Source organism: Pseudomonas sp. 65/3-MNA-CIBAN-0223 (genome assembly GCF_040310425.1).
In the GTDB taxonomy this organism is placed as follows: Bacteria; Pseudomonadota; Gammaproteobacteria; order Pseudomonadales; family Pseudomonadaceae; genus Aquipseudomonas; species Aquipseudomonas gregormendelii.
Genome location: NZ_JBEOPV010000001.1, coordinates 1 through 115,343, shown reverse-complemented (window position 1 = coordinate 115,343; position 115,343 = coordinate 1). Strand labels below are relative to the sequence as shown.

96 protein-coding genes and 1 pseudogene are annotated in these 115,343 nt (G+C 61.0%); 45 read left to right on the top strand and 52 right to left on the bottom strand.

Annotated features, from left to right (window positions below; all coding sequences use genetic code 11):
* Positions 1 to 145 precede the first annotated feature (145 nt).
* A complete protein-coding gene (locus AAEZ09_RS00480; RefSeq protein WP_350597504.1) occupies positions 146 to 481 on the top strand; it encodes a hypothetical protein in 336 nt (111 codons plus the stop codon).
* A 535-nt stretch (positions 482 to 1,016) separates the two neighbouring features.
* On the opposite strand, the gene AAEZ09_RS00475 is transcribed toward AAEZ09_RS00480, so the two are convergent.
* Positions 1,017 to 6,161 (bottom strand): TraB/GumN family protein, encoded by a 5,145-nt coding sequence (locus AAEZ09_RS00475; protein WP_350597501.1) that lies wholly within the window; start codon positions 6,159 to 6,161, stop codon positions 1,017 to 1,019.
* 572 nt (positions 6,162 to 6,733) lie between these two features.
* Positions 6,734 to 8,026, bottom strand: a complete 1,293-nt coding sequence (locus AAEZ09_RS00470) for a hypothetical protein (protein WP_350597500.1) — start codon at positions 8,024 to 8,026, stop codon at positions 6,734 to 6,736.
* Positions 8,027 to 8,322: 296 nt separating this feature from the next.
* Between AAEZ09_RS00470 and AAEZ09_RS00465 the strand changes: the two genes are divergently transcribed.
* A complete protein-coding gene (locus tag AAEZ09_RS00465) occupies positions 8,323 to 9,042 on the top strand; it encodes a FadR/GntR family transcriptional regulator (RefSeq protein WP_350597497.1) in 720 nt (239 codons plus the stop codon).
* Between the two features lie 177 nt (positions 9,043 to 9,219).
* Here the strand turns inward: AAEZ09_RS00465 and AAEZ09_RS00460 are convergent, their stop codons facing one another.
* The 8 genes from AAEZ09_RS00460 to AAEZ09_RS00425 form a co-directional block, all read right to left on the bottom strand.
* Positions 9,220 to 11,595, bottom strand: coding sequence for an efflux RND transporter permease subunit (locus AAEZ09_RS00460; protein ID WP_502947555.1), 2,376 nt, complete (start codon positions 11,593 to 11,595; stop codon positions 9,220 to 9,222).
* A gap of 24 nt (positions 11,596 to 11,619) precedes the next feature.
* Positions 11,620 to 12,672 carry a WD40/YVTN/BNR-like repeat-containing protein gene (locus AAEZ09_RS00455; RefSeq protein WP_350597493.1) on the bottom strand — a complete coding sequence of 351 codons (1,053 nt, stop codon included), beginning with the start codon at positions 12,670 to 12,672 and terminating at the stop codon, positions 11,620 to 11,622.
* Between the two features lie 413 nt (positions 12,673 to 13,085).
* A complete protein-coding gene (pepN, locus tag AAEZ09_RS00450; RefSeq protein ID WP_350597491.1) occupies positions 13,086 to 15,743 on the bottom strand; it encodes an aminopeptidase N in 2,658 nt (885 codons plus the stop codon).
* Between the two features lie 10 nt (positions 15,744 to 15,753).
* A complete protein-coding gene (locus AAEZ09_RS00445; RefSeq protein WP_350597488.1) occupies positions 15,754 to 16,584 on the bottom strand; it encodes a DUF2797 domain-containing protein in 831 nt (276 codons plus the stop codon).
* A complete protein-coding gene (locus AAEZ09_RS00440) occupies positions 16,581 to 16,841 on the bottom strand; it encodes a YeaC family protein (RefSeq protein WP_045061593.1) in 261 nt (86 codons plus the stop codon). The genes AAEZ09_RS00445 and AAEZ09_RS00440 overlap by 4 nt, the downstream gene beginning before the upstream one ends.
* 34 nt (positions 16,842 to 16,875) lie before the next feature.
* Positions 16,876 to 17,745 (bottom strand): rhomboid family intramembrane serine protease, encoded by an 870-nt coding sequence (locus AAEZ09_RS00435; protein WP_350597486.1) that lies wholly within the window; start codon positions 17,743 to 17,745, stop codon positions 16,876 to 16,878.
* Positions 17,742 to 18,713, bottom strand: a complete 972-nt coding sequence (locus AAEZ09_RS00430; protein WP_045061595.1) for a metallophosphoesterase — start codon at positions 18,711 to 18,713, stop codon at positions 17,742 to 17,744. Before AAEZ09_RS00430 ends, AAEZ09_RS00435 begins: the two co-directional genes overlap by 4 nt.
* Positions 18,713 to 19,603 (bottom strand): NAD(+) kinase, encoded by an 891-nt coding sequence (locus AAEZ09_RS00425; RefSeq protein ID WP_010459816.1) that lies wholly within the window; start codon positions 19,601 to 19,603, stop codon positions 18,713 to 18,715. The genes AAEZ09_RS00430 and AAEZ09_RS00425 overlap by 1 nt, the downstream gene beginning before the upstream one ends.
* 112 nt (positions 19,604 to 19,715) lie before the next feature.
* Between AAEZ09_RS00425 and AAEZ09_RS00420 the strand changes: the two genes are divergently transcribed.
* Positions 19,716 to 20,666 (top strand): DUF1853 family protein, encoded by a 951-nt coding sequence (locus tag AAEZ09_RS00420; protein WP_350597482.1) that lies wholly within the window; start codon positions 19,716 to 19,718, stop codon positions 20,664 to 20,666.
* Positions 20,667 to 20,720: 54 nt separating this feature from the next.
* On the opposite strand, the gene AAEZ09_RS00415 is transcribed toward AAEZ09_RS00420, so the two are convergent.
* Together AAEZ09_RS00415 and AAEZ09_RS00410 are read right to left on the bottom strand one after the other, a co-directional pair.
* Entirely contained in the window at positions 20,721 to 22,004 is a 1,284-nt protein-coding gene (locus AAEZ09_RS00415) for an arsenic transporter (RefSeq protein ID WP_350597480.1), read from the bottom strand.
* 75 nt (positions 22,005 to 22,079) lie between these two features.
* Positions 22,080 to 22,640, bottom strand: a complete 561-nt coding sequence (locus AAEZ09_RS00410; protein WP_045061598.1) for an NADPH-dependent FMN reductase — start codon at positions 22,638 to 22,640, stop codon at positions 22,080 to 22,082.
* 175 nt (positions 22,641 to 22,815) lie between these two features.
* Here AAEZ09_RS00410 and AAEZ09_RS00405 point away from each other — a divergent pair, with 175 nt between their 5' ends.
* Together AAEZ09_RS00405 and AAEZ09_RS00400 are read left to right on the top strand one after the other, a co-directional pair.
* Positions 22,816 to 23,076: a hypothetical protein gene (locus AAEZ09_RS00405; protein WP_045061599.1), complete on the top strand. Its 261-nt coding sequence runs from the start codon at positions 22,816 to 22,818 to the stop codon at positions 23,074 to 23,076.
* Positions 23,077 to 23,164: 88 nt separating this feature from the next.
* Positions 23,165 to 24,058: a LysR substrate-binding domain-containing protein gene (locus tag AAEZ09_RS00400; protein WP_350597478.1), complete on the top strand. Its 894-nt coding sequence runs from the start codon at positions 23,165 to 23,167 to the stop codon at positions 24,056 to 24,058.
* Here the strand turns inward: AAEZ09_RS00400 and AAEZ09_RS00395 are convergent.
* The 5 genes from AAEZ09_RS00395 to AAEZ09_RS00375 form a co-directional block, all read right to left on the bottom strand.
* A complete protein-coding gene (locus AAEZ09_RS00395) occupies positions 24,024 to 24,638 on the bottom strand; it encodes a GNAT family N-acetyltransferase (protein WP_205892709.1) in 615 nt (204 codons plus the stop codon). The genes AAEZ09_RS00400 and AAEZ09_RS00395 overlap by 35 nt on opposite strands.
* Positions 24,639 to 24,652: 14 nt before the next feature.
* Entirely contained in the window at positions 24,653 to 26,908 is a 2,256-nt protein-coding gene (locus AAEZ09_RS00390; RefSeq protein ID WP_350597476.1) for an Orn/Lys/Arg family decarboxylase, read from the bottom strand.
* Positions 26,909 to 27,111: 203 nt separating this feature from the next.
* The gene (gene dnaQ / locus AAEZ09_RS00385; RefSeq protein ID WP_350597473.1) at positions 27,112 to 27,870 is read right to left on the bottom strand and encodes a DNA polymerase III subunit epsilon; all 759 of its coding nucleotides are present in this window, start codon (positions 27,868 to 27,870) and stop codon (positions 27,112 to 27,114) included.
* A 244-nt stretch (positions 27,871 to 28,114) separates the two neighbouring features.
* Positions 28,115 to 28,567, bottom strand: a complete 453-nt coding sequence (gene rnhA / locus AAEZ09_RS00380) for a ribonuclease HI (protein ID WP_008028618.1) — start codon at positions 28,565 to 28,567, stop codon at positions 28,115 to 28,117.
* Positions 28,568 to 28,659: 92 nt separating this feature from the next.
* Positions 28,660 to 29,418 carry a class I SAM-dependent methyltransferase gene (locus AAEZ09_RS00375; RefSeq protein WP_350597471.1) on the bottom strand — a complete coding sequence of 253 codons (759 nt, stop codon included), beginning with the start codon at positions 29,416 to 29,418 and terminating at the stop codon, positions 28,660 to 28,662.
* Between the two features lie 65 nt (positions 29,419 to 29,483).
* On the opposite strand from AAEZ09_RS00375, the gene gloB reads away from it, so the two are divergent.
* The 8 genes from gloB to fabI all read left to right on the top strand — a co-directional run bounded on the left by gloB (position 29,484) and on the right by fabI (position 40,211).
* Positions 29,484 to 30,251, top strand: a complete 768-nt coding sequence (gene gloB, locus AAEZ09_RS00370) for a hydroxyacylglutathione hydrolase (protein ID WP_350597469.1) — start codon at positions 29,484 to 29,486, stop codon at positions 30,249 to 30,251.
* 99 nt (positions 30,252 to 30,350) lie between these two features.
* Positions 30,351 to 31,784 carry a transglycosylase SLT domain-containing protein gene (locus tag AAEZ09_RS00365; RefSeq protein ID WP_045061606.1) on the top strand — a complete coding sequence of 478 codons (1,434 nt, stop codon included), beginning with the start codon at positions 30,351 to 30,353 and terminating at the stop codon, positions 31,782 to 31,784.
* A 231-nt stretch (positions 31,785 to 32,015) separates the two neighbouring features.
* Positions 32,016 to 33,848, top strand: a complete 1,833-nt coding sequence (locus AAEZ09_RS00360) for an extracellular solute-binding protein (RefSeq protein ID WP_350597467.1) — start codon at positions 32,016 to 32,018, stop codon at positions 33,846 to 33,848.
* Positions 33,845 to 35,686 (top strand): extracellular solute-binding protein, encoded by a 1,842-nt coding sequence (locus tag AAEZ09_RS00355; protein WP_045061608.1) that lies wholly within the window; start codon positions 33,845 to 33,847, stop codon positions 35,684 to 35,686. Before AAEZ09_RS00360 ends, AAEZ09_RS00355 begins: the two co-directional genes overlap by 4 nt.
* Positions 35,687 to 35,690: 4 nt before the next feature.
* On the top strand, positions 35,691 to 36,764 hold the full coding sequence (locus AAEZ09_RS00350; RefSeq protein WP_045061609.1) for a microcin C ABC transporter permease YejB: 1,074 nt from the start codon (positions 35,691 to 35,693) through the stop codon (positions 36,762 to 36,764).
* Between the two features lies 1 nt (position 36,765).
* Positions 36,766 to 37,785 carry an ABC transporter permease gene (locus tag AAEZ09_RS00345; RefSeq protein ID WP_045061610.1) on the top strand — a complete coding sequence of 340 codons (1,020 nt, stop codon included), beginning with the start codon at positions 36,766 to 36,768 and terminating at the stop codon, positions 37,783 to 37,785.
* 1 nt (position 37,786) lies between these two features.
* Positions 37,787 to 39,397, top strand: a complete 1,611-nt coding sequence (locus AAEZ09_RS00340; RefSeq protein WP_045061611.1) for an ABC transporter ATP-binding protein — start codon at positions 37,787 to 37,789, stop codon at positions 39,395 to 39,397.
* 19 nt (positions 39,398 to 39,416) lie between these two features.
* Positions 39,417 to 40,211 (top strand): enoyl-ACP reductase FabI, encoded by a 795-nt coding sequence (fabI, locus tag AAEZ09_RS00335; RefSeq protein WP_008152082.1) that lies wholly within the window; start codon positions 39,417 to 39,419, stop codon positions 40,209 to 40,211.
* Between the two features lie 63 nt (positions 40,212 to 40,274).
* Here fabI and AAEZ09_RS00330 read toward each other — a convergent pair whose 3' ends face one another.
* The 5 genes from AAEZ09_RS00330 to AAEZ09_RS00310 form a co-directional block, all read right to left on the bottom strand.
* Positions 40,275 to 40,853 (bottom strand): hypothetical protein, encoded by a 579-nt coding sequence (locus tag AAEZ09_RS00330; protein WP_350597463.1) that lies wholly within the window; start codon positions 40,851 to 40,853, stop codon positions 40,275 to 40,277.
* 1 nt (position 40,854) lies between these two features.
* The gene (locus AAEZ09_RS00325) at positions 40,855 to 43,023 is read right to left on the bottom strand and encodes a xanthine dehydrogenase family protein molybdopterin-binding subunit (RefSeq protein WP_350597461.1); all 2,169 of its coding nucleotides are present in this window, start codon (positions 43,021 to 43,023) and stop codon (positions 40,855 to 40,857) included.
* A 19-nt stretch (positions 43,024 to 43,042) separates the two neighbouring features.
* A complete protein-coding gene (locus AAEZ09_RS00320; RefSeq protein ID WP_045061614.1) occupies positions 43,043 to 43,498 on the bottom strand; it encodes a (2Fe-2S)-binding protein in 456 nt (151 codons plus the stop codon).
* Between the two features lie 174 nt (positions 43,499 to 43,672).
* Positions 43,673 to 44,827 carry an NnrS family protein gene (locus tag AAEZ09_RS00315; protein WP_350597820.1) on the bottom strand — a complete coding sequence of 385 codons (1,155 nt, stop codon included), beginning with the start codon at positions 44,825 to 44,827 and terminating at the stop codon, positions 43,673 to 43,675.
* On the bottom strand, positions 44,827 to 45,075 hold the full coding sequence (locus AAEZ09_RS00310; RefSeq protein WP_205892717.1) for a transmembrane sensor/regulator PpyR: 249 nt from the start codon (positions 45,073 to 45,075) through the stop codon (positions 44,827 to 44,829). The genes AAEZ09_RS00315 and AAEZ09_RS00310 overlap by 1 nt, the downstream gene beginning before the upstream one ends.
* 234 nt (positions 45,076 to 45,309) lie before the next feature.
* Here AAEZ09_RS00310 and AAEZ09_RS00305 point away from each other — a divergent pair, with 234 nt between their 5' ends.
* Positions 45,310 to 46,152: a helix-turn-helix transcriptional regulator gene (locus AAEZ09_RS00305; protein ID WP_350597458.1), complete on the top strand. Its 843-nt coding sequence runs from the start codon at positions 45,310 to 45,312 to the stop codon at positions 46,150 to 46,152.
* On the opposite strand, the gene AAEZ09_RS00300 is transcribed toward AAEZ09_RS00305, so the two are convergent.
* Positions 46,134 to 46,721, bottom strand: a complete 588-nt coding sequence (locus AAEZ09_RS00300; RefSeq protein ID WP_350597456.1) for a LysE family translocator — start codon at positions 46,719 to 46,721, stop codon at positions 46,134 to 46,136. The two genes, AAEZ09_RS00305 and AAEZ09_RS00300, sit on opposite strands and share 19 nt — an antisense overlap.
* A 181-nt stretch (positions 46,722 to 46,902) precedes the next feature.
* Here AAEZ09_RS00300 and AAEZ09_RS00295 point away from each other — a divergent pair, with 181 nt between their 5' ends.
* Together AAEZ09_RS00295 and AAEZ09_RS00290 are read left to right on the top strand one after the other, a co-directional pair.
* Positions 46,903 to 48,006 (top strand): bifunctional transcriptional activator/DNA repair enzyme AdaA, encoded by a 1,104-nt coding sequence (locus AAEZ09_RS00295; protein ID WP_045061618.1) that lies wholly within the window; start codon positions 46,903 to 46,905, stop codon positions 48,004 to 48,006.
* Positions 48,003 to 48,629 (top strand): DNA-3-methyladenine glycosylase family protein, encoded by a 627-nt coding sequence (locus AAEZ09_RS00290; protein ID WP_502947554.1) that lies wholly within the window; start codon positions 48,003 to 48,005, stop codon positions 48,627 to 48,629. The genes AAEZ09_RS00295 and AAEZ09_RS00290 overlap by 4 nt, the downstream gene beginning before the upstream one ends.
* Before the next feature lie 20 nt (positions 48,630 to 48,649).
* Here the strand turns inward: AAEZ09_RS00290 and AAEZ09_RS00285 are convergent, their stop codons facing one another.
* The 3 genes from AAEZ09_RS00285 to AAEZ09_RS00275 all read right to left on the bottom strand — a co-directional run bounded on the left by AAEZ09_RS00285 (position 48,650) and on the right by AAEZ09_RS00275 (position 51,859).
* A complete protein-coding gene (locus tag AAEZ09_RS00285) occupies positions 48,650 to 49,747 on the bottom strand; it encodes an extracellular solute-binding protein (protein WP_350597454.1) in 1,098 nt (365 codons plus the stop codon).
* Between the two features lie 2 nt (positions 49,748 to 49,749).
* Entirely contained in the window at positions 49,750 to 50,874 is a 1,125-nt protein-coding gene (aguA, locus tag AAEZ09_RS00280; RefSeq protein WP_350597452.1) for an agmatine deiminase, read from the bottom strand.
* Between the two features lie 100 nt (positions 50,875 to 50,974).
* Entirely contained in the window at positions 50,975 to 51,859 is an 885-nt protein-coding gene (locus tag AAEZ09_RS00275; RefSeq protein ID WP_350597450.1) for a LysR substrate-binding domain-containing protein, read from the bottom strand.
* Positions 51,860 to 52,163: 304 nt separating this feature from the next.
* Here AAEZ09_RS00275 and AAEZ09_RS00270 point away from each other — a divergent pair, with 304 nt between their 5' ends.
* Both AAEZ09_RS00270 and AAEZ09_RS00265 read left to right on the top strand, forming a co-directional pair.
* On the top strand, positions 52,164 to 52,568 hold the full coding sequence (locus AAEZ09_RS00270; RefSeq protein WP_350597449.1) for a PaaI family thioesterase: 405 nt from the start codon (positions 52,164 to 52,166) through the stop codon (positions 52,566 to 52,568).
* A gap of 46 nt (positions 52,569 to 52,614) precedes the next feature.
* Entirely contained in the window at positions 52,615 to 53,103 is a 489-nt protein-coding gene (locus AAEZ09_RS00265; protein ID WP_350597447.1) for a GFA family protein, read from the top strand.
* Between the two features lie 122 nt (positions 53,104 to 53,225).
* Here AAEZ09_RS00265 and AAEZ09_RS00260 read toward each other — a convergent pair whose 3' ends face one another.
* Positions 53,226 to 53,834, bottom strand: a complete 609-nt coding sequence (locus AAEZ09_RS00260) for a MiaE family protein (protein ID WP_350597445.1) — start codon at positions 53,832 to 53,834, stop codon at positions 53,226 to 53,228.
* A gap of 161 nt (positions 53,835 to 53,995) precedes the next feature.
* On the opposite strand from AAEZ09_RS00260, the gene uspL reads away from it, so the two are divergent.
* Positions 53,996 to 54,859, top strand: coding sequence for a universal stress protein UspL (gene uspL / locus AAEZ09_RS00255; RefSeq protein WP_045061625.1), 864 nt, complete (start codon positions 53,996 to 53,998; stop codon positions 54,857 to 54,859).
* 79 nt (positions 54,860 to 54,938) lie between these two features.
* Here the strand turns inward: uspL and AAEZ09_RS00250 are convergent, their stop codons facing one another.
* Positions 54,939 to 55,409, bottom strand: a complete 471-nt coding sequence (locus AAEZ09_RS00250) for a DUF1289 domain-containing protein (RefSeq protein ID WP_010459705.1) — start codon at positions 55,407 to 55,409, stop codon at positions 54,939 to 54,941.
* Between the two features lie 567 nt (positions 55,410 to 55,976).
* Between AAEZ09_RS00250 and acnB the strand changes: the two genes are divergently transcribed.
* On the top strand, positions 55,977 to 58,586 hold the full coding sequence (acnB, locus tag AAEZ09_RS00245) for a bifunctional aconitate hydratase 2/2-methylisocitrate dehydratase (RefSeq protein WP_205892754.1): 2,610 nt from the start codon (positions 55,977 to 55,979) through the stop codon (positions 58,584 to 58,586).
* 154 nt (positions 58,587 to 58,740) lie between these two features.
* On the opposite strand, the gene AAEZ09_RS00240 is transcribed toward acnB, so the two are convergent.
* A complete protein-coding gene (locus AAEZ09_RS00240; protein WP_045061627.1) occupies positions 58,741 to 60,021 on the bottom strand; it encodes a serine/threonine transporter in 1,281 nt (426 codons plus the stop codon).
* A 494-nt stretch (positions 60,022 to 60,515) separates the two neighbouring features.
* On the opposite strand from AAEZ09_RS00240, the gene AAEZ09_RS00235 reads away from it, so the two are divergent.
* The 3 genes from AAEZ09_RS00235 (at position 60,516) to AAEZ09_RS00225 (ending at position 63,504) form a co-directional block, all read left to right on the top strand.
* Positions 60,516 to 61,481 carry a 2-hydroxyacid dehydrogenase gene (locus AAEZ09_RS00235; RefSeq protein ID WP_045061628.1) on the top strand — a complete coding sequence of 322 codons (966 nt, stop codon included), beginning with the start codon at positions 60,516 to 60,518 and terminating at the stop codon, positions 61,479 to 61,481.
* 143 nt (positions 61,482 to 61,624) lie between these two features.
* Positions 61,625 to 62,692, top strand: coding sequence for a phosphotransferase family protein (locus tag AAEZ09_RS00230; RefSeq protein ID WP_045061629.1), 1,068 nt, complete (start codon positions 61,625 to 61,627; stop codon positions 62,690 to 62,692).
* Positions 62,693 to 62,736: 44 nt separating this feature from the next.
* Positions 62,737 to 63,504, top strand: a complete 768-nt coding sequence (locus tag AAEZ09_RS00225; protein ID WP_045061630.1) for an SDR family oxidoreductase — start codon at positions 62,737 to 62,739, stop codon at positions 63,502 to 63,504.
* Between the two features lie 424 nt (positions 63,505 to 63,928).
* On the opposite strand, the gene AAEZ09_RS00220 is transcribed toward AAEZ09_RS00225, so the two are convergent.
* The 5 genes from AAEZ09_RS00220 to AAEZ09_RS00200 form a co-directional block, all read right to left on the bottom strand.
* Positions 63,929 to 64,177 (bottom strand): DUF1652 domain-containing protein, encoded by a 249-nt coding sequence (locus AAEZ09_RS00220; RefSeq protein WP_045061631.1) that lies wholly within the window; start codon positions 64,175 to 64,177, stop codon positions 63,929 to 63,931.
* 195 nt (positions 64,178 to 64,372) lie between these two features.
* Positions 64,373 to 65,869, bottom strand: coding sequence for a helix-turn-helix transcriptional regulator (locus tag AAEZ09_RS00215; RefSeq protein WP_350597440.1), 1,497 nt, complete (start codon positions 65,867 to 65,869; stop codon positions 64,373 to 64,375).
* 142 nt (positions 65,870 to 66,011) lie between these two features.
* Entirely contained in the window at positions 66,012 to 66,905 is an 894-nt protein-coding gene (locus tag AAEZ09_RS00210) for a LysR substrate-binding domain-containing protein (RefSeq protein WP_350597438.1), read from the bottom strand.
* Between the two features lie 6 nt (positions 66,906 to 66,911).
* On the bottom strand, positions 66,912 to 69,116 hold the full coding sequence (locus AAEZ09_RS00205; RefSeq protein ID WP_350597436.1) for a xanthine dehydrogenase family protein molybdopterin-binding subunit: 2,205 nt from the start codon (positions 69,114 to 69,116) through the stop codon (positions 66,912 to 66,914).
* The gene (locus tag AAEZ09_RS00200) at positions 69,116 to 69,580 is read right to left on the bottom strand and encodes a (2Fe-2S)-binding protein (RefSeq protein ID WP_350597433.1); all 465 of its coding nucleotides are present in this window, start codon (positions 69,578 to 69,580) and stop codon (positions 69,116 to 69,118) included. The genes AAEZ09_RS00205 and AAEZ09_RS00200 overlap by 1 nt, the downstream gene beginning before the upstream one ends.
* 118 nt (positions 69,581 to 69,698) lie before the next feature.
* Between AAEZ09_RS00200 and AAEZ09_RS00195 the strand changes: the two genes are divergently transcribed.
* The 8 genes from AAEZ09_RS00195 (at position 69,699) to AAEZ09_RS00160 (ending at position 79,051) form a co-directional block, all read left to right on the top strand.
* On the top strand, positions 69,699 to 70,589 hold the full coding sequence (locus AAEZ09_RS00195; RefSeq protein ID WP_205892728.1) for a LysR substrate-binding domain-containing protein: 891 nt from the start codon (positions 69,699 to 69,701) through the stop codon (positions 70,587 to 70,589).
* Positions 70,590 to 70,921: 332 nt separating this feature from the next.
* Positions 70,922 to 71,851: an amidohydrolase family protein gene (locus AAEZ09_RS00190; RefSeq protein ID WP_045060516.1), complete on the top strand. Its 930-nt coding sequence runs from the start codon at positions 70,922 to 70,924 to the stop codon at positions 71,849 to 71,851.
* A gap of 4 nt (positions 71,852 to 71,855) precedes the next feature.
* The gene (locus tag AAEZ09_RS00185; RefSeq protein ID WP_045060517.1) at positions 71,856 to 72,761 is read left to right on the top strand and encodes an amidohydrolase family protein; all 906 of its coding nucleotides are present in this window, start codon (positions 71,856 to 71,858) and stop codon (positions 72,759 to 72,761) included.
* A 255-nt stretch (positions 72,762 to 73,016) separates the two neighbouring features.
* Complete coding sequence (locus AAEZ09_RS00180) at positions 73,017 to 74,402, top strand: UbiD family decarboxylase (protein WP_350597815.1); 1,386 nt, start codon at positions 73,017 to 73,019, stop codon at positions 74,400 to 74,402.
* On the top strand, positions 74,399 to 75,046 hold the full coding sequence (locus tag AAEZ09_RS00175; protein WP_205892729.1) for a UbiX family flavin prenyltransferase: 648 nt from the start codon (positions 74,399 to 74,401) through the stop codon (positions 75,044 to 75,046). The genes AAEZ09_RS00180 and AAEZ09_RS00175 overlap by 4 nt, the downstream gene beginning before the upstream one ends.
* Positions 75,047 to 75,118: 72 nt before the next feature.
* Positions 75,119 to 76,156, top strand: a complete 1,038-nt coding sequence (locus AAEZ09_RS00170) for a CobW family GTP-binding protein (protein WP_045060519.1) — start codon at positions 75,119 to 75,121, stop codon at positions 76,154 to 76,156.
* 138 nt (positions 76,157 to 76,294) lie between these two features.
* Positions 76,295 to 77,650 (top strand): nucleobase:cation symporter-2 family protein, encoded by a 1,356-nt coding sequence (locus AAEZ09_RS00165; protein WP_045060520.1) that lies wholly within the window; start codon positions 76,295 to 76,297, stop codon positions 77,648 to 77,650.
* A gap of 12 nt (positions 77,651 to 77,662) precedes the next feature.
* Positions 77,663 to 79,051 carry an amidohydrolase family protein gene (locus tag AAEZ09_RS00160; RefSeq protein ID WP_350597430.1) on the top strand — a complete coding sequence of 463 codons (1,389 nt, stop codon included), beginning with the start codon at positions 77,663 to 77,665 and terminating at the stop codon, positions 79,049 to 79,051.
* A gap of 104 nt (positions 79,052 to 79,155) precedes the next feature.
* Here AAEZ09_RS00160 and AAEZ09_RS00155 read toward each other — a convergent pair whose 3' ends face one another.
* Both AAEZ09_RS00155 and AAEZ09_RS00150 read right to left on the bottom strand, forming a co-directional pair.
* On the bottom strand, positions 79,156 to 80,439 hold the full coding sequence (locus AAEZ09_RS00155) for a Zn-dependent hydrolase (protein WP_350597429.1): 1,284 nt from the start codon (positions 80,437 to 80,439) through the stop codon (positions 79,156 to 79,158).
* A 165-nt stretch (positions 80,440 to 80,604) separates the two neighbouring features.
* Positions 80,605 to 82,089 (bottom strand): NCS1 family nucleobase:cation symporter-1, encoded by a 1,485-nt coding sequence (locus AAEZ09_RS00150; protein ID WP_350597427.1) that lies wholly within the window; start codon positions 82,087 to 82,089, stop codon positions 80,605 to 80,607.
* Positions 82,090 to 82,641: 552 nt separating this feature from the next.
* On the opposite strand from AAEZ09_RS00150, the gene hydA reads away from it, so the two are divergent.
* The 3 genes from hydA (at position 82,642) to preA (ending at position 86,819) form a co-directional block, all read left to right on the top strand.
* The gene (hydA, locus tag AAEZ09_RS00145; RefSeq protein ID WP_350597425.1) at positions 82,642 to 84,081 is read left to right on the top strand and encodes a dihydropyrimidinase; all 1,440 of its coding nucleotides are present in this window, start codon (positions 82,642 to 82,644) and stop codon (positions 84,079 to 84,081) included.
* A 95-nt stretch (positions 84,082 to 84,176) separates the two neighbouring features.
* Entirely contained in the window at positions 84,177 to 85,544 is a 1,368-nt protein-coding gene (locus tag AAEZ09_RS00140; protein WP_045060527.1) for an NAD(P)-dependent oxidoreductase, read from the top strand.
* Positions 85,545 to 86,819 (top strand): NAD-dependent dihydropyrimidine dehydrogenase subunit PreA, encoded by a 1,275-nt coding sequence (gene preA / locus AAEZ09_RS00135; RefSeq protein ID WP_350597424.1) that lies wholly within the window; start codon positions 85,545 to 85,547, stop codon positions 86,817 to 86,819.
* Positions 86,820 to 86,986: 167 nt separating this feature from the next.
* Here the strand turns inward: preA and AAEZ09_RS00130 are convergent, their stop codons facing one another.
* Entirely contained in the window at positions 86,987 to 87,607 is a 621-nt protein-coding gene (locus tag AAEZ09_RS00130) for a TetR/AcrR family transcriptional regulator (RefSeq protein ID WP_122839627.1), read from the bottom strand.
* 139 nt (positions 87,608 to 87,746) lie between these two features.
* Between AAEZ09_RS00130 and copC the strand changes: the two genes are divergently transcribed.
* Positions 87,747 to 88,112, top strand: a complete 366-nt coding sequence (gene copC, locus AAEZ09_RS00125) for a copper homeostasis periplasmic binding protein CopC (protein ID WP_045060466.1) — start codon at positions 87,747 to 87,749, stop codon at positions 88,110 to 88,112.
* Between the two features lie 3 nt (positions 88,113 to 88,115).
* Positions 88,116 to 88,976 (top strand): copper homeostasis membrane protein CopD, encoded by an 861-nt coding sequence (gene copD, locus AAEZ09_RS00120; protein WP_350597423.1) that lies wholly within the window; start codon positions 88,116 to 88,118, stop codon positions 88,974 to 88,976.
* A gap of 42 nt (positions 88,977 to 89,018) precedes the next feature.
* On the opposite strand, the gene AAEZ09_RS00115 is transcribed toward copD, so the two are convergent.
* Together AAEZ09_RS00115 and AAEZ09_RS00110 are read right to left on the bottom strand one after the other, a co-directional pair.
* Positions 89,019 to 90,164, bottom strand: coding sequence for an HlyD family secretion protein (locus AAEZ09_RS00115; RefSeq protein WP_045060463.1), 1,146 nt, complete (start codon positions 90,162 to 90,164; stop codon positions 89,019 to 89,021).
* Positions 90,161 to 91,816, bottom strand: a complete 1,656-nt coding sequence (locus AAEZ09_RS00110) for an MFS transporter (RefSeq protein WP_045060462.1) — start codon at positions 91,814 to 91,816, stop codon at positions 90,161 to 90,163. Before AAEZ09_RS00110 ends, AAEZ09_RS00115 begins: the two co-directional genes overlap by 4 nt.
* Before the next feature lie 233 nt (positions 91,817 to 92,049).
* On the opposite strand from AAEZ09_RS00110, the gene AAEZ09_RS00105 reads away from it, so the two are divergent.
* The 7 genes from AAEZ09_RS00105 (at position 92,050) to AAEZ09_RS00075 (ending at position 99,206) form a co-directional block, all read left to right on the top strand.
* Positions 92,050 to 93,345: an OprD family porin gene (locus AAEZ09_RS00105; RefSeq protein WP_045060461.1), complete on the top strand. Its 1,296-nt coding sequence runs from the start codon at positions 92,050 to 92,052 to the stop codon at positions 93,343 to 93,345.
* A 148-nt stretch (positions 93,346 to 93,493) separates the two neighbouring features.
* Positions 93,494 to 94,312, top strand: a complete 819-nt coding sequence (locus AAEZ09_RS00100; protein ID WP_350597419.1) for an NAD-dependent epimerase/dehydratase family protein — start codon at positions 93,494 to 93,496, stop codon at positions 94,310 to 94,312.
* A gap of 45 nt (positions 94,313 to 94,357) precedes the next feature.
* Entirely contained in the window at positions 94,358 to 95,251 is an 894-nt protein-coding gene (locus AAEZ09_RS00095; RefSeq protein ID WP_045060459.1) for an SMP-30/gluconolactonase/LRE family protein, read from the top strand.
* 62 nt (positions 95,252 to 95,313) lie between these two features.
* On the top strand, positions 95,314 to 96,285 hold the full coding sequence (locus AAEZ09_RS00090) for a TRAP transporter substrate-binding protein (protein ID WP_350597416.1): 972 nt from the start codon (positions 95,314 to 95,316) through the stop codon (positions 96,283 to 96,285).
* A 79-nt stretch (positions 96,286 to 96,364) separates the two neighbouring features.
* Positions 96,365 to 96,892: a TRAP transporter small permease gene (locus tag AAEZ09_RS00085; RefSeq protein WP_045060457.1), complete on the top strand. Its 528-nt coding sequence runs from the start codon at positions 96,365 to 96,367 to the stop codon at positions 96,890 to 96,892.
* Entirely contained in the window at positions 96,893 to 98,173 is a 1,281-nt protein-coding gene (locus tag AAEZ09_RS00080; protein WP_045060456.1) for a TRAP transporter large permease, read from the top strand.
* A gap of 148 nt (positions 98,174 to 98,321) precedes the next feature.
* Positions 98,322 to 99,206 carry an aldose 1-epimerase gene (locus AAEZ09_RS00075; protein ID WP_350597413.1) on the top strand — a complete coding sequence of 295 codons (885 nt, stop codon included), beginning with the start codon at positions 98,322 to 98,324 and terminating at the stop codon, positions 99,204 to 99,206.
* Here the strand turns inward: AAEZ09_RS00075 and AAEZ09_RS00070 are convergent.
* The 12 genes from AAEZ09_RS00070 to pedF all read right to left on the bottom strand — a co-directional run bounded on the left by AAEZ09_RS00070 (position 99,191) and on the right by pedF (position 112,252).
* A complete protein-coding gene (locus tag AAEZ09_RS00070) occupies positions 99,191 to 100,855 on the bottom strand; it encodes a PAS domain-containing hybrid sensor histidine kinase/response regulator (RefSeq protein ID WP_045060454.1) in 1,665 nt (554 codons plus the stop codon). The two genes, AAEZ09_RS00075 and AAEZ09_RS00070, sit on opposite strands and share 16 nt — an antisense overlap.
* Positions 100,839 to 102,002 carry an alcohol dehydrogenase-like regulatory protein ErcA gene (ercA, locus tag AAEZ09_RS00065; protein ID WP_045060453.1) on the bottom strand — a complete coding sequence of 388 codons (1,164 nt, stop codon included), beginning with the start codon at positions 102,000 to 102,002 and terminating at the stop codon, positions 100,839 to 100,841. The genes AAEZ09_RS00070 and ercA overlap by 17 nt, the downstream gene beginning before the upstream one ends.
* Positions 102,003 to 102,215: 213 nt before the next feature.
* The gene (gene pqqE, locus AAEZ09_RS00060; RefSeq protein ID WP_350597409.1) at positions 102,216 to 103,349 is read right to left on the bottom strand and encodes a pyrroloquinoline quinone biosynthesis protein PqqE; all 1,134 of its coding nucleotides are present in this window, start codon (positions 103,347 to 103,349) and stop codon (positions 102,216 to 102,218) included.
* Positions 103,346 to 104,098 (bottom strand): pyrroloquinoline-quinone synthase PqqC, encoded by a 753-nt coding sequence (gene pqqC, locus AAEZ09_RS00055; protein ID WP_045060451.1) that lies wholly within the window; start codon positions 104,096 to 104,098, stop codon positions 103,346 to 103,348. The genes pqqE and pqqC overlap by 4 nt, the downstream gene beginning before the upstream one ends.
* Positions 104,099 to 104,153: 55 nt before the next feature.
* Positions 104,154 to 105,068 (bottom strand): pyrroloquinoline quinone biosynthesis protein PqqB, encoded by a 915-nt coding sequence (gene pqqB / locus AAEZ09_RS00050; RefSeq protein WP_045060450.1) that lies wholly within the window; start codon positions 105,066 to 105,068, stop codon positions 104,154 to 104,156.
* A 55-nt stretch (positions 105,069 to 105,123) separates the two neighbouring features.
* A complete protein-coding gene (gene pqqA, locus AAEZ09_RS00045) occupies positions 105,124 to 105,195 on the bottom strand; it encodes a pyrroloquinoline quinone precursor peptide PqqA (RefSeq protein WP_081499480.1) in 72 nt (23 codons plus the stop codon).
* Between the two features lie 263 nt (positions 105,196 to 105,458).
* Entirely contained in the window at positions 105,459 to 106,979 is a 1,521-nt protein-coding gene (gene exaC, locus AAEZ09_RS00040; RefSeq protein ID WP_045060449.1) for an acetaldehyde dehydrogenase ExaC, read from the bottom strand.
* Positions 106,980 to 107,154: 175 nt separating this feature from the next.
* Positions 107,155 to 108,930 (bottom strand): PQQ-dependent methanol/ethanol family dehydrogenase, encoded by a 1,776-nt coding sequence (locus AAEZ09_RS00035; protein WP_350597406.1) that lies wholly within the window; start codon positions 108,928 to 108,930, stop codon positions 107,155 to 107,157.
* Positions 108,931 to 109,195: 265 nt separating this feature from the next.
* Positions 109,196 to 110,134 (bottom strand): quinoprotein relay system zinc metallohydrolase 1, encoded by a 939-nt coding sequence (locus AAEZ09_RS00030; RefSeq protein WP_350597404.1) that lies wholly within the window; start codon positions 110,132 to 110,134, stop codon positions 109,196 to 109,198.
* A 16-nt stretch (positions 110,135 to 110,150) separates the two neighbouring features.
* Positions 110,151 to 110,912: a quinoprotein dehydrogenase-associated SoxYZ-like carrier gene (locus tag AAEZ09_RS00025; protein WP_045060446.1), complete on the bottom strand. Its 762-nt coding sequence runs from the start codon at positions 110,910 to 110,912 to the stop codon at positions 110,151 to 110,153.
* Complete coding sequence (locus AAEZ09_RS00020; protein WP_350597401.1) at positions 110,909 to 111,787, bottom strand: substrate-binding periplasmic protein; 879 nt, start codon at positions 111,785 to 111,787, stop codon at positions 110,909 to 110,911. The genes AAEZ09_RS00025 and AAEZ09_RS00020 overlap by 4 nt, the downstream gene beginning before the upstream one ends.
* Before the next feature lie 3 nt (positions 111,788 to 111,790).
* Positions 111,791 to 112,252 (bottom strand): cytochrome c-550 PedF, encoded by a 462-nt coding sequence (gene pedF / locus AAEZ09_RS00015; RefSeq protein WP_045060444.1) that lies wholly within the window; start codon positions 112,250 to 112,252, stop codon positions 111,791 to 111,793.
* Between the two features lie 254 nt (positions 112,253 to 112,506).
* Here pedF and exaA point away from each other — a divergent pair, with 254 nt between their 5' ends.
* Both exaA and AAEZ09_RS00005 read left to right on the top strand, forming a co-directional pair.
* Positions 112,507 to 114,399, top strand: a complete 1,893-nt coding sequence (gene exaA / locus AAEZ09_RS00010; protein WP_350597398.1) for a quinoprotein ethanol dehydrogenase — start codon at positions 112,507 to 112,509, stop codon at positions 114,397 to 114,399.
* Between the two features lie 143 nt (positions 114,400 to 114,542).
* Positions 114,543 to 115,184, top strand: a complete 642-nt coding sequence (locus AAEZ09_RS00005) for a pentapeptide repeat-containing protein (RefSeq protein WP_350597395.1) — start codon at positions 114,543 to 114,545, stop codon at positions 115,182 to 115,184.
* A 36-nt stretch (positions 115,185 to 115,220) separates the two neighbouring features.
* Here AAEZ09_RS00005 and AAEZ09_RS29335 read toward each other — a convergent pair.
* Positions 115,221 to 115,343, bottom strand: a pseudogene (locus AAEZ09_RS29335) (IS110 family transposase); the annotation flags it as partial.

Below are 115,343 nucleotides of genomic sequence, written 5' to 3'. Positions count from 1 at the left end.
CCTGTGCTTTATGGTGGCTGTGCGCGGGGCGCTTTCGAGCGCGCCGGGTGCCTAACGTCCCGGTCTTCCACACCTGCGTACGGCCGCCACCTATTGTGTGGAAGCAATGTTTGGCGGCTCCTTACCATACGTTAGGAGTCAAACCATGACGCCAGTTACCCCTGATCCACCCTATAATAAACCAGCCCCCTACCCCGACAACCGCTTCAAGCCGCTCACCAGCAATTGCGACGACATGCCGACCTTTTTCGTCGACACCCAGGCCCCACTCGATATTTTGATCGACTCTGCCATCTTCCGAATCGGCGCCGTCACCCAGGTGCTGGAAAACCTGTCCATGCGTGGCACGGTCGAGTGCGGGTCGTTCATCCTGAGCGACTTCGCCCTGCTCTGCGCCATTCCGTTGCGCGATGGGTGCGATGTGCTGGAGGCGGTTAGTCAGCGATTGCGACCACGGACCCGGGGTGTGTTCACAGCGTAATTAACGCAGGTAATGGAGGCGTCCAAGTTGGCGCCTTCGCGCTTCTTGCATTGAGTGTGGGTGCCGAACAAAACACCGACCACATTGCAGTTTCAATATGGGAAATTTCATGTTGCCCGGCAACCCGACACGCTCGAGCTGATGGGTATTCGCGCTGATTATTAATCAGTGCGATACCCCCACTACGCGCGGACTTTTTAACGGTTGAGCACCTCGACCTCCGGGCTCTCGCCGCGTCGCTAGTCCTTCTCCTAGCTGGGCGTGTAGGGAGGCGCTGTTTTTTTTGGTGCAGCTTGAGGTCATCGGGAGCACAGCATCTGGGATCAGCTGGACGTTTTGAATGTGGGGTTCATGGAGCGGTTACCGTTGCGGCGCGCGCAGCAAGGATGCCGACTTCCAAACAAGCAGGCGCCCTATCGCTGTGATGGCGCAATAGCAATCCCCCCCTCACAAAGCCCACGCACTGGCCACATCACATCCTTACCCACTGCCAACAGCAAGTCGGCTTTTTACGATAAATCTAGGGGCGCTAAAATCAGTCGGCATCCCAGTTGCTCTGATATCTATCAGAAGCTGAAAGTTTGAAATCACCGTGACGTGTCGCGCCGCTGATGGTCGGGGCATAGAGCGAGTGACCAATTTCAAAGTCAATTCCCACAGCACCGTTAAGTTCGGCTACGCCAGGAACACCTTCGAGTGTTTTGACATGTGCCTTACCTACCACCATCAGCCATTTTTCATCCGGACCGAGACTTTGGATTTGTAAAGTTGCCAGGTAGTTAAAAAGTCTGAGGCGCTGCGCCTTCCATATACCCTGATCTAAGTTATCTGCGAGCGGACCAATACTTTCTGACAAGTCAAAATTAATGCCCATCGCCAGCAGGCTGTCTGCTGGATTAGTTCTGATGCCTTGAGCGTGAGCTTCATTCATCATTGCAACCCTTGTAATATCAGACCCACGGCCTGGCGTAAACCCGGCGTTCACCTTGCCGTCAGGCCATGCTTCCAAAATATCCCGCCCTTCTCGACTATCAACGGGAATTTCCACATACAAAACTTTTACACCGTTTTTCTTCAAATTTCCCATCATTTTTTTTAACGTTGTATACAGCACCACCGTATCCATCTCACGGTGCTGTTCACCTATTACCACCCCCTTGTGGGTGCTGTATATTTTATCAAAGAACGTTTCAAGAGTTTCCGAGGCTGAGATGGAAGGTAACTCTGTTGAGCCAGAGGTATGGGGTTTGCTAAAAAAATCATTGACGTCCTTTTCAAAGTGTTCACGCATCACGTAATATTCACTTTCCGACATACCGGGTCTGCGAAGGTATTGTTCGACAGTCGGAGCTCCGCCCATTAAACCGCCGGGATCGAACTGCCAGCTCCCGTCACGCCAAACAATGGGCATCCCCTGCCCCAATGGCCGCTGCGGATCGCGGATGCGCATCGTTCTCCAACCATTATCGGAATACACCTCAAACACCCACTGCTGACCCAGCTCGCGATCAATGACGTACCACTTGTCGCTGCCTGCCCGCCGATAGAAGGCGCCGCCGAGTTCGGCACGAGGGGCATTAGTCTTGCTCAGATCGGTGGGGTTTAAGTCGTGGCGCGAAAACAGCGTATTGGGCCTGCCGCCTGGCGTGAGGCCCTCGGCATAACGCCGGACGGATCGCATGCCCAGGCTGGCCTTGCCCACGGCCAGGGCGGCTTTAAACCCCGGCATGACATCGAGCGTGTCGGCCCACAAAAAAGCCGACTCCAGCAGCGCCTCGCCAGTCTCGCCGCGCCGTGTGAGTTGCACCACATTCCTTATATCGTTTGCCATCAACGGGAGTGTGAGCAGTGCGCAGGGTGCAGCCCCGATACCGGCGGTACTGATGAGGCAAGCACCGCTAGCGGCGTAGCGTGCCCCTTTGAGGATCTCGTTTTGGATAACCTCGGCTTTGCTGGTGGTGGTCTCTGCGGTGTTGTCGATGATGTCCAGAATCAGTTGATCACAGGCCACGGCAAAATGGCTGAGCGGCCTGACCGCGGTGCGAAAACTGTTCGAACTCATGCTCTTGAACGCTTCATCAATGAGCGTGCGGTCTTCGGTCAATACGCGTTGCTCTACCGCTTCGCGCAACGGCTCGGTGCGCAGCCAGGCGATGAAGTTGGCATCGAGCTTCCAGAGCGACTTGCCCCACGGGGCGCTGGCCATGTAAACGAAACTCTCCCGCCGAGCCTCGGCTTGCCTGACCGGAGCGCCCTGATAACGTCGTGACAGCACCCACATACCGGGGATGCGCGTTCCACGAATGCTTAGCTCGCCCACTTCCTCTTTAGTCCACGCCAAGGAGCCGGGCAGTCTGTCGACCAGACTTTTAAGCCAGAGCGATTGATCCGGTGCCAGTTCCTTGTTGTCATGCGCCATTTGTACCGCCACGCGCAGGCCTGCGATCTGCTCGGCCACGCGAAGCTGCTGGAACATAGCGTAGTGCTCAGTGTTCGGATCCAGCAGTGCACGCACGTGCGCAATATAGTCATCACCCGCATAGGTGGCACGCAGGTTGGCTTCCACACTTTGCTTTACGGCTGGGGTGTTGAGCAAGGCCTGTAGCGCAGGATCGGCGGCGGCCAGCGTGGCGTATTTCTGGAAATTATTGCTGGTGACGTTGGTGCTGGAAAAATCAAAGGGCATGTCGCCATGACCGCGATATTGTTCTACCCAGTCGGTCAAAGTCATCTTGCGGTTGTTGTAGTCTATAAAGACGGTGTCGGAATCCACCCGTGTCTGATTGGCCTGCGGGTTTTGCTGGTGCACGAAGCGGGTGAGCTTGGCGCTCTCCTGGCGCCGGTTAAACTCGCGCAAAGGTGGCAGGTGCTCCACCCTAAAAGCGTCCGACTGCGCTGCGATGGCAACCGCTTCGGCTTGCCGCGCAGCCAGGCTCGGGCTTTGCTTTTGCTCGCGTAGCTGGCGGTCGTTTACCGCAAGCTTATCGCTGGCCCATTGAGCGATATTGTGCGCAAAGTCGCCCTTGGCGTAGGGCGTGAACGTCAGGCTAGCCTCACTCCAAACGGCGGGTTTATCGGCGATTCGCTGAAAAAATTGACGTAAGGTGGCACGGTCTTCAGGTGCTGCCAGCGCCAGCGCTTCTTCTCTGAGCAGAACACCGAATGAGGACTGCGTGGTGACAGTCAATTCGCCCAGCAGACGCTGTTGCAGGCGACGCTGATCCAGGTCCTGGAAAAGTTCCTGGCGGGTGTTATACGCCTGCCAGGTGTGGATGTCCGGCCGGTAAAGCACTACCCCGGCGCTCTCGCCCTGAACCCCGGCACGCTCGAACACCAACCAGTTCGTCAGGTTCACCGAGACGGCCTGTCGGCCGGTGCCCTTGGACAGGCTGAGCAAACCCGTGCGCACGCCCGGCTCGTTGCGAAGGGCGTCCAGCACGATACGCTCGCCATCGAGATAAGCGCCATGCCCCGATAGCTCTCCCTTGAACCGGGCTTCAAGCACATCCCGGTGCAGCTCCGCCTCCAGACTGCGGCTGTACAGCGCCTGGAGTTGCGCGCGTTGCGTGGTATGGCGCGCGGTCACTTCAGCAAGCAGCGGCTGCCAGGCGCCTGCACCCCGTTGGAAATCCATGACGCTATCCTGCCGGGAGGCAGTCAAGACTTGGCCACCGCGCCAGACCGTGACATTGGTGATCTCAAGCCAAGGCTCGAGCCTGCTGGCCTCCAGCAGCGATAAGTGCGTGGTGATGGGCACCTGCAGCTGCCCCGCATGCACACTGCTATTGAAGCTCACCTCATATTCATAAGGATGACCGGGCAGGCCTTGTTGCGCCCAGTAGTACTGCGCACGCTCAAGCCAGAGTCCCGCGGGTGTGGGCAGCGCGTCGCTCAATGCGCGGTTACTGGCAAGGCAGGCGGCGGCATAACTGATCCATAATTTCTGTTCGCTCTGCGGCTGACTCTCGAGCCAGTGCATTTCCGGGTCGTTGCGCCAGTATTGTTGCAGATTGACGAAGAGCTGATCTTCCAACTGCGCGCGCTGCTGGTCATGCTGCACGGCTATTACCACCTCGCTGACGGTCACCACTCCCAGGCCAGGAATGATGACCTCGGCGGCTTCGTCCGTCACGCTGCGCCTTTGTCGTGTCGCGCCTGCGGGAGCCTGCTGCGCGACCAGGGCGCAGTACCGCCCCAGGTCCACGTCCAACAGAGCCGCCGCCGCCTCGATCCGGGAGGGCTCGGGGGTCTGCGCGAGCAAGGCGCGCAGCGCGTCCAGGCTCGAGGTCCAGGCCCCGTTATCCTGTACATGCGGCGCCTGCTGCAGGAATGCCAGGATTTCCTGCTCACGGTCACTGACTGGCACGATGGAACGCTGCGCGGGTGGGGCGGCGTGGGGGGACAGATAACGGTAACCGGCATACAGGGCACCTGTAATCGCAGCAAAACCCACCGCTGCGGCAGCAGTGAGGCGACTTCGCTGCACAACCCGGGCCGGGACTGCGGCCAGCAATACCTGCGCTACGTCCGATGCCGGCTGGAGAAGCGTCTGGTCTTCGCCTTCGATGGGAATGTTGATGTGATCGTTGGATGATGATGGAGCAGCATTGGCTCCACTAAATCCGAAAGCTGGGGTCAGATGGTTCGCAATCCTGATCGACCGACCTTGGTTGGTCAGCGCCCCGGCGTGGGCGTGGGGAAGGTTTGAAAATGTCCGGCCTCGCGCCGCAGAGCAATCATCTTCCAGCGGTTGTGTAGAAAGAGCAGGTACCAGGTGGCTGATCTGTCGCGGCTTCCAACGAGTGTTCGGAATCTCTTCGATCCGGGCCTGTACGATCTCGCGTTCCTGTTGCTCAATAGTGGTTGTCGCGAGTGGGGTGAAAGGCAGCATGGGGGTGAACTGACTCACCGCTTCGTGGAACGCCGGATATCGATCACGTACCATCTGCTCGTTGGCCACCGTCGGTTGCGTGCTCGCCTGCGCCAGGGCCTCGAAAAAACGCTGCTCATGCGTCCCGACGCTATAGGTCTGATTCGTCAGGCAAGGGGCGAACAGATAAAGCGCGGCCACCATGGCATCCTGCCTGCCCCAGGGCTGACACGAAGGTCCTAGCTGATGGCACGCCGCTCGCACATATGACTTTAGGGAAAACTGCTCAATGACCTGTTGAGGTGTGTTGTGGCTTTGTTGGATTTTGTTGACGAGTCCTTGCATCACTTTCGTATAGTCCAGCGCGGGTGAGGCACTGCGCATCTTTTCTACCAGACCTTTGATGGCCGCCGCCAAATCTGTGGGATCAACCCCTGCCTCCGTCAGCGTCCTGGCGACGCTGTAAATCAAAAGGTCCTTTTCGAGCTCATCCCGGCGGGTATTCCCCCTCGGGTCTTGGGTCAATTCGGCGATAAATTCGTTGGCTGCTGTTTTCCACGAGAAATAGTCGCTAATACGTTGCAACAGCTCACGCGTCTGTGCTGGCAAGGTAGGGCTACTCTCTACGACCGGGGCCGGGCGCTGGTTGGAGGGCGAACCGGCAGCCATACGGCGGGGCAGCCCTTCACCGCCGAGAGGGTTCTCCGTGGCTATGAGTACCCGTCTCAAGCCTTTATCCAGCGCAGGCGCAGGCCTCTCCTGAGCAGCGACCTGTGGATGACTCGACTGGGTAGAGTTAACAGCCTTCATCGTGTCTCTCCTTTCTGAGGGTGTCTTGATCAATGCCCATCGTGTGCACTGGCAAGCTGCGCACAGGACAGGGCCAGGATTAAGCGTCAGCGCCCATACCGTTTTTTTCATAAAACGCTCGAACCGCAAGTGAACGCCCCGCTGATGTGTAACCCAAGATTCCGGACATAGTCGCCACCCGAAGCCTCAACCGTTTTTAAGAGTGTTGGAATAGTGTGATTCTGTGGCAGGCTTTGCGCCAACGGGATTGGATCGATACGGAGAGGCGAGGCTTGCCTATGGGATCGGTCTGACAGCCGACAGAAGGGGTTTTCACGGCGTCATTAATACAGGTAATGGGGGCGTCTCAGTTAACGTCTTCGCGCTTCTAATATTGAGTGTGGGTACCGAACAAGACACCTTCCACATTGCAGTTTCAATATGGGAATATCATGTTGCCCGGCAACCCAAAACTCTCAAGCTGACGGGTATTCGCGCTGATTATTAATCAGTGCGATACCCCACTACGCGCGGACTTTTTAACGGTTGAGCACCTCGACCTCCGGGCTCTCGCCGCGTCGCTAGTCCTTCTCCTAGCTGGGCGTGTAGGGAGGCGCGGTTTTTTTTGGGTGCAGCTTGAGGTCATCCACCTCTGAAGTTTTTTGGCCTCGCTCGGCCTTCTCCTTGTCGTCGATGCGTCGGTAGCCTTCATAAGGCCGATGCTCATGGTTGAACTTCTCTCTCTCTGAAGTCCCGTTGCCACGCTGTTGTACATCCCGCTCCCGTGCAACGTCTGTAACGTCTGTAACGGCAGGCGGAGTAACATCAGGGACCGCGTTGGAAGCAGGCGGCGGACTGGCCGTGTTCTGTGTGTATATCCAATACGCGGTGCCACTTAAAGCAGTGCCGGCACCCACCGTAAAGGCGATGGGCGAATTGCGAATTCTCACCCCAGTTCTTGCAATGAAAGCCGATAACGCCGATAACGGCGATGCAACGTTGGGGAGCAACACACGTTCACTTTCTTCAACTACGATCGACATTTCCTCTGCCATAGCCCCGGACGGCCAGAAACCAGTCGTCTGTTGTTTATTCCCAATCGTCTTGCGCGGACCTTCCTTTGTCAGTGCCCCGCCAGAGGCCTGCCACTGGGATGAATCCTCGGAGCCGGGTACAGGCGAACCCCGATGCACAGCTCCCTGGATCTGTTGGCTGCTGGCGTTGCCAGCGTGGTGCTCGTTGATCCCGACGCTATGCTTCGGCGGCGTCACAGACAGAAGTAAATGATGCACGGCCTCCATCTTCTGCTTCCAGCAAGGGGCCTGCGACGAGGCCCCTTGCTGATGAACCGCTGCGCGCGTGTAGTTTCCGAACCGAAATCGCTCGATAACTTCTTTGGGCGTCAGATGGCCGGACTGGATTTTTTTATCGAGTCCTTGCAGGACCTTTACAAACTCGAATGCAGAAGGAGCGTCGAGCATCTTTTCTACAATGCCGTCGATGGCCCGGTGTGAACCCTTGGTATCGACCCCCAGCTCCTTTAGATGCAATTCGACGTAGAAATGGAGAGAGTCCTTTGCGAGCAAGTAGCCGGGCTGAGAGAACGGGAATTGGCTCAGAACCTTGTCGGAGGAGGAGCTTTCATTTTGGAAGATCTCGTGGCGTAGAAGCAAATCCGCCAACTGTTCCTGCGAAGTTTCGCTGGTCTTGAAGGGTAAGGTCACAGGCTGACGGGCGCCCCAAGCAGAGCCGCTAACTGCGTCGCCACATCCGTTCCCTGTCGTCACAAGCTCCAGACTCAGGTCGGTAGACGACGGAGGGACCGCCCCCATGGGCAATTTAATAATGCCTGTTGCATGCAACGACGTAGCGTTAACAGTATTCATGATGCCTCTCCTGCCTTGGTGTGCTTTGATCAAGACCTGTCCTGTGCGCAAGCCATGTCGGCGGACAGGCACAGCAATTAAGCGCCAGCGCCCAGGCCGCTTTTTTCAAGAAACGCTCGAACTCCAAGTGACCGACGTGCAGATGTGTAACTTGAAACCTCCAGGCACGGCGGCCCACGCGCATCCATCCTGCAGGCGCAAGCTCGCACACATTGGTCCTTCATCTGACTCAGTACCGTCCCCACGCCTGCTATGATGCGCAACACCTCCACCCGCCCAGGATCGCGTCGCTCGCCATGGATTACCGCAAACCCTCTGACCGCAAAAGCATGCATTCGCGCATTGTCCAGGACCTGGGCATGCAGATCGTCTCCGGACGCTTCAAGCCCGACGACAAACTGCCCGCCGAAGCGCTGTTGTGCGAAGAGTATGCGGTGAGTCGCCCGGTATTGCGCGAAGCCACGCGGGTGCTGGTCGCCAAGGGCCTGGTGTATTCCCGGCCGCGAGTCGGCACAGTGGTGAAGGCGCGCAAGGAATGGCACATGCTCGACCCGGATGTGCTGCACTGGCTGATGCAAAGCAGCCCGCAAAATGAATTCTTCGACCTGCTGACCAGCGTGCGCAGCATTATCGAACCGGCTGCGGCCGCCCTCGCTGCGCAGCACGCCACCGACGCGGACATCGCCTCCATCGGCGAGGCGTACCAACGCATGGAAGCGGCTCCGACCCCTGAAGCGTTGCTGCAACCGGATCTGGATTTCCACAGCCGCATCGCCGACGCCACCCACAATGACCTGCTGGCCAACCTGTGCAACATGCTGTCGGTGGCGATTGGCGAAGCGTTGAAGCATTCCAACCAGCGGCCGAACCTGCATGAGCTGGCATTGCCACGGCATAAGGCGATTCTGACGGCGATCGAGAATCGGGATGCGCTGGGGGCGCGGCATGCGACGTTGGTGCAACTGGATGATGCGCGCAGTGCTTTGAATGTGGTGCTCGGTACGGAATTGTCTTAGAGCAAAGTCAAAAGATCAAAAGATCAAAAGATCGCAGCCTTCGGCAGCTCCTACAGAGGTGTGTCGTACATTGCGTAGGAGCTGCCGAAGGCTCGGGCCGCGTTCGGACGATCTTTTGATCTTGGCGCCCATAAAAAAACCGCAACCTGAGTTGCGGTTTTTTTGTTCAGCGATGGATCAGTGAGCGAACAGCGAGTTGCCCTTTTGCCCCGCCAGTTTCTCCGGCTTGATCAGGAACCGCGCCAGTGCCGGCAGAAGCCACAGCGCACCAAACATGTTCCACAGCAGCATGAAGGTCAGCATCAGGCCCATGTCGGCCTGGAACTTGATGGCCGAGAAGATCCAGGTGCACACGCCAATCGCCAGGCACAGGCCGGTGAACAGCACCGCCTTGCCGGTGGATTTCAGCGTCTGGTAGTAGGCCTCCTGCAGCGGCAGGCCGGCACGCAGGAAGCTTTCCAGGCGGCTGTAGATGTAGATGCCGTAGTCGACGCCAATCCCCACACCCAGCGCCACCACCGGCAGCGTTGCCACTTTCACGCCGATGCCCATGAAGGCCATCAGGGCGTTGCCCAGTACCGACGTCAGTACCAGCGGCAACACGATGCACAAGGTCGCCGCCCAGGAACGGAAAGTGATCATGCACATGGTCGCGACACAGATGTAGACGAGGATCAGGATGGTCAGCTCCGACTCCTTGATGACTTCGTTGGTCGCCGCTTCGATCCCGGCATTGCCGGCCGCCAGGATGAATTCCAGGCCGTCCTTATTGTTTTCCTTGGCGAACTCCTGCACCGCATGCACCGCGCGGTCGAGGGTCTCGGCCTTGTGGTCGTTGAGGAACACCAATACCGGCGCCAGGGAGCAGCTGTTGTTGTACAGCCCATCAGCCCGGGCGATGGAGTTGTTCAACACATCCGGGTTACGTGACAGGGTTTCCCATTTCAGGTTGCCCTCGTTCATGCCCTTGATCATCTGCTTGGACACGGTCACCAGCGAGATCGCCGACTGCACGCCCTCGGTGTTCTGCATTTTCCACATCAGCTCGTCGATCGGCGCCATGGCTTCGTAGCGCGAGCAGCCCTCGGACTTGGTCTTGACCATCACCACCAATACATCAGAGCTGGTGGAGTAATTGCTGATGATGAAGTTGTTGTCCTTGTTGTAGCGCGAGTCCGGACGCAGTTCCGGTGCGCCCTGGTCGAGATCACCGATTTTCAGGTTTTGGCTGTACCAGAGGCCGCCACCGAAAGCGATCAGGGCCAGGACAATCGAGATCGGCGCGACTTTCGGGCTGGCAAAGTTCGACAGCAGGCGCCAGAACGGGTGTTCGCGGTTTGCGTCCTTCTTGCTGCGCTCCACGGCGCGCTTGCTGATACCGACGTAGGAAATAGCCACTGGCAGCAGGATCAGGTTGGTAAACACGATCACGGCCACGCCGATCGACGCGCCGATCGCCAGCTCGCGAATGACCCCGATGTCGATGATCAACAGCGTGATGAAACCCACCGCGTCCGCGAGAATCGCGATCATCCCCGGCAGGAACAACTGGCGGAACGTGCGCCGCGCAGCGGTCAGGGCGTTGTCCGCCTCGCTCGATTGCAAGGCGATGCCGTTGATCTTCTGCACGCCATGGGAGATCCCGATGGCGAAAATCAGGAACGGTACCAGCATGGAATACGGGTCAAGCCCGAAGCCGAAGAAGTGCATCAACCCGAGCTGCCAGACCACCGCGACCAGCGTCGTGCTCAATACCGCCACGGTGCTGCGCATGCAGTTGGTGAACCAGTACAGCAGGATCATGGTGATGACGAAGGCCACGCCGAAGAACATTACCACCATCACCAGCCCGTCGATCAGGTCGCCGACTTTCTTGGCGAAACCGACGATGTGGATCTGTACGTTGGGGTTCTGTTTCTCGAACTTGTCGCGGATCTTGTCTTCCAGTTCGTGGGAGAACTTGCGGTAGTCCAGGGCCAGCAGCTTGCCCTGGTCCTGCGGGTCCGGGTAGGACTCCAGCAACGGGATATCGACGATGCTGGACTTGAAGTCGTTAGCCACCAGGCGCCCGACTTGCCCGGACTTGAGCACGTTGTTGCGCAGCAGGTCGAGGCTTTCCTGGGAACCGTTGTAGCTCTGCGGGATCACTTCCCCCCCGGCAAAGCCTTCTTCCGTCACCTCGGTCCAGCGCACGCTGGGGCTCCACAACGACTTGAGGCCGGAACGGTCGACGCCGGAAATGTAGAACACTTCGTCGTTGATCTGGCGCAGGGTCTCCATGTATTCCTTGGAGAAGATGTCGCCGTCAGTGGCTTCGACGGAAATGCGTACCGTGTTGCCCAGGTTGGCCAGGTCGTTGCGATGCTCCATCATCTTCTGGATGAAAGGATGTTCCAGGGGGATCATCTTTTCGAAACTGGTGGACGGTCGAATCAGCGTCGCCTGCCAGAACAGGAAAATGCTGACCAGCAGGCAGATCGTGATCACTGCCGGGCGGTTGTTGAAAATCAGGCGCTCGAGGAACGTCGCCTTGTCCTGGTGATGACTACTCATGGATGTCATAGCTCCGCCTTCTTGTTATTTGCCCAGCTCGGCGCCGGTTAGCGAAGTAGCGCGAACGCCGCCCTGTCCTGCCAGAATCAGATTGCCATTGCCCGCCGCTGTCACCGCCGAGACGGAGATGCGGTCAGGGCGATTGAACACACTGAAGGTTTCGCCGTTGTCGGTGCTGCGCACCACGCTGCCGCCGTTGCCGACGATGACGATGGAGCCGTCGTCGAGCAAGGTCGCACCGGACAAGCCGAACTCCAGCGTGCCACGGGTGGCCTGGAGTTCAACCGGCTCCCAGGTGGTGCCGAAATCGATGGAGCGAAACAGATTGCCGCGCAGGCCGTAGGCCAACAGGGTGTTGGCTTGAGCGGTACCGATCACGCCAAACAGCGAGCCTTCGTATGGGCCTTCGAGTCTTTCCCAGGTCTGGCCCCAGTCGGCAGAACGGAACATGCTGCCCTGCTCGCCCACGATGAACAGGCCGGCATCCTTGACGGCGGCAATGCCATTGAGGTGGAACTGGTCTTCGTTATCCAGGCGATCGCTGACATCTTCCCAGTGCTTGCCACCATCGCTCGTGGCCAGCAGCGCGCCGTAGGCGCCCACGGCGAAGCCGCTGTTGGCGTCCTGGAACCAGACGTCGAGCAGCGGCGATTCACGTTTGAGGTCTTCGAACTGTTTGGTCCAGGTCACTCCCCCGTCTTCACTGGCGAGGATCTGCGCGTCATGGCCGACCGCCCAGCCATGCTGGTCGTCGACGAAGAACACCGAGGTCAGCAGTTGCCGGGTTGGCACCTTGGCCTGGGTCCAGGTGGTGCCCTGGTCATCGGAATACAGGATGTGCCCGCGATCGCCAACGGCCACCAGGCGCTTGCCGGCGTGCACGACGTCGAGCATCAGGCTCTTGCTGGCCCTGGCCGATTCAACGGAATAAACAACGTCGGATGCCGACGCGGCAGCGGCCAGCACAGGCACCGACCACAGGGCACAGCCCAACAGCGAGAGCGCTGTAGCCAGCAACGCGATTTTGCGCAATGCCGGCGGGCGGCAGTTGCCCACACCCATGACAGGCTCACTCATAGACCTTTCCCCCATTATTATTGTTAGGTCGTTCAACCCTTCAGGGCGCCGTAAGGGTGCTCATGCTGATTGCCTGTTCTGGAGCATAGTCCTGAAATGCGCAATCTAGAGCCCCTTCGGAAGCTGGCTTATCCTATCGGGGTTTGGAAAGGTCTGACAATCGACGCCGCGTTATCTTTTGTTAACTGGCGGGATAAGGGGTGCGGGTGAATGCCAGGGTATTGAAAGAGGTGATAACACCCCCTGTAGGAGCTGCCGAAGGCTGCGATCTTTTGATCTTGCTTTGGCGGGCCTGAGATTGCCGAAGATCAAGATCAAAAGATCGCAGCCTTCGGCAGCTCCTACAGAGGTAGCGTGCAGCGGGATATCAGGGCCAGATTGCCGCAGGATATGGTTATCCTGCGGCATCGGGATCAGGCCAGGCTTTTGCTGACCACCTCAAACACATCGCTGGACAGTTGGCCCGAGGCGCGAATGCGCTCCAGTTCGCCTTTCATCAGCGCCTGGCGGGCCTCGTCGTATTTGCGCCAGCGGGTCAGCGGCGCCAGTTGCCGGGAGGCGATCTGTGGGTTGAAGCCGTTCAGCTCGATCACCAGATCCGCGAGGAAACGATAGCCAGAACCATCGGCCGCGTGGAAGTTGATCAGGTTCTGCCCGGCAAATGCACCGATCAGGGCGCGGACCTTGTTCGGGTTCTTGATGTTGAACGCCGGATGTTGCATCAACGCCTTCACCCGCTCCAGGCCGCCCGGTAACGGGCTGCCGGCCTGGACGCTGAACCACTGGTCCATGACCAGGGGATTGTCCTTGAAGTGCTCGGCAAAGCTCGCCAGGGCCAGGGCCTTCTGTTCTTCGAATGGCGAGTTGACCAGTACCGCCAGCGCCGTCAGGCGCTCGGTCATGTTGTCGCTGGCCTCGAACTGCTCCAGGGTCGCGGCCAGTACTTCGGCTTTTTCACTGAGCATCAGGTAGGACAGCGCGATGTTTTGCAGGGCACGACGCGCGAAGTGTTCGGCTTCGGCAACGTAGGGCGTGTTCTTCGACAGGTCACGGTTGGCCTGGTAACGCAGCCACAACGGCTCGAACAGGTTGTTCGCCAATTGCTCGCGGGCAAACTCCCGGGCGGCATGGATGGCGTCGACGTCGGCCACTTCGCTGATTTCCGTCAGGTAGGCTTCGCCTGGCAGCGAGAGCATCTCGGCGACCATGGCCTGGTCCAGTGTTTCGTCGGTCAGCACGCTGTGCAGGGCTGTAATCAGACGCTGGTCGAGCACCAGCGCTTCACCTTTCTGGTAATCGCCAATCAGTTCCTGCAGCACCTGCACCGACAATTGCTGGCCGGCTTCCCAACGGTTGAAACCGTCAGTGTCATGCTGCATGAGGAACATCAGTTGATCGCGGCTGTAGGGGAAGCTCAGCTTCACCGGCGCCGAGAACCCGCGCAGCAGCGAAGGCAGGGGTTGTTCGGCGATGTCGACAAAGGTGAACGTCTGTTCGGCTTCGGTCACCGAAATAACCCGCGAAGTACCCTGGGCACTGGCTTCGCCCTGCAGACGCAGGGCGATTTCGCCGCCCTGGCTGTCCAGCAGGCCCAACTCGACCGGGATCACGAAGGGTAGCTTCTCGACCTTGTCGGGGGTGGCCGGGCAGCTCTGGCGGAAGGTCAGGCTGTAGGTTTTCGCGGCGGCATCGTAAGACTCGCTCACGGCCAGGCGCGGGGTGCCAGCCTGGCTGTACCAGCGTTTGAACTGGGTCAGGTCGACACCGTTGGCGTCTTCCATCGCCTTGATGAAATCGTCGCAGGTCACGGCCTGGCCGTCATGGCGTTCGAAGTACAGATCGCTGCCTTTGCGGAAGCCTTCGGCACCGAGCAGGGTGTGGATCATGCCCACCACCTCCGAGCCTTTTTCGTACACGGTCAGGGTGTAGAAGTTGGAAATCTCGATGAAGCTGTCCGGGCGCACGGCGTGGGCCATGGGGCCGGCATCTTCGGCGAACTGGTGGGTACGCAGGTAGGCCACGTCCTGGATGCGCTTGACCGTGGCCGAGTTCATGTCGGCGGAGAAACCGGAATCGCGGAATACGGTGAAGCCTTCCTTGAGCGACAGCTGGAACCAGTCACGGCAGGTCACGCGGTTGCCCGACCAGTTGTGAAAGTATTCGTGGGCGACAATCGCCTCGACGCGCTGGTGAGCGGCGTCGGTCGCGGTCTCGGCCCGGGCCAGCACGGCGCTGGAGTTGAAGATGTTAAGGCCCTTGTTTTCCATGGCGCCCATGTTGAAGTCGTTCACCGCGACAATCATGAAGATGTCCAGGTCGTACTCGCGACCATAGACTTCTTCGTCCCAGCGCATGGACTTCTTCAGGCTGTTCATGGCGTGCTGGCACTTGTCGATGTTTTCCGGCTCGACGTAGATGCGCAGCGCCACGGAACGGCCGGTCATGGTGGTGAACGTGTCTTCGACGCACCACAGGTCACCGGCCACCAGCGCGAACAGGTACGCCGGCTTCATGAACGGGTCTTCCCAGGTTGCCCAGTGCCGGCCGTCTTCGTCAGAGCCTGAAGCGATCGGGTTGCCGTTGGACAGCAGCACCGGGTAGCTGTGCTGCTCCGCCATTACCGTGGTGGTGAACTTGCTCATCACGTCCGGGCGGTCGAGGTAATAGGTGATCTTGCGGAAACCCTCGGCCTCGCACTGGGTGCAGAACATACCGCTGGATTTGTACAAGCCTTCCAGGGCGGTGTTGGTTTCCGGGTGGATCCGCACGCTGGTGTCGACCGTGAACGCAGGGCTGGTCGGGTGCAGGGTCAGATGATTTTCGCTCAGCTGGTAATCGCTCTCGCTCAACTCGCTGTCCGCCAGGGCGACCGACAGCAGTTCCAGCTGCTGGCCATCCAGCACCAGCGGCGGCAGGCCGGGGCCGCGCTCGGGGTTACGGCGCATCACCAGTTGCGCATGGACCAGGCTGTGGTCCTCGAACAACTCGAAGGTCAGGTGCGTCTCGTCGATCAGGTACTCGGGCGCCTGATAGTCCTTCAGGTAGATCATCTTCGGTTGTTCGGTGCGCATGCTGGAGTCCTTACTGATGCACGGCGAGCTGATAAGCCGTGTATTTACGAATATTGATGACGCCGGTGTCGAAGATCAGGTATTGGCCCTTGATCCCCAGCAGCGTGCCTTCGGCAATCGGGTTCTTGTCCAGGTTGAAGCTGACGATCTTGGCCGGGTATTGCTCGACCGGATAGTGGATTTCAATGGGCTCCACGTCGGCAATGGTCTGGATCGCCTGCAGGCCGAATCGTTCCTGCAAACCTTGCAGCCCCTCGGCGCAGCTGTCGAACAACTGGTCACGGATTTGCGCCAGGTCCACGGACGCTGCCTCGCCCTTGAGTAAAGCACGCCAGTTGGTCTTGTCCGCGACCTGACTGCGGAACAGGTCCTCGACGAATCCCGATTGCTGGCGGGTCGACGCCCGCATGATCGGTAATGCCTGGCGCGCGCCCTGATCGATCCAGCGGGTCGGCAGCTGGGTGGCGCGGGTAATCCCCACTTTCACCCCTGACGAGTTGGACAGGTAGACGATGTGATCGGTCATGCAGAACGTCTGGCCCCACTCCGGATCACGGCAGGTGCCGGCGTCGAAGTGGCAACGTTCGGGGCTCATGATGCACAGGTCACACTGGGCCAGTTTGGTCATGCACGGGTAGCAGTAGCCCTGGCTGAAGCTGGTCTTGGTCTTGCGTCCGCAATGGGAGCAATGGATCGCCCCCAGGTACTCCAGGCGTACTGTGGTGCCGATCAACGGATTGACCGGCACCTCGGCATCCCCCAGACGAAACGCGTACTGCACATTCGGCCCGTCCAGGCGCGCCGACATCTTGCTGATTGCACCGCGGCCAATCTCGATCAATGGATGGCATCCGACTTGAACAGGATATTGGGCACTTCAATCGACTTGGAACTGCACTCCTGCGGGCCCATGTAGCCAGTGCGCTGCTCTTCAGGCAGGTTCTGGATTTCCCAGGCGATCATCGCCTGCAGCGACAATTCCCGTTGTTCGGCGGTGAGTTTGCCACCATCGGACCATTTGCCGATTTCCACCGCCAGTTTCAGGCTCTCGTAGATGTCGGGGGTGATGTTCTTGATCATTTCGTTAAAAGAGGACATTGGGTCTCCGCGCTCTTTATTCACAGCAAAAAATTCAGGCAGCCAGCTTACGGCGGTTGTACAAACCGCCCAACAGGCCTGTGAAGCATCCGATGAGTAACCCGCCGACGTGGGCGGCGTTGGCAATTTCGCCGAAGCCGATCATCGAGACCAGCCCGGACAGGCACAGCACCAGCCATACCAGCATCATTACCAGCACGCCGCGCGGCAGGCGATACGCCGGGTTGGGCGACAGCAACTGGAAGATCCAGCAGTGCCCGAGCAGGCCGTACAGCACCCCCGATAAGCCGCCGAACAGGGTCGGGCCGCTGAACAGGTACTGCGCGTAATTGGACACCAGGCTGAACAGCAGCGTCAGGCCGACCAGGTTGATGCTGCCCTGGCGCGACTCTATGCGCCGTCCCAGCTCCCAGTACCACATGCCGTTCATGGCCAGGTGCAGGATGCCGAAGTGGATCAGCATCGGTGTCACCAGGCGCCACCACTGCCCTGCCGCGAGGCTGTCCGCCAGCGGCACGAAGTGGATGTACTCGCCGACGATGCGGAAATCAAGGAAGGTCAGCCAGCGCATCGTGTCGAGGTTTTCCCCCAGCAGCGTGACCGCGCCAACGATGATACTCAGCAGCAACACCAGCGCCGTGGCCTTGGCGTAGCGCAGTTGCTCGACAAAACCCGGCCGATGAAGGGGTTGTGCTTGCGGGATATCCAATTGCTGGTCGGGGTCGCCGGCAGGAAAACGCTCGTAGAGTGAGCGCACGTCCTCGCTGATGTTGGCCGGCACCCAGAGCACCTGCTCACCCGCCTCTTCGCTGACCCGGTGCGGCACCTGCATACGCTGCAGCAGCTTGACGAATCCGCTCAGGTCCACCGCCAACGGCAGGCGCAATACGGCCACCGTACTCATTGCAACACCTCCGGCCGCTCGACATCGACCCAGACGAACTTGTTCGGATCGAGGCGGGTTTCCTGGTCCAGGCGATAGGCGACCAGTTTGCCGTAAAGCACCGCGCTGTAATCCAGGCAGGCCAGGTTCGGGCGAATCGGTGCCGGTTTGCCGCTGCGCCAGTAATGCCCCACGAACAGCAACGGCTCGTGCGCACCATAGCGCAGCAGATTGGTTTTTTCGGAAGAGGACAGCGGCGTCCGGGCCACCGGATCAGGCAAGGCGTCAGGCTGGAACACAATGTCTCCGTAGGTTTGCGGGTCGTCTTCCCAGAACTTGGTGCGAAAGAACGAACGCGTCAGGCCATCGCCGCTGGTCATGGTCAAGCCATCGGGCAGGCGCATGTCAGTGCCGCGCAACAGCCGGTCGAACACGGTGCAGGCAAAACTGCCGGGCACGGCCGACGCCTGGAGGAAATGCTCATCGACGCAGCCGTTGGGGAAAAGCGCCCGCAGCGGCTCGATCAGGCCGGCATCCCAACAGGCATGCACCACCCTGAAACGCCCGGCATCGACGAACAGCGGCATTTCGTAAAACCATTGCAGGAAGTCGTGCCAGTCCGCCGGATGGTCCTCGAACTGGGTCAGGGTTTCATGCAGCAATCGTGCGTGGCGCGGTGTGTGCTCGCGCACGAACTGCTTGCCGCTGCCCGGCAGCGCCGGCGTGCTCCAGCCCAGGGCGTTGAACTCGTGATTACCCATGATGCACAGCGCCTGGCCAGCTTCGACCATGTCATGGACGATGTGCAGGGCCTCGCGAATGCGCGGGCCGCGGTCGATGATATCGCCCACGAACACCGCCATGCGCGACGTGTGCCGCCAGACGCCACCGTGCTTTTGATAACCGAGCCGGTCGAGCAAGTGCTCAAGGGTCAGAGCGCAACCGTGCACGTCACCGATCAGGTCGTAGCTACGCGCGGGATCAAGCATCAGTCGCCTCCACCACCCAGCCGGCTGCCCCAGCCGAGCTTTGTCCGGCAGACTTCATAATAGTTATGGTCCAGCGGGTGGATCAGCCGCAGTTTCTGGGCCTTCTTGCTGATGGTGATGGTGTCACCCGGCGCGCAGGTGAAATGGTTCTGCCCATCACAGGAGACTTGCGGATAGATCTGCATATCCTTGGACACGACGATTTTCAGCTCACTGTTGCCATCGACCACAATTGGCCGTCCCGACAAGGTATGGGGGTACATCGGCACAATCACAATAGCGTCGAGCTTGGGATGCATGATCGGGCCGCCCGCTGACAGCGCATACGCCGTAGACCCGGTCGGCGTGGCGACAATCAGGCCGTCGGCTTTCTGGCTGCAGACGAACTGGCCGTCGATGTACAGCTCGAACTCGATCATTCGCGTGGACTTGCCCGGGTGCAGCACCACGTCATTCAGTGCATCGCCCTGACCGATGGCCTCGGCGTGCCGGCGGACCTCGGCCTGGAGCAGGAAGCGGTTTTCCACCAGGTAGTGGCCGTCGAGCACTTCGGCGACTTTCACTTCCAGCTCATCGGGGCGGATGTCGGTCAGGAAGCCCAGGCTGCCACGGTTGATGCCCAACACCGGAATATTGTGTCGGGCCAGCGCCCGTGCAGCGCCGAGCAGGCTGCCGTCACCGCCGACCACAATCACCATGTCGCACACTTCGCCGAGCATCTTGCGCGATGAGGTCTGCAGGCCATGCCCTGGCAATACTTCGGCGATGGTGTCTTCCAGGATCACGTGCAGGTGACGATCGAGCAGGAAGCGTTTCAGTCGGCGAACGGTATCCAGCACCTGCGAACTGCCGAGGCGACCGATGATGCCGATATTACGAAATTGCTCCATGGGGCCCCTGGGGTCTGTGCCGGCGAAAAACACGATTATGGGCGAAACCCGGCCGCAGACAAAATCCTTTCAGCCACAAGGGGCTACTCGTGTTTCAGGCTATGCTCGCAAGATGATCCTATTTCCAGATTTGCTGCAGTTGCCCCACCAGCTACGCCATCCCGAGGTGCGCGACCTGGCGTGGGTCATTCTCGCGCCGCCGATGCTCAGCGAGACGCCATGGCCGCAGCGCCATCCGCTGGCCGGCAGCGACTGGGTACAGGCGCCGCAGCGCCTGGAACACTGGCTGCGCCAGCTCGATCGTGACAGTTATGACTTATTGCATTGGCTGGCCCAGGCCCGGACCCGGCGGCTGGGTTTGTATTACGAGCGCCTGTGGCAGTACGCCGTGCGCAATGCGCCCGGTATCGAGCTGATCGCAGCGAATCTGCCGATCCGCCGCGAGGGTCACACCTTGGGTGAGCTGGACATGCTGTTGCGCGATCGCGACGGTGTGCACCATCTGGAACTGGCGATCAAGCTGTACCTCGGCCCGCAGCATGGCGATGGCCGGGATACCGGGCAATGGCTGGGGCCCGGCTGTCACGACCGGCTGGACCGCAAGCTGGCGCACCTGAGCCAGCACCAACTGCCCATTTCGGCGCGCCCGGAAAGCCGTGCCGTGTTGGCAGCCCTGGATATCCAGCAGTTCAGCGCGCACCTGTGGCTCGGCGGCTACTTGCTGTATCCCTGGCCGGGCACCGCCGAGCCACCCAGCGGCGCGCATCCCCACCATTTGCGTGGCAGCTGGCTGCATCAGAAAGACTGGGCGACATTCGTTACCCGGCGTCCCGGCGGACGCTGGCAGCCCCTGCCCCGCCATGCCTGGCTTGCGCCTGCGCACTACCCGGCAGAGCAGACCTGGAGCCAGGGGCAACTGGATGCCTGGTTGGGCGAGCTTGACCCGCAGGCACCGGCGCAGCTGCTGGTGCGGCTGGAGGAAAATGCCGAGGGGGATTGGCAGGAAGCCGAGCGGTTGTTTCTGGTGGCGGATCTTTGGCCGAATGTGCCGGGTGGTGGTTGAGTTTTTTGATGACCCCTGTGGGAGCGAGGCTTGCCCGCGATGGGGCCACCTCGGTCACAGGGTTAACCGCACCGCCAAAGCCGCCAGAGTCACCAGCAGCACCGGCACCGTCAGCACGATCCCCACCTTGAAGTAATACCCCCAACCGATCCGGATGCCCTTGCGCTCAAGTACATGCAGCCACAGCAAAGTGGCCAGGCTGCCGATGGGCGTGATCTTGGGCCCCAGGTCGCTGCCGATCACGTTGGCATAAATCATTGCCTCCTTCACGACACCGGTCGCCTGACTGGCATCGATCGACAACAGGCCGATCAACACCGTCGGCAGGTTGTTCATGATCGACGACAGCAGCGCCGTCAGCACACCGGTACCCATCGCTGCGCCCCAGACGCCATACCCGGCAAAGCCGTCCAGCCAACCGGCCAGATAACCCGTGAGCCCGGCGTTGCGCAGGCCATACACCACCAGGTACATGCCCAGGGAAAAGACCACGATATGCCAGGGAGCTTCCTTGAGGACCTTGCGGGTGGAGATCTTGTGGCCTTGCGCCGCAATCACCCAGAGCAGAGCCGCACAGACGGCAGAAATGGCACTGATCGGAATCCCCAGCGGCTCCAGGGCAAAACAGCCCACCAGCAAGATGACCAAGACCGCCCAGCCGGCATAAAAAGTCGCCTTGTCATGGATCGCGCCGGCCGGCTCTTCCAGCTGTTCGGGGTCGTAATCCTTGGGGATGTCACGGCGGAAATACCACAGCAGCACACCCAGGGTGGCCAAGACGCTGACCAGGTTGACCGGCACCATCACCGCCGCGTAGCGGTTAAAACCGATGTTAAAGAAGTCGGCGGAGACGATGTTGACCAGGTTCGACACCACCAGCGGCAGGCTGGCCGTGTCGGCGATAAAGCCGGCGCCCATCACGAACGCCAGCGTCGCGGCAGGCGAAAACCGCAGTGCCAGCAACATGGAAATCACGATAGGCGTGAGAATCAGTGCAGCCCCGTCATTGGCGAACAACGCCGAGACCAGCGCACCGAGCAATACCATGAAGGCAAACAGTTTGCGTCCGCTGCCGCGCCCCCACCGGGCGACATGCAGCGCCGCCCAGGCGAAGAACCCCGCCTCGTCCAGCAACAGGCTGATGATGATCAGCGCAATGAACGTCCCGGTGGCGTTCCAGATGATCTGCCACACCAGCGGGATATCGCTCCAGTGCACTGCGCCAAACACCAGTGCCAGCACGGCGCCCAGCACTGCACTCCAGCCGACACCCAGCCCTTTGGGTTGCCAGATCACCAGGGTAATGGTCAGCAGGAAAATCAGCGAGGCGGTGAGCATGCAGGAGCAGCCTTCAAAAATCGATGCAACATACAGGATCCCGAAGACCGCTCCTATCCCAATGAACGCTGTTTATCAGACCTTCTTGTGCTGCTCTACCCAGCGCCCGTAAGCGTCAATGAATTTCTGCAGAAACGGCTTCACCGACTCGGACAGCTTGCCCGCCTCATCAAACGCCGACCCCGCCCCACTCAGGTACGCTTCCGGTTGCTGCATGAGAGGCACGTCGAGAAACACCATGGACTGGCGCAAGTGATGATTGGCACCAAACCCGCCGATCGCCCCGGGAGACACGCTGATCACCGCACCAGGCTTGCCACTCCAGGCACTCTGCCCGTAGGGCCGCGAGCCCACGTCAATTGCGTTTTTCAGCGGGGCCGGTACAGAACGGTTGTATTCCGGAGTGACGAACAGCACCGCGTCGGATGAACTCACGTGTTGCCGGAAAGTACTGTAGGCTGCCGGCGGTGATTGACCATCAATGTCTTCGTTATAAAGCGCCAGGTCGCCGATTTCGACGATTTCCAGCTTGAGATTTGCCGGAGCCAGTTCAGCCAGGGCCAGTGCAACCTTGCGGTTGATCGATTCCTTTCTCAAGCTGCCGACCACAACGGCGACCTTATAGACATTGCTCATGGAAGATTCTCGACTGTTCAACGGAAAGAACCTGTAGTTATAGATGACGATTCACCCAGGACGCGACCGAAAATTCGCCCCTGCGACTATTTTTTTCTTGCAAGAAAACTTACTTCGCCCAAGCACGGTCTACACACCGCAAATTGAGTGATTTATCTCCAGAGGTTCTAAGCAGATGGCAGCAGTACTTGTCGGTCAGTTCCATGCAAGAGATGCGGAAGGCCGCGTCTATTCGGTGCATGAGTTCCAGGAATCCACCCCGTCGGCAGACGGCCTAACCGGCTCGGTGCCTGTCACCACCTACAAGCTGGCCATCGGCGACCGGGTCAAGAAGCTCGATGACAACCAGTTCCTGCTGATTCAATCGGATGTGACCATCGTTCGCGAGCCGGATACCTACGTCGGCAAGCTGCCGGAAACGAACGTCGCCTCATAACCTGCCGTTATGAGCAGAAGTCAGATGCGCGGACATGAGTTAGGATTCAAACACTGAATCCTTCATCTGCCGAACATGGACTTCACGCATGCGTTTACGTCATATCGAAGTCATCCAGGCGCTGTTGCAGACCGGTCACCTGGGCACCGCGGCCGAATGGTTGCAGTTGCCAGTGACCGAGGTGGAACGCACCCTGCGCGACGCTGAAGAACAGCTGGGTTTCATGCTGTTTTCCAGCGTCCGTGGCCGCCTGCAAGCCACGCGAGAAGCGCGGGAGTTGCAGGTTGAAATTGCCCACGTCTATGAAGCACTTGAGCCGGCCCAGCGCCTGGCCAGCAGCCTGAAGCAATACCAGGCGCCCCCGCTGCGAATCATCTGCACCCCGCCCCTGGCGCACAAACTATTGCCCCACGCCATTGCCGCCCTGCGCCGGCGTCTTCCCGATGCACCTTGCACTCTGCTGACCCAACCCACCCGCGGCATCGTCAAGCGTCTGCTCCTGCGCGAAGCCGACCTGGGCCTGAGCCTGCACGACCCGGACCATGCCGACATCGCTTGCCAGGCCATCGCCCAAGGCAAGATCCAGCTGCTGGCACCCCATGGCTGGCTGCAACCCAAACAGAAATACATTTCGCTGCAGGACCTGGCAGGCCAGTCGATGGTCGGCCTCGACGGTCATGATCCGCTGAGCCTGGCGCTGGAGCACAAACTGCATGCGCTACGCCCGGCCCCGGTCATCCACACCCGGGTGCAGACGCACCAGATGATGCGCAGCATGGTCGAAGCCGGGGAAGGCCTGGCGCTGGTAGATCCGTTCACCGCCCTGGGAGCCAGGACCGCCGAACTGGACACCTGCCCGCTGGCACCCGCGGTGCCGATCAGCCTGTATGCCCTGAGCCTGAAAAACGCCGAACCTTCACCGGCGGCCCAGGCCCTGCTGGAGATCATCACGGAACAAGCCGTGGCGATGTTGGCGAACTGAGCGGCATGACCAGCGGATCATCAAACAATCGATACCAGAACAACGCGACCTCGGCCGTATTGGGATCGATGCCGCGATAACGCAGGTAATCGATGCCGCCTACCACGTACCCGCAACGCTCGTAGAGTCGGCAGGCACCCAGGTTGTTGTTCTGGGTTTCGAGCATGATGCCTGGCAGTTTCTTTTTCCGCGTCCAGAACTGCGCGACATCCAGCAGGGCTTTGGCGACACCGTGGCGCCGCGCCGGCGCATGCACCGCCAGCTCGTCGATATGGGCAAAGCCGTTCCAGTTGGTGCTGACCACCAGATGGCCCACCGGCTCATCGTCCAGATAAGCCATGAACACCGCGCTATCAGCCGCATCGCGAAAACTGCTGAACTCTTCAGGGTCAATTCCGTAGCACTTTCGATACGGCGTGATGGGCGTCACGGGCCACTGCTCCACTGGCTTGCCGACTTCGGCGGCGACATAAGCCGAGACTTCAAAACTGAAATCGCTGCCCCAGATATAGGGGGCAAATCCATCGTCAGCGACTCGTACCGACAGCCCTGGGTATTTGGGATTCATAACCGGTTGCATGCTGGGAAAGGTCCTCATTCCTTGATGCAATCGACGGTGTAGTGCCGTCCATTGCCCTCATCTTCGTGTTGCAAGCCGTGCACATCGGCGACAAAGCCGGGAAAGCTGCTGTCGAATGTGCGGGCAAATGCCAGGTAATCGTTGATTGAACGGGTGGCGTCGGTAAAACGCTCGCCGGGCATGATCAACGGGATTCCTGGCGGATAGGGTACCAGCATCACGGCAGCGATCCGCCCATCCAGGGCATCGATCGACACCGCTTCAACGTTGCCGCGTACCAGGTGATCATAGGCGTCAGACGGTTTCATGGCGATCTGTGGCAGTACGGTATACATGCGCTTGAGGTGTTTGGCCGTGGCGTTGCTGCGGTAACAGGCGTGCAGTTGGTCACACAAGTCACGCAAGCCCATGCCCCGATAGCGATCGGCGTCCTCTTGCGCTATGCACGGCAGGCAACTCGCCAGGCTGACGTTGGCATCGTAGCTGCGCTTGAATTCCAGCAACTCAGTGAGCAACGTGCTCCATTTGCCCTTGGTAATGCCCATGGAAAACAGCACCAGGAACGAATACAGCCCGGTCTTTTCCACCACCAGGCCGCGCTCCCAGAGGAATTTGCTGACCACCGCCGCCGGAATCCCGCGCTCGCTCAAGGCACCTCCCGCCGTGAGGCCGGGCATCACCAGGGTGACCTTGATCGGGTCAAGCAGCACGTAATCGTCGGTCACACCACTAAAGCCGTGCCAGTCGGCGTCAGGCTGCAGCAACCAGTCTTCAGTGACCACCTGTTTGATGCCTTCCACCGAAGGCGGCTGCCAGATTGAAAACCACCAGTCATCGGCGGCGATGTGCTGGCGCAGGTTGGCCAGGGCGCGCCGAAAACTCAGGGCTTCATCGAACATTTCCTGCAGCAGCGACCGACCCGACGGCCCTTCCATCATCGCCGACGCCACATCCAGCGAAGCGATGATGCTGTACTGCGGCGAAGTGGAGATGTGCATCATAAAGGCTTCGTTGAAGCGGTCTCGGTCCAGTTGGCGGGCCCCACCGTCCTGCACGTGAATCATCGAAGCCTGGCTGAACGCCGCCAGCAGCTTGTGCGTGGAATGGGTGGTGAAGACCAGCGGGCTGTCCGCGCTACGCGAGGTCCCCATGCCGTAGCGCCCGGCGAAGAACTCATGGAAGGCCGCATAGGCGTACCAGGCCTCGTCGAAATGCAGCACCTCGACGCTGTTGCCCAGGCTCTGCTTGATCAGTTCGGCGTTGTAGCAAAGGCCGTCATAGGTCGAATTGGTCACCACCGCCAGCTTGACCTTGGGCGCCCGCCCTTTGGTCAACGGACTGGCATCGATCTTGGCCTGGATTGTCTCGCGGCTGAATTCGCTCAAGGGAATCGGGCCGATAATCCCCAGTTCATTGCGTTCCGGGCACAGGTACAGCGGAATCGCCCCGGTCATGATGATCGAATGCAGTACCGACTTGTGGCAGTTGCGGTCCACCAGCACCAGGTCATCCCGGGCGACCATTGAATGCCAGACGATCTTGTTGGCGGTGGACGTGCCGTTGATGACGAAGAAGGTGTGATCGGCACCAAAGTTACGCGCCGCGCGCGCCTCGGCTTCGGCCAGGGGGCCGGTGTGGTCCAGCAGGGAACCCAACTCGGGCACCGACACCGACAGGTCCGAGCGCAGGGTATTTTCCCCGAAGAACTGATGGAACGCCTGCCCTACCGGGCTCTTGTGATAGGCCACGCCACCACCATGCCCGGGGGTGTGCCACGAATAATTGGAGTCGGCGGTATGCTGCACCAGCGCCTTGAAGAACGGCGGCAACAGCCCGTCGAGGTATTTGCGTGCCGCGCGGGCGACCTGGCGGGCCAGAAATGGCACGGTGTCTTCGAACAGATACAGGATGCCGCGAAGCTGGTTGAGCTCGGCCATGGCATCCGCCGGAGCGTTTTCCAGGGTCACCTGTTCGCCGAGGGCAAAGATGGGCAGATCCGGCGCGCGAACCCGGGCCAGTCCGATCAGCTCGGCCATATTCTGTAACAAATGTGAATTGGCGCTGGCGTCTTCACTGGCGATCAACATGCAGGAAAGACCGTGATGGGTCGAAGCAACCAGGCGGCCCTCGGCGTAGTCCATCGCCGAGACAATGCTGAAGCCTTCCTGCTCCAGCTCCCGGGCGATGCCGCGCACCCGATCACCGGCTACGGTGTCGGCCTTGATGTCGCGATGGACGATCAATACCGGGAATTTCAAGTCTTTATACATTGGGCTCAGGATCCTGAGGCGGCAGCTCTAAGTCTGCCAATCTCCTCAGGGTAGAGGGTTGGAGCGAATGTGGCGAGTGGGGATGCCCTGAAATGGGTCATCGCCTCCTCGCCCTCCGTAGGAGCTGTCGAGTGAAACGAGGCTGCGATCTTTCAAACCGTAGGAGCTGTCGAGTGAAACGAGGCTGCGATCTTTACCAGGACCTACGCCGAAGCCTCAGCCTCAACCAGCTGCTGCCACAACGCCGGAGCCCCCGCCGCCTTGGCGATCGCTTCCAACCGCGCCACATGCTGGGCCAGGTCATCCTCACTGGCGCGGATGATCCGCGTCGGCTGGCGATCTGCCGGCAGGCGGCGTATTTCGGTCGCCGAATTATCCGCCCCTTCGCCCGAGCCATTGCCATCGGAGGCGTTACCGGCCAGCGACAGGCTGGTCTGGCCACCGGTCATGGTCAGGTAGACGTCCGCCAGGATCTCGGAGTCGAGCAAGGCGCCGTGCAGCTCGCGGCCCGAGTTGTCGACGCCGTAGCGCTTGCACAGGGCATCCAGGCTGTTGCGCTGCCCCGGGTGACGTTCCCGGGCCATCATCAGGGTGTCGAGGATCGAGCAGTGTTGCGTGATGTCGGCGCGATCGTGCTGGCCAATCAGGGCGAATTCGTTGTTGATGAAGCCAACGTCGAATGCCGCGTTGTGGATGATCAGCTGTGCACCCTTGATGAATTCGAAGAACTCATCGGCCACTTCGTTGAAGCGCGGCTTGCCCACCAGGAATTCGTTGGTGATGCCGTGCACGCCAATCGCGCCTTCGTCACTCTCGCGATCAGGTTGCAGATAGACATGGAAGTGCCGGCCGGTCAGGCGCCGACCGAGCAACTCGACACAGCCGATTTCGATAATCCGGTGGCCATCGGTCACCGGCATGCCGGTGGTTTCGGTATCGAGTACAACGGATCTGGTGGCCATCAGTGCTCAGCTCTCAACGGGTCGATCTTGAAAAAGCGCGAATGTTAACACGCTGGCGGAGGCCTTAGAGAACAGGGTCACCGTGTAGGAGCTGCCGCAGGCTGCGATCTTTTGATCTGCGCTCTAAAAACAAGATCAAAAGATCGCAGCCTGCGGCAGCTCCTGCGGGGATTTTGATCTGCGCTCTGAAAACAAGATCAAGAGATCGCAGCCTGCGGCAGCTCCTACGGGGGTGTGCAGCGTTTCAGGCTTGTTTGTAGCCGCGCACTTCATCGACGCCGCGGTTAGCCAACTGGTCCGCCCGTTCGTTGCCATGATGGCCAATGTGCCCGCGCACCCATTTCCAGGTGACATTGTGGCGATTGACCTGCTCGTCCAGCAGCTTCCACAGATCAGCGTTTTTTACCGGCTCTTTCGCCGCCGTCTTCCAGCCGCGCTTTTTCCAGTTGTCCATCCACTCATTGATGCCTTTCATCACATACTGCGAGTCGGTCACCAGCAGCACGTCGCAGGAGCGCTTCAGTTCTTCCAGGCCACGGATCGCCCCCATCAACTCCATGCGATTGTTGGTGGTGTTGGCCTCGCCACCCCAGAGTTCTTTTTCAACGCCCTTGCACACCAGCAATGCGCCCCAGCCGCCAGGGCCGGGATTGCCCTTGCAGGCGCCGTCGGTGAAGAGTTCTACGCTATCGCTCATGCCAACCTTTCCAGAAAAATGCCGTGGCTCGCCGATCCGTGATCAGCGATGCCCGAGGCCGGGGTCAACCCGGCCGGGAATAAAAGAGTGTCTTACGGTTCGATGCGGCGACGGTTGACCTTGGCCATCGGCAACGGAATCAGCTTGCCCATGGGCTCGCGGCGCTCCTGGCGCAGGGGGCGCAAACCGACCACGATCTTGCGTGCCACCAACAAATAGAAGCCGCCACCGGACAGCTGCCAGTCGCCAGCCTTGCGCTCCCAACCGGCCAACCGGGTCTGCCATGCCGGGGAAGCAAGCGGCGGACGATAGCACCCGAAGCGGCGTTTCTCCAGCGCGAAGCCCAGCAGGTTCAGCCAGTCCCCGACCCGCGAAGGCGATATGCAGCGGGCCTTGCGCAAGCCGTCATGGGCAAATAGGTGCCGCAACCCCCAGGTGCTCCAGGGGTTGATGCCGATAATCAGCAGGTGCCCTCCTGGCCGCACGCTGCTGGCGGCCTCACGCAGCAAGCCGTGTGGCGACAGGCAGAAATCCAGCCCATGCTGCAGCACCACGACGTCGGCGGCATGTTCACTCAAGGGCCAGGCCTGTTCCTCGCAGACGATCTCCACACCGGGCAGCGGCGCGCCCAGGCGCACATTGCGCTGCACCTGCGGCGCCGACGGAGGCGTTTGAGCCGATGGGCCGTAGTGCACCAGATAGCCACCAAAGAAGCGCGCCAACTCGTCTTCGAGCATGCGCCGCTCTTCATCCAGGAGAAATTGCCCAATCGGGCCGGACAGCCATTCACGGGCTGCGCTGATCAAATCCAGCCAGTCAGGATCCGCCTGAGCGAACGCTTTATCGGTCATTGCATTCTCCAACGCGCCAGGAAGTTCTAAGATGCGCCAATGTTTTCCGCTTGGCGAATCCGACGATGATACAGATCAGTGCCCTGCCTGCCTTTACCGACAACTACATCTGGTTGTTACAGGACCACAATACACAGCGCTGCGCCGTGGTCGATCCCGGTGACGCCGCGCCCGTGCAGGCCTGGCTTGCGGCCCATCCGGGCTGGGTGTTGAGCGATATCCTGATCACCCATCACCACCATGATCACGTCGGCGGCGTGGAACTGCTCAAGAGCGCGACGGACGCGACGGTCTACGGGCCGGCCAGCGAGCGCATCCCGGCCCGCGACGTGGCGCTCAAGGACAACGACCGGGTCAGCGTGCTGGGCTGGGAGTTCGATGTTCTTGCCGTTCCCGGCCACACCCTGGGGCACATTGCCTTCTATCATCATGGCCTGCTGTTCTGCGGCGACACCCTGTTCGCTGCCGGTTGCGGCCGCCTGTTCGAGGGCACTGCGGAGCAAATGTATACCTCCCTGAACCGGCTTGCAGCCCTTCCCGAGGATACGCTGGTGTATTGCACCCATGAATACACCCTGAGCAATCTGCGCTTCGCCGTCGCGGTCGAGCCCGGCAATCCGCACACGGTCGAACGCCTGGGCAAAGTCACACAAATGCGCGAGTCCGGGATCATGACCCTGCCTTCGACGCTGTCCCTGGAAAAGCTCACCAACCCCTTCCTGCGTGCCGGCGAAACATCTATTAAACAAAAAGTGGACGAACGGAGCGGCGCCGATAACAGTAGCCCGAGTGCGGTCTTTGCTGCCTTGCGTGCCTGGAAAGACAAGTTCTAGGGAGGCTACCGGGCGGTACAGGAATTCTCAATGGTTGACCTCGGGGGGTGTGCTTTCTAGAATCGCCCGACATTTTTGCCCGGAACTTACTTCCAGCCAATGTCGTCATCTATTCGTAAGTCCATCAATTCAGACGCATTGACCCGCCTGGCTCAAGCCATCGCGGTGGCTGTGTCCGCCACCCTGGCGGGCTGTTCAAGCCATGTGCCGCAAACCGAAGCGACACACACCCCCAACATCGCCGCTCGAGCCAAGCAGAAACCTGTCTGGCTCAGCGAAAAGCCTGTTCCGCAAATACCACAGGACGTCTGGGAGCGCATGCGCCAGGGCTTCCAGTTGCAGGACAGCGTCGGCCTGAACCCGCGCATCGAACAACAGCGCCTGTGGTTCGCCAACAACCCGTCTTATCTCGAAAACGCCGGCGAACGCGGCAGCCTGTACATTCACTACATCGTCGAACGCCTGGAAGAACGCAACATGCCGCTGGAACTGGCGCTGTTGCCAGTGATAGAAAGCTCCTACAACCCGATGGCCTATTCCCGGGCCCATGCGGTGGGACTTTGGCAATTCATTCCTTCCACCGGGCGTTACTTCAACCTGCGCCAGAACCAGTTCTACGATGGCCGTCGCGATATCACCGCCTCGACCACCGCGGCGATGGACTACCTGACGCGTCTGCATGACATGTTCAACGGCGACTGGCTACTGGCACTCGCGGCCTACAACGCCGGGGAAGGAACGGTCAGCCGGGCGATCGAGCGCAATGAAAAGCTGGGCCTGCCGACCGATTACTGGAACCTGCCGCTGCCGGCGGAAACCCAGGCGTATGTACCCAAGCTGCTCGCGCTGTCACAAGTGGTGCTGGCGCCGGAAGCCTACGGGGTGAACCTCAGCCCGATCGCCAACGAGCCGTACTTTAAGGTGGTCGAGATCAACCAGCGCATGGACCTGTCCAAGGTCGCTGCAGTGGCCAACATCGACGAAGACGAACTGTTCCAGCTCAACCCGGCATTCAAGCAGCGCACCACCACCCTCGATGGCCCCCAGCATTTGCTGGTGCCCACCTCGAAGGCGCAACTGCTGACCACCAGCCTGTCGACCATGCGCCCGGAAGAACTGATCAGCAAGCGACCGCTCAAGCCAGTGTTCGAGAGCGCCAACAGCCCGGCGATTGCCGGCGCCAAGCGCTCCTACCGGGTCAAGCGCGGCGACAACCTGGGCACCATTGCCAAGGCCAACAAAGTCGACGTGAAAGATCTCCAGCAGTGGAACAAGCTGACCGGCAAGAACCTCAAGGTTGGCCAGACCCTGGTGATGCAGGACAACACCAAGCGCAGCGGCGGACGCGTCAACACGGTAGTCGCCGCCAACAGCAAGAAACAGCAGACCAAATACAAGGTCAAGCAGGGCGACTCACTGTACATGGTCGCCAAGCGCTTTAACGTCGAGATGCAACACCTCAAACGCTGGAATCCACGCCTGGGCCAGGCGCTCAAGCCCGGCCAGATGCTGACGGTCTACTCGCCGCACTAAAAAACAGCCCCTGAACCAGGGGCTATTTTTCAAGGAAGCACACAATCCCCTGCAGGAGCGAGCTTGCTCGCGAAGAACCTGAGAACGCCGCGGGGTGACAGATTCCCAGCGTTATCGTGATCGACCATCGCGAGCAAGCTCGCTCCTACAAATACGCCATCTTTTTCCTGCCAAGACAAGCTGTTACTGTACGGTCCATAAAGCCCAAGCCGCCTGGATCGGATCTCTGACTTGAAGCGTCCCCTCCTCCTGTTCCTGATCAGCCTGGCCTTGAGCTCACCCGCAAGCGCGACGATCAGCGAAAGCCATGGTTATGCGCAGTTCGGCACCCTCAAGTACCCGGCCAGATTTACCCACTTCGACTGGGTCAACCCGCAAGCGCCCAAGGGCGGTACGTTGCGAGTGATGGCATTCGGCACCTTCGATACGCTCAATCCCTATACTTTCAAGGGATCGAGCCCGGTTTCCACGCCCAATTTCCTGCAATACGGCATCAACGAACTCAACGAGCCGCTGATGGTGGGCACCGGCCAATACGCGCCGTCCGGCGATGAGCCCACCTCCAGCTACGGGCTGATCGCGCAATCGGTGGAGTCCAGCGAAGACCGCAGCTGGGTCGTGTTCAACCTGCGCCCCGAGGCCAGGTTTCATGACGGCGCGCCGATCACCGCCTACGACGTCGCGTTTTCCTATCGCCTGCTGCTCAAGGAAGGGCATCCGCAATACCGCACCAACCTCCAGGAAGTGCTGCGGGTCGATATCCTCAACCCCCACCGTATCCGATTCGTCTTCAAGCGCGCCGGCAACCCGTTGTTGATCCTGCGCCTGGGCGAGTTGCCGGTGTTGCCCCAGCATTACTGGAAAGGCCGTGACTTCAAGGCCACTACGTTCGAACCGCCCCTGGGCAGCGGCCCCTACCGCATTACCTCAGTAACGCCCGGGCGGCAGTTGATTTTCGAGCGGGTCAAGGATTACTGGGGCAAGGACCTGGCGGTCAATCGCGGCAAGTACAACGTCGACCGGATGGAGGTCGAGTTCTACCGCGACAGCGACGTCGCCTTCGAAGCGTTCAAGGCCGGGGAGTTCGACATCTACATCGAGCACCAGGCGAAAAACTGGGAAAACGGCTACCGCTTCCCGGCGGTCAGGCGCGGTGAGGTGATCAAGGCGCTGATCCCGCACCAGATTCCGACCCAGAGCCAGGGCCTGTTCATGAACACCCGGCGCCCCGCCTTTGCCGATCCCAAGGTCCGCGAAGCGCTGGGGTTGATGTTCGACTTCGAGTGGACCAACCGCACGCTGTTCAGCGGCGCCTACAAACGCGCCATGAGCTACTACCCCAACAGCGAGTTTTCCGCCACCGGGCTGCCGGTCGGCCACGAATGGCTGATGCTCAAGCCCTATCGCGATCAGCTGCCGGCCAGGCTCTTTACCGAACCTTTCAGCCTGCCCCAGACCGATGGTCGCGGCATTCCCCGGCAGACACTGCGCAACGCCCTGGGCCTGCTCGCCGAAGCCGGCTGGAAGCTGAACGGCCAGCGCCTGCAAAATGCCGCCGGCCAGCCGCTGCGCCTGGAGATCCTGCTGGTCAACCCCAACCTGGAACGCATTCTCCAGCCGTACGTCGAGAACCTCGCGAGCATCGGCGTCGATGCCCGGCTGCGAACGGTCGATCGCGCCCAGTACAAGCAACGTCTCGACCAATTCGACTTCGACATGATCCTGATGACCCTCAACCAGACGCTCAGTCCCGGCCTGGAGCAATGGCAGTACTTCCACTCCAGCCAGGTGGCGGTCAAGGGCAGCAAGAATTACGCAGGTATCGCCAATCCCGTGATTGACCACCTGCTCGAACAGCTGCTCGCCGCCAAGACCCGTGACGAGCAGGTCGCCGCAGGCAAAGCCCTGGATCGCGTACTGCTGTGGCAGCACTACATCATTCCCAACTGGTACCTCAATTATCACCGCCTGGCCTACCGCAACCGGTTTGCCTTTGTTACCACGCCGCCCTACACCCTGGGCTTGAGCGCGTGGTGGCTGAAATCTTCGGAGAAGGATCGATGACACCTGTACGTGCCCTGCTGTTGCAGGTCAGCGGCCTGATGTTTGCCGGGCTGGCCTGCGCCGCTCCGCAACACGCGCTGACCCTGTACAACGAACCGCCCAAATACCCGGCCGACTTCAAGCATTTCGATTACGTGAACCCCGACGCGCCCAAGGGCGGGACCTTCCGCCAGGCAGGCTTCGGCGGCTTCGACAGCCTCAATCCGTTTATCAGCAAAGGCGTGCCCGCCGACGATGTCGGCATGATCTACGACACCCTGGCCAGACAAGGCCTGGACGAACCGTTCACCGTGTACGGCCTGGTCGCCGGCAAGATCGAGAAAGCCCCCGACAACAGCTGGGTGCGTTTCTATTTGCGCCCGCAAGCCCGGTTCCACGACGGTCACCCTATCCATGCCGAGGACGTGATCTTCAGTTTCGACATGCTCACCAAGGAAGGTGCCCCGCTCTATCGCGGCTATTACAGCGACGTGGCCGAAGTGATCGCCGAAGACCCGCTGACCGTGTTGTTCAAGTTCAAGCACAGCAACAACCGCGAGCTGCCGCTGATTCTTGGCCAACTGCCGGTACTGCCCAAACACTGGTGGACCGACCGCGACTTCAACAAGGGCAACCTGGAAATCCCTCTTGGCAGCGGGCCCTACCGGGTCAGCGAAGTAAAGGCCGGGCGTTCAGTGCGCTACGAACGGGTCAAGGACTACTGGGGCAAGGACCTGCCGGTCAACCGCGGCTTCTATAACTTCGACGTCATGACCACCGACTACTACCGCGACAACACCGTCGCCCTGGAAGCCCTGAAAGCCGGCCAGTTCGATTACTGGCTGGAGATGACCGCCAAAAACTGGGCCAACGCCTACAACATTCCAGCAGTCACCGAAGGCCGCCTGATCAAGGAGCAAATCCCCAACGGCAACCCGACCGGCATGCAGGGCTTTGTATTCAACCTGCGGCGCACGCTGTTCCAGGATGTGCGCGTGCGCCAAGCCTTGAGCCTGCTGCTGGACTTTGAGTGGACCAACAAGCAACTGTTCAACGGCGCCTATGTGCGTACCCGCAGTTACTTCGAAAACTCGGAAATGGCTGCCACGGGCCTGCCGGATGCCGACCAGCTGGCAATCCTCGACCCTTTTCGCGGAAAAATTCCCGAGCAGGTGTTCAGCGAGGCGTTCCAGAACCCGCGCACCGATGCCAGCGGCATGATTCGCGCCCAGCAGCGCCAGGCCTATCAACTGCTGCAGGAGGCCGGCTGGCGCATCGTCGACGACAAGATGGTCGATGCTACCGGCAAACCGGTGACCATCGAATTCCTGCTGGCCCAGACTGAATTCGAGCGGGTGCTGCTGCCGTTCAAGCGCAACCTCAGCGATCTGGGGATCGACCTGGTGATCCGCCGGGTCGACGTCTCCCAGTACATCAACCGGGTGCGCTCACGGGACTTCGACATGATCGTCGGCAGCTTCCCGCAGTCCAACTCGCCAGGCAATGAACAACGGGAGTTCTGGATGTCTGCCGCCGCCGACAAACCCGGCAGCCGTAACTCCATGGGCCTCAAGGACCCGGTGGTCGACCAGCTGGTCGAGCAACTGATCAACGCCGATTCGCGCAAAAGCCTGGTGGCCCATGCCCGGGCGCTGGACCGCGTGCTGCAATGGGGGTATTACGTGATCCCGAACTGGCACATCAAGACCTGGCGCGTGGCTTACTGGAACCATATCGGTCATCCGAAAATCTCACCGACCTACGATGTCGGCATCAACACCTGGTGGATCAAGCCGGATGCCAAACCGGCGATAGAGGTCGAAACCAAACTGCAAACCGACGCTACGGGCACGGAGTAATCAGATGCTGGCGTACATTTTTCGACGACTGCTGCTGATCATCCCGACCTTGCTGGGCATTCTGCTGATCAACTTCGTGATCATCCAGGCCGCCCCCGGTGGACCGGTAGAGCAGATGATCGCCAAGCTCGAAGGCTTCGAAGGCGCCACCAGCCGCATTGCCGGCGGCGGCGCCGAGGTGTCGGTGGCCGGCTCCGCCTATCGTGGCGCCCAGGGCCTGGACCCGGCGCTGGTCAAGGAAATCGAGCACATGTACGGCTTCGACAAATCGGCGCCGGAACGCTTGTGGATCATGATCAAGAACTACGCGAAGCTGGATTTCGGCGACAGTTTTTTCCGCGACGCCAAGGTCATCGACCTGATCAAGGAAAAGATGCCGGTCTCCATCTCCCTTGGGCTGTGGAGCACCCTGATCATGTACCTGGTGTCGATCCCGCTGGGGATCGCCAAGGCTACGCGGCACGGCAGCCATTTCGACGTCTGGACCAGTTCGCTGATCATCGTCGGTTATGCGATCCCGGCCTTCCTGTTCGCGATCCTGCTGATCGTGCTGTTTGCCGGCGGCAGTTACCTTGACTGGTTTCCGCTCAGAGGCCTGACTTCCAACAACTTTGATGAGCTCACTACTGGCGGCAAGATCCTCGATTATTTCTGGCACTTGGCCCTGCCGGTGACCGCGCTGGTGATCGGCAACTTCGCGACCATGACCCTGCTGACCAAGAACAGTTTCCTCGACGAAATCAACAAACAGTATGTGGTGACCGCCAAGGCCAAGGGCCTGACCAACCACCGCGTGCTCTACGGGCACGTGTTCCGTAACGCCATGCTGCTGGTGATTGCCGGCTTCCCGTCGGCTTTCATCGGGATTTTCTTCACCGGCTCGTTGCTGGTGGAAGTGATCTTTTCCCTCGACGGCCTTGGCCTGATGAGCTTCGAGGCGGCCATCAACCGCGATTATCCGGTGGTGTTCGGCACGTTGTTCATCTTCACCCTGCTGGGACTGGTGGTGAAGTTGATCGGCGACCTCACCTACACCTTTGTCGATCCGCGTATCGACTTCGAAAGCCGGGAGCATTGAGATGAACCTGTCCCCACTCAATCGTCGGCGATTCGAACTGTTCAAGGCCAACAAGCGCGGCTGGTGGTCGCTGTGGTTGTTTCTGGTGCTATTCGGCCTGAGCCTGGGCGCCGAATTGATCGCCAACGACAAACCGCTGGTGGTGCATTACGACGACGGCTGGTATTTCCCGGCGCTCAAGCGCTACCCGGAAACCACCTTCGGCGGCGAATTCCCGCTGGAAGCCAACTACAAGAGCCCGTATATCCGCGAACTGCTCAAGGCCAAGGATGCCTGGGTGCTGTGGGCGCCGATCCCCTACAGCTATCAAAGCATCAACTATGACCTGAAGGTCCCGGCACCGGCGCCACCTTCAGCGGACAACCTGCTGGGCACCGATGACCAGGGCCGCGACGTGCTGGCCCGGGTAATCTATGGCTTCCGCATTTCCGTGCTGTTCGCCCTGACCCTGACCATCCTCAGCTCGATCATCGGTGTGATTGCCGGGGCCTTGCAGGGTTTTTATGGCGGCTGGGTGGATCTGGCCGGGCAGCGCTTCCTGGAAATCTGGTCCGGGCTGCCGGTGCTGTACCTGCTGATCATCCTCGCCAGCTTCGTCCAGCCGAACTTCTGGTGGCTGCTGGGGATCATGCTGCTGTTCTCCTGGATGAGCCTGGTGGACGTGGTGCGCGCCGAGTTCCTGCGCGGGCGCAACCTCGAATACGTACGCGCGGCCCGGGCGCTGGGGATGCAGAATGGTGCGATCATGTTCCGCCATATCCTGCCCAATGCCATGGTCTCGACCATGACTTTCATGCCATTCATCCTGACCGGCGCCATCGGCACCCTGACCGCCCTCGACTTCCTGGGCTTCGGGCTGCCGCCTGGTGCGCCGTCCCTGGGTGAACTGGTGGCCCAGGGCAAATCCAACCTGCAGGCGCCCTGGCTTGGCATGAGCGCATTTGCGGTACTGGCGTTGATGTTGAGTTTGCTGGTGTTCATCGGCGAGTCCGCTCGCGATGCCTTCGACCCGAGGAAGTGAAATGAATCAGGACAATCTGATCGAAGTGCGCGACCTGGCGGTGGAGTTTGTCGTCGGCGAGCGCGTGCAAAGGGTGGTCGAGGGTGTCAGCTTCGACATCAAGCGCGGCGAGACCCTGGCCCTGGTGGGCGAAAGCGGCTCGGGCAAATCGGTCACCGCCCACTCGATCCTGCGGCTGCTGCCCTACCCGCTCGCCCGGCATCCCTCGGGGACCATCGAATACTCGGGCCAGGACCTGCTGAGCCTGAAAGAAAAGACCATCCGGCATATCCGTGGCAACCGGATCGCGATGATCTTCCAGGAGCCGATGACCTCGCTCAACCCTCTGCATTCCATCGAAAAGCAGATCAACGAAGTGCTGGGCATCCATAAAGGGCTGGTCGGCAAGATCGCCACCCAACGCACCCTGGAACTGTTGGAGATGGTCGGCATCCCCGAGCCGCACAAGCGCCTCAAGGCCCTACCCCATGAATTGTCCGGCGGCCAGCGCCAGCGGGTGATGATCGCCATGGCCCTGGCCAACGAGCCGGAACTGCTGATTGCCGACGAACCGACCACCGCGCTGGACGTCACGGTGCAGTTGAAAATCCTCGAATTGCTCAAGGAATTGCAGGCCCGCCTAGGCATGGCGCTGCTACTGATCAGTCACGATTTGAACCTGGTGCGAAGAATTGCGCACCGAGTATGTGTCATGCAGCGCGGTTGCATCGTCGAACAGGCATCGTGCGAAGAATTGTTCCGCGCGCCGCAGCATCCGTACACGCGGGAACTGCTGGCAGCGGAGCCCAGCGGGATGCCGGCCACCAATGCCATCGGGCCGCCGCTGCTGCAGGTAAAGGATCTGAAAGTGTGGTTTCCGATCAAGAAAGGCTTGCTGAAAAAGACCGTCGACCACATCAAGGCGGTCGACGGCATCAACTTCAGCCTGCCCCAAGGCCAGACACTGGGCATTGTGGGAGAAAGCGGTTCCGGTAAATCGACCCTCGGCCTGGCGATTTTGCGGCTGATCGGCAGCAAAGGCGGCATCCGTTTTGAAGGCAACCAGCTAGACTGCCTGACGCAGCAACAGGTCAGGCCGCTGCGGCGGGAGATGCAGGTGGTGTTCCAGGACCCCTTTGGCAGCCTCAGCCCACGAATGTGCGTGAGCCAGATCGTCGGCGAAGGCCTGCGGATCCACAAGATGGGTAGCGAGGCGGAACAGGAACAAGCGATTATTGCGGCATTGAAGGAGGTAGGCCTGGATCCGGACACCCGGCACCGCTACCCCCACGAATTTTCCGGTGGGCAACGGCAGAGAATTGCCATTGCCCGGGCATTGGTGCTCAAACCGGCGTTGATCCTGCTGGACGAGCCGACTTCGGCCCTCGACCGCACCGTGCAACGCCAGGTGGTGGAGCTTTTGCGTTCACTGCAAACCAAGTACAACCTGACGTATCTGTTTATCAGCCATGACCTGGCTGTCGTCAAGGCGCTGAGCCACCAGCTGATGGTGGTCAAGCAGGGCCAAGTGGTCGAACAGGGAGACGCGCAAAGTATCTTTGCCGCCCCCCAACATCCGTATACACAGCAGTTGCTGGAAGCCGCTTTCCTGGCTCCAGCCACTGCGCAATAACCTGAAAGAGGAGCAACACATGGGTTTTCTCGCCGGTAAGCGCGTACTGATCGTCGGTGTCGCCAGCAAGCTGTCCATCGCATCCGGCATCGCTGCCGCCATGCATCGCGAGGGCGCTGAGCTTGCCTTCACTTATCAGAACGACAAACTCAAAGGTCGTGTCGAAGAGTTCGCACAAAGCTGGGGTTCCAACCCGGACCTGTGCTTCCCGTGCGACGTGGCCAGCGATGAAGAAATCGCCAAGGTCTTCGTTGAACTGGGCAAGAAGTGGGACGGCCTGGACTGCATCGTGCACTCCGTAGGTTTCGCTCCGGGCGACCAACTGGACGGCGACTTCACCGAAGCCACCACCCGTGAAGGTTTCCGCATCGCCCACGACATCAGCGCCTACAGCTTCGTAGCCCTGGCCAAGGCCGGTCGCGAAATGATGAAGGGCCGCAACGGCAGCCTGCTGACCCTGTCGTACCTGGGCGCCGAGCGCACCATGCCGAACTACAACGTGATGGGCATGGCCAAGGCTTCCCTGGAAGCTGGCGTACGTTACCTGGCCGGTTCCCTGGGCCCGGACGGCACCCGCGTCAACTGCGTATCGGCCGGTCCGATCCGCACCCTGGCCGCTTCCGGCATCAAGAACTTCCGCAAGATGCTGGCCGCCAACGAAGCGCAAACCCCGCTGCGTCGTAACGTCACCATCGACGAAGTCGGCAACGCCGGCGCCTTCCTGTGCTCGGACCTGGCGTCCGGCATCAGCGGTGAAATCATGTACGTAGACGGTGGTTTCAACACCACTGCGATGGGTAGCCTGGAAGAGTAATCTTCGGTTAGCCGATAAAAAACCCGCCGACTTCGGCGGGTTTTTTTTGAGCTCGGCGCTGAGTCAGATGCCCCGGACCGGGCATGGCCCTCCCGCCTCCGCCCACAGCTTGAACTGGGCGACAAAAATATCGTGTGGCACCGGCACAGGCGCCCGGCCAGCTCCCGGGTTCCAGCCCCAGAGCACCAGCTTGTCGTCGCTGACATGCTTGATCAGCGCGGCGAAATCACGGTCGCCGTTGGCCTTGCGATCCTTGATCATTGCGCACAGCTGATCGGCCGGCAGGCCGATCCAGGCCATCTTGTGGGCGGCCGGCGGCAGGCTCCAGTGGGGCGCACCGGGTGGCGCATTGGGGCCGTAACTGGCCGGCGGATTGGCCTCGGCGTGACAGGTGATACAAGGCAGACCTGCAGCACCCTTGCCGTCCATACCCCGCACGACATTCATCGCATGGGGCGTGCCGGCATCGAATTGCAGCGGAGAATCCCCCGGAATATGGCAGTTCTGGCAACGCGGGCTCTGGAAGACTTTCTGCACGGTATCAAAGGCCTTGAGCGCTTCACTGTCGTCCGCGAACAGGTCCTCGGTGTAGGCCACCAGGCCAAGAAGCATCACCGCGCCCAGCATCAGATGTCGTTTCATCTCACACCCCCGACAGTTGCAACGGCAGTTCCCGCAGGCGCTGCCCGGTCAAGGCGAATACGGCGTTCGCCACTGCCGGTGCCGTCGGCGGCACACCCGCTTCGCCGATCCCCCCGGGCTTCTCGGTACTGGGCACGATATGCACTTCAACCACCGGCATCTCATTGAGGCGCAGCACTTGATAGTCGTGGTAATTGGACTGCTCCACCTTGCCGTTCTTGAAGGTCAGTTTGCTGTGCAGGGCAAACCCCAGGCCGAAGGCAATGCACGACTCCATCTGCGCCGCGATGCTCTGCGGGTTGACCGCAATGCCGCAGTCCACTGCGCACACCACCCGATGCACGCTAATCGCCAGGTTGTCCTGGGACACTTCGGCCACCTGGGCGACGTAACTGCCGAATGACTCGTGCACCGCCACGCCCAACGCATGGCCGTCCGGCAACGTTGCCTTCCAGTTGGCCTTTTCCACTGCCAGGTTCAGCACGCCGAGATGCTGCGGATGGTCCTTGAGCAGCGTGCGTCGGTACTCCACCGGATCCTGGCCCGCCGCCTCGGCCAGTTCGTCGATCAGTGATTCCATGACGAATCCGGTATGGGTATGCCCCACCGAACGCAGCCACAGCACATTGATTCCCGTGCTCGGCGAATGCAGTTCGACCTGATGGTTGGCCAGGTGCTGCAGATAGGGACTGTCCGCCACGCCCTCGACAGAGGTCTTGTCGATGCCGTCCTTGACCATCGTTGCCTCGAGCATGGTTCCGGCCATGATCGACTGCCCGACCAGTACATGCTGCCAGGCGATGGGCAACCCACCCGCATCCAGGCCAATGCGCGCCTGATGCAGGAATGCCGAGCGGTAATAGCCGCCACGGATGTCGTCTTCGCGGGACCACACCGTCTTCACCGGCGCGCCTGCGGCCTTGGCCACCTGCACCGCTTCGGCGACAAAATCCGAAGTCGGATTGGCCCGGCGCCCAAAGCCACCACCGAGGAACTCGGTATGAATCTCCACCTGCTCGGGTTTCAAGCCGGTAATTTTCCCGGCGATCATCTGGTCCAGAGTCTGAAACTGGGTGCCCGTCCAGATCTCGCACTTGTCCTGGGTGATTTTCACCGTGCAATTGAGCGGTTCCATCGGTGCGTGGGCCAGGTAAGGCACGCTGTATTCGACATCGATGGTTTTCGCCGCCTTGGCCAGGGTGGCCTTGGCATCCCCGGCCTTACTCGCGGGCAGGCCCGGGGTGCCGGCCAGCTTGCGGAAACTTTCCAGCAATTGCTGGCTGTCCAGGCCAGTGTTGGGCCCCAGGTCCCAGTCAATCTTGAGTGCATCGCGCCCCAGCTTCGCCGCCCAATAGTGATCGGCGATCACCGCCACTCCGCTGGGCACCTGCACCACTTTGTGCACGCCCGGTATCGCCAGCGCCGCGGCGCCTTCAAAAGATTTGACGTGGCCGCCGAACACCGGCGTGCGAGCAACCATGGCGGTCATCAAACCTTCGAACTGCACATCCATGCCGAACCTGGCCCTGCCGGTGATTTTCTCCGGCGTGTCCAGGCGCTTGGTGGGTTTGCCGATCAGCTTCCAGTCCTTGGGCTCCTTGAGCTTGATCGAGGCCGGGTCCGGCACTGGCAACTGGCCGGCTTCATCGGCCAGTTCACCGTAGGTGACCCGATTATCTGCGGTGATGACCACCCCCGATTCGGTACGGATCGTCGAGGGCGCGACATTGAAGCGCTTGGCCGCCGCGTCGATCAGCATCAAGCGCGCCGCCGCACCCGCCTGGCGGTAGCGATCGAACTCCATCCAGGTCGAGGTCGAGCCGCCGGTGATCTGCATCCCGCCGAAGCCGGCCAGACCATAATCGGCGGCCGACGCCGGGGAATGTTCGACGAGGATTTTCGACCAGTCGGCGTCCAGTTCCTCGGCGATCAGCATGGTCAGGCCGGTCCAGATGCCCTGGCCCATTTCCGAGTGCCCGAGCAGCACGGTGACGCTGTTGTCGTTGCCGATTCGCAAGAACGCATTCGGCGCAAATACATTGCCCTGATTCTCCGCGCCCAGGGCGAAGCGGTGAGCACCGGGAATGACAAAGGCCACGACAAGCCCGCCGCCAAGCACGGCACTGCCCTTGAGAAACCCCCGACGCGACAGCGGATGACTGCTGTTCATGACCTGCCCTCCCCGGAAATCAACCGATGTCGGCTGCGCGTTTGACTGCCGCGCGGATACGCGGGTAGGTGCCGCAACGGCAAATATTGCCGGACAGTGCCTGGTCGATATCGCTGTCGGTGGGCTTGGGGATTTTTGCCAGCAAGGCTGCGGCAGACATGATCTGCCCGGACTGGCAGTAACCGCACTGGACCACGTCGAGTTCGGCCCAGGCTTGCTGCACGGGATGAGATCCATCGGCGGACAGGCCTTCAATCGTGAGGATCTTCTGCCCATGGGCCACGGCTGTGGCGGGCGTGATGCAGGATCGCAGCGGCGCGCCGTCGACGTGCACGGTGCAGGCGCCGCATTGCGCCATGCCGCAGCCAAATTTGGTTCCAGTCAGGTGCGCGACATCCCGCAGCACCCACAGTAGCGGCATGTCCGCAGGGACATCCAGAGCCTGGTCCTTGCCATTGATGTTAAGCGTCAGCATTGCGGGTTTCCTCAGACTCACGGTGTTCTGAAGGAGCGTCGCTGTGGCCGATCAATGCCCAAGCACGCCTCGAGTGATCCCTACAGCTAAGCGCAAAATAGCGGGCGAGACCGGTTCATCGACCACCGGTCATGTCATTAAAGGGCCCAGCGAGTGTGCACTGGCCGGCAAGCGCTACACCCTGGGCCGCAATAGAATCCGGGTATAGCTCAACAGAAAAAGTACAAAAGCCGCACACCACAGCAGCGCCGACAAGCCCAGGCCGCTGGTGGAAAACGGTACCAGCAGCACCCGACAGACGCCCGCAATCATCAGCAGGGCAAACCCCAGAACGATCGGTTTCGAGGCTGTCAGCGCTCGCCCGGTGTGTCCTAGACCGACCCGGGCAATCATTGCCAGGATCAACCCGCCGACCCCGCCGACGGCCAGCGAGTGACTGGCAAGACTCTGCTGCGACATCAGGCCGGCATGCCACAGCGACATCGCCAGCGCCGCCACTACCAGCCAGGCATATGCGAGGTACAGCGACCACAGCAACGGTACACCCCAGATACCTCGATCATGCCAACGCCACAGGCGCAGCAGGTGCAAGCCCCCGATCAGCAGAAACAGGCCAGACAGCCAAGGATTGGGGACGTCGTTGAACCCGGCCGCGAACGACAGGGCTGCGAGCAGCCCGCCGACGAGCAGGATGCGAGTGGGCCAGGGGTTGGTCACAGGCGCTGGCAGACGATTCAAGCCGCGCTGAATGAAGAACGGAATCACCCGGCCACCGATCACGCTCATCAACGCGCCTGCCAGCCACAACGCCGCGAGCACACCACGACGCTGCAGATCGACGTTGTCGGTCGCCATACCGGCCAGGGTCATCAACTGGCAACCCGCCAGCAGCGCGATCACCAGCAGGACCGGGTAGTTGTCGCGCTTGCCGGACATGACCAGGTCCCTTCCAATGAACCATGCCAGCAACGGCAGGAAAGGCACCTGGGTGGCGATCAGCAGTTCGGCTGGCAACGGCATCATCCACGCCAGCCGCGCCAGCAGCCAGGTCAGCACCAGCCCAATCAGGGGCCAGCCGTGGAGCCCCGGGCGACCGGTCCAGTTGGGCACTGCCGTGAGGAGAAAGCCAGCGATGATTGCCGCAGCAAAACCGAACGGCATCTCATGTCGATGCCAGGCCAACATCCCGCCGATGGGCTGCGCACCCGGCAACCGTCCGTACAACCACAAGCCCCAGACGGCCACGGAAACCGCCGCGAAGCCGGCTCCGGCGAGGAAAAACGGGCGAAAGCCGAGACTGAACAGTGGTGCCGAACCCAACGCGCGCATCAAGCGCATACCCCTGTCAGGCGCTGACCCAGATGATGCTGGGATAACAGGCGCATTACGTAGCCGATCTTCAACAGGGTGGGCCCGATGATGGTCATGGCGTGAAACGACACCAAGGCAGGGATAGGCAGATGTCCGCCGTACAAATACGCGCCATAGATGCCGGCCCCGAGCAGGGCCAGACCGGCTCCAAGGATGCGGCTGGACAGGTGCAGAACATTCTGGGGATGACTGAAGAAGCTGAACATTTTCCGGTACTCCTGAAGGTGTTCGGGTACGAGTGATATATCAAGTCTCGTGCCAACATCCAGGGCCTTGAAAATCAATGAGATGGCGTCCAGGAAGTCATAATGACAATCGTTTATTGAGGTCGATATGACTCCATGTGTTGTCAGAATGACTATGCCAGACATATTCACCAGGGCGAGCCTTTGGCCGCAGGAGCCATTACACTCAACGACTCACCTGCCCAGGATTCGAATATGAAGCGCGCGGTTGCCAGGAATGAAGATCAGCGTCCGCTATTCTGGCGCGATGACGCCCTGCCCTTTGTCGAAGCGCGTTCCATCGCCGACGGTCGCGAGGTGTGTTACACACGCCATTCCCACGAGCATTTTTCCATCGGTGCGATCACGGCTGGACGCAGTACCTATCTCCACGATCAAGCGCAGTCGCAAGTCAGCGTCGGCACCGTCGTGCTGATGAACCCTGGCGACGTGCACGCCTGCAATCCCATCGAAGATGAGCCCTGGTCGTACCTGATGTTTTATGTCGATACGGCCTGGCTTACCGATCTGCAGCACCAACTGGGCTTCAGTCCCGACCTGGCGTTTCGCCGCTTTGCCCTTACGCACGTGCGCGATGCCAGCCTGTTTGAGGGACTGGTCGGGGTGTATGAGGCGTTGATTGATCCGCAGCAGGACCACCTGCAGAAACACAGCGCCCTGGTGGAGTTTTTCAGCGACCTGCAGCTGCGGCTGAACCCGGCCGGGCAAGCGCTGCGTGAACCCAACTTCAAGCTGGAACGTGCAGCGGATTTCATTCGCGACAACTGCACTCGGTTGCTCAAGCTTGAAGACATATGCGCGGCCGCCCAGTTATCGCCGTCTTATCTGATCCGCGCGTTCAAACAACATTATGGGATGACGCCCCACGCCTTCCTGATCAATCGCCGCATCCAGTTTGCCCAGGACCGCCTGCGCAGCGGCCAGTTGATTGCCGATGTGGCGCTTGAAGCGGGATTTGCCGATCAGGCACATTTTCAGCGTGCATTCAAACACCACCTTGCCGCTACACCCGGCCAATATCAAGGCAACAGCAGATAACCCGCGCTCATCACCAGCAAGGCCGCCATCACCCGATTGAACAGACGCATCCCCCGCGGGTTGTTCAGATACCCGCGCAAAAAAGTGCCGGCGTAGGCCCAGCACCCAACCGACAGATAACAGATCACCAGGTACACCGCCGCAAACTGCCAGACCAACCGTGCCTCACCGTCAGCGACAAACGCGCCCATGCCCGCCACGCAGGCCAGCCAGGCTTTCGGGTTGAGCCACTGCATGATCGCGCCATACAGCATCGAGGGCGCGCGGGTTGACCTCGCAGCATCGACCTGGCCATCGTCGGCCGCCAGTTTCCAGGCCATGAACAGCAGGAATGCCACCCCCGCCAGTCTTACCACTTGCGTCAGCGCCGGCCAGCGCTGCAACACTTCATGCAACCCCAGCCCCATCAACAGCAGTAACACCACGAAACCCAAGGTGGCGCCCAGAACATGCCGTTGGCTGGCGCGCAAGCCAAACTGCGCGCCGGAGCTCAAGGCCACAATATTTACCGGCCCGGGGGTGATCGAAGCCACCAGCGCAAACGCGGCCATGGAAACAATCAGACTCATCGCAAACCTCTTCACTCGGTTGAATTGGCCCCCAGACTAAGAAATCGCCACCGCCGAGTATTGAACAAAACACCCCTCGGCAGGCGCACGCACCTGCCGCAGGAGCACTCCTGACGCTCCGGGCGAATTCTTTGTCGATTTACCGGTGGAGCCCCGGCGCGACGCCCCCTATGCTCACGCCATGAACCTACAAAACGCTTCCTTACCGCCCCGCAACGAGATGGTCCGCGCCATGCTTGAACGTGACACCGCCTACGAGGGGGTGTTCTTCACCGCGGTCAAGACCACCGGCATCTTTTGCCGTCCCAGTTGCACGGCACGCAAACCGAAACCGGAGAATGTCGAGTTCTTCGCCCATGCCGATGAATGCCTGTCGGCGGGCTATCGTGCCTGCCTGCGCTGCAAGCCACTGGACGCTGCGGCCATTGCCCCGGACTGGGTGCAAAAGCTACTGGGCGCGGTAGAAGCCACCCCGGATCGACAATGGTCCGATGCGCAACTGCTGGCCGAGGGCATCGAGCCGTTGAAACTTCGGCGCTGGTTCAAACAGCATTTCGGCATGACCTTCCACGCGTGGCTACGCACCCGCCGACTGGGCATGGCGCTAGGCGGCATTCGCCAGGGTGAGTCCATCGACCACGCGGCGTTCGATTCGGGTTATGAATCCCTAAGCGGTTTTCGCGACGCGTTTCAAAAGTCATTCCACATCACCCCAGGCAAAGCAGCCGACAGTGAGCCACTGCTCTTCACCCGCCTGACCACGCCCCTGGGGCCGATGATCGCCATGGCGGAGCGGCGCGGGCTGGTGATGCTTGAGTTTCTTGACCGACCGGCACTGACCCGTGAGCTTGAAGCGCTGCAAAACCGCTATGGCTACGTGATAGCGCCCGGGCATAACGCCCATTTGCGCCAGATCGAAGACGAACTGGCGCAATACTTTGCCGGCAAGCTCTGCGAATTCAGGGTCGCGCTGCATCTGCCAGGCAGCGAATTTTCCAGGCAAGTGTGGGCCGAGCTGGTGAAAATTCCTTACGGCCAGACCAGTACCTATGGCGCCATTGCCGCGATTCTCGGCAAGCCCGGCGCCAGCCGCGCCGTCGGCCTGGCCAACGGGCACAACCGGGTCTCCATCGTCGTCCCTTGCCACCGGGTGATCGGCGCCGATGGCTCGCTGACTGGCTACGGCGGCGGCCAGCCGCGCAAGGCATTCCTGCTGCGCCTGGAGAACGCGGCACTGCAGCTCAGCCAGTTGAGCCTGCCGGGCATGGCGCGCGAAGAAGCATGAGCGCCCTGCCCGACGCGTGGTCGGCTGCCAGCCAGTTTCTGGCCGGCATCGATGACGACTGGCGCCAACATATCGCCACCGTTGGTCCCTGCCTGCATCAGCCACATCCGGCGCGGGATCCCTATGAATCCCTGGTGCGCTCGATTGCCTACCAACAACTGCATGCCCGGGCCGGCGACGCGATCATCGGGCGTTTACTGGCGTTGTTCCCCCCAGGGAATTTTCCGCGCCCGGAGCAGATCATCGCGACTGATTTTGACGCGCTACGCAGCTGCGGTTTTTCGGCAAGCAAGATAGCGACCATTCAGGGCATCGCCGAAGCGGCGGTGAGTGGCGTGGTGCCCGATTACAACACCGCGCGGATGATGGACGATGAAGCGCTGATCGAGCGCTTGATCACCCTGCGCGGGGTTGGCCGCTGGACCTTGGAGATGCTGCTGATCTACGGCCTGGAGCGCCCGGATATTTTGCCGGCGGATGACTTTGGGGTGCGTGAGGGGTATCGGCGGTTGAAGGGTTTGCAGGTGCAGCCTACTCGCCGGCAGATGATTGAGATCGGGTTGGACTGGAAGCCTTATCGGACAGTGGCTTGCTGGTATTTGTGGCGGGTACCTAGCAAGTAGGCCGCATCACCCAAAGCCCATCACAACCCCGACTTCAACCGACTGAACGCCCGAATCAACGCCCGGTTAAACGCCTTCCCATTGTCATTCTTGCTGTACAACGAAGCCCTTACCTCAGCCGAGGGATACGTCCCCGGATCATTGCGAATCGCCGGATCGATCAGCCCATCCGCTGCCGTAATTGCATTGGCGTAATGAATGGTGTCGGTGATCGGCGCAATCACCTGCGGCGTCATCAGGTAGTCCATCAACGCCAGCCCTGCCTGCGGATGCGGCGCGTCCTTGGGTATGACCATGGCATCGAACCAGATCAACGTGCCTTCCTTCGGGATCCGGTAACTCAACTTGAACGGTTTGTTCGCCGCCGTAGCCTGACCGGCAGCAATGGCCACGTTGCCGTTCCAGGACATCGCCACGCAGGTGTTGCCGTTGGCCAGGTCGCTGATGTTCAGGTCGTTATCGAAGTAGCGGATGTAAGGCCGGATCTTGGCTAATTGCTGTTCCGCGAGTTTCAGGTCATCCAGGCTCTGGCGGTTGATGTCCAGGCCCATGTACTTCATGACCGCGGCAAATACTTCGTTAGGGTCGTTGAGCAGGCTGACCCCGCAATCCGCGAATTTCGACACCACGGTCGGATCGAACAACATCGCCCAGCTGTCCCGTGGCGCGTCGGGCAGACGCTGCTTGACCGCCTCCTCCCGATAACCCACGCCTGTGGTGCCCCAGGCGTATATCCCGGCGTAGCGGTTGCCCGGATCGAACACCGCCATGTGCTGGCGGAACTCCTCGCCGACGCCGGCAAAGTGCGGCAGTTGCTGCTTGTCCACCGTCTGGATTGCGCCGCTCTGGATCGCCCGGGACAGATGCTGCCCCGCCGTCAGCACCAGGTCATAACCACTGTGGCCCGTCAGCAGTTTGGTCTCGACGGTTTCGAGGGAGTCGAAGTGATCGGCCACCACCCGAATGCCGGTCTGTTTTTCGAAGTTGCTCAGGGTGTCCGGGGCCAGGTACTCGCCCCAGATGTACAGGTTGACCACCGGTTTGGCGGTGTCGGCGGCCTGCACACACAGGGGTGCAAGCACCAGCAACAACGCTTGAGTCAGTTTGTGCAGGCCCATGGTTAAACCCCCTTCTTGTGGTCAGGAGTGCCGGCGTATTGCGGCATGGTGATGCAGGCGACGTTGCCACCACCGAGGAGGATTTCCCGGGAGTTTTCGATGCCGACGATTTTGTGCCGAGGGAACAGTTCGGCCAGGGTTGCCAGCGCGGTCTGATCCTGCCGATCACCGAACAACGGCACCACAATCGAGGTATTGCCGGCGTAGTAGTTGATGTACGACGCGCAGATTTTCGTCCCCGCCTGGCGGGTGTGGGTGCTGTCCTGCTGATCGAGGCCCTCGGCTTCTTCGCCGGTCCATTCCAGCACATCCGGTTGCGGCAACTTGTGCACGGTCAACTCACGACCACGGCTGTCCCGGGTGCTGCGCAGGATGTCGTAGGCCTCCTGGTAGATTTCCCACTGCGGGTCATCGCGATTATCGGTCCATTGCAGTACCACTTCGCCGGGGCGGACGAAGCAAGCGAGGTCATCGACATGGCCATCGGTTTCGTCGAACTTGCAGCCCCGTGGCAACCAGATAATTTGCTCGGCGCCGAGGTAATCGGTCAGCCGTCGGGTGACTTCCTCCTTGCCCAAATGCTGGTTGCGATTGCGGTTGAGCAGGCACTGCTCGGTGGTCAGGATGCTGCCCTGGCCGTCGCTCTGGATGCCACCGAGCTCGGCAATCAGCGGCGCGCGGTAACGGTCGAAACGTTCGATTTCGAGGATCTTGCTCGCGATCTGGTCGTCCTTGTCCCACGGGTAATACAAGCCGCCGTCGAGACCGCCGTAGGCGTTGAACTCGAAATCCACGCCACGCACGTCGCCGCCGGCATCGTTGACCACAAAGCACGGGCCGCTGTCGCGAAACCAGGTGTCGTTGCAGGTCATTTCTACGACCCGCACTTGCGGCGGCAATTGACGGCGAGCGGTGGCGAATTGTGCTGCGGAGGCACATACAGTCACCGGTTCGCTCTGGGAAATGGCGGTAACAATCTGCACCCAGACTTTCTGTGCAGGTTTGGCGCCGTTGCGCCAAACGTCGGTGCGCTCAGGCCAGCCAAGCCAGCAGCCGGACTTGGTTTCGAATTCACCGGGCAGGCGGAAGCCGTCTTGTTTGGGGGTGGAATCGAGCAAACGTGCCATGGGCATACCTCATCAGCGGGGATTGGAATGACCACAGGCTAAGGTCGCCAGCGCCCTCTTCACCAACGATGATTATTTCGGGATGCTTGAATTTAACTCATCAATCGACCAACTGATCGTTGAACCAATTCAGCATTTGAGCCACGGCCGGACGCTCCAGGCGGACCCGTTCACAGACCAGGGCGTATTGGCCGAGCGCGGTGATGTTGGCCGCGAACGGTCGCACCAGCCGCCCACTGAGCAGGTCTTCCTGTGCCGTGAGGTTATCGCCCATGGCCACGCCCTGCCCCTGGGCAGCCGCCTCCAGCGCCAACCCGGCGTGAGCGAAATACAGTTGTCGCTCCGGGCGCTGGTCGCCGGCATGGCTGGTGAGCCAGGCGGTCCAGGTCTTGCCGTCCTGATCGTCGTGCAGCAGGCAGTGACGGGCCAAGTCTTTCGGGGTTTTAAGCGTACCCTGGTTGAATAGGCTGGGGCTGCACACCGGGAAGAACTGCAACGCCGGCAAGGGCCGCACGAAGTAGGCGCTGCTGTCCACCGGGCCGGTGCCGTAGGTGATCGCCAGGTCGATGTCCTCCCCCGGCGCGGTGGCGTCGATCGGTTGTTCGTAGAGGTGCAAGGTGATGTGCGGATAGCGCGCGTAGAAATCCGTGAGGCGGCTCATCAACCATTTCTGCGCCAGTTCGGCGGTAACCGCCAGGCGCAACACAGCAAGGGATGACGGATCCCGCAGTTCATCGCAGGCCTCGCCGATCAGTTCGAAAGCCTGCTGCAAACTCTGCATCAGGCGCCCGGCGGCCATGGTCGGGCGAATCTGCCGACCTTCGCGGATAAACAGCGACACGCCCAACTGTTCTTCGAGTTGACGGATTTGATGGCTGACGGCGCTGTCGGTGACGCACAACTCCGCCGCCGCCCGGCCGAAATGAGCGTGACGAGCGGCGCATTCGAAAGTTCTGAGTGCTGCCAGGGAGGGTAGTCGTCGCATTGATCAAGGCTCTGTCTCGAGGCGGTCATGCTGACCCGGTAACTGGCACACGTCCACCCCCGTATGAGCTGCCGAAGGCTGCGATCTTTTGATCTTGATCTTAAGCCGCCGCGCCAAAAAAGATCAAAAGATCGCAGCCTTCGACAGCTCCTACAGGCGTTCTACACCTACACCACCTATATGCAGCAGTACCTTTGGCAGCAGTCCATTCAGCGCAACTCCACCCGCCCATCACCCTCCTTTATCCACCATGACTTCCCCCCGAACCCGGCGCATGTTGATCCCTCAACCGGAGGGATTCGCCATGCTCAACGCACTCAAACAGATCAACTCAACCTCAGCCTTCAACCGTTGGGCCGGCTTCGAAGTCACCTACGCCCAAAGCGGTGAAGCCGAACTTACCTTGGTTTTTCGCGAAACCGACATGGCGCAGTACGCCGGCTTCCTGCATGCCGGCCTGATCGCCGCGTTGCTCGACACCGCCTGCGGTTTTGCCGCCGGGACGGTCGCCGGCAACGTGCTGGCGTCGCATTTTTCAGTCAACTGCCTGGCACCCGCTGTCGGTGAAGTGTTCATCGCCAAGGGGCGGGTGGTGAAGGCCGGGAAGAAGCAGGTGTTCGCCCGCGCCGAGTTGTTCGCGCAAACCGGTGACGAGTTAAAACTGGTGGCGACCGGCGACGCGATTCTGGTGCCGGTCGACAGTCGCTAAGGGTCTAGGCTGTCTTGAATCGATTCGAGAACAGCCGGAGGTCCTCATGCAGCTCGAAGGTTCATGCCATTGCGGCGCGGTGTCGTTCAGCCTCACCAGCGCTCATCCCTACCCTTACCAGCGTTGCTACTGCTCGATCTGCCGCAAGACCCAGGGCGGCGGCGGTTATGCGATCAACCTCAGTGGCGACGCCAGCAGCCTGAAGGTGCGCGGGCGCAAGCACATCGCGATCTACCATGCGCGGCTCAAGGACGTGGGTGATAAACGCGCCCATAACAGCACCGCCGAGCGGCATTTCTGTTCTGTTTGCGGGACTGGGTTGTGGCTGTTCAGCCCGCAATGGCCGGAGTTGATTCATCCGTTTGCCTCGGCCATCGACACCGCGCTGCCGGTGCCACCGGAGCACACGCATTTGATGCTGGGTTCGAAAGCGTCGTGGGTGGAGGTTGAGGTGAAGCCCAAGGACCAGCAGTTCGACGTCTACCCCGAGGAGTCCATTGCCGATTGGCATATACGCCTCGGTCTGGAAAAGTAGTCACAGTCTCTGTGGTGAAGCGGTTCTACTGCCTTGCGGATGACGTTTTTTGCAGGAGCATGGCTTGCCCGCGATGGCGATTTAGCGGGCGTCATCACGGGAAAGCCTCGTTTATACGGGGGTTATGCGGCGGTTGGGATGCCGCTGTGGAAACGGAATTCGACGTCCGGTGATTGGATCAGCTCCTGCTCGGCCGCACGCACCCGGTCGATCACCTGGGCAACATCCTTCGCATCCCCATACTGGTAAGCCAGTTTCAAATAACCCTGGAAATGCCGGGCCTCGCTTTTGAGCAGGCCGAAATAGAACTTGCCCAATTCTTCGTCCAGATGTGGCACCAGGGCTTCGAAACGCTCACAACTGCGGGCTTCGATAAATGCGCCGACCACCAGGGTATCCACCAGTTTTACCGGCTCATGGCTACGCACCACCTTGCGCAGGCCCGAGGCGTAACGCCCGGCCGACAGTTGGCGCAGCTCGATCTTGCGCTTCTTCATCAAGCGCATGACCTGTTCATGGTGCACCAGCTCTTCCCGAGCCAGGCGCGACATCAGGTTGATCAGATCGACGTGTGAGTGATACTTGGCGATCAGGCTCAACGCCGTGCTGGCCGCCTTGAATTCGCAGTTCTTGTGGTCGATCAGCAGGGTTTCCTGATCCGCCAGCGCGGCTTGAACCCAGCCGTCGGGGGTGCGGCAGCCGAGGAACTCGTGAATTTCGGGAAGGATCATGGGGCTCACGCAAAGAAGGTACAAAACGAAGGGCGCCGATTATACCGGCCTGCCGCCAGACCACCAGTCGCTTACCGTTGATATGCATCAAGTCCCGGATGCGTGGCCAGCAACTATAGTTGTCCCACGCAGCATTTTTCCATCTCCCGGAGATCCCGATCATGCAAGCCATCCGCAGCATCCTGGTGGTCATCGAGCCCGAACACTCGGAAAGCCTCGCGCTCAAACGCGCAAAACTGATTGCCGGCGTGACCCAGGCGCATCTGCATCTGCTGGTGTGCGACCGCAAGCACGACCATGGCGGCATGCTCGGCGTGCTCAAGGCGGCGCTGTTGGCGGATGGCTACAGCGTCACCACCGAGCAGGCGTGGAACGAAAGCCTGCATGAAACCATCATCGATGTGCAGCAGGCTGAAGGTTGCGGCCTGGTGATCAAGCAGCACTTCCCCGACAGCCCGTTGAAAAAAGCCCTGCTGACGCCGGCGGACTGGAAACTGTTGCGGCACTGCCCGTGCCCGGTGCTGCTGGTGAAAACTGCCCATCCGTGGAAGGACGGGGTGGTTCTGGCGGCCATCGATGTCGGCAACACCGACCTGGAGCACCGGCACCTGCACAACATCATCATCGATCATGGCTACGACATCGCCAGCCTGGCCAAGGCCCGCCTGCACGTGATCAGCGCCCATCCGTCGCCCATGCTGTCGTCGGCGGACCCCACCTTTCAACTCAGCGAAACCATCGAGGCGCGATATCGCGAACAATGCCGGGCGTTCCAGGCCGAGTTCGACATCGACGATCAGCACTTGCACATCGAGGAAGGGCCGGCTGACGTGCTGATTCCGTTCATGGCGCACAAGCTGCGTGCAGTGGTGACGGTGATTGGCACCGTGGCGCGGTCCGGGTTGTCGGGGGCGTTGATCGGCAATACCGCAGAGGTGGTGCTGGATGCGGTGGAGAGTGATGTGCTGGTGCTCAAGCCGCAGGAGATCGAGGATCATCTGGAAGAGGTGGTGGCGCGGCATTAAAGCAAAAGCAAGATCAAAAGATCGCAGCCTTCGGCAGCTCCTACGCGCCTGTGGGCGCTGCGATCTTTTGACTTTAAAGTCAGCCGCCGAAGGCGTCTTTCAGGAAGCCAGGGGCGATATAGCGCTGGTAGTGCGCCTCCGACAGCAAAAAGAACTCCCGATCAATCGCATCGCGCAGCTCCGGCAGGTTCCAGTCGCGAAATTCCGGCATCAGCACCATCCCGTAAGCCTCCAGGTTGTTGATCACCCGAGCCCCCCGGGCGATCAGCTGATAGGCCCAGCAATATTCCGACTGGTGCGGCACGAAGCGAATCTTGCGCTGTTCCAGCTGCAGCCGCAGGCGCTGGGGGTCGAAAATCTCCAGCTTGCTGGCCATGACCTGGGACAACAGCTGCTCCAGCCGCAGCCACACCGCGCGCTTCTCCTCCTCGTTGTAACCATTCCAGTTGATCACTTCGTGATGGAAACGCTTGCAGCCACGGCACACCAGGTCACCGTAAACAGTGGAGCAGAGGCCGACGCAGGGGGTCTTGATGGTCTGATTGGGCATAGTTAAGGAGAACACGGGAAAGCAGGACAGGTCGGCATGTTAGCCCTTTGTCTAACATTGATCACCCCTCAATCTTGAGGGGCGGAGGGTCTATTGGACTTTGGCACCGGCCGCGTTGCGCGCCTACGTGCGCGAAGCTGCGTTGCGGGATTTGCCAAGGGAACAACCATTAGCGGCATCCCGCGCCTTGCCTCGCACACGTAGGCGCACAACGCGACTCGCCACCAAAGTCCAATAGACCCTCACTTACCTTTAATTTTTTTTTGCCGTAGAATCAGCCAGCCTTTTAAGGCGCCAATGTCCGTTAGAAGCTGTTTTCAAAGCGTCACGAGCACAGTCGTTCCTTCAGAGCGGTGTTGGCGAAGGGTTTTTCCAGCGGGGAAAAGCCCAACGCCAACCCTCATCAGCTCCCCGTTCTGCAGGCGTAAAACTTTGAAAGCAGCTTCTGTAAGGAATTGTCGGTAATTCTGGCTAAGCGGCCCACAACGCCGCGCAGCGCATGAGTACGGCAATTTCGGGATGAGCGTCCCGGACACCCATTTGGGACCACTGATGAGGGTAATAACTGTGCTTGAAGCCTACCGCAAACATATCGAAGAGCGTGCAGCACTGGGTATCGTTCCCCAGCCGCTTAACGCCGAACAAACTGCAGGCCTGGTCGAGCTGCTGAAGAATCCCCCGGCTGGCGAAGAAGCTTTCCTCGTTGACCTGATCACCAATCGCATTCCGCCAGGCGTGGACGAAGCCGCCTATGTAAAGGCCGGTTTCCTGTCTGCCCTCGCCAAAGGCGAAGCCACTTCCCCTCTGATCGACAAGAAGCGCGCTGTTGAACTGCTCGGCACCATGCAGGGCGGCTACAACATCGTGACCCTGGTTGACCTGCTCGACAGCGCCGAACTGGCCCCTGTTGCAGCCGCTCAGCTCAAGCACACCCTGCTGATGTTCGATGCGTTCCACGATGTCGCGGAAAAAGCCCGCAACGGCAACGAACACGCCAAAGGCGTGATCCAGTCCTGGGCTGACGGCGAGTGGTTCAGCAACCGTCCGACCCTGGCCGACAAGATCAGCCTGCGCGTGTTCAAGGTCACCGGCGAAACCAACACCGACGACCTGTCCCCTGCCCCAGACGCCTGGTCCCGCCCGGACATCCCGCTGCACGCCCTGGCCATGCTGAAAATGGCTCGCGAAGGCATCGTGCCGGACGAGCAAGGCAAGACCGGCCCGATGAAGCAAATCGAAGAAATGCGCGGCCAGGGTTTCCCTATCGCCTACGTCGGTGACGTGGTCGGTACCGGTTCGTCGCGTAAATCCGCCACCAACTCGGTGCTGTGGTTCTTCGGCGACGACGTGCCATACGTCCCGAACAAGCGTGCTGGCGGTTTCTGCTTCGGCAGCAAGATCGCTCCGATCTTCTACAACACCATGGAAGATGCCGGCGCCCTGCCGATCGAATTCGACGTCACCAACATGAACATGGGCGACGTGATCGACCTGTATCCGCATGCTGGCAAAGTCTGCAAACACGGCACTGACGAAGTCCTGACCACCTTCGAAATGAAGACTCCGGTGCTGTTGGACGAAGTTCGCGCCGGCGGCCGTATCCCGCTGATCATCGGTCGCGGCCTGACCGACAAGGCCCGTGCCGAACTGGGCCTGGGTCCAACCGACCTGTTCAAGCTGCCAGAAGCACCTGTCGATACCGGCAAAGGCTTCACCCTGGCACAGAAAATGGTCGGCAAGGCCTGCGGCCTGCCAGAAGGCAAAGGCGTTCGTCCTGGTACCTACTGCGAACCGAAGATGACCACCGTCGGCTCCCAGGACACCACCGGTCCAATGACCCGTGACGAACTCAAAGACCTGGCGTGCCTGGGCTTCTCGACCGATCTGGTGATGCAGTCCTTCTGCCACACCGCGGCCTACCCAAAGCCGATCGACGTGACCACCCACCACACCCTGCCAGACTTCATCATGACCCGCGGCGGCGTTTCCCTGCGTCCAGGCGACGGCATCATTCACAGCTGGCTGAACCGCATGCTGCTGCCGGACACCGTCGGTACCGGTGGTGACTCGCACACCCGTTTCCCAATGGGCATTTCGTTCCCGGCCGGTTCCGGCCTGGTAGCGTTCGCCGCAGCCACTGGCGTCATGCCACTGGACATGCCGGAATCGATCCTGGTGCGTTTCAAAGGCAAAATGCAACCGGGCGTCACCCTGCGTGACCTGGTTCACGCCATTCCTTACTTCGCGATCCAGGCTGGCCTGCTGACCGTTGAAAAGAAAGGCAAGAAGAACGCCTTCTCCGGCCGCATCCTGGAAATCGAAGGCCTGGACGACCTGAGCATCGAGCAGGCTTTCGAGCTGTCCGACGCCTCGGCCGAACGTTCGGCTGCCGGTTGCACCATCAAGCTGTCGAAAGAGTCGATCACCGAGTACCTGAACTCCAACATCACCCTGCTGCGCTGGATGATCGGCGAAGGCTACGGCGATGCGCGTACCCTGGAGCGTCGTGCCCAAGCGATGGAAGCCTGGGTTGCCAACCCTGAGCTGATGGTTGCCGATGCTGACGCCGAATACGCTGAAATCATCGAAATCGACCTGGCCGACATCAAGGAGCCTGTGCTCTGCGCGCCGAACGATCCGGACGACGCCCGTCTGCTGTCCAGCGTTGCTGGCGAGAAGATCGACGAAGTGTTCATCGGTTCGTGCATGACCAACATCGGCCACTTCCGCGCTGCGGGCAAGTTGCTGGAGCAGGTCAAGGGTCAGCTGCCAACCCGTCTGTGGCTGTCGCCGCCGACCAAGATGGACGCTCACCAACTGACCGAGGAAGGCTACTACGGTATCTACGGCAAGGCTGGCGCGCGCATGGAAATGCCGGGCTGCTCGCTGTGCATGGGTAACCAGGCCCGTGTAGAGCCGAATTCGACCGTCGTGTCGACTTCGACCCGTAACTTCCCGAACCGTCTGGGTGACGGCGCGAACGTCTACCTGGCTTCGGCTGAGCTGGCGTCGGTGGCTTCCATCCTGGGTCGCCTGCCGACCGTCGAGGAGTACATGGAATACGCTGGCAAGATCGACAGCATGGCGGCTGATGTCTACCGCTACCTGTCCTTCGACCAGATCGCCGAGTTCCGTGAAGCTGCAGCGAACGCCAACATCCCGGTCGTTCAAGCCTAACGTTACAGCGCAATGAAAAACGCCGCCCATCGTGAGATGAGCGGCGTTTTTTTATGCCCTGAAAATCAAAAGATCGCAGCCTTCGGCAGCTCCTACAGGGGAATGCATTTACCCGTAGGAGCTGCCGAAGGCTGCGATCCTTTGATCTTGCTTGTCAGGCACTCAGCGAATAGATCAACGCCGATATCGCCACCAGCCCCACCGCCGTCACGAACACGTTCGAAGCCTGCCCGCGATACCGCGCCATGGCCGGTACCTTGCGAATCGCGTACATCGGCATCAGGAACAGAATCGCCGCAATGATCGGTCCGCCCAGGGTTTCGATCATCCCCAGGATACTCGGGTTCAGCGTCGCCACGATCCAGCAGACCACCAGCATGAAGGCCGCCGTCATGCGGTCCAGGGTCTTGGCTGCCGGACGCTTGCCGCTCTTGACGATCAGCCCCTTGAGCCCTTCACTGGCGCCGATGTAGTGCCCCAGGAACGACTTGGAAATCGCCACGAAGGCAATCAGTGGCGCAGCAAAGGCAATGGTCGGGTTGCTGAAATGGTTGGCCAGGTACGACAGGATCGACAGATTCTGCGCCTTGGCTTCCGCCAGCTGCGCCGGCGACAGTGTCAGCACACAGCTGAAGACGAAGAACAGCACCATCACCACCATCAAAGCGTGGGCGCGGGACAGGATCTGCGAGCTGCGCTCTTCGGCATGTTCACCGTAGCGACGCTTCTGATCCACCGCGAAGGCCGAGATGATCGGCGAGTGGTTGAATGAGAACACCATCACCGGAATCGCCAGCCACAGCGTATGCAGTAACGCCGAGGGTGCCGGCACTGTGGTCGCGGTAGCGAGGATGCCACCATTCCAGTGGGGAATCAGGAACACCGCCAGGAACAACAGCGCGACGATAAACGGATAGACCATCAGGCTCATGGCCTTGACGATCACCTGTTCGCCGCAACGCACCACCGCCAGCAGGCCCAGAATCAGCACCAGCGACAGTACCGCGCGCGGTGGCGGCATGATGTGCAGTTGATGCTCGAGGAAACTGCCCACGGTGTTGGTCAGCGCCACGCTGTAGATCAGCAGGATCGGGAAGATCGCGAAGAAGTACAGCAAGGTGATCAGCGCGCCGGCCTTGATCCCGAAATGTTCTTCAACCACTTCGGTGATGTCGGCGCCTTCGCGCCCGGACAGCACGAACCGGGTCAGGCCGCGGTGCGCGTAGAACGTCATGGGGAACGCCAACAGCGCAAGAATCATCAGCGGCCAAAAGCCGCCCAGACCCGCATTGATCGGCAGGAACAGCGTGCCGGCGCCGATGGCCGTGCCAAACAGCCCCAACATCCAGGTGGTGTCATGGCGATTCCAGCCTTCGAGGCTGGTGGGTTTCGTCGCTACATAGCGTTCGTCGACGCTATTGGCCTGATCATTCATCCGGTCGGATCTCCGCATTCCGGTCACTTGCCACTCGGTCAGGACGCGTCGGAAAAAACCGACAGACATGTCCGGCCGAAACAGGGGCGCGATTCTCCGCGATAACTGAGCAGAAGCAAAGACTTAGCTGAGGAATGGTCGTGCGTGGCAGATCGTCGACTTGTCGTTATCAGCACAAAAGCTGTCGTTATCAGCTGGCTTATCTGTCGCTTTCAGATATGTCGCTGCGTAGCGATGCGCTGGAGTTAATTCGGCTCATCCCCAATCTATGATTTCAAGCCGATTGCACAGGCCGAACACACCAGAGCGCGCGCCGCCCAGTATCCTGGTGGCACACTGGATAGCCGGCGTGCCACCGACCTTGCTTCTTGCGTGAACCCGTCCAGAATCAAAGCACTACTGCGCAAATGACAACGATTGCCAGACTGTCAGGGAATCAGCATTTTTGACCCATTTGCGCTGTCCACCTAGTCGCCGATCACAGGAGTCGCGCAATGCCCGCAACCGTTCTGGTACTGGTCGAAACCATCAATGACTACCTGCCGATTCTCGAACACCAGGGCTTTCACCTGATTCTGGCACCGACCCCCAACGAACGGGCTGCTGCCATCGCCCGTCATGGTGACCGGATCGATGCGGTGCTGACCCGCGGGCCGCTTGGCTTGTACGCCGAAGAGATCAGCGCCCTGCCCGCCCTCAAGATCATCTGCGTGATCGGCGCCGGTTACGAACACGTCGACCTGCACGCTGCCGCTGACCGGGGCATCACCGTCACCAACGGTGCCGGGGTGAATGCGTCGTCGGTGGCCGACCATGCCATGGCAATGCTGCTGTCGCTGGTGCGCGACATTCCCCGCTGCGACGCCGCCGTGCGCCGGGGTGAGTGGCCGAAGATCATGCGCCCGTCGCTGGCGGGCAAACGCCTGGGTATCCTCGGCCTGGGTGCAGTCGGCATGGCCATCGCCAAGCGCGCGTCCAATGGCTTCGACATGACGATCTGCTACCACAACCGGCAGAACCGCAAGGATGTCCCCTACGATTTTTGCTCGACTCCGACCGAGCTGGCCCGGGCCTCGGACTTTCTGATCGTCGCAACGCCCGGTGGGGTGGGTACCCGGCACCTGATCAACCGCCAGGTGCTAGATGCCTTGGGGCCCAGCGGTTTTATCGTCAACATCGCCAGGGCCAGTGTGGTCGTGACTGCCGACCTCATCAGCGCGCTTGAGCAACGCAGGATCGCTGGCGCGGCGCTGGACGTATTCGACGCCGAGCCCCGGGTCCCCGATGCACTCAAGTCCCTGGCCAACGTGATCCTCACCCCGCACGTTGCCGGGCTGTCTCCGGAAGCGACCCAGGGTACCGTGGAGATGGTCGGGCGCAACCTGGTGGCATTCTTTTCCGGTGAACCGGTACTGACGCCCGTCAACCTGCCCAGCGATCTGAGCAGTGCGGTGCTCTGAGATAATTCAAACAGGTGTATCAAAAACAATGATTGGCCGGCAACACGCTCACCTATAAGGGATGTTCGTGGTTGTGGGTGCCAGGAGTGCGCATTAGATTAGCCAATAGTTTCAGGCCTCCAGAATAAGCAGAAGGGATAAGCATGGCGCTTACTGACCAATCCACACCTATTCGCAGCGGCGAAGAACTCGATGCCAGCCTGATCGATCCTTACCTCAAGGCCCACATTCCCGGATTGAGTGGCCTGCCCACCATCAGCCAGTTCCCCGGTGGCGCCTCCAACCTCACTTATCTGCTGGAATACCCTGGGCAGGAGTTCGTCCTGCGGCGCCCGCCGTTCGGTCACAAGGCCAAGTCCGCCCACGACATGGGGCGCGAGTTTCGCATCCTCAATCAACTGCGCGACGGTTTTCCCTATTGCCCCAAGGCCTACGTGCACTGCACCGACGAATCGGTGATAGGCGCCGAGTTCTATGTGATGGAGCGGGTCAAGGGCATTATCCTGCGCTCCGAGCTGCCTGCAGAGCTGGGGCTGGATTCAGCCAGGACCGAGGCCCTGTGCAAGAGCTTCATCGACAAGTTTGTCGAGCTGCACAGGGTCGACTACCAGGCCTGTGGCCTGGGCGACCTGGGCAAACCCGAAGGCTATGTGGCGCGGCAGATTCGCGGCTGGAGCGATCGCTATGAGAAGGCCCTGACCCCGGATGCACCGAAATGGGAAGCGGTGAAGGCCTGGCTCAACGACAAGATGCCCGCCGATCACCCTACCTCAAGCATCGTGCACAACGATTACCGCTTCGACAATGTGATTCTCGACCCCGGCAATCCGATGCAGATCATCGGCGTGCTCGATTGGGAGCTCACCACCCTCGGCGACCCACTGATGGACCTGGGCAACACCCTGGCCTATTGGATAGAAGCCGGCGACCCGCCGCCGGTGCAACTGATGCGCCGCCAGCCGAGCCATGCTCCAGGCATGCTCACTCGCCGTGAATTCGTCGACTACTATGCCGAGCGTGCCGGCCTGCAGATCGACAACTTCGATTTCTACTACACCTACGGCCTGTTCCGCCTGGCCGGGATCGTGCAGCAGATCTACTACCGCTTCTTCCATGGCCAGACCCAGGACAAACGCTTTGCGCAGTTCATTCACATGAACAAACTGCTGGAGCAGATGAGCCTGCAGGTCATTGCCAAATCCAGCCTCTGAATCCGCCCTGGCCCAATAACAAGACTCTTCATTAAGGGAATTCCATGTCCAAGACCCAGTTGTTCGACCTCGACGGCAAAATCGCCTTCGTCTCCGGCGCCAGCCGTGGCATTGGTGAAGCCATTGCCAAACTCCTGGCCCAACAAGGCGCCCATGTCATTGTTTCGAGTCGCAAACTCGAAGGCTGCCAGCACGTTGCCGACGCCATCATCGCTGCGGGTGGCAAAGCCACGGCGATCGCCTGTCACATTGGCGAAATGGAACAGATCAGCCAGGTCTTCGCCGGCATCAAGGAACAGTTCGGCCGTCTCGATATCCTGGTCAACAACGCCGCGACCAACCCGCAGTTCTGCAACGTGCTGGACACCGACCTCGGGGCGTTCCAGAAAACCGTGGACGTGAACATCCGCGGCTACTTCTTCATGTCCGTGGAAGCCGGCAAGCTGATGCGCGAGAACGGCGGTGGCAGCATCATCAACGTGGCATCGATCAACGGTATTTCCCCGGGAGTGTTCCAGGGCATCTACTCGGTGACCAAAGCTGCCGTGATCAACATGACCAAGGTGTTTGCCAAGGAATGCGCGCAGTTCGGCATCCGTTGCAACGCCCTGCTGCCTGGGCTGACGGACACCAAGTTTGCTTCGGCGCTGGTGAAAAACGATGCAATCCTCAAGACTGCACTGCAGCAGATCCCGCTCAAGCGAGTAGCAGACCCCAGTGAAATGGCCGGGGCGGTGCTTTATCTGGCGAGTGACGCGTCCAGCTACACCACGGGTGTGTCGCTGAATGTGGATGGCGGGTTCCTCTCCTGATCTGAGTTGACGCACACCCCTTAGGGGGTATGCGTTAAACCAATATCGATTGAAAAACCTATTGGGTGACGCACCGGGTCAGCTCGGTCACTCGCGTAACTTGCCCGCTCTCCCCACGCACGTCGCCCTGGACATCAGTGCTTTCGATCATTTCGCAGGTACGTTCCAGAGGTGGTGGTGCCGGTGGGGGTGGCGGCGGAGGCGGACTGGCGCAGCCGCCGAGGATCAGTGCGCAAAGGGCAAGCGACAGCGGCGAAAAAACGCGTTTCCCAAGACTTTTCATAGGCTGACCTGCGGTAAGTTATCGACACTTTCGGCAACCTGACGACAACATCGCGAAGCCGCGCGCTGGCTACAGAAAATAATACCTTCGCATTTCTTATAGCCTAGCCTGCCGCCAACGCCAGTAAATGGCCACTCTGGACTATAAAGGGCCTAATTGGCGCAAGTTGTTACTCTCGAGTTCATAACGCAATTCTTCGACCAGCGCGGCGACCGCATCAGGTGTTCGCAGATTGACGACGCTCAACCCGCTGACCACCAGGTCGACCTGACCTGAAGTCGGATGATAGAGCTTCACCGTGAGCGAGCTGTCGCCCGTCAGGCTGCAGTCACAGGCCAGCGGAGGGAAGCTCTGCTCCAGTTGGGTACGCAATTGCACGAGAGAAATCATAGGGATTCACCTTGGCACTGGCGCAAAATGGATCGATATATCGATGTTTTCGCTATCAATGTTGCTGTTCCTTGAGATGTACCGTTGGGGCACCACAGGTCTTTCCAGCACCTGTATCGCACCCTCTCAGATTACGAACAGGAAGAGTCGCCAGACACATCCAATTGCACCCCATCACCTAGTGCATTTGCACCCCTAGCGCTGCCCCTTGGTGCGCCATTCCCCCGAGAACAATCCACGCTCCCGTGCCCACACGATGGCCTCGCTGCGGCTGTGGACATCGAGTTTGGAATAGATGGTCGACACATGGTTACGCACCGTGTTGGGTGCCAGCTTCAATCGCGCCGCAATCTCCTTGTCGGCCAGGCCCTCACAGATCAACCCCAGCACATCGCGTTCGCGCGCCGTCAGCTCGGCTAATGACACGCTGGGCAGTTTCGGTGAATTGACGCTCTTCACGTTGGCGAGCTTTTCAATCAGCGTCCGGCTGAACCAGGAAGCGTCCTTCATCACTTCCTCGATCGCCGCCACCAGTTCCAGCTCGGTGCGCTTGCGTTCGGTGATGTCCATCATCACCAGCAGGTAAGACGGATGGTCCTGGATATTCACAGTGTCGGCCGAGATGGCGCAGTCGAGCAATTCAGCCGTTTTCTTGCGCAGGCCGACGTCGATGCGGTCCAGCCTTGCAGTTTTTTCCAGGGCGGCGAACAGACGAGTCTGGGCCCCCTTGTCATGAAAGAAACCGATCTCGGCAACCGTTTTGCCCAGCACTTCTTCACTCGGATAGGCAAAGGTATCGAGGAACGCTTCGTTGACATCCATCACCACCTGATCGGCAGCCCCGCACACCAGGATCGGCACCGGCGACAGGCGAAACGCCTTGGCAAATCGCTCCTCGCTCTGGCGCAACGCAACCTCGGCCTTGTGTCGGGGCTCAATGTCGACGAAGGAAAACAGCATGCAGTCTTCCTCGTTGAACGCCAATGGCTGGCCAGCCACTATCACCTGCTTGCTGCCGCCCTCGGGCAATGTCAGCTCGGCCTGCATTTGCGGAATGGTGGCGTGCTCGCGCAGGCGCTCGATGGCCAGCTCCCTGCGCTCGGCCCCTTCGAGAATGTCCAGCTCGTAGGTCGATGCACCGATCACCTGATCCCGGGTATAGCCGGTCATTTCCAGGAAACCGGCATTGACCTTGATATAGCGCAGATCGCTCAGGCGACAGATCACCGCCGGCGCGGGGTTGGCGTTGAAGGTCCTTTCGAAGCGCTGTTCGGCGCTGGCCCATTCGGTGACATCGTCCATGATCAGCACCAGCGACTCGGGATCGCCGCGACTGTTGGTCAGGACCCGGCTGCGCACGTTGTGCACCCAGGTACGCTCCTCATCATCGGTGCGGGTCACCTCGACCAGCACGTCACTGAAGGTCTCGCCACGGCCCACGCGGCTGATCGGATAATTGTCGAACACTACCGGGTGGTCGTTGCGATAACGCAGGGCGAAGCGCTTGGCGTATTCCTGGGCATTGGCACCCAGGTCACCCAGTTGCTCGACGCCATGCATGGACAGTGCAGCTTCGTTCGCCCAGATGATGGTCTGGTCTAGCTCCAGCAAAATCACCCCGTCGGACAGGCCAGCGATGATCTGCTGGAGATGGCGGCGATTGGTTTCGGTGGTCAGGACGTCCTGGCTCATTGGATCTCCACTGATATATCCGCACCAACCCGTGGTGCTCTGTGAAGATGTCGACCGCAACCATTTGCGTAAGTGCGAATAAGTCTTGTACACGGCCCTGTAGCCGATGCCGAATTCTGTGGGTGCAAGGCTGTGGGAGCGTCTAACGGGGCGCACCTTCGACGACCAACTCGCGCAACGTATCAAGGAACAGCTTGAGCACCGGCGATTCATCATCGGCGCGGTAGGTGGCGTACAGCGGCACCTCGGGCAGTGCCGGGCTCAACCGACGGAACACCAGCCCGGCGGGCGCCAGCTGTTCGATCGAGGCTGGCAGCAAGGCCACACCGAATCCTGCGCGGACCAGGCTGAGCAGGGTCTGTACCTCGATCACCTGTTGGCGGATCTGCGGGGTGAATCCAGCCTTGATACAACACTGGAAGAGAAAATCGGCAAACCTCGATTGCTTGAGTTCCAGTGCCACGAAAGGTTCTGCCGCGAGGTCGGCGGGCGCCAGCACTTCGCGTTGCGCCAATGGATGGTCCACCGGCATGACCACCCGGATCGGTTCATAAATCAGCAGTTCGTTACGCAGGCCCGGATCGTCGTAGCCGACCCGAAACACGCAGGCGTCAATACGCTTTTCCTTCAAGGCCTTGACCTGAGCCGCCGGAGTCATCTCGTGCAACCGCCAGTTGACCTGCGGATAGCGCTCGCGAAAAAGGTGCAGGGCCCGCGGCAGCACGCCGACCATCACCGAGCTGATCATGCCAATCTCCAGCTCGCCCAACTGGCCGCGACCGGTCTGGCGGGTCAGGTCCAGCGCGCGGTTCAGTTGTTCGAACACCAGGGGCGCCTGCTCCTTGAGCATCTGCCCCGCCGCCGTCAGTTCGACCCGATGGTGGCTGCGCTCGAACAGCGGCGTACCAAGCTCTTCCTCAAGCAGGCGGATCTGCTGGCTCAGTGGTGGCTGACAGATGTGCAACCGCGCCGCGGCCCGACCGAAATGCAGCTCTTCGGCCAAGGCCATGAAGTACCGCAACAAGCGCAGGTCCATGGCGGTTTACCCAAGGGTCAGTGGTGTCGAGCGCTGACGCACGCCCGTCAGGCTGAACAGCGCGTTGGCAATGGCCGGGGCCACCGACGGGCTGCCCAGCTCACCGACGCCCCCTGGTTTACCCGGTTCGCCGTCGAGCACCAGGATGTCTACCTGCGGCATGTCGGACATGCGCGGCACCCGGTAATCATGGAAGTTGCTCTGCACCACCTGTCCCTGCTTGATGTCCATGCGATCGAACAGGGCGTGACCAAGGCCCCACATCAGGCCGCCGTAGATTTGTTCCTCGACGCCGCCAGGCGACACGGCCAGGCCGCAATCCACCACGCACGTGAGCTTCTCCACGCGAATCACTCCGTCCTTTCTGGCCACCCGCGCCACCACGGCGATAAAGCTGGTGTAACCCTGATTGGTGGCAATCCCCAGGGCCGTGCCTTCCGGTAGCGGCTGGCCCCAACCCGCACGCTCGGCGGCACTTTTGAGCACCGCGACATGACGCGGCCGCTCGTGCATGTGGGCCAGTCGGAAGGCCAGGGGATCCTCTGCGGCGCCCTGCGCAAGCTCGTCCATGAAGCTTTCCACGGCGAACACGTTGGGGATGAAGCTCACCGAGCGATACCAGCCGCTCGGCACCTGGCTTTCGTGCTTGACCCAGACCAGGTCCAGGTTTGCCGGGCGATACGCAAAGTCCCACGCGGTGAGCGCTTCGGTGGTGCTGTAGTCCATGCGGTCAGGCCGTTCAAAATAGCCCGGCTCCCACTGCTCCGGCGAGGCCGGCGACACGGCTTCAAGGCGCAAGGCCGTCAGGCGGCCCTGGGCGTCAAGTGCGCCTTTGGCCTTGTGCAACGTGGCCGGGTGCATGAACAGCGAGCGCATTTCATCTTCACGGCTGTTCATCAGCTTCACCGGGACCTTGGCCTGTTGCGCCAGGTACGCCACTTCGAACAGCCAGTACTTGGCCTCCCGTGCGCCGAAACTGCCACCGGAGACCATCTCATTGATGGTGACGTTGTCCTTGGCGATACGGCACACCACGTGCGCCGCCTCCAATGCCGAAGACGGCACCTGTACGCCGCCCCAATAGGTGATGGCGTGGTCCTTGACCTGGGCGGTGATGCAGATCGGTTCCAGAGGGTTCTGGACTTTGTAGGGCATGCGGTAATCAGCTTCCAGCAGCCGCGCCGCGCCCGGCCATTGAGCATCGACATCACCCGCCTGCATCGCTGTGACCCGCAGCGCGGTTTTATCAGCCAGCGCCGCCGCCTGGGCTGTTGCCAGCTGATCGCTGTCGAACCCGGCGAGGGGCGACTCGCTCCATTGCACCACCAGCAGCGCCCGCCCCTGCTGCGCGGCCCAGTAAGTGTCGGCCAATACTGCGACACCTTCCTGATTGCCGCCGAGCACGTCGGGACGGCCCGGTACCGCGATCACCTTGCGCACACCCGGGACCTGCAATGCTGCTGTGCTATCCACCTTCAAGACTTTCGCCCCCACCACCGGGGTGCGCAGGATCACCGCCACCAACAGGTCGGGCAATTGCAAATCGATGCTGTACTTGAAACGTCCGCAGACCTTCGCCGCCGCATCGCGTTTATGGCGCAATTTGCCGATGTACTTGAACTGCGCGGGGTCCTTGAGCTTGACGGCTGTGGGCGCCGGCAAGTGCGCGGCCACACTCACCAGTTCGCCATAACCCAGGCTGCGCTGGCTGGTGCTGTGAACCACCCGGCCCTCCTCGGTGGTGCAGCTGTCAGGGCTGACCTGCCACTGCCTTGCCGCTGCCGCGATCAACAACGCCCGCGCGGTGGCGCCCGCCATGCGCAGGCGATCATATTCCAGCGACACACTGGTGCTGCCCCCGGTGGAGTAGACTTTCCACACCGGGTGGATATAGGTTTCGAAGAAGGGGTTTTCCGGCGAGATGACCTGCACGGTCATCGGGTTGACGTCCAGCTCCTCCGCCACGCACGCGGCCAGTGCGGTGTGGGTGCCGGTGCCGGAATCGTGTTTGTGCACCACCAGTTTGACCGTGCCATCGGGCAATACCCGCACCCAGGCATTCGGCTCAAAGACAGTGGCAGGCGCCGGCGCTTTCGGGTCGCTGGCGCTGATGCCGGCGGGCAGGTAGAAGGCAACAGCCAAACCCGCAGCAACGGTGGCGCTGTGCTTGAGAAACTGCCGGCGTGGCAGCTCGATCAGGTTGCTCGTCATCACGCCTCCTTCGGCGCATTGGCTGCGCGCTTGATCGCCTTATTGATGCGCCCGTACGTGCCGCAGCGGCACAGGTTGCCGGACATCGCATCGCGGATCGACTCATCGGTGACCGCCGCCCCGGTGATGAGCAGCGCCGCCGCCGACATGATCTGGCCGGATTGACAGTAGCCGCATTGCGGGACATCTTCGGCAACCCAGGCCAGTTGCAGCGGATGCTGCCCGGTGGGCGACAAACCTTCGATGGTTGTGATGCGGTGCCCCGCCACCGCCGCCACCGGTAACTGGCAGGAACGCACTGCGACCCCGTCCAGGTGCACCGTGCAGGCTCCGCACAGCCCCATGCCGCAGCCGAACTTTGTGCCGGTGAGTTTCAAGTGGTCACGCAACACCCATAACAAGGGCATGAAGGGCGCAGTCTCTACCAGCTCGTGTCGTTCGCCGTTTACCGTGAATTCGATCATTGTCAGGCTCCAAAAGAGCGGCCCGTCTTTGTGCGGGCCTGGTGATCGAATAGTGGTAACCGCAGGCCAATCGGGCCAGCGACGATTTCTGCCACCCTGTGTAAGTAGGACTAACAGCATGTACAAACGATACCCGTCGGTACAGTCCATGAGCGCATTCATCCAGGCTGCGCGCAGCGGCAGTTTTTCCAGCGCTGCGCGCAAGCTCGACTTGACCCACAGCGCCATCAGCCAGCAGATCCGTGCCCTGGAAGACTTCATCGGCCAGCCGCTGTTCGTGCGCGAAGGCGGTGGCAGCAAGCTGACCGATGCCGGCCAGTTGTTCGCCAGCGTGCTCTCTGACGGCCTGGCACAAATCGACCGCGCGCTGTCCTCAGTGAAGAACCGCAGCGTGGCGCAGCGGCTGACGCTCGATGTCGACAGCGAACTGGCGCAGAGCTGGCTCAACCCACGCTTGCCCGAGCTTCTGGATTTACTGCCCGGGCATGAAGTCGTGATGCTGTCGGTGCCACGCTCGGATCGCACTTCGTTCGAGCGGGTGGACCTGGCATTGCGTTATGGCTATGGCGACTGGGAAGACTGCGAGATGACGCAGATCTGCGGTGACCGGGTCATGGCGGTGGCCTCCCCCGGACTGCTTGAGCGGCACGGTCTGCAGCTGCCGATGACGCCGGCGCAGGTGTTGCAATTGCCGTTGCTGGGCTACACGCGTCGGTCGTGGATTCCGTGGCTGGATGCCGCAGGATTAACCCCCACCGAGCCGGCCGCGCGGGTTATTTTCGATAATGCGGCGAACCTGATTGCGGCGGCTGAAGCGGGGGTCGGTGCGGGATTGGTGCGTGGGCTGTTGGCAGCAGATGCGTTGCGCGCGGGGCGCTTGGTTGAACTGAACACCGCGCAGATCCCGGCGCATTACAACCTGTATGCGGTGTGGCCGCCGGGGCAAGCCGAGCGCGTGGCGCCTGTGGTTGAGGTGATCAAGCAGCTGGCCTTGCGTACAGAATCCTGACGCCATCGCTGGCAAGCCAGCTCCCACAGGGATCAAAGTGTTGACCCAGTCTTTCTGACAACACAAAAACCTGTGGGAGCTGGCTTGCCAGCGATGAGGCCCGCCCAGTCAATACGAAACGATATCGAACGCATATCACCCCCCCGCCCAATTAATATTGTACGAACCCTGCCCCCCCTTCCAATACTCCTCCCCAAGCAGCCAGCGTCCCGAGCCGGATGCGACCAGGCGAGGGAATGCGCAGCCTGCTGCGCATAGAAATGGCCGATTGCCCGGACGTGGCTGCTAGCGAACCGCAAGGTTCCCTTTCCGCTATCAGGAGATCGACTTCAATGATCATCGATATCAGCTGCTATCCCACCGATCTGGTGGACCTCGCCTGGAGGCATGACGGTGACCCGTTCACCGGCGAGCGTCTGCTGGAGATGATGGATGGCCCGTACATGGTCAACGGCAAACCTCGCCGCATCGACAAAGCCTTCATCCAGCCCCCCCAGGGCAACACCATCTACACCTGGACCGACGGCGACCTGACAGGTCGCGAGTCCATCGACGCCTACATGGCCTACACCCTGAAGATGGTCCAGACCTACCCAGATCGTTTCATTGGCTGCTTTGTCTACAACCCGCGTTGCGGAGTGCAGAACGGCGTCGAGGCGATCGAACGCTACGTCAAGGAACACGGGTTCAAGATGGTGCAAATGCAGGCCAACATGCATGCCTATCGCCCGGACCGCGCCTTGGACTGGGTGCGTCCGGCCTTCGAGAAATGCGCCGAGCTCGGCATCCCGGTCAAGCTGCACACCGGTGATGGCCCCTACAGTATCCCGTCGGAATGGGTGCCGATGATCAAGGAGTTTCCCAACGTCGATTTCATCATGGCGCACTTCGGCGTGCAGACCGGTGGCGTCTACGTGTTCGAACCCATGCAATGGGCCATGGAACTGCCCAACGTCTACTGCGAATCAGGCTGGTGCCTGCAATCGCGGATCGTCGAATTCGCCAAGGTGCTGCCCACCCACAAAATCCTCTTCGGCACCGACACACCCCCCAACGAGCCGGGCATGTGGCTGCGCCTGCTGGAAGTGCTGTGCCACGAGCCGCCGCAGGGCCTGAACCTCGACGAGGACACCCTCGAAGACTACCTGGGCAACAACACCGCACGGATGATCGGCCTCGAGCCGACTGCCCCGCCGCGTTCCGTGTCCGAAGCCGAGGCGCAACTCAAGCGCCCCGTCACCACCCAACTGGCCAGGAGCTGAATCGATGATCATCGACACCCATCTGCACCCCACCAACCTGGTCGACGAGGCCTGGCGCCACACGGGCGAACCCTTCACCGGCGAGCGCATGCTCAAGCTGATGGACGGCCCCTACATGATCAACGGCAAACCTCGCCGCATCGACATGGGTTTCATCCAGCCGCCACCGGGCAACACCGGCTATCGCGACGGTAACCGCCGGGGCCGCGAAGGCGTGCGCGACTACATGTCGTACATTGCCGAACTCTGTGTGAAGTACCCGGACCGCTTCATCGGCAACTTCAACTTCAACCCGCGCTGGGGACCGGAAAACGGCGCCGCGGAGCTGGAATTCCACATCAAGGAATACGGCTTCAAGATGCTGAAATTGCACGCCAACATGCACGGCTATCGCCCCGATCGCGCACTGGACTGGCTGCGCCCGGCGATGAAGGTCTGCGCCAAGTACAACATCGTGGTACTGATCCACACCGGCGACGGCCCGTACACCATCCCGACGATGTTCTACCCGATCATCCGCGAGTTCCCGATGGTCAACTTCATCATCGGTCACTTCGGCATCCAGACCGGCGGCAACTATTCGTTCGAAGCGTTCTGGATGGCGATGGACACACCGAACGTGTACTGCGAATCCGGCTGGTGCTTCCAGTCGCGGATCGTCGAGTTCGCCAAGGACCTGCCGCGCAACAAGATCGTGTTCGGCACTGACTCGCCACCCAACGAACCGGGCATGTGGCTACGCGAACTCGAAGTGTTGTGCTCGCCTGCGCCGCAAGGCCTGGGCATCGATGAGGATCATCTGGAGGACTACCTGGGCAACAACATCGCCCGGCTGTGCGGCATCGAACCGACGCCGCCACCCAAGGACCTGATCGAGGCGGACATCCGCCTGACCACGACTTATTTGTAGATCGGCATCACACAGAACCCTGTGGGAGCCAGCCTGCTGGCGATGGCGGCAGCACAGTCAAAATCAATGTCGACTGGCCCACCGGTATCGCCAGCAGGCTAGCTCCCACAGGTTCTGCACCAATCCACAACATTGCGGTACAGCGACTTTACAGGCGCGAAGATGAACCGGCGTTCGATCGACCGGCGGGCCAACGGCTTGTCGATCGAACGTCGCCCTCAACCCTGCGCGCCTGCTTTTTTACGAGGTGAAACCATGACCGTTTCGACGCTTGGCGATACCCAGGATTTCCACGTTTTCATCGACGCCTATCGCCGGTTGTACCCGGACGATGTGCTGACCATCCACGAACCCCTGAGTGCCGACCAGGACGTCACCGCCCTGGTCGACGCCCTCGCCGGCCAGGGCCGCGATCCGCTGTTGATCTGCGAACAGGTCGGCAACCTCGGCGTGCCCGTAGCCACCAACCTGTTCGCCTCCCGCAGCCGGATCGCAAGGATCTTCGGCGTCACCGCGGCGCAACTGCACGAGACGTTCCAGGCGCGCGCCAACCAGCCCATCGCACCGCGCTACGTTGAAACCGGCCCGGTGCTGGACGAAATTTTCGAAGGCGAGGCCGTGGACCTGGCCTTGTTGCCGATGCTCAAGCACTTCGACAGCGACCGCGGCCCCTACATTACCAACGCGATCATCATTGCCGAGGATCCGCTGACCGGCATCGCCAACATGAGCTATCACCGCTCCATGCGCCATGCCCGGCAGACCCTCGCCACCAGCCTGCACTCACGGGGTCACCTGTGGCGCATGCTGCAAACCGCCCGGGAACGCGGGGAAGAATTGCGCGTGGCCATGGTCGTTGGCGCCCATCCGCTGTTCATGCTCGCCGCCGCCGCGCGGTTACCTTTCGGCAGTGATGAGCGGGCAGTCGCCGGCGGCCTGTTCGGCGCCCCGCTGGTGCTGGTCAAGACCGCACGCTACGGCATCGGCGTGCCGGCGTTCGCCGAATTCGTGCTCGAAGGTGCGATCGACCCGACGGCCTATGCCGAAGAAGGTCCGTTTGGCGAGTTCAGCGGTTATTCCTCGGACCGTTCGACCAACAACGTGCTGCGCGTCGACACCCTGATGCGCCGCAAGGATGCCTGGCTGGTGGACGTGGTCGGCGGTCGTTATGCCGAACACCTGACACTGGCGCGGCTACCCCGGGAAGCCGAAATGAGCGAAAAGCTCAAGGCGCGCTTTCCCGCCGTCACCGCCGTGCACTACCCCAACTCCGGTACGCATTTTCATTGCTACGTGGCCCTGGACCAGAGCCGCGACGGCGAAGCGCGGCAGATCATGCTGGCGCTGCTGGGCTGGGACCCTTACCTGAAATCGGTGATCGCGGTGGACAGCGACATCGACATCAATGACGACAGCCAGGTGCTCTGGGCCTTGGCCACGCACTTCCAGCCGCATCAGGACATCTTCGTCATCGACGGCTTGCCCGGCAGTCCCCTGGACCCTTCGTCCTCGGTCAACGGCACCACCTCGCGCATGGGCCTGGACGCCACCCGCGGCGCAGGGTTTGACGGCATCAAGGCACAACTCGACCAGGCCGCCCTGGAGCGCGCGCGCAGCCTGCTGCAGGGTTATCGGTCATGAATCGCCAGCGCCTGGTGGTCGGTATCAGCGGCGCGTCCGGGTTTATCTACGGCGTGCGCCTGCTGGAGTTGCTGGCCAGGCTCGACATCGAAACGCACCTGGTCATCAGCCGGGCCGCGTTGCTGACCATGGCCCATGAAACCGGCTACAAACTGGCGGACGTGATCGCCCTGGCCAGTCACTACCACCGCGCAGACGACGTCGCGGCGGGCATCGCCAGTGGCTCGTTTCGTTGCCTGGGCATGGTGGTGGCGCCCTGTTCCATGCGCACCCTGGCGGAAATCGCCACCGGCACCTCCGCAGGCCTGATCGGCCGCGCGGCCGATGTGACCTTGAAGGAGCGCCGCACCCTGGTGCTGATGGCCCGGGAAACGCCGTTGACCCTGGCGCACCTGCGCAACATGACCGCCGTCACCGAAATGGGCGGGATCATCGCCCCACCCGTCCCGGCCTTTTACGCCCGCCCGCAAAGCCTTGCGCAAATGGTCGATCACAGCCTGGGTCGGGTCCTCGACCTGTTCGGCCTGGACGCCGGCACCGCGTTGCGCTGGGGCGAACCGGACCTTCATTCATTGAAAAGCAAAACCTGTGGGAGCGAGCCTGTTCGCGATGAGGCCGCAACAGCCAGCATCGGGATCGGCTGATCCAGCGCCATCGCGAGCAGGCTCGCTTACACACTGCAGTACCCCGACCCATTGGTTCCAAAGGAGCATCACATGAACAGCCCATTCAACGCCCCGACCCCGAACCGCAAGATCCCGGTGACCATCCTCACCGGCTTTCTCGGCGCCGGCAAAACCACCCTGCTGAACTACATCCTCAAGGAAAACCACGGACGCAAAATCGCGGTGATCGAGAACGAATTCGGTGAGGTCGGGATCGACGGCGACCTGGTCCTCAGTTCCGAGACCGAGGAAATCTACGAGATGGTCAACGGGTGTGTGTGCTGCACCGCCGAGGTCCGCGAAGACCTGGTGCGCATCGTTCGCGAACTGGTGGCGCGCCCGGTACGCCTCGACCACATCCTGATCGAAACCAGTGGCCTGGCCGATCCGTACCCGGTGGCACAGAGCTTTTTCATCAACGATCCCATCGCCGATGAAGTGGAACTGGATGCGATCGTGACCATGGTTGACGCCAAGCACATCGCCCAGCATCTGGAAGACCTGCAACTCGATGGCGTCGACAACCAGGCGGTGGACCAGATCGTCTGCGCCGACCGGATCGTGATCAACAAAGTCGACTTGGTGAGCAGCGCCGAGGTGCACGCCCTGAGCGAAAAAATTCGTGGCTTGAACGCGACTGCGGACCTGGTGACCTCCAGCTATGCCGAAATCGACCTGACAAAAATCCTCGGCATCGGCGCCTTCGAGTCCACGCAAAAACTCATGGAAATCGGCGCCGAACATGACCATCACGGCCACGAACATCATCACGAGCCGGATCATGACCACGACCCCAGTGTCTCGTCGGTAGGCATTGCCGTGGACGGCGCGGTGAACCTCGGCGCGTTTCACCGCTGGATCAGCGAACTGCGCACCGCTCAGGCCGACAACCTGTACCGCATGAAAGGCGTACTGGCGGTGCAGGACCAGGACCAGCGCTATGTACTGCAAGGCGTTCACAGCCTAGTGGAGTTTCGCGCATCAACCTTGTGGGGCACTGAACCGCGCTCCAGCAAGATCGTGTTCATCGGCCGCGACCTGGACCGCGCGGCGCTGAACCAGGGCTTTGCCGCCTGCCTGGCAGGCTGAAGCAGCGGCATCGGAGCCGGTGGATGGCGGCTCCGGGCATACAGATGCCTGACACCTCTGGTAGCCCACAGGTATCAGGCATCAGGCATCAGCACGAATACCCCTCTCTACAGCATAAAACAGCAAGAGGTGATTCCCATGTCGTCAGCCACTCCCCCTTCAACCATCCACCCGGTCGACCAGGTTCTACCTGTGCGCCAAATGCTCACCCTCGGCCTGCAACACATGGCCGTCTCGTACATCGGCGCCATCGCCGTGCCGTTGATTGTCGCCAGCGCCTTGAAAATGTCCCAGGCCGATACCGTGGTGTTGATCAGCACCACGTTGTTCTGCTCGGGCATCGCCACGCTGTTGCAAACCGTGGGCTTCTGGAAATTCGGCGTACGCCTGCCAATTCTGCAGGGCGTGGCCTTCAGCAGCGTCGGCCCGGTGATCGCCATTGGCAGCAACCCGGAGGTGGGATTTGCCGGGGTTTGCGGAGCGGTGATCGGCGCAGGGATTTTTACCATGCTGGTCGCGCCCTTCGTCGGCCGACTGCGGCGCTATTTCCCGCCAGTGGTCACCGGCTGCATCGTCACCGTGATCGGCCTGCAGCTGTTCCCGATTGCCTACGAGTGGGTCGGTGGCGGGCGTCACGCCAGCGATTTTGGCGCGCCGGCGTACCTGGCTGTCGCGGCCGTGGTGCTGTTGACCATCCTGCTGGTCAACCGCTACGGCAGCCCGATGCTGCGCAACATGGCGGTGCTGGTGGGCATGCTGGTGGGCGCGGGGCTGGCGTACGGGCTGGGTATGGGCAGCTTCAGCAGCGTCGGCGATTCGCCCTGGCTCACGGTGCCCTACCCGTTCTACTTCGGCCTGCCGACCTTCAGCCTGATCCCGATCGCGACCATGGTGGTGGTGATGATTGTGCAGATGGTCGAGTCCATGGGGCTGTTCGTCGCGATTGGCGACATCGTCGACAAGCCGGTGGAAGAAAAACAGGTGATCAACGGCCTGCGGGCCAACGGCCTGGCGAGCACCATTGCCGGCATGTTCGCCGCCTTCCCGTTCATTGCCTTCATGGAGAACGTCGGCCTGGTGATCCTCACGGGCGTGCGCAGTCGCTGGGTAGTGGCGATCAGCGGATTGCTCATGTGCACCGTGGCCCTGGTGCCCAAGGCCGGGGCAATCATCGCCTCAATGCCGACCGCAGCCCTGGGTGGTGCCGGGATCGCAATGTTTGGCGTGGTCGCGGCCGCCGGCATCCAGACCCTGGCCAAGGTCGACTACGAGCGTAATCGCTACAACGTGCTGATCGTCGGTTTCACCATCGCCGCCGCCCTGGTGCCGGTGCTGGCCCCGGCGCTGTTCAAGCAATTGCCCGAGTGGAGCCAGCCGTTCCTGCACAGCAGCGTGGTGATCGCCTGCCTGGTGTCAGTGCTGCTTAACGCCGCCCTCAATGGCGTCAGCGCGCCAGACAGCGCCGCCAGCAAACCCGCCTCCCATAGCCTTTGACCGGAGAAGCCCATGACTCAACTTCAAAACATCCTGATCAAAAACCCGCTGGAGGTGATGACCGGCCTGCGCGGCGAACGCGCCCGGGCCGGCAGCGTCGACATCCGCGTGGTCAACGGGCGCATCGCCGAAATGGCCGCCGGCCTGCAGGCGCAACCCGGGGAGCGGGTGATCGACGCCCGTCATTGCCTGGTGTATCCAGGCTGGATCAACACCCACCATCACCTGTTCCAGAACCTGCTCAAAGCCGTGCCCGAGGGGTTGAACCAGGACCTGCAAGGCTGGCTCGCCAGCGTGCCCTACCCACGCCTCAACCGCTTCACCCCGCAGCTGTCGCGCATTGCCGCGCGGCTGGGCATGGCCGAGTTGCTGCTGTCGGGGGTGACGACCTGCGCCGACCATCACTACCTGTACCACGCCCACGGCACGACCGAGACAGGTGACCTGCTGTTCGACACGGCGGACGAATTCGGCTTGCGCTTCGTGCTGTGCCGAGGGGGTGCCCTGGAGTCGGCAAGTGCACACCCCGGCTTTTCAAAAACCGCGCTGCAGCCGGAGTCGCTGGAGCAAATGGTCGGCGACATCGAGCGCTTGAAATCGCGCTATCACCAGGACATTCCGGACGCCATGCGCCGGGTCGTGGTGGCGCCGACCACGCCCACTTTCTCGCTGCCGCCCACCCTGCTGCGGGAGCTGGCTCACACGGCTCGTGGCCTTGGCCTGCGCCTGCATACGCACCTGTCGGAGACGCAGAACTACGTCAATTTCTGCCGCGAGAAATACAATTGCCTGCCGGTTGAATTCGTCGCTGAGCACGAGTGGCTCGGCCCGGATGTCTGGTTCGCCCATGCGGTGCACCTGCAACCTGGCGAAATCCGCATGCTCGCGCAGACGGGCACCGGCGTTTCCCATTGCCCGGTGAGCAACGCTCGACTGGGTAGCGGTATCGCGCCAGTGCCACAGATGGCCGAGGCCGGCGTGCCGATATCCCTGGGCGTCGATGGCGTGGCGTCGAACGAGTCCGGAAGCATGGTCGGTGAAGCACACACCGCGTGGCTGATTCACCGGGCGGAACAAGGCGCGGGCGCCACCACCGCCGAAGACGTGATTCACTGGGGCACGGCCGGCGGCGCTCAGGTATTGGGCCTCGGTGCGGTGGGCACACTGGAGATCGGACAGGCAGCGGACCTGGTGATCTACGGCCTGGATCACCCGCGCTTTTTCGGCTTCCACGACCTGGCGGTAGCACCGGTGGTCGCGGGCGAACCGATCACCGTGCGCTACAGCCTGGTGGGTGGCCGGGTGGTGGTCGATGACGGCGTGATCCCGGGGCTCGACCTGGAGCGCATGCGCGCCGAAGCCTGGGAAGGCGTGCAGCAACTGATGCACGTCGACGACTAGCCCCCGGTAGGAGCTGCCGCAGGCTGCGATCTTTTGATCTCGCGCCGCTTTCGACGCAGCCAAAAGATCGCAGCCTGCGGCAGCTCCTACGGGGACCTCATCATTCAAGCCGCCAGTTGCCCCCCTGCAATCGCCGCCGAAGCCGCCAGCATTGCCCGCAACAACACCGCACACCCCGCCGCCAGGTCATCCGGCGCCGCATTTTCGATCTCGTTGTGGCTAATACCGCCTTCGCACGGCACGAAGATCATCCCCGCCGGCCCCAGTTCGGCGAGGAAGATCGCGTCATGCCCCGCGCCACTGACGATGTCCATGTGCGACAGACCCAGCCCCTGCGCCGCATTGCGCACCGCGTCGACACAACCTTGCTCGAAATACAGCGGCGGGAAATCCGCCGTGGGCGTCAGTTCGTAGCTCAGGCCATGTTGCTCGCAGGTGGCTTCAATCACCTGGCGAACTTCGGCAATCATCGAATCCAGGCGAGCCGGTTCCAGGTGCCGGAAGTCCAGGGTCATGCGCACTTCGCCGGGAATGACATTGCGCGAGCCGGGATAGGCTTGCAGGCACCCGACCGTGCCGCAGGCGTGAGGTTGATGACCCAGGGCGGCACGATTGACCGCACCCACGATGATGGAGGCGCCGACCAGGGCGTCCTTGCGCAAGTGCATTGGCGTCGGGCCGGCATGGGCTTCGACTCCGCGCAGTTTCAGGTCGAACCACTTCTGCCCGAGAGCCCCCATGACCACGCCGATAGTCTTGCGCTCATCCTCAAGAATCGGGCCTTGCTCGATGTGCGCTTCAAAATAGGCACCGACCGCATGGCCGCTGACCTTGCGAGTGCCGGCGTAGCCGATGGCATTGAGTGCCTCGCCCACGGTGACGCCGTCGGCATCGACTTTGGCCAGGGTTTCCTCCAGCGTGAATTTTTCCGCGAAGACCCCCGAGCCCATCATGCACGGCGCAAAACGCGAGCCCTCTTCGTTGGTCCAGACCACCACCTCCAGCGGGGCCTCGGTTTCCACGCCCAGATCGTTGAGGGTGCGCAGCACCTCAACGCCGGCCAGCACACCAAAGCAGCCATCGAACTTGCCACCGGTGGGCTGGGTGTCGATGTGGCTGCCGGTCATCACGGGAGGCAGGTCCGGATTGCGCCCGGGACGGCGGGCGAAAATATTGCCGACCGCGTCGATGCTGACGGTGCAGCCCGCCTCTTCGCACCAACTGACAAAGATATCCCGAGCATGACGATCGAGGTCGGTCAGGGCCAGGCGACAGACACCGCCTTTGACCGTGGCGCCAAGCTTGGCCAGTTCCATGAGCGACTGCCACAGGCGATCGCGGTTGATGTGCTGATGGGTGGACTGCAGAACGTCTACAGCAGCGTTCATGTTGATCTCCTCAGGCGACTTGTTATTGGATTATTCAGATTTTTTCCGGTGCTATCACTGCCGTCATCGCGGGCAAGCCCGGCTCCCAAAGGATTGTGGTGTCCCCGTTAGTTGCGTCTGACACCACTCCTGTGGGAGCCGGGCTGCCCGCGATGAGGCCGGCACTTACACCGCAGATTTCGCAACAGACGGGTCAGGTCGCAGTGAACACAACCCGTAATAAATCAACCCGCCCAAGGCCGAACCGGTAAACCAGCCATAACTGTAAAACCAGCTGAACGCATCGCTGCCCAACGACAGCAAGGTCAGCGCCACCGGCACGCCGAAGGCGATAAAACCGAACCAGTTCCAGGCCGGGTACACGTCATCGCGGTACAGCCCAGCGAGGTCGAGTTGCTGTTTCCTGATCAGGAAATAATCCACCACCATGATCCCGGCAATCGGCCCCAGCAAACTCGAATAACCGAGCAACCAGTTGGAATACACCGTCTCCAGGCTGACGTCGGAAACGATCAAGCCAAGCTTCTTCAACAATTCATGGGCCATCAGCACCAGCCCGACCACCCCGGTCAGCAACACCGCCTTGGTGCGGTTGATGACCTTTGGCGCAATGTTCTGGAAATCGTTGGTCGGCGACACGATATTCGCCGCAGTGTTGGTCGACAGCGTCGCGATAATGATCAGTGCCATGGCCAGGGCGACCCACACCGGGCTCTGGATATGACCAATCAACGTTACCGGATCGGACACGGTCACCCCCACCAGCTTGACCGAGGCCGCGGTCATCACCACACCCAGGGCGGCAAACAGGAACATGGTCAGTGGCAGGCCGATAATCTGCCCGACTATCTGGTCCTTCTGGCTCTTGGCATAACGGCTGAAATCCGGAATGTTCAGGGACAAGGTCGCCCAGAAACCGACCATTGCGGTGAGCCCGGCGGCGAAGTAACTGACAACGCTCGCCCCTTCCGGACGCTTGGCCGGGATCGCCATCAGCTCGGTCATCGACACGTTGGGCATCGCCCACACCAGCACTCCCACCCCAACCAGCACCAGCAAGGGTGCAGACAGTGTCTCCAGCCACTTGATCGACTCGGCACCGCGGATCACTACCCACAGGTTCAGGGCCCAGAACACCATGAAACCGATCACCTCCCCGGTGCCGCCCAGGGACTTCCAGCCCTCGAACACCGAACCGAGGAACAGGTGAATCGCCAACCCGCCGAACATGGTCTGGATACCGAACCAGCCACAGGCCACCAGCGCCCGAATCAGGCAGGGAATGTTGGAGCCGAGAATGCCAAAAGAGGAACGCAGCAACACTGGAAAAGGGATGCCGTACTTGGTGCCGGGAAACGCGTTCAACGTCAGCGGGATCAGCACAATGATGTTGGCAAACAGAATCGCCAGCAGCGCCTCGCCGACACTCAGGCCGAAATAGGCAGTGAGCACGCCACCGAGGGTGTAGGTCGGCACGCAGATCGACATGCCGACCCACAATGCCGTGATATGCCACTTGTTCCAGGTTCGTTCGCGCACCTTGGTCGGTGCCATGTCGTGGTTGTAACGGGGACTGTCGAGGACGTCGGTGCCGGCTTCCAGCTCATACAAGCCGTTGCGCTCGGTCACTTGCGATCTGATCTGTTGCATGGCCGCTCCACTGTTATTTTTGATTATCTTGCTCATCAGGGGCTGGCGACATCAATAAACATGCCGATTGCCCCGCTTGCGCATCGGGCAGATCCATTAAAAAGCGTTAACTCTCTGAAACTCATCATGTTTATTCATATAAACAAACGGTCCTCGGGACACTGCCCGGCGCTCAGGGCGACGACCAGGCAAAGTTGTCTGAACCGTCAGGACTCAAACTGGTGCATCAAACTTTTTTCCCCGCTTTGCGCGTTAACCATAGACGCTTCTCAAGCAGCTGATTTCACATAAGAAATCTCGTCTATTTTGGCATCCTGTCAAGTGCGTCAAAATGGTGAAAGCTTGAACCAAATTGGTGATTTCAATATTTAATCTTTATTTATCAATAGGTTATTAATGGCATTAGCTTATAAAAAATAATCTTGCTCATTCCTCAAACTCGGACTAGTTTCTATTCCTGACAGCGCTGACAGGAATACACCTGTTTGCGTCTGGTTCATATAAAACATTTAGAACCGGCACCAGTCGGTCATTGCCTGCGAGGAACTCGGAATGTCTCTGTTGATCCGTGGCGCCACCGTTGTAACTCACGATGAAAGTTATCGCGCCGACGTCTATTGCGCCGACGGCGTGATCAAAGCCATCGGCGATCAACTGGATGTTCCGGCGGGTGCCGAAGTGCTCGACGGCAGCGGCCAGTACTTGATGCCCGGTGGTATCGATCCGCACACTCACATGCAACTGCCCTTCATGGGCACGGTGGCCAGCGAAGATTTTTTCAGCGGCACGGCGGCAGGGCTTGCCGGTGGCACCACCTCGATTATCGACTTCGTGATTCCCAACCCGCAGCAATCGCTGATGGAAGCCTTTCATCAATGGCGCGGCTGGGCAGAAAAATCGGCAGCGGACTACGGCTTCCACGTCGCCATCACCTGGTGGAGCGAGCAGGTTCGCGAAGAAATGGCCGAGTTGGTCAGCCAGCACGGGGTCAATAGCTTCAAGCATTTCATGGCTTACAAGAACGCGATCATGGCGGCGGACGATACCCTGGTGGCGAGTTTCGAACGCTGCCTGGAGCTGGGCGCCGTGCCGACCGTACACGCGGAAAATGGCGAGCTGGTGTATCACCTGCAACGCAAGCTGATGGCCCAGGGCATCACCGGGCCGGAAGCGCACCCGCTGTCGCGGCCTTCACAGGTGGAAGGCGAAGCCGCCAGCCGGGCGATCCGTATTGCCGAAACCCTGGGCACCCCGCTGTACCTGGTGCATGTCTCGACCAAGGAAGCCCTCGACGAAATCACCTATGCCCGCAGCAAGGGCCAGCAGGTCTACGGCGAGGTCCTCGCCGGGCACTTGCTGCTGGACGACAGCGTCTATCAGCACCCGGACTGGAACACTGCCGCCGGCTACGTCATGAGCCCGCCCTTCCGCCCGCGCGGGCATCAGGAGGCACTCTGGCACGGGCTGCAATCGGGCAACCTGCACACCACCGCCACCGACCATTGCTGCTTCTGTGCCGAGCAGAAAGCGGCCGGGCGCGATGACTTCAGCAAGATCCCCAACGGCACCGCCGGTATCGAAGACCGCATGGCCGTGCTGTGGGATGAGGGGGTTAACACCGGGCGTTTCTCGATGCAGCAGTTCGTGGCGCTGACCTCGACCAACACCGCGAAAATTTTCAACCTCTACCCGCGCAAAGGCGCCATTCGCGTCGGTGCCGATGCCGACCTGGTGCTGTGGGATCCGCAAGGTACCCGGACCATTTCCGCGGCCACCCATCACCAGCAGGTCGACTTCAATATCTTTGAAGGCAAGACCGTACGCGGTGTGCCCAGCCACACGATCAGCCAGGGCCGAGTGGTCTGGGCCGATGGTGACCTGCGGGCCGAACGCGGTGCAGGGCGGTATGTCGAGCGGCCGGCATATCCGGCGGTGTTTGACCTGCTGAGCAAGCGGGCTGAGTTGAATCAGCCAGTTGCTGTGAAGCGCTGAAATCCAGGCCTTCGGCCATTGCGGGCCAGCCCGGACGCAACAGAAAACCCACTGCCCACCAGAGGCAGCACCTCAATAACCGTGAGGCCAACACCGTGATCAAGAGCTTGAACCACCTCCCGCATCCCCATGAAAGTGCGGTCGCCCTCGCCGGTCACTTTACCGACCTGGCGCCACCACTCAACGACCGGCAGGCGCACTTGGAGGCTTCGCGCTGCCTCTACTGCTACGACGCGCCCTGTGTGAATGCTTGCCCAAGTGAAATCGATATCCCGTCGTTCATCCGCAATATCCATGCGGACAACGTGCAAGGTGCCGCCCATAAAATACTCTCCGCGAACATACTGGGCGGCAGTTGTGCGCGGGTCTGTCCCACGGAAATTCTTTGCCAGCAGGCCTGCGTGCGCAACAACGATCATGAGTGCGCACCGGTACTGATCGGCCTGCTGCAACGCTACGCAGTCGACAACGCGCACTTCAGCACGCATCCATTCTCCCGTGCGGCGGCTACCGGCAAACGCATCGCAGTGGTGGGTGCCGGTCCCGCCGGGCTGTCCTGCGCCCACCGCAGTGCCATGCACGGCCACGACGTGGTGATCTTCGAGGCACGGGAAAAGGCCGGCGGCCTCAACGAGTACGGCATCGCCAAGTACAAACTGGTGGACGACTACGCCCAGAAAGAGCTGGATTTCCTCCTGCAAATCGGCGGCATCGAAATACGTCACGGGCAAAAACTCGGCGAAAACCTGACCCTCAGTGAACTGCACCAGCAATTCGACTCTGTATTCCTCGGCATTGGCTTGAACGCCAGCAAGCAACTGGGCCTGGCCCACGAAGATGCGCCGGGACTGCTCGCCGCTACCGACTACATCCGCGAACTGCGCCAGGCCGACGACCTGACCCAATTGCCCCTGGCTGATCGCTGTATCGTCCTCGGCGCCGGCAACACGGCCATCGACATGGCCGTGCAAATGGCCCGCCTCGGCGCCCGCGACGTCAACCTGGTGTACCGCCGGGGCGTCGAGGAAATGGGCGCCACCGGCCACGAGCAGGACATCGCCAAAGCCAATCAGGTGCGCCTGCTGACCTGGGCCCAACCGGAGCAAGTGTTGCTCGATGACCTGGGTAACGTGCGTGGCATGCGCTTCGCCCGCACCGTGCTGGTAGAAGATCGGCTGCAAACCACCGGTGAAACCTTCGAACTGGCAGCCGACGCGATTTTTAAAGCCATCGGCCAAGCCTTCGATACCGCTGCACTCGCCGACCCACTGGCCCGGGAATTGAAGCGCCAGGGCGAGCGCATCCAGGTCGATGAACAGCTGCGCACCAGCATTCCTGGCGTGTACGCGGGCGGCGATTGCACCAGCCTCGATCAGGACCTCACCGTGCAAGCGGTGCAACACGGCAAACTGGCCGCCGAGGCCATCCACACCCAACTCATGCTCAATGTGGAGGCTGCGTAAATGGCCGATCTCTCGATCAACTTCGCCGGTATCAAAGCCCCCAACCCCTTCTGGCTGGCTTCCGCACCGCCCACCGACAAGGCTTATAACGTAGTCCGCGCCTTCGAGGCTGGCTGGGGTGGCGTGGTCTGGAAAACCCTGGGCGAGGACCCGGCAGCAGTCAACGTGTCATCACGCTACTCGGCGCTGTTTGGCGCCAACCGGGAAGTCATGGGTTTCAATAACATCGAGCTGATTACCGACCGCTCCCTGGAAATCAACCTGCGGGAAATCACCCAGGTCAAAAAGGACTGGCCGGACCGCGCGCTGATCGTCTCGCTGATGGTGCCTTGCGTGGAAGAGTCGTGGAAATTCATTCTGCCGCTGGTGGAAGCGACCGGTGCTGACGGCATTGAACTCAACTTCGGCTGTCCCCATGGCATGCCCGAGCGCGGTATGGGCGCAGCGGTCGGCCAGGTGCCGGAGTACGTCGAACAGGTCACGCGCTGGTGCAAGACCTACTGCTCGCTGCCCGTGATCGTCAAGCTCACGCCCAACATCACCGACATCCGCGTCGCCGCCCGCGCCGCCCATCGCGGCGGTGCCGATGCGGTATCGCTGATCAATACCATCAACTCCATCACCAGCGTCAACCTCGAACGCATGGTCGCCAACCCGGTGGTCGGTAGCCAGAGTACCCACGGTGGTTACTGCGGTTCGGCAGTCAAGCCCATCGCCCTGAACATGGTCGCCGAAATCGCCCGCGACCCGCTGACACAGCGGCTACCCATCTCCGGCATTGGTGGCATTGGCACATGGCGCGATGCAGCGGAATTCATTGCGCTCGGCAGCGGCACGGTGCAGGTGTGCACGGCAGCGATGCTGCATGGTTTCAGGATCGTCGAGGAGATGAAAGACGGCCTGTCACGCTGGATGGACAGTCAGGGCTACGCCAGCATCGCGGACTTTTCCGGGCGTGCGGTGGCTAATACAACGGACTGGAAGTACCTCGACATCAACTACCAGGTCATCGCCAAGATCGACCAGGAAGCCTGCATCGGCTGCGGCCGCTGCCACATCGCCTGCGAAGACACCTCGCACCAGGCGGTGGCCAGCCTCAAGCAGGCCGATGGCACGCACAAGTATCAAGTGATCGACGATGAATGTGTGGGCTGCAACTTGTGCCAGATCACCTGCCCGGTGCAGGACTGCATCGAGATGGTGCCGATCGACAGTGGCAAGCCGTTCCTGGACTGGAACCACGATCCGCGCAACCCCTACCATGTCGCGGTCTGACCTTTAAACAGTAGAAGATCGCAGCCTCGTTGCACTCGACAGCTCCTACCCGGCCCAAGCGCCACCCCGCCCCCGTAGGAGCTGTCGAGTGCAACGAGGCTGCGATCTTTTCAAGCGCACCACAGACCGACGACTCCCTGGCCAACACCCACTGATGTATGGGACATCTAGGGCTCCAACCCAATCCCGCGCAAAATCACACTCGTCACCGTCTGCACCGCCCGCTCAAACTGCATATCGGACAATGGCTGGTGATCATTCAGGATATTCACCTGATGATCAAAGTCGGCGTAGTGCTGGGTCGACGCCCAGATCATGTAGAGCAGGCTGGAGGGCTCCACCGGCAGGATGCGTTTGTCTTCCACCCACTGACGGATTTTCGCTTCCTTCATCTTGGCCCAGTCGTACAGGCTGGCGTCCAGTGCCTCACCCAGCGTCGGCGCGCCATGGATGATTTCGTTGGCCCAGACCTTGGAGCCGTACGGACGGCTGCGCGAATGTTGCATCTTGGCGCGGATGTAGCTGCTGAGGACCACGCGCGGGTCGTCGAACATTTCGAAGCACAGGGCGTCCTGTTTCCACACTTCCAGCAGGTCGAACAGCACTGCACTGTAGAGTTCGCTCTTGGTGCTGAAGTAGTAATGCAGGTTGGAGCGCGGCAGTTGCACTTCGGCGGCAATGTCGGCCATGGCGGTACTGCCGAAGCCTTTCTCGGCGAAGACCTTTTCAGCCCCCAGCAGAATTTTCTCGACGTTACTGCGACGGATCTCGATCTTGTGATTGCCCATGAGGGCTCCCTGACGACAGCGTTGGTCAAGACTAGCATCCGCTCTACTTCGCGGCGACAGGGCAAAACGAAACTTCGTCCCGGCGCGCCCTGGAAGGTAAACTGCACCTCTCTTCCAACCTGCCCAGAGGTATTCCATGATGACGCTCAAGAAAACCCTGACCACCGTCACCCTCCTCGGCTCGCTGTTCGCCGCCTCGTCGGTGTTCGCTCATGCCCACCTGAAAAGCCAGAGCCCGGCCGCCGACAGCACGGTCAGCGCACCGGCAGAGCTGCGCCTGGTATTTTCCGAAGGGGTGGAAGCGACCTTTACCAAGGTGACGCTGAGCAAGGACGGCAGCAACGTACCGGTAAAAAGCCTGGCCACCGAAGGCAGTGACAAGAAAACCCTGGTGGTGACGCCGCAAGCGCCTTTGACTGCAGGTGCGTACAAGGTCGAATGGCACGCGGTGTCGGTCGATACTCATAAAAGTGAAGGCGCCTACAGCTTCAAGGTCGGTCAGTAATTCATGACGAGCGCGATGGTGCTGTGCCGCTTTCTGCATTTCACCGTGGTGCTGATGCTGGTCGGGGCCTGGGTGTTCAGGCCCCTGCTGTTGGGGCGTGGCATTACCACGCTGGATCAGCCGCTGGCGCGGGTGAGCCGATGGCTGGCAGCGGTGGCGTTGGTGAGCGGCGTCTGCTGGTTACTGTTGATCACTGCCAGCATGGCCGGGGACTGGGCGGCCGCCCTTGACCTGCCGACCCTGCAACTGGTCATGGGCAACACGTTTTTCGGCCAGGTATGGCGCTGGCATCTGTTACTCAACGGGCTGGTGCTGGCGTTGCTGTTCACACGCTGGCAGGCCTCCCTGCTGCCGCGCCTGGTATTGGGTGGCTTGTTGCTGGCGACGCTTGCACCCGTGGGCCATGGCGCGATGCTCGATGGCTTGAACGGCCAACTGCTGATCCTCAATCAGATCGTGCACCTGGTGTGCGTTGGCATCTGGCTGGGCGGCTTGATGCTGCTGGTGATGATCTTGCGCCAGGCATCAGTCCACCCGATCGGCGTCATTCTCCAGCGGTTCAGTGGTGTGGGTTACGCGCTGGTGGCGGGACTGGTGTTGACGGGGCTGATCAACGTGCGAGTACTGACGGGCCAGCTGTGGCCGACGCCATTGTGGTCGGGATTTGCCTTGATTCTGTTGATCAAGGTCGGGTTAGTGGCGGCGATGCTGGGCCTGGCGTTGTTCAATCGGCTGCGGGTCAATGATTGCGACCAGCGCATGGGGGCGCTGAAAACCAGCGTGATCATGGAGTGGCTATTAGGGATTGGCGCGGTGGCGGCAGTGTCGTTGCTGGGCACCATGCCACCGCTGGTGGCCGCCTGAACGAGATATCTGTGGGAGCAAAGCTTGCTCGCCACCGCGATGTTATGGGGCTGCGGGGTCGCCTGAAGCCGCCGTATCAATGCTCACCACCACCGACATCCCCGGCCGCAGCCGCTCGCTCTCGGCCTGATCTTCGTCCACGGTAATCCGCACCGGCACCCGCTGGGCGATCTTGACGAAGTTGCCGGTGGCGTTGTCGGCTTGCAGCAGCGCAAATTCAGAACCGGTACCGGGTGAGATCCGCTGCACCCGGCCCTTGAACTTGCGGTGGTCCAGTGCATCCACCGTGAACGTCACCGGCTGGCCGACCCGCACGTTGTTCATCTGGGTTTCCTTCATGTTGGCAATCACCCACAGCTGATGCGGTACCAGGGCCATCAGCTGCGCGCCGGAGTTGACATAGGCCCCCAGACGTACACCGATCTGCCCCAGCTGGCCGTCCCGGGGCGCAACGATTCGGGTATTGGAAAGGTCGATGCGCGCCAGTTGCACCGCGGCATCCGCGCTCGCCACTGCCGCTTCCAGTGAGCCTCGATTGACGATCACTGACTGCAGATCCTGGCGGGCGATCTCCAGATTGGCCTGGGCCTGGGCGACCGCGGCAATCGACTGCGCGTTCGCCGCCAGGCTCACATCCAGCTCGCGCCTGGACACCGAACCATCGCGAACCAACTCGTTATTACGGCGCAGGTCGGCGGCACTTTTGCGCGCCTGCGCCTGGCTGTCGGCGACTGCTGCCTGGCGCAGCTTGATGGTGGCCTCGGCGCTGTTGCGTTGCTGCACCACGTTGGCCAAGCCGGCTTTTTGCACCGCCAATTGTGCCAGGGCTTGGTCCAGGCGCTGCTGGTAGATCCGGTCATCCAGGCGCACCAGCAAGTCGCCGGTCTTGACGAACTGGAAGTCCGACACCGGCACTTCATAAACGTAGCCGCTGAGCTGCGGACCGATGATGGTCACCTGGCCGCGCACCAATGCATTTTCCGTGGTCTCGATCGCGCTGCTGAACGGTGGCAACTGCCAGGCGTACAACACGATCAGCACACCCACCAGGGCGATCGCCGCAAAGCCCATCGATGAAAGCACTCGAACCCGTAGCGAGCGCGGCTCGGTGGCGGGCGTGGACGGTGGCGCAACGCCCTCGGGGGTGGCGGCAATGGCGTTGGTGGTCGTCGTGGTCGGTTCGGTCATGAAGGTGTGGCACCGCTGGTGGAGTCGGAAGGCGTTGGAGTGACGTTCTTTGTAGTGCTCATCAGCCACAGGGCGCGAATGGAGATCCAGATCATCGTCAGCACGGCGATCACTGCGATGAGCATGAACACGTCGTTATAGGCCAGCACATTGGCCTCGCGCGTAGCGGCCGTCGCCAGGCTGCGTATGCCCTGCAGATTGCGCAAGGCTGGATCGGCGATCACCGAACCCAGGGCATTGCTGCCGCTCTGGACCCGGGCAGCCACCAGCGGATCGGTCAACACCAGGTGTTCGACAATGTTACTGGAGTGAAATTTCTCGCGAACAATCTGAAAAGTGCCCAGCAACGCTGCACCGATCAAGCCGCCGAGGTTCTGGCAGATACCAAACAGCACCGAGAAGCTCACCAGGTTGCGCGGGTTGGTCAATACATTGCGCGTGCCCAGCACCATGGTCGGCCCGAGAAAAAATGTACTGCCGAATGCCAGCAGGAACTGGCTGAAATACAGGTTTTCCGGACGGGTCAGGTTATTCGAATGGCTGTCGATCACCGAACCGACAGCCATCAACGCCAGCGACACGATCAACGGGCTGAACAGGTGCTTGGGGTTGATGGTCAGCGCGCTGGTGACCAGCCCGGCAATGCTGCCGATCATCATCACCACATACAGGCTGTGCAGCTGCTGGGTGCTCATGTTCAGGGCTTGCATGAAGCCGACGGCGCCGGTGGACTGCTCCGAGGCCACCATGCGAATCAGCACCACCGCCAGGGCCAGGCGAATCATCACCCCGCTGCCCAGCCAGCGAGTCATCAGCATCGGGTTGCTGCGGTTATGCTCGATGGCAAGGCCGGTCATGATCAGCGCGATGGAACCCGCCGACGCCACGCCAATCCAGGGTGCTTCCAGCCACCAGTCGATACGCCCCAGCGAGAGCACCGCGCAGAGCAGTGCGACGCCGCTGGCCAGAATGGCGAACGTCAGGAAGTCGAGTTTTTCGAAAGTCTTGAAACGGTCCCCGGGGGGCAGTTTGAGCAGGAACACGCACCCCAGGGACAACAGCGCCATGCCCAGTTCGAACAGGTACAGGCCGCGCCATTCGGCGATCTGCAGCAAGTCTTCGGAAAACAGCCGGGCCAGGGGCAGAGCCAGCTGCGAAGTCCCAAGCCCGAGCACCAGCGCCTTCATGCGCCACTTCGCGGGGAACGCCTGGATCATGTAGTACAGCCCCAACGAACTCAACGCCGCCCCGACCATGCCGTGAGCCGCACGTACTGCAATCGCCGAGTTCAGGTCGTTGACGAACAAGTGGCCGAAGGTCACCAACGCGTAGAGCACCAGGAACACTTCGGTGAACGCGCGCAAGCCGAACTGCTGGCGAAACTTCACCAGCAGCAGGTTCATCGACACATTGGTCATCACGTACGCGGCCGGCAGCCAGGCCATCTCGGCGGTGGTCGCACCCAGCGCGCCCTGCAGATAAGGCAGGTTGGCAATCACCAGGGAGTTTCCCAACCCCCCGGTCAACGCCACCAGCAATCCGACCAGCGCATAGGCCAGGCGTTTGGGCGTGGAGTGCAGCGGCGTGGAAGGCGAACCGGGCAAGCTGGGCCGCTCGTGGGGCTGCCAGTTGCGCGGGGCGTAATGATCCATTCAGTGGCCTTGTGTCGGAGGTCGTGCCAGTTTGCCGTAAAACCTTGTTAGCCAACACCCATATCCTGTTGGTCTATCGCCCTCCCGGCCCTCAAAGGTCACGGCGCCCTCAAGCATGAAGTCATCGTATAACTTCCGATTGACAACCCGCTGACACCTCGCAAATAATCACCCCCATGTTGTACGACGACGTATAACAACCATAAAAACAAAAATACAAAGGGAGCGTCACTGTGAGTCAACTCGTCCGCCATTCCTTCGCCTGCACCCCTCGCCCGACTTTTGCCCGCCGTCATACCCTCAGCCTGCTCAGCCTCGGCGGGATCGTTCTGGCCCTGCCCCTCGCCAGCCAGGCAGAAGGGTTTGTCGATGACAGCAAGGCGACGCTGAACCTGCGCAATGCGTACTTCAACCGCAACTACACCAACCCGGCCTATCCCCAGGGCAAGGCTGAGGAGTGGACGCAGAGCTTCATCCTCGACGCCAAGTCCGGATTTACCCAAGGCCCGGTCGGCTTTGGTGTGGATGTGCTCGGCATGTACTCGCAAAAGCTCGACGGAGGCAAAGGCACGGGTGGTACACAGTTGCTGCCGATTCACGATGACGGGCGCCCTGCCGACAATTTCGGGCGCATGGGCGTAGCGGTCAAGGGCAAGATTTCCAAGACCGAACTCAAGGTCGGCGAATGGATGCCGGTATTGCCCGTGCTGCGCTCGGACGATGGGCGCTCACTGCCGCAGACCTTCCGCGGTGGCCAGGTCACCTCCACCGAGATCAGCGGTTTGACGCTCTACGGCGGCCAGTTCCGCCAGAACAGCCCGCGCAACGATGCAAGCATGGAAGACATGTCCATGAATGGCCGCGCGGCGTTCACCTCGGACCGCTTCAACTTCGCAGGGGGTGAATACACCTTCAACGACAAGCGCACCCTGGTCGGCGTCTGGTATTCGGAACTCAGCGACATCTACCAGCAGCAGTACTTCAACCTCAGTCACAGCCAGCCGTTGGGCGACTGGACCCTGGGTGCCAACCTCGGCTTTTTCAACGGCAAGGAAGATGGCAGCGCCCTGGCCGGCGACATGGAAAACAAGACCACCTTTGCAATGCTCTCGGCCAAATATGGCGGCAACACCTTTTACGTCGGCCTGCAAAAGCTGACGGGCGACAGCGCCTGGATGCGTGTCAACGGCACCAGCGGCGGCACCCTGGCCAACGACAGCTACAACTCCAGCTATGACAACGCCAAGGAAAAATCCTGGCAGCTGCGTCATGACTACAACTTCGTCGCCCTGGGCATTCCTGGCCTGACCATGATGAACCGCTACATCAGCGGCGATAACGTGCACACCGGTGCCATCACCGACGGCAAGGAATGGGGCCGCGAGTCGGAACTGGCCTACACCGTGCAAAGCGGCGCGCTGAAAAATCTCAACGTGAAGTGGCGCAATGCGTCGATCCGCAAGGATTTCAGCACCAACGAATTTGACGAAAACCGGATTTTCATCAGCTACCCGCTTTCGTTGTTGTAATCCGCCCAGCAGCGAAGTGGTTTGAATACCTTGCATCGACTTTCAACCTAAGTCGCGTTGACAAGAGCGGAAAACTCTACGGATACTTCTCTGCGTCGTACGACAACCTACAACAAATTAAATAATAACTGCTTGTCCAGGGACTCTCATGACTACTCACCCTACAGCTCCATTCAATCGCCTGCTGCTCACCGGCGCTGCGGGCGGCCTTGGCAAAGTGCTGCGCGAAAGCATGCGACCCTATGCCCATGTCATTCGTCTTTCGGATATCGCCGATATCAGCCCGGCGGTGGATGATCGCGAGGAGGTCGTCATCTGTGACCTCGCGGACAAGCAGGCCGTGGATAAGCTCGTCGAAGGCGTGGACGCCATCCTGCACTTCGGCGGGGTGTCGGTGGAGCGTCCGTTCGAAGAGATCCTCGGCGCCAATATCTGCGGCGTGTTTCACATCTACGAAGCGGCGCGCAAGCATGGCGTCAAGCGCGTGATTTTCGCCAGTTCCAACCACGTCATCGGCTTCTACCAGCAGGGCGAGATCCTCGATGCCCACTCCCCGCGCCGTCCGGACAGCTACTACGGCCTGTCCAAATCCTATGGCGAGGACATGGCGACGTTCTACTTCGATCGCTACGGCATCGAGACCGTCAGCATCCGGATCGGCTCTTCGTTCCCGGTCCCGCAAAACCGCCGGATGATGAGCACCTGGCTGAGCTTCGGTGACCTGACCCAGCTGCTCGAACGCGCACTCCATGCACCCAACGTGGGCCATACCGTGGTGTACGGCATGTCCGACAACAAGCAAGTCTGGTGGGACAACCGCTTGGCTGCGGGCCTTGGTTATGTGGCGCAAGACAGCTCCGAAGTGTTCCGCGACCAGGTCGAGGCCCAACCGATGCCTGCTGCCGATGATCCGGCGCGGGTCTACCAGGGTGGGGCATTCTGTGCCGCCGGCCCGTTCGGCGACTGAGCCGCGCAACAGTCCCCACAAAAATAACCAAGGGAATGAGTGGCCATGCACGCAGAACTGATTGTCGATGCCCGCAATGCGGTTGGAGAAAGCCCGGTATGGGTCGCCGTGGAAAATGCCCTGTACTGGGTGGATATTCCCAACGGCGGCCTGCAACGCTGGAACGCTGATACTGGCCACGTACACGCCTGGAAAACCCCGCAGATGCTGGCTTGCATCGCTCGTCAAAGCGATGGCAGCTGGGTCGCCGGGATGGAAAGCGGGTTCTTCCGGCTGCAACCGCACAGCGATGGCAGCCTGGACAGTGAGCTGCTGGCGCATGTCGACCACGCGCGAGCAGACATGCGCCTCAACGACGGGCGCTGTGATCGTCAGGGCCGCTTCTGGGCGGGCAGCATGGTGCTGAACATGGGCGCCAATGCCGCCAACGGCAGCCTTTACCGCTACAGCGCCGGGCAGGCGGGGCCACTTGAAGCCAGGCTGGGAGGTTTCATCGTGCCCAATGGCCTGGGCTTCAGCCCGGATGGCCGCACCCTGTATCTCTCCGATTCACACCCACTGGTCCGGCAGATCTGGGCCTTCGACTATGACATCGACACGGGTACCCCAACCAACCGCCGACTGTTCGTCGACATGAACCAGTACGAAGGTCGTCCCGACGGTGCCGCGGTGGACGCCGAGGGTTGCTACTGGATCTGCGCCAATGACGCCGGGCTGATTCATCGCTTTACCCCCGATGGCCGCCTCGACCGATCGCTGGCGGTACCTGTGAAAAAACCGACGATGTGCGCCTTCGGTGGCAGTCGGCTCGACACGCTATTCGTGACGTCGATCCGCCCCGGTGACGACCAGGATCCACAGTCACTGGCCGGTGGCGTGTTCGCCCTCAACCCTGGCGTCCAGGGTTTGCCGGAACCGCTGTTCAATCACTCGCTGTAAACGCCCTTGCTGAATTTGCTGTGCCTTGAATAAAAAAAACAACAAGACTGGAGAATTGCCCCATGGACTTCAAACGCACCTTGCTCGCCGCTGCACTCCCCCTGGCCTTCACCCTCAGCAGTGCCGCCCAGGCACTGGAAATCAAATTCGCCGACATCCATCCGGCCGGTTACCCCACCGTCGTGGCCGAAGAGCAGCTGGGTAAAACCCTGGTGGCCGACAGTGACGGCAAGCTGACTTTCAAGATGTTTGCCGGCGGCGTACTCGGCTCGGAAAAGGAAGTGGTCGAACAGGCCCAGGTAGGCGCCATCCAGATGGCCCGAGTCAGCCTTGGCATCGTCGGTCCCGTGGTACCGGACGTGAACGTGTTCAACATGCCGTTCGTGTTCCGCGACCAGGCGCACATGCGCAAGGTCATCGACGGTGAGGTGGGCGACGAAATCCTCGCCAAGATCACCGATTCCGAATTCGGCCTGGTCGCCCTGGCCTGGATGGACGGCGGCACGCGCAACATCTACACCAAAAAACCGGTGCGCAGCCTTGAAGACCTCAAGGGCATGAAGATCCGCGTACAAGGCAACCCGATGTTCATCGAAACCATCAACGCCATGGGCGGCAACGGCATTGCGATGGACACCGGGGAGATCTTCAGCGCCCTGCAGACCGGGGTGATCGACGGCGCGGAAAACAACCCGCCCACCCTGCTCGAACACAACCACTACCAGAATGCCAAGTTCTACAGCCTCACCGGCCACCTGATCCTGCCGGAACCCATCGTGATGTCGAAAATCACCTGGGAAAAGCTCACCCCCGACCAGCAAGTCCTGGTGAAGAAAACCGCCAAGGCCGCGCAGGCCCAAGAGCGCACCCTATGGGACGCGAAGTCCGCCAGCAGTGAGGAAAAACTCAAGGCGGCCGGCGTCGAGTTCATCACCGTCGACAAAAAACCTTTCTACGAGGCCACCGCGTCGATCCGCGAAAAATACGGCGCGCCTTATGCCGATCTGATCAAGCGTATCGAAGCGGTCCAATAACCCCTCCCAGGCACTCATGAAAGGCCGGCGCCGCTGACGTCTGTGTAGCCCAGCGCGCGCCCGGTTACGGTGAAACCCGATGAAGAATCTACTGCTGCGCATCAATGACAAGATTTACATGACCTGCATCTGGGTCGCCGGGCTGTCGGTGCTGGCCATTGCCCTGATCATTCCCTGGGGCGTTTTCGCTCGTTATGTCCTCGGCACCGGCTCCAGTTGGCCGGAGCCCACCGCCATTTTGCTGATGATGGTCTTCACATTCATCGGCGCGGCGGCCAGTTATCGCGCCGGTGCGCACATGGCGGTGGCCATGGTGACCGACCGGATGACGCCCGAAGTACGCAGAGTCGTGGGGATCTTCTCGCAACTGCTGATGGCCACGGTCTGCCTGTTCATGACTGTCTGGGGTACCAAACTGTGCATGTCCACCTGGAACCAGTTCATGAGCGCGCTGCCGACGCTGCGCGTGGGCATTACCTATATGCCGATCCCCGTGGGCGGTCTGCTCACGCTGATTTTTGTCCTGGAAAAACTCCTGCTCGGTGATCAGAGCAACCGTCGGGTCGTGCGTTTCGACCTGGTTGAAGAAAGCGAAGGTGCCGTATAAATGGACGCTCTGATTCTGCTGGGCAGTTTTCTCGCTCTGATCATGATCGGCATGCCGGTCGCCTATGCCTTGGGGCTCTCTGCGCTGATCGGCGCATGGTGGATCGACATTCCGTTTCAGGCGCTGATGATTCAAGTCGCCGGTGGTGTGAACAAATTCTCCCTGCTGGCGATTCCGTTCTTCGTGCTCGCGGGCGCGATCATGGCCGAGGGTGGCATGTCCCGCCGGTTGGTCGCCTTTGCCGGGGTGCTGGTGGGCTTCGTGCGCGGCGGCCTGTCGCTGGTCAACATCATGGCCTCGACATTCTTCGGGGCGATTTCCGGCTCCTCGGTGGCGGATACCGCGTCAGTGGGTTCGGTACTGATTCCGGAAATGGAGCGCAAGGGTTATCCACGGGAATTCGCCACGGCCGTGACCATCAGCGGGTCGGTCCAGGCCCTGTTGACGCCTCCCAGCCACAACTCGGTGATTTACTCACTGGCTGCCGGCGGCACGGTGTCGATTGCTTCGCTGTTCATGGCGGGTATCGTACCGGGGCTGTTGATGAGCGCCTGCCTGATGGTGCTCTGCCTGATCTTCGCGAAAAAACGCAACTACCCCAAGGGCGAGGTCATTCCCCTCAAGCAGGCGCTGAAAATATGCGGCGAAGCGATGTGGGGTTTGATGGCGATGGTCATCATCCTCGGCGGCATTCTGTCCGGTATTTTCACCGCCACGGAGTCTGCGGCCATCGCCGTGCTCTGGGCGTTTTTCGTGACCATGTTCATCTATCGCGACTACAAATGGAGTGAGCTGCCGAAACTGATGCACCGCACGGTCCGGACCATTTCCATCGTGATGATCCTGATCGGTTTCGCCGCCAGCTTCGGCTATATCATGACGCTGATGCAGATTCCGGCAAAGATCACCACCATGTTCCTGACCCTGTCAGACAACCGCTACGTGATCCTGATGTGCATCAACGTCATGCTGCTGATTCTCGGCGCGGTGATGGACATGGCGCCCTTGATCCTGATCCTGACACCCATCCTGCTGCCGGTGATTCTTGGCATAGGCGTCGACCCGGTGCACTTCGGCATGATCATGCTGGTGAACCTGGGCATAGGATTGATCACGCCGCCCGTAGGCGCGGTACTGTTTGTGGGGTCTGCCGTGGGTAAAGTCACTATCGAAAAAACCGTGATCGCACTGCTGCCTTTTTATGCCGTGCTGTTCCTGGTGCTGATCGCGGTGACTTACGTTCCTGCACTGTCGCTGTGGTTGCCGCATCTGGTGTTGTAAAAGGCCAATGCAGCTACTGCAGGAGCTGCCGTAGGAGCTGCCGAGTGCAACGAGGCTGCGATCTTTTGATCTTGTTTTTTACAGCCAAGATCGCAGCCTTCGGCAGCTCCTACGGGGATCTCGGTGTTTTTCAGATAGGTTAACGGCTATGGCGCCAACACTGCTCGAACTCGAAGACGAACTCACCCACCTGACCCTCGCCCCCGCACTCGGCGGCAGCATCGTCAACTGGACCGTACGCAGTACCGGCCAGCCATTGCTGCGGTACAACGATGCGCAGGCATTGAACACAGGCCTGCCGGGCAAGCTCGGCTGCTTCCCGCTGGTGCCCTGGTCCAACCGGATCGCCGAAGGCGGTTTCGACTGCCCCGATGGCTGGCTTGCCCTGGCGCCCAACAGCCTCACCGACCCGCTACCCATCCACGGCAGTGCCTGGCAACAGCCGTGGCATGTCGTTTCCCACACGCAGGATGAAGTGGTGCTGCAACTGGACTGCAGCATCCCCTTCGCCTATCGCGCCTGGCAACGCTTTCACTTGAGCGAGGGCCGCTTGAGTATCGAAGTGCAGGTTACGCATCTGGCCGAGCATGCCGCGTGGCATGGGCTGGGTCTGCATCCCTATCTGCCGCGCACCGCCGGCACCCGTCTGCAGGCAACTGCCCGACAGGTCTGGATGTGCGACGCGTCCAGACTGCCTACCCGACTTGATTCGATCCCCGACCGATGGGATTTTCAGCAACTGCAAGCGCTGCCGGACACCCTGGTCGACAACGGTTTCTGCCAATGGGACGGCCACTGCCTGATCCAGCAACCGGACCTGGGCTACGAACTGCAGTGCGAGGCCAGCGGCAGCGATTACTACCTGCTGTATTGCCCGGTTGACTTGGGATTCTTCTGTATCGAACCGGTAAGCCATCCGGTCAATGCCCATCACCTGCCCGGGCGGCCGGGCTTGCGCCTGCTGGCACAAGGTCAGTCTGCCGAGCTGGGTTTCAGCCTGCAATATCGCGCGCTGCCCTACCCCAGCAACTGACTGAGCACCGCGCGCAACTTGCCAGGCTTCACCGGTTTGTTCAGCAGCGGTGCATCCAGGCGCCGCAATGAGCGACGGCATTGATCGGTGCGATCGGCGGTGATGATGACAGCAGGAATTGCCTGGGCAAAATGCTCGCGCAAGTGCCTGACCACTTCACAGCCCACCACCCCGTGGTCCAGGTGATAGTCGGCCAGGATCAGCTCCGGCGCCCGCCCGGCCAGTGCGCTCAACGCCGAGGCCTGGTCGGTGGCCGTCACCACCTCGCAGCCCCACTGCCCAAGCAGCGCCCGCATGCTGTCAAGGATGCTGACTTCATTGTCCAGCACCAGCAAACGACGCCCCGGCAACGGATTACCGGTGCCCGGCTGCGGCGCCGCGAGGCTGATCGGCAGCGGCACTTCCCGGGACATGGGCACCTCGATGCTGAATCTGGAACCACGCCCCGGCAGCGAATGAACCTGCACGCGGTACTCGAGAATCTTGGCGATGCGCTCGACAATCGCCAGCCCCAACCCGACGCCCTTGCGATCGGCAGCACGGCCGACATCCAGCTGGTTGAACTCGAGGAAAATCGAATCCAGGCGGTCCGGGTCAATCCCGCGCCCGGTGTCCCACACCTCCAGGCGCAGCATCTCGCCCCGGCGTCGGGCCGCCAGCAGGATGCTGCCCTGGTCGGTATAGCGGCAGGCATTGCTGAGAAAATTGCGCAGGATGCGCGTCATCAGGCGTAAGTCGGTGCTGATCGCGTAGTCGCCCATGTGCACGCGCAGGTGCAGGCCGTCGGCCTCGGCGACGGACTGGAACTCGGATACCAGGGGCCCAAGCAACTCGTCGAGGCGATACAGCGCGATGTCCGGTTTGACGGCGGCCTGGTCGAGCCGTGAAATGTCCAGCAGGTCCGTGAGCAGGTCTTCGGCGCCTTCCAGTGCCTGATGGGTACGCTCCACCAGGACCTGCTCGATGTCGGGCAACTTGCGCTCGCGCAAGGTCGAGATAAGCAGGCGCGCGGCGTTGAGCGGCTGCAGCAGGTCATGGCTGGCGGCGGCGAGGTACTTGTCCTTGCTGCGATTGGCGGCCTCGGCGGCGTCCCGGGCCTCGAGCAGTTCGTCGGTGCGCGCGTTGACCCGCTGCTCCAGTTCGTCGTTGAGCTGTTGCAGGCGCTCCTGGGCCAGTTTGCGCTCGGTGATGTCGGTCACAAAACCTTCCACCAGGCCTTCCTGATCAGGCTTGAGCAACAGGTTCATCAACACATCGAGGCTGCTGCCGTCCTTGCGCCGCAATTGGGTTTCGTAGCCGTGCAAGCTGCCCTGGTGCCTGAGGATCTCGCCGATATTGGCCAGCTCCTGCGCACCGCCGACGAACAGGTTGCTCGCCAGGTCCGCCAGGGAAAACAACACGTCCTGCGGGTCCTGGTAGCCGAGCATCCGCGCCAGCGCCGGATTGGCCGCACGCATGCCTTCGAGCAGGCTGGCCTGGAAGATCCCCTGCACGGCATTTTCAAAGAGCCATTTGTAGCGATTGCGTTCGGCTTCCAGCTCTTCCAGGCGCGCGGCCAGCTCCGGGTAGTGGCTTTTGCGCGCCGAGTGGCTGCCTAATCCCAGCAGCCCGGCGAGCGCCCGTTGCTGCTCGTCAGAGGGCTTCGCCATAGACGACCTCGACATCACGCTGACTGGACTCGCGAGGGTTGGTGAGGATGCACGGGTCGTCCATGGCGTGCTGCGAGAGAAACGGAATGTCCGCGGTGCGCACGCCGTGCAGGCCGAGGGTTTCATGGAAGCCGATCGCGTGTTTGAGCGCGATCAGATGTTCCACCAGGCGCCCGCAGATCTGCCGGTGATTGAGGCCACGGCAGTCGATGCCAAAGGTCTCGGCGATGACCTTGAAACGCTCCGGCGCCGAGTTGTAGTTGAACGCCACCACGTGTTCCACCAGTACCGCATTGCACAGGCCATGGGGCAAGTCGAGGAAACCGCCAAGGCTGTGGGACATCGCATGCACCGCACCGAGGATCGCGTTGGAAAACGCCAGCCCGGCCTGCATGCTGCCGAGCATGATTTTCTCGCGCAGGGCAATGTCCGTGGGGTTGGCGATCATCTGTACCAGGTTGCCGTTGATCAGGCGCATGGCTTCCAGCGCATGGGGATCGGTCAAGGGCCCGTGACCGGTCGACACGAAAGCCTCAATCGCGTGCACCAAGGCATCGATTCCGGTACAGGCCGACAGGAACGGGTCCATGCTCAAGGTGGTTTCCGGGTCGATCAGCGACACGTCCGGCACCACCGCCTTGCTGACGATGGAGAACTTCATGCGCTCCTGCTGGTTGGAGATGATCACGAATTGCGAAACATCCGCCGAGGTGCCGGCGGTCGTGGGGATCAGGATCAGCGGCGGGCTCGGCACGCGAATGGTGTCCACCCCTTCGAACTCGAGGATGTTGCGGCCATGGGCGACGACGATGCCGATGCCCTTGCCGCAATCCATCGGGCTGCCGCCGCCCACGGCGACGATCACATCGCAGTGGTTTTCCCGGTACAGCTCGGCACCGAGCATGACTTCTTCGACCCGGGGATTGGGCGACACGTCGCTGTAGAGAAAGTAGTCGATGCCCTGGGCCTGCAGGCTGGCCTCGACATCGGCCACCCACCCGGCGGCAATCACCCCGGGGTCACTGACCACCAGGACCTTGCGCGCACCAAAAGTCTTGGCATAGTTGCCGACGTTATGCCGGCAACCGGCACCGAAGATGATTTCAGGTGAAACGAATTTACGCAGCTGGCTGAGACTTTGGCTCATTGGAAAGCCTGTGTTTTTATTGTTTTGGAAGGTAAAGCCACACTACCCCATCCGGCGGTGAATGCAATCAGACCAATGGGTACCTAAAGGCTGAAATGACAACAGATTCCTCGTGGGAGCCGGCTTGCCGGCGATGAGGCCCTGAAGCCTTGCGTAGATTGTGCGCACGCCATCGTCGGCAAGCCGGCTCCTACGGGGGCGTGTGCATGGTTGTTATCCGCGGTAGATCAGGCGCGAGGCTTTTTCGTTGCGCAACGTCAGGTGCTCCATGCCCAGCCCGGGCGCATCGGCCTCGTCCCGGGCCTTGAGGATGACGCCGTGGTGCGCCGACTTGCTGCACACCGGGTCGGCATTCTCGGCATCGCCGGTCAGCATGAACGCCTGGCACCGACACCCCCCCAGGTCCTTGTGCTTTTCATCGCAGGAGCGGCAAGGCTCCTTCATCCAGTCGTCGCCACGAAAACGGTTGAAGCCGAACGAGTCGGTCCAGATGTGCTCGATGCTGTGCTCGCGCACATTGGGGAAGGCTACCGGGAGCTGCCTGGCGCTGTGGCATGGCAGTGCGGTGCCGTCCGGAGTGATGTCGAGAAACAGGTTGGCCCAGCCGTTCATGCAGGTCTTGGGGCGTTCTTCATAGTAATCCGGGGTGACGAAGATCAGCTTGCAGGGATGCCCTTCGGCCTCGAGACGCTCGCGGTACTGATTGGTAATGCGCTCGGCGCGCTGCAACTGCTCACGGGTGGGCAACAGGCCGACCCGGTTGAGCTCGGCCCAGCCGTAGAACTGGCAGGTCGCCAACTCGACGAAATCCGCTTCCAGCTCCAGGCACAGCTCGATGATGCGGTCGATCTGGTCGATGTTGTGCCGATGGGTGACAAAATTCAGCACCATCGGATAACCCTGGGCCTTCACCGCCCGGGCCATGACCAGCTTCTGCGCGAAGGCCTTGCGGGAGCCGGCGAGCATGTTGTTGACCGCCTCGTCGGCCGCTTGAAAACTGATCTGGATGTGGTCCAGCCCGGCAACCTTGAAGTCGCGCACCTTCTGCTCGGTCAGGCCGATGCCCGAGGTGATCAGGTTGGTGTAATAACCCATGTCCCGCGCGGCCTTGATCAACTCGGCCAGGTCTTGCCTCACCAGCGGCTCGCCTCCGGAAAAGCCGAGCTGCGCCGCGCCCATCTCCCGCGCTTCGCGAAATACGCGAATCCATTCCTCGGTGCTCAGCTCCGCCCCCTGCTGGGCAAAATCCAGCGGATTGGAGCAATAGGGGCACTGCAGCGGACAACGATAGGTCAGCTCCGCCAGCAGCCACAGCGGTGGACCGGGTTGCGGTTTGCTCCCGTTCACAGGTCAATCCCCCGATGCCAGACGTTCTGCGTGGTCACGCTATGGTAAGGCGGGCGCTGCAGTTCATAGGCCATGCTCATGGCGTCGAGCATGCTCCACAATACATCAAGCTTGAATTGCAGGATTTCCAGCATGCGTTGCTGGCCCTCCAGGGTGACGTAGTGCGCCAGGGTAATGCGCAGGCCGTGCTCGACATCCCGACGCGCCTGGCCCAGGCGGGTGCGAAAGTAGTCGTAGCCGGCGCTGTCGATCCATGGGTAATGGCTCGGCCAGGCCTCGAGACGTGATTGGTGGATCTGCGGCGCGAACAGCTCGGTCAGGGAGCTGCTGGCTGCTTCCTGCCAGCAGGCACGCCGGGCAAAATTGACGTAGGCGTCCACGGCAAAACGTACGCCGGGCAGCACCAGTTTCTGGGAGAGAATCTGTTCGCGATCGAGCCCTACGGCTTCACCCAGACGCAGCCAGGCTTCGATGCCGCCTTCGCTGCCAGGCACGCCGTCGTGGTCGAGGATGCGTTGCAGCCATTCACGCCGCACTTCGCGATCGGGGCAGTTGGCGAGGATCGCAGCGTCTTTCAGGGGGATGTTCACCTGATAGTAGAACCGATTGGCGACCCAGCCCTGGATCTGTTCGCGGGTAGCTCGACCGGCATACATGGCTTGGTGGAAGGGGTGGTGGATGTGGTAATAGGCGCCTTTGGCTTGCAGGGCGGCGGTGAATTCGGTGGGGGTCATCGGGGTGTCGGTCATTGGGATCATCCTGGAAGCTGTGTGGTATCTGGCTTGCCCGCGATGGGGCCATTGGCTACAGCACAATGTCCATGCCATCAAAAGCCACCTCAATCCCCCGCCGCTCCAGCAACGCCCGTTCCGCCGAGTCCTCATCGAGGATCGGGTTGGTGTTGTTGATATGGATCAGCACCTTGCGCTGGCGGGGAAAGCCTTCCAGCACTTCCAGCATGCCGCCAGGCCCGCTCTGGGCCAGGTGGCCCATGTCGCTGCCCAGGCTCTGGCCGACCTCACACACGCGCATTTCGTCGTCGCGCCACAACGTGCCATCGAGCAACAGGCAATCGGCGCGTTGCATCCAGCCCAGCACCTCAGCGTCGACCTGCCCGAGCCCCGGAGCGTAGAACAGCGACGCGCCGCTTTGCAGGTCTTCGATAAACAGGCCGATGGTGTCGCCGGGCTGCGGATTGCCGCGGTTGGGCGAGTACGGTGGTGCGTTACTGACCAGCGGGATCGCCCGCAGCCGCAGGTGTTTGCAGGCCGGGATCTGAAAGGGTTCGCGGTCCAGGCCGAGCGTTCGCCACTGCAGGCCGCCGTTCCAGTGCTTGAGCATGCCGAACAGCGGGAAGCCGCTGCTGAGGTCTTCGTGGACCCGGCCGGTGCAATACACGGAATGCGGGCAGCCTTCGCGCAGGCTCAACAGGCCGGTGCAGTGGTCGATCTGGCTGTCCATCAGCACCACGGCGGTAATCGCCGTGTCGCGCAATTGTCGAGCCGGTTGCAGCGGCGCGAAGCTTTCCAGCTGCGCGCGGATATCCGGTGAAGCATTGCACAGCACCCAGTCCACCCCGTTGTCGCTCAGGGCAATCGAGGACTGCGTTCGCCGCTGCGCCCGCAGGGTGCCGTTGCGCACTCCGGCGCATTGCCGGCAGTTGCAGTTCCACTGCGGAAAACCGCCACCAGCAGCCGAACCAAGAACACGGATGTGCATGAGCAATGCTCCAGAAGGCAGGCCCGGCCAACACGACGGCTGGCCGGGTGAACAATCAACGGTTGGCGAAATACATCGTCACTTCGAAGCCAATGCGCAGATCGGTAAACGCGGGTTTATGCCACATGGGTCAATCCTCTTCTTGTGCCGGGCAATTCCGGTAAAGCCATTAATGCACGGGGCGGGAGGTGACCGAATGCTACTTTCGAAGGAGTTGGCGGGGTGCGTTGGTAGGGGGTGTTGCGCGGCGGTTCGATTGCAAAAACCTGTAGGAGCGAGCTTGCTCGCGATTGACGCAAGAACAACGCTGGGTATCAGGTTCCCAGCGTTATCGTTGGCGACCATCGCGAGCACGCTCGCTCCTACAGGTGGGCGCGGTGTTTTTGGGGGTTAGAAGAACCCCAGCGGATTGATGTCGTAGCTCACCAGCAGGTTCTTGGTCTGCTGGTAGTGGTCGAGCATCATCTTGTGATTTTCGCGGCCCACCCCGGACTTCTTGTAACCGCCGAACGCGGCATGCGCCGGGTACAGGTGGTAGCAGTTGGTCCACACACGGCCGGCCTTGATCGCCCGGCCCATGCGGTAGGCACGGTTGATGTCGCGGGTCCACAGGCCGGCACCGAGGCCGAATTCGCTGTCGTTGGCGATCGCCAGCGCTTCGGCTTCGTCCTTGAAGGTGGTGATACCCACCACCGGACCGAAGATTTCTTCCTGGAACACCCGCATCTTGTTGTGGCCCTTGAGCAGGGTCGGCTGGATGTAGTAACCCGTCGACAGGTCGCCTTCAAGGCGCTCGGCGGCGCCGCCGGTGAGCAGCTCCGCGCCCTCCTCCTGGGCAATTTTGAGGTACGAGAGAATCTTGTCGTACTGCTGCTCGGACGCCTGGGCGCCGACCATGGTCTCGGTGTCCAGCGGATTGCCGCGCTTGATCTTGACGATCTTCTTCATCACCTCGGCCATGAACGGCTCGTAGATCGATTCCTGGACCAGCGCCCGGGATGGGCAGGTGCAGACTTCGCCCTGGTTGAAGAACGCCAGCACCAGGCCTTCGGCGGCTTTTTCGATGAACTGCGGCTCCGCGTTCATGATGTCTTCGAAGAAGATGTTCGGCGACTTGCCGCCCAGTTCCACGGTGCTTGGAATGATGTTCTCGGCGGCGCAGTGCATGATGTGTGCGCCCACCGGAGTGGACCCGGTAAACGCGATCTTGGCGATGCGCTTGCTGGTGGCCAGGGCCTCACCGGCTTCGCGGCCGAAACCCTGGACGATGTTCAGCACACCCGCTGGCAGCAGATCGGCGATCAGTTCGGCGAACACCATGATCGACAGTGGCGTTTGCTCGGCCGGCTTGAGCACCACGCAGTTGCCGGCAGCCAGGGCCGGGGCGAGTTTCCAGGCGGCCATCAGCAATGGAAAATTCCACGGGATGATCTGTCCGACCACGCCCAAAGGCTCGTGGAAATGATAAGCGGTGGTCAGTTCGTTGATCTCGGCGGCGCCGCCTTCCTGCGCACGGATGCACCCGGCGAAATAGCGAAAGTGGTCGGCGGCCAGCGGTACGTCGGCATTGAGGGTTTCACGCACGGCCTTGCCGTTGTCCCAGGTTTCGGTAACGGCGAGGATTTCCAGATTCTGCTCGATGCGGTCGGCGATTTTCAGCAGGACCAGCGAACGGTCCTGCGCCGAGGTCTTGCCCCAGGCATCCGCCGCAGCGTGGGCCGCGTCGAGGGCCTTGTCGATATCGGCGGCGCTGGAGCGCGGAAATTCGGCGATCACTTCACCGGTGACCGGCGAGGTGTTGGTGAAGTACTCGCCATTGACCGGGGCAACGAACTCGCCGCCAATGAAATTGCCGTAGCGCGGCTTGAAGGAAACGACGGCGCCGGGTGTTCCGGGTTGTGCGTAGATCATGGTGGGCCTCTGTCTGGGTCGATGCCTGTCGGGCAAACAGGCGATGAACCGATAGTAGAGAGCCCCAGGTGCCAGACGAATGCGCCGTTGGCAGGGGGGCTCTCGTTATTTGGTAGTAGGTTTGCCCACAAATCCCAATGGGGTGGAAATCTCTGTGGGCTGTGGTGAACCTGGATTAGTGCTTAGCCACCAGGTCCTTCGGCAATTTGAAGGTCCAGAGCATGCCGCCCTGGTTAAAGTCCTTGATGCGCTTGGCCACTTCGCCGCCCCACAACGGCACCGCGCCACCCCAGCCGGACAGCACCGAGACGTACTGCTCGCCGTCCATTTCCCAGGTCACAGGTGAGCCGAGCACACCGGAGCCGGTTTGGAATTCCCAGACCTTCTCGCCGGTCCTGGCATTGAATGCCTGCAGGAACCCCTCCGGCGTGCCGGTGAATACCAGATTGCCTTTGGTGGTCAGCACCCCGCCCCACAGTGGCGCGAAGTTCTTGTGACGCCAGACTTCCTTGCCGGTTTTCGGGTCGATGGCGCGCAGCACGCCGATGTAGTCTTCGTTCAGTGGCTTGATGGTGAAACCGGCACCGAGGAAGGCCGCGCCTTTTTTGTAGGCGATGCCTTCGTTCCAGATGTCCATGCCCCACTCGTTGGACGGCACGTAGAACAGGCCGGTGTCCTTGCTGTAGGCCATCGGCATCCAGTTTTTCGCGCCGAGGAACGCCGGGGCGACGAACACCGAACTGCCTTTGGTTTCGGTGCCCGGTGCACCCGGTCGGCTGGCTTCGTTGTAGATCGGCCGACCGTCCTTATCCAGCCCGGTGGCCCAGGTGATCTTGTCCACGAACGGGAAACCGCGGATGAATTTGCCGTTGGTGCGGTCCAGCACGTAGAAGAAACCGTTGCGGTCAGCGGTGGCGGCAGCCTTGATTTCCTTGCCGCCCTCGGTGTAATTGAACGAGATCAGCTCGTTCACGCCATCGTAGTCCCAGCCATCGTGGGGCGTGCTCTGGAAATGCCATTTGATGGTGCCGTCGTCCGGGTTGAGCGCCAGGCGCGAGGACGAGTACAGGTTGTCGCCAGGACGCAGGTGCGAGTTCCACGGTGCCGGGTTACCTGTACCGAACAGCAGCAGGTTGGTTTCCGGGTCGTAGTAGCCACCCAGCCACGGCGCTGCGCCACCGGTCTTCCACAGGTCGCCCGGCCAGGTTTTGCCCGCCTCGCCGCCGGAAATGCCGTTTTCTACGGCCTTGCCATCCTTGTAGACGTAACCCATATGACCTTCGACCGTAGGGCGAGTCCACAGCAGATCACCGTTCTTCGGGTCGTAGGCTTCGATCTTGCCAACCACGCCGAATTCGCCACCGGCCACTCCGGTGATCAGTTTGCCGTTGATGACCATGGGCGCGGCGCTGATCGAGTAGCCTTCCTTGTGATCGGCGACCTTCTTGCTCCAGACCACTTTGCCGGTGTCTTTGTTCAGCGCCACCAGCTTGGCGTCCAGGGTGCCAAAGAACACCAGGTCGCCATACAGCGCGACGCCGCGGTTGATCACGTCGCAGCAGGGCCGGATATCGTCGGGCAGGCGTGCGTCGTACTGCCAGAGTTTCTTGCCGGTGCGCGCATCCACCGCGAACACCCGCGAGTAGGAACCGGTCATGTACATCACGCCGTCCTTGATCATCGGCTGCGCTTGCTGGCCACGCTGTTTCTCGCCACCGAAGGAGAAGGCCCACACTGGCCGCAAATCCTTGATGTTGTCGACGTTGAGCGTATCGAGCGGGCTGTAGCGTTGACCCTGCACGCCCAGACCGTTGGTGACGATCTGCCCCGGGTTCGTGGGGTCCTGGAGAATCTCCTGGTCGGTGACTGCCGCCAGCGCCTGGCCGGACAGCAGCATGGCGCTGAGCAACAGGCTCAAGACGAAGGGTTGGCGACGTGCGGGTTGGGTCATGACGGCTGCCTCTGCGGTTTTTTGTTATACCCGGGAAAATTTCCCGGTCTGGTGCAGATTCTTGGTCGCCGGGGCCCTGGCAACAATTGCCCGCAGTGTGGAGATTTGTAGTTCCTTAGTACGGGGTCGTAGCGCGTAACCCGTGTGGGAGCGAGCCTGCTCGCGATGGACGGGAGAACGCCGCTGGGTGTCAGGTTCCAGGGTTATCGTTGGCGATCATCGCGAGCAGGCTCGCTGCCACAGAAGGTCAGGTGGTGAGTGGTATTCAGTTGTCGGGGGTGGAATCCACTCGGGTCATTTGGGCGCGCTCGTAGCGGGGAAACAGATGACTGACGCTGCGAATCAGCTCATATCGACTCAGGTTGATTGTGGCGAATCGCTCGGGAATGGGGCTGCGGATCATCTCCGCCATGTCGCTGCCATTGGCCGCGCCGTCGCGCATCAGCTGGTCGAGCCACCCCAGGTAGTCGCGCATCTGTTCGAAGGGCCTGGCGTCAGTTGCCAGCGGGCCATGGCCGGGCACGATCAGCGTCCAGGGCAGGCCTTCAAGCGTGGCGATGTCGGCCAGCCACACCGCCAGCCCAGGGCTGTTGGGCGTGGTCAGTGCCCGTTGATAAAACACCAGGTCCCCGGCAAACAACACGCCGGTTTTCTGGTCGAGAATAGCCAGATCCGCGCCGGTGTGCCCACCCAGGCTCAGCACGCGTAAATCGTGATTCCCAAAACTGTGCACACCCGGCTCCAGTGTCCGGGTTGGCAATATGACTTCGGTGCCACGCATCCAGTCGCCCACCAGCCGGTACATATTCTCGGCCATGGCATCACCCTGCTGACGCAACAACTGCGTAGTCCCCGCCAGCGCGGCAATCGGCACGTCGGTAAAGGCCTGGTTGCCGAGCACATGGTCGGGATGGTGATGAGTCAACAGCACCTCGATCACCGGCTTGTCGGTCGTCGCCGCAATCGCCTGGCGCATCGCTTCGCCATAACGCTTCGAGGGCCCGGTATCGATCACCACCACGCCGCGCTCGGTGACAATGAAGGCGGTGTTGACGATGTTGCCGCCGTTGCCCTTGGCGAAATTGTCGGTGCTGCCTTCCAGCAACCAGGTGTCCTGGGCAATGAGCCTGGGCTTGAGCGAGTACTCGAGGTCGGCCAGGGCCTGCAGGCTCATGCCGATCAACAACAACAGCATCCAGCGCATCAGGCGCTCCTTGGGGTCAGGGAATGGCCGCATCGAACTCATTGCCGCTGTTGTCGCGCAGTAACAGGCGCGTCTGCCCTGCTCCTTCGATATCGAACGTCAGGTTGGGGTTTTCGCTGACGGCGGGAAACAGCTCAAGGCGCGCCAGGACCTGATCATTACCATCACGCAATTCGGCATGATTGATGAAGAATTCCGGGATGCCACTGACCATGCCGTTGTCCATCGGATGCGCGACCTGCAGGCGCAGGCGACTGAATTCGCCCCGCGGGTATCGACCGCCCAGCACTTCGCCGATGTGCTCCTCCCACCCCGGCTGGGTGCGCACAACGCTGGGTGCGGTGCAGCCGCCACCCGCCGCGTCGATCAGCGTCGAACCGACATGCCACAGGCCGTCGCGGGTCAACACGGCGGCGCGCAACGGGGTCGCCTGTTCGATGCGGATACGGATCGACAGCCAGGGCAAGACCCCGCTCACCGGCTGGAAATCGACGATCTTCGGCAACGGATTCAACTCGGCCCAGGCGAGGATTTTCACCACTTCGCCCTTGAACGCCCGGGCGTCGATCTCCAGCGGTACCTGCCGGGCATCTTCGGCGAATGGCGGGGCCAGCAGTTTTACCCGGTCATCGAACACGAACGGCGCGTCACCGAGCATTTGCGTGTGATAAAAAGCCCACATCACCGACGGCACCGGGTCTTTGCCGGGGTCGATGGCCGCTGCATGGGCAGCGATGGGCAGCCAGCAGGCCAGCAGGCAGCTCGCTTGCCAGTTCACTGCTGATACAGCTCGGGCACGTCATAGCGCAGGCCGTACCTGGCATACAGCGCCTTGACCGAACCATCGCGAATCATCCCTTCCAGCGCCTCCTCGACCGCGTACGCCAGCTGTCGATTGCTTTCGTGCACAGCCATGCCGATCTCCCAGAGTTGCTTGCCCATATTCGGGTAGGCGTTTTCCGCCAGCGCAACCTGGGGGTCGGCCGCTTCGTGCACTTGCCAGTCGATCTCGCCGCGCATCGCCATCACCGCATCGACTTCACCCGCCTTCATCGCGGCGAATGCCTGGTGCACGCCGGGATAATGGTGGGTCTTGCCGGCGAGCATGCCGTTGAACACCGAGGTCAGGTAGAACGACGGAACGCTGTCCACCTCGACGCCGATCGGATGATGCTCGAACACTGCCACGCTGGCGACCTTGTCCAGGCGGCGACGGTCGTACGCGACCTGCCACTGTTCGTTCTGATAGGGCCCGAACATCACCACGTGGCTGTTCTCCAGTTCGCCCAGCTCGTTGCGCTTGCGCGCGTAGTCCTGGTCGTAGGGTACGCGCATCATCAGGTCAGCCAATTGCAGGTCGTGCAATTGGCTGGGACGCCAGATGTAGTCGCGCAGGTCGTCGTCGAGTTTTTCTCCCGCCGGCGCCCACATCAGGGTCAGGCGCACACCGAGTGCCTTGGCCAGTGCTGCGGCCAAGTCCACATCGACGCCCCGGGGCTGACCGGCGTCTTCGAAACTGTAAGGGGCGAAGTCCTTGTAGACCGCCACTTTCAGCTCTCCGGCGGCGATCATTTCGTCATAGGTCCGCACCTGCGCCTGTACCACCTGGCAGCACAGCAACAACGCACTGATCAACAGCGTGAACAGGCGCATGCCTTACTCCTCGACGTGGACCGTGTCCAGGTAAGTGCGCACCGCCCACAAGGCTTCCTGGCTCAGGTAATCGGCCATCTTGGGCATGTAAACGCGGCCGTCGCGTACGGCGCCATGGCGCACTCGCTCGACGAACCATTCATCACCGGCGTCACCGACATCGAGCATGCGCAGATCCGGGGCAATACCTCCGGACTTGGCTTCCAGGCCATGACAGGCCGCACAATTCTGGTTGTAGGCCGAAGAGCCGATTTCCACCGCCTTGTCGTGCTGCGGCGAGGTTCGATAAGGGTTCACTGCGGCCCAGCCATCGGCATCGAGCGGCACGCCAGCGTCCTTGATCGGGGTCAGCCCCGGGGTTTCGACGGCTTGGGGGACGACGTTGCCATGAGCCCAGGCGGAACCGGTACTGATAAAACCGGCCAGCAGTCCGGCAACAAGCAAGGCGTTGCGTTTTGTTGTCATTGTTATGCCCTCAGGATTGCACGCAAAACCTCTTTAAAGAGGCTATGGCAACCATCTTAGGAAGCACCTGGCGCCAGCCCCATGCTGCTTTAGTGGCCGCCTTCTAGTCCCTTGGTAGTAGGGCTTGTGGCGCACACCCAAATCAGGTGCCCCTTGGGAAGTTTTCCCGGCCACAGCGGGATATTTTCCGTATCCGCCAACCCACCGGGCGCACCACCCTGTGCAGGCCAAAACCTCCACTGGGAACTGCAACCATGACAATAAGATCGCTACCCGCCCTTTCCCCCTTGACCCTTGCCGTACAGGCCTTCGTGCTGGTGAGCAGCCTGTCGCTCGGCACTGCCAGCCATGCCGCCACTGCAGCCGCGGCCCCTACCCGCAACGTTTCGTGGGAGGACATTGCCAATGATCACCTGACCACCAAGGACGTGCTGCAGTACGGCATGGGCACCAACGCCCAGCGCTGGAGCCCGCTGGCCCAGGTCAACGACAAAAACGTGTTCAAGCTGACGCCGGCCTGGTCCTATTCGTTCGGGGACGAGAAGCAGCGCGGCCAGGAATCCCAGGCCATCGTCAGTGACGGCGTGGTTTACGTCACCGGGTCTTATTCGCGGGTCTTCGCGCTGGACGCCAAGACCGGCAAACGCCTTTGGACCTACAACCATCGTCTGCCGGACAACATTCGTCCGTGCTGTGACGTGGTCAACCGCGGTGCCGCAATCTTCGGCGACAAGATCTACTTTGGCACCCTGGATGCGCGCCTGATCGCCCTGGACAAGAACACCGGCAAAGTGGTCTGGAACAAGAAGTTCGGTGACCATGCCGCCGGCTACACCATGACCGGCGCACCGGTGCTGATCAAGGACAAGACCAGCGGCAAGGTGCTGCTGATCCATGGCAGCTCCGGCGATGAGTTCGGCGTGGTCGGGCAACTGTTTGCCCGCGATCCGGACACCGGAGAGGAAGTCTGGATGCGGCCTTTCGTCGAAGGTCACGTGGGCCGCCTGAACGGCAAGGACAGCACCCCCACCGGCGACGTCAAGGCGCCGTCCTGGCCGAATGACCCAACCACCGAAACCGGCAAGGTCGAGGCCTGGAGCCATGGGGGCGGCGCACCGTGGCAGAGTGCGAGCTTCGATCCGGAAACCAACACCATCATCGTCGGCGCCGGTAACCCCGGCCCGTGGAATACCTGGGCGCGCACGCCCAAGGATGGCAATCCCCACGATTACGACAGCCTCTACACCTCGGGCCAGGTCGGCGTCGATCCAAGCACCGGCGAAGTGAAATGGTTCTACCAGCACACCCCGAACGACGCCTGGGATTTCTCCGGCAACAACGAGCTGGTGCTGTTCGACTACAAGGACAAAGACGGCAAGACGGTCAAGGCCACCGGCCACGCTGACCGCAACGGGTTCTTCTATGTGGTCGATCGCAACAACGGCAAATTGCAGAACGCCTTCCCCTTCGTCGATAACATCACCTGGGCCAGTCACATCGACCTCAAGACCGGGCGGCCGGTGGAAAACGAAGGCCAGCGTCCAGCCAAGCCACTACCGGGCGAGACCAAGGGCAAGCCGGTGGAGGTTTCGCCGCCGTTCCTCGGAGGCAAGAACTGGAACCCCATGGCTTACAGCCAGGACACCGGGCTGTTCTATATCCCCGGCAACCATTGGAAGGAGGAGTACTGGACCGAGGAGGTCAGCTACAAGAAAGGCTCGGCTTATCTGGGCATGGGTTTCCGTATCAAGCGCATGTACGACGATCACGTCGGCAGCCTGCGCGCGATGAACCCGACCACCGGCAAGGTGGTGTGGGAACACAAGGAGGCCTTGCCGTTGTGGGCCGGTGTGCTGGCGACCAAGGGCAACCTGGTGTTTACCGGTACCGGTGATGGTTTCTTCAAGGCCTTCGATGCGAAAACCGGCAAGGAGCTGTGGAAGTTCCAGACCGGCAGCGGCATCGTCTCGCCGCCAATCACCTGGGAGCAGGATGGCGAGCAGTACATCGGCGTGACCGTTGGCTATGGCGGCGCGGTGCCGTTGTGGGGCGGCGACATGGCCGAGCTGACCAAACCAGTGGCTCAGGGCGGGTCGTTCTGGGTATTCAAGATTCCGAGCTGGGATAGCCAGGTAGTCCAAAAGTAGAACACGAACCCCTTCCCTGTAGGAGCGAGCTTGCTCGCGATGAACCCGAAACCAACACGGGGCACCAGACACCCTGCGTCATCGTTCACGACCATCGCGAGCAAGCTCGCTCCTACAGACCTCCCTCAGCCAGAGATCTCTTCATGAAATATCTGCCTCTAGTACTGCTACTGAGCGTTACGACGGTCCACGCCGCCGCCGACGCCCCGCTCATCATCAACGGCTGCACCATCGCCGATCACAGCCAGTGCCCCGGTGCCGACCTCAAGGGCGCGAACCTGAGTAACCAGGACCTGCGCAACATGAATCTCAGCGGCGCCGACTTGCGCGGGGCCGACCTGCGCCATGCGCGCCTGGACCTGGCAAATCTGGAAAAAGCCCGGCTGCAAGGCGCCAACCTGACCCGCGCCAGCCTGCAACAGAGCAACCTGCGCCTGGCGAATCTCACCGGGGCAAAACTGCTGGCGATCCAGGGCTGGGGCATGTTTGCCCAGGGCGCACAATTCCAGGATGCCGACCTCAGTGGTGCCTACCTGCAATTCGCCCGGCTTTCCGGGGCCAGGATGCACAGTGCCAACTTGCGTGCGGCAGATCTGGAGATGACCTGGCTGAGCAAGGCGGACCTCAAGGGCGCGAATCTCGCAGACGCGAATCTGCAGGAATCCAAGTTTGGTGAAAGTAATCTTGAGCAGGCGAACCTGAGTGGGTCGCGCCAGCATTATGCGAATTTTCAAGATGCCAATATGGAGGGGTGTTCGGGGTGTCCAACAACGTGGAATAAATGAGCCGACCACATCCTCCTGTAGATACTCTGTTACCGGTCAAGCTTTCAGCAGGTGTTTTTCGCTGAAAAGCTTGGCCGTATCAAAATCTTCTCCTGCGCGTATGCACGCCCACAAGCCTGTCAGGTATTTGCGCATAACCGCGCAGATGGCCTGCATTTT

Coding starts and splice junctions, on each gene's coding strand:
- AAEZ09_RS00480 (WP_350597504.1), top strand. CDS start 146: ATGACGCCAGTTACCCCTGATCCACCCTATAATAAACCAGCCCCCTAC.
- AAEZ09_RS00475 (WP_350597501.1), bottom strand. CDS start 6,161: ATGAAGGCTGTTAACTCTACCCAGTCGAGTCATCCACAGGTCGCTGCT.
- AAEZ09_RS00470 (WP_350597500.1), bottom strand. CDS start 8,026: ATGAATACTGTTAACGCTACGTCGTTGCATGCAACAGGCATTATTAAA.
- AAEZ09_RS00465 (WP_350597497.1), top strand. CDS start 8,323: ATGGATTACCGCAAACCCTCTGACCGCAAAAGCATGCATTCGCGCATT.
- AAEZ09_RS00460 (WP_502947555.1), bottom strand. CDS start 11,595: ATGAGTAGTCATCACCAGGACAAGGCGACGTTCCTCGAGCGCCTGATT.
- AAEZ09_RS00455 (WP_350597493.1), bottom strand. CDS start 12,672: ATGAGTGAGCCTGTCATGGGTGTGGGCAACTGCCGCCCGCCGGCATTG.
- pepN (WP_350597491.1), bottom strand. CDS start 15,743: ATGCGCACCGAACAACCGAAGATGATCTACCTGAAGGACTATCAGGCG.
- AAEZ09_RS00440 (WP_045061593.1), bottom strand. CDS start 16,841: ATGTCCTCTTTTAACGAAATGATCAAGAACATCACCCCCGACATCTAC.
- AAEZ09_RS00435 (WP_350597486.1), bottom strand. CDS start 17,745: ATGAGTACGGTGGCCGTATTGCGCCTGCCGTTGGCGGTGGACCTGAGC.
- AAEZ09_RS00430 (WP_045061595.1), bottom strand. CDS start 18,713: ATGCTTGATCCCGCGCGTAGCTACGACCTGATCGGTGACGTGCACGGT.
- AAEZ09_RS00425 (WP_010459816.1), bottom strand. CDS start 19,603: ATGGAGCAATTTCGTAATATCGGCATCATCGGTCGCCTCGGCAGTTCG.
- AAEZ09_RS00420 (WP_350597482.1), top strand. CDS start 19,716: ATGATCCTATTTCCAGATTTGCTGCAGTTGCCCCACCAGCTACGCCAT.
- AAEZ09_RS00415 (WP_350597480.1), bottom strand. CDS start 22,004: ATGCTCACCGCCTCGCTGATTTTCCTGCTGACCATTACCCTGGTGATC.
- AAEZ09_RS00410 (WP_045061598.1), bottom strand. CDS start 22,640: ATGAGCAATGTCTATAAGGTCGCCGTTGTGGTCGGCAGCTTGAGAAAG.
- AAEZ09_RS00405 (WP_045061599.1), top strand. CDS start 22,816: ATGGCAGCAGTACTTGTCGGTCAGTTCCATGCAAGAGATGCGGAAGGC.
- AAEZ09_RS00400 (WP_350597478.1), top strand. CDS start 23,165: ATGCGTTTACGTCATATCGAAGTCATCCAGGCGCTGTTGCAGACCGGT.
- AAEZ09_RS00395 (WP_205892709.1), bottom strand. CDS start 24,638: ATGCAACCGGTTATGAATCCCAAATACCCAGGGCTGTCGGTACGAGTC.
- AAEZ09_RS00390 (WP_350597476.1), bottom strand. CDS start 26,908: ATGTATAAAGACTTGAAATTCCCGGTATTGATCGTCCATCGCGACATC.
- dnaQ (WP_350597473.1), bottom strand. CDS start 27,870: ATGGCCACCAGATCCGTTGTACTCGATACCGAAACCACCGGCATGCCG.
- rnhA (WP_008028618.1), bottom strand. CDS start 28,567: ATGAGCGATAGCGTAGAACTCTTCACCGACGGCGCCTGCAAGGGCAAT.
- AAEZ09_RS00375 (WP_350597471.1), bottom strand. CDS start 29,418: ATGACCGATAAAGCGTTCGCTCAGGCGGATCCTGACTGGCTGGATTTG.
- gloB (WP_350597469.1), top strand. CDS start 29,484: ATGATACAGATCAGTGCCCTGCCTGCCTTTACCGACAACTACATCTGG.
- AAEZ09_RS00365 (WP_045061606.1), top strand. CDS start 30,351: ATGTCGTCATCTATTCGTAAGTCCATCAATTCAGACGCATTGACCCGC.
- AAEZ09_RS00355 (WP_045061608.1), top strand. CDS start 33,845: ATGACACCTGTACGTGCCCTGCTGTTGCAGGTCAGCGGCCTGATGTTT.
- AAEZ09_RS00350 (WP_045061609.1), top strand. CDS start 35,691: ATGCTGGCGTACATTTTTCGACGACTGCTGCTGATCATCCCGACCTTG.
- AAEZ09_RS00345 (WP_045061610.1), top strand. CDS start 36,766: ATGAACCTGTCCCCACTCAATCGTCGGCGATTCGAACTGTTCAAGGCC.
- AAEZ09_RS00340 (WP_045061611.1), top strand. CDS start 37,787: ATGAATCAGGACAATCTGATCGAAGTGCGCGACCTGGCGGTGGAGTTT.
- fabI (WP_008152082.1), top strand. CDS start 39,417: ATGGGTTTTCTCGCCGGTAAGCGCGTACTGATCGTCGGTGTCGCCAGC.
- AAEZ09_RS00330 (WP_350597463.1), bottom strand. CDS start 40,853: ATGAAACGACATCTGATGCTGGGCGCGGTGATGCTTCTTGGCCTGGTG.
- AAEZ09_RS00325 (WP_350597461.1), bottom strand. CDS start 43,023: ATGAACAGCAGTCATCCGCTGTCGCGTCGGGGGTTTCTCAAGGGCAGT.
- AAEZ09_RS00320 (WP_045061614.1), bottom strand. CDS start 43,498: ATGCTGACGCTTAACATCAATGGCAAGGACCAGGCTCTGGATGTCCCT.
- AAEZ09_RS00315 (WP_350597820.1), bottom strand. CDS start 44,827: ATGCGCGCGTTGGGTTCGGCACCACTGTTCAGTCTCGGCTTTCGCCCG.
- AAEZ09_RS00310 (WP_205892717.1), bottom strand. CDS start 45,075: ATGTTCAGCTTCTTCAGTCATCCCCAGAATGTTCTGCACCTGTCCAGC.
- AAEZ09_RS00305 (WP_350597458.1), top strand. CDS start 45,310: ATGAAGCGCGCGGTTGCCAGGAATGAAGATCAGCGTCCGCTATTCTGG.
- AAEZ09_RS00300 (WP_350597456.1), bottom strand. CDS start 46,721: ATGAGTCTGATTGTTTCCATGGCCGCGTTTGCGCTGGTGGCTTCGATC.
- AAEZ09_RS00295 (WP_045061618.1), top strand. CDS start 46,903: ATGAACCTACAAAACGCTTCCTTACCGCCCCGCAACGAGATGGTCCGC.
- AAEZ09_RS00290 (WP_502947554.1), top strand. CDS start 48,003: ATGAGCGCCCTGCCCGACGCGTGGTCGGCTGCCAGCCAGTTTCTGGCC.
- AAEZ09_RS00285 (WP_350597454.1), bottom strand. CDS start 49,747: ATGGGCCTGCACAAACTGACTCAAGCGTTGTTGCTGGTGCTTGCACCC.
- aguA (WP_350597452.1), bottom strand. CDS start 50,874: ATGGCACGTTTGCTCGATTCCACCCCCAAACAAGACGGCTTCCGCCTG.
- AAEZ09_RS00275 (WP_350597450.1), bottom strand. CDS start 51,859: ATGCGACGACTACCCTCCCTGGCAGCACTCAGAACTTTCGAATGCGCC.
- AAEZ09_RS00270 (WP_350597449.1), top strand. CDS start 52,164: ATGCTCAACGCACTCAAACAGATCAACTCAACCTCAGCCTTCAACCGT.
- AAEZ09_RS00265 (WP_350597447.1), top strand. CDS start 52,615: ATGCAGCTCGAAGGTTCATGCCATTGCGGCGCGGTGTCGTTCAGCCTC.
- AAEZ09_RS00260 (WP_350597445.1), bottom strand. CDS start 53,834: ATGATCCTTCCCGAAATTCACGAGTTCCTCGGCTGCCGCACCCCCGAC.
- uspL (WP_045061625.1), top strand. CDS start 53,996: ATGCAAGCCATCCGCAGCATCCTGGTGGTCATCGAGCCCGAACACTCG.
- AAEZ09_RS00250 (WP_010459705.1), bottom strand. CDS start 55,409: ATGCCCAATCAGACCATCAAGACCCCCTGCGTCGGCCTCTGCTCCACT.
- AAEZ09_RS00240 (WP_045061627.1), bottom strand. CDS start 60,021: ATGAATGATCAGGCCAATAGCGTCGACGAACGCTATGTAGCGACGAAA.
- AAEZ09_RS00235 (WP_045061628.1), top strand. CDS start 60,516: ATGCCCGCAACCGTTCTGGTACTGGTCGAAACCATCAATGACTACCTG.
- AAEZ09_RS00230 (WP_045061629.1), top strand. CDS start 61,625: ATGGCGCTTACTGACCAATCCACACCTATTCGCAGCGGCGAAGAACTC.
- AAEZ09_RS00225 (WP_045061630.1), top strand. CDS start 62,737: ATGTCCAAGACCCAGTTGTTCGACCTCGACGGCAAAATCGCCTTCGTC.
- AAEZ09_RS00220 (WP_045061631.1), bottom strand. CDS start 64,177: ATGATTTCTCTCGTGCAATTGCGTACCCAACTGGAGCAGAGCTTCCCT.
- AAEZ09_RS00215 (WP_350597440.1), bottom strand. CDS start 65,869: ATGAGCCAGGACGTCCTGACCACCGAAACCAATCGCCGCCATCTCCAG.
- AAEZ09_RS00210 (WP_350597438.1), bottom strand. CDS start 66,905: ATGGACCTGCGCTTGTTGCGGTACTTCATGGCCTTGGCCGAAGAGCTG.
- AAEZ09_RS00205 (WP_350597436.1), bottom strand. CDS start 69,116: ATGACGAGCAACCTGATCGAGCTGCCACGCCGGCAGTTTCTCAAGCAC.
- AAEZ09_RS00200 (WP_350597433.1), bottom strand. CDS start 69,580: ATGATCGAATTCACGGTAAACGGCGAACGACACGAGCTGGTAGAGACT.
- AAEZ09_RS00195 (WP_205892728.1), top strand. CDS start 69,699: ATGTACAAACGATACCCGTCGGTACAGTCCATGAGCGCATTCATCCAG.
- AAEZ09_RS00190 (WP_045060516.1), top strand. CDS start 70,922: ATGATCATCGATATCAGCTGCTATCCCACCGATCTGGTGGACCTCGCC.
- AAEZ09_RS00185 (WP_045060517.1), top strand. CDS start 71,856: ATGATCATCGACACCCATCTGCACCCCACCAACCTGGTCGACGAGGCC.
- AAEZ09_RS00180 (WP_350597815.1), top strand. CDS start 73,017: ATGACCGTTTCGACGCTTGGCGATACCCAGGATTTCCACGTTTTCATC.
- AAEZ09_RS00175 (WP_205892729.1), top strand. CDS start 74,399: ATGAATCGCCAGCGCCTGGTGGTCGGTATCAGCGGCGCGTCCGGGTTT.
- AAEZ09_RS00170 (WP_045060519.1), top strand. CDS start 75,119: ATGAACAGCCCATTCAACGCCCCGACCCCGAACCGCAAGATCCCGGTG.
- AAEZ09_RS00165 (WP_045060520.1), top strand. CDS start 76,295: ATGTCGTCAGCCACTCCCCCTTCAACCATCCACCCGGTCGACCAGGTT.
- AAEZ09_RS00160 (WP_350597430.1), top strand. CDS start 77,663: ATGACTCAACTTCAAAACATCCTGATCAAAAACCCGCTGGAGGTGATG.
- AAEZ09_RS00155 (WP_350597429.1), bottom strand. CDS start 80,439: ATGAACGCTGCTGTAGACGTTCTGCAGTCCACCCATCAGCACATCAAC.
- AAEZ09_RS00150 (WP_350597427.1), bottom strand. CDS start 82,089: ATGCAACAGATCAGATCGCAAGTGACCGAGCGCAACGGCTTGTATGAG.
- hydA (WP_350597425.1), top strand. CDS start 82,642: ATGTCTCTGTTGATCCGTGGCGCCACCGTTGTAACTCACGATGAAAGT.
- preA (WP_350597424.1), top strand. CDS start 85,545: ATGGCCGATCTCTCGATCAACTTCGCCGGTATCAAAGCCCCCAACCCC.
- AAEZ09_RS00130 (WP_122839627.1), bottom strand. CDS start 87,607: ATGGGCAATCACAAGATCGAGATCCGTCGCAGTAACGTCGAGAAAATT.
- copC (WP_045060466.1), top strand. CDS start 87,747: ATGACGCTCAAGAAAACCCTGACCACCGTCACCCTCCTCGGCTCGCTG.
- copD (WP_350597423.1), top strand. CDS start 88,116: ATGACGAGCGCGATGGTGCTGTGCCGCTTTCTGCATTTCACCGTGGTG.
- AAEZ09_RS00115 (WP_045060463.1), bottom strand. CDS start 90,164: ATGACCGAACCGACCACGACGACCACCAACGCCATTGCCGCCACCCCC.
- AAEZ09_RS00110 (WP_045060462.1), bottom strand. CDS start 91,816: ATGGATCATTACGCCCCGCGCAACTGGCAGCCCCACGAGCGGCCCAGC.
- AAEZ09_RS00100 (WP_350597419.1), top strand. CDS start 93,494: ATGACTACTCACCCTACAGCTCCATTCAATCGCCTGCTGCTCACCGGC.
- AAEZ09_RS00095 (WP_045060459.1), top strand. CDS start 94,358: ATGCACGCAGAACTGATTGTCGATGCCCGCAATGCGGTTGGAGAAAGC.
- AAEZ09_RS00090 (WP_350597416.1), top strand. CDS start 95,314: ATGGACTTCAAACGCACCTTGCTCGCCGCTGCACTCCCCCTGGCCTTC.
- AAEZ09_RS00085 (WP_045060457.1), top strand. CDS start 96,365: ATGAAGAATCTACTGCTGCGCATCAATGACAAGATTTACATGACCTGC.
- AAEZ09_RS00080 (WP_045060456.1), top strand. CDS start 96,893: ATGGACGCTCTGATTCTGCTGGGCAGTTTTCTCGCTCTGATCATGATC.
- AAEZ09_RS00075 (WP_350597413.1), top strand. CDS start 98,322: ATGGCGCCAACACTGCTCGAACTCGAAGACGAACTCACCCACCTGACC.
- AAEZ09_RS00070 (WP_045060454.1), bottom strand. CDS start 100,855: ATGGCGAAGCCCTCTGACGAGCAGCAACGGGCGCTCGCCGGGCTGCTG.
- ercA (WP_045060453.1), bottom strand. CDS start 102,002: ATGAGCCAAAGTCTCAGCCAGCTGCGTAAATTCGTTTCACCTGAAATC.
- pqqC (WP_045060451.1), bottom strand. CDS start 104,098: ATGACCGACACCCCGATGACCCCCACCGAATTCACCGCCGCCCTGCAA.
- pqqB (WP_045060450.1), bottom strand. CDS start 105,068: ATGCACATCCGTGTTCTTGGTTCGGCTGCTGGTGGCGGTTTTCCGCAG.
- exaC (WP_045060449.1), bottom strand. CDS start 106,979: ATGATCTACGCACAACCCGGAACACCCGGCGCCGTCGTTTCCTTCAAG.
- AAEZ09_RS00035 (WP_350597406.1), bottom strand. CDS start 108,930: ATGACCCAACCCGCACGTCGCCAACCCTTCGTCTTGAGCCTGTTGCTC.
- AAEZ09_RS00030 (WP_350597404.1), bottom strand. CDS start 110,134: ATGCGCTGGATGCTGTTGTTGTTGATCGGCATGAGCCTGCAGGCCCTG.
- AAEZ09_RS00020 (WP_350597401.1), bottom strand. CDS start 111,787: ATGCGCCTGTTCACGCTGTTGATCAGTGCGTTGTTGCTGTGCTGCCAG.
- pedF (WP_045060444.1), bottom strand. CDS start 112,252: ATGACAACAAAACGCAACGCCTTGCTTGTTGCCGGACTGCTGGCCGGT.
- exaA (WP_350597398.1), top strand. CDS start 112,507: ATGACAATAAGATCGCTACCCGCCCTTTCCCCCTTGACCCTTGCCGTA.
- AAEZ09_RS00005 (WP_350597395.1), top strand. CDS start 114,543: ATGAAATATCTGCCTCTAGTACTGCTACTGAGCGTTACGACGGTCCAC.